Source organism: Streptomyces sp. NPDC002144 (genome assembly GCF_053593695.1).
On sequence record NZ_JBSFDB010000035.1, the window covers coordinates 1 to 99,989 of the forward strand.

89 protein-coding genes and 7 pseudogenes are annotated in these 99,989 nt (G+C 69.4%); 40 read left to right on the plus strand and 56 right to left on the minus strand.

Annotation, left to right across the window (positions count from 1 at the left end):
- Positions 1 to 204 (plus strand): annotated as a pseudogene (locus ACWCQ1_RS37690) (IS256 family transposase); the annotation flags it as partial.
- A gap of 52 nt (positions 205 to 256) precedes the next feature.
- On the opposite strand, the gene ACWCQ1_RS37695 reads toward ACWCQ1_RS37690, so the two are convergent.
- The 4 genes from ACWCQ1_RS37695 to ACWCQ1_RS37710 form a co-directional block, all read right to left on the minus strand.
- Complete coding sequence (locus tag ACWCQ1_RS37695) at positions 257 to 1,777, minus strand: ISKra4 family transposase (RefSeq protein WP_451028387.1); 1,521 nt, start codon at positions 1,775 to 1,777, stop codon at positions 257 to 259.
- A gap of 67 nt (positions 1,778 to 1,844) precedes the next feature.
- Positions 1,845 to 2,378, minus strand: coding sequence for a hypothetical protein (locus ACWCQ1_RS37700; RefSeq protein ID WP_451028388.1), 534 nt, complete (start codon positions 2,376 to 2,378; stop codon positions 1,845 to 1,847).
- Positions 2,379 to 2,564: 186 nt separating this feature from the next.
- Positions 2,565 to 3,170: a hypothetical protein gene (locus ACWCQ1_RS37705; protein ID WP_451028389.1), complete on the minus strand. Its 606-nt coding sequence runs from the start codon at positions 3,168 to 3,170 to the stop codon at positions 2,565 to 2,567.
- A 14-nt stretch (positions 3,171 to 3,184) separates the two neighbouring features.
- Positions 3,185 to 4,399 (minus strand): helix-turn-helix domain-containing protein, encoded by a 1,215-nt coding sequence (locus ACWCQ1_RS37710; protein ID WP_451028390.1) that lies wholly within the window; start codon positions 4,397 to 4,399, stop codon positions 3,185 to 3,187.
- A 378-nt stretch (positions 4,400 to 4,777) separates the two neighbouring features.
- On the opposite strand from ACWCQ1_RS37710, the gene ACWCQ1_RS37715 reads away from it, so the two are divergent.
- Both ACWCQ1_RS37715 and ACWCQ1_RS37720 read left to right on the plus strand, forming a co-directional pair.
- Complete coding sequence (locus ACWCQ1_RS37715) at positions 4,778 to 5,014, plus strand: hypothetical protein (RefSeq protein WP_451028391.1); 237 nt, start codon at positions 4,778 to 4,780, stop codon at positions 5,012 to 5,014.
- A 225-nt stretch (positions 5,015 to 5,239) separates the two neighbouring features.
- Positions 5,240 to 6,187: pseudogene (locus ACWCQ1_RS37720) on the plus strand (IS481 family transposase); the annotation flags it as partial.
- On the opposite strand, the gene ACWCQ1_RS37725 reads toward ACWCQ1_RS37720, so the two are convergent.
- The 8 genes and pseudogenes from ACWCQ1_RS37725 to ACWCQ1_RS37760 all read right to left on the minus strand — a co-directional run bounded on the left by ACWCQ1_RS37725 (position 6,115) and on the right by ACWCQ1_RS37760 (position 14,796).
- A complete protein-coding gene (locus ACWCQ1_RS37725; RefSeq protein ID WP_451028434.1) occupies positions 6,115 to 6,561 on the minus strand; it encodes a transposase family protein in 447 nt (148 codons plus the stop codon). The pseudogene ACWCQ1_RS37720 and the gene ACWCQ1_RS37725 overlap by 73 nt on opposite strands.
- Before the next feature lie 139 nt (positions 6,562 to 6,700).
- Positions 6,701 to 7,591 (minus strand): annotated as a pseudogene (locus tag ACWCQ1_RS37730) (NAD(P)-dependent alcohol dehydrogenase); the annotation flags it as partial.
- A gap of 67 nt (positions 7,592 to 7,658) precedes the next feature.
- Positions 7,659 to 8,930: an IS256 family transposase gene (locus ACWCQ1_RS37735; RefSeq protein ID WP_451028435.1), complete on the minus strand. Its 1,272-nt coding sequence runs from the start codon at positions 8,928 to 8,930 to the stop codon at positions 7,659 to 7,661.
- 451 nt (positions 8,931 to 9,381) lie between these two features.
- Positions 9,382 to 10,347, minus strand: a pseudogene (locus ACWCQ1_RS37740) (IS110 family transposase); the annotation flags it as partial.
- Positions 10,348 to 10,722: 375 nt separating this feature from the next.
- Complete coding sequence (locus ACWCQ1_RS37745) at positions 10,723 to 11,490, minus strand: SDR family NAD(P)-dependent oxidoreductase (RefSeq protein WP_451028392.1); 768 nt, start codon at positions 11,488 to 11,490, stop codon at positions 10,723 to 10,725.
- A gap of 41 nt (positions 11,491 to 11,531) precedes the next feature.
- Positions 11,532 to 12,536 carry a transketolase family protein gene (locus ACWCQ1_RS37750; RefSeq protein ID WP_390700728.1) on the minus strand — a complete coding sequence of 335 codons (1,005 nt, stop codon included), beginning with the start codon at positions 12,534 to 12,536 and terminating at the stop codon, positions 11,532 to 11,534.
- A complete protein-coding gene (locus ACWCQ1_RS37755; RefSeq protein ID WP_390700729.1) occupies positions 12,533 to 13,423 on the minus strand; it encodes a transketolase in 891 nt (296 codons plus the stop codon). The genes ACWCQ1_RS37750 and ACWCQ1_RS37755 overlap by 4 nt, the downstream gene beginning before the upstream one ends.
- 20 nt (positions 13,424 to 13,443) lie before the next feature.
- Entirely contained in the window at positions 13,444 to 14,796 is a 1,353-nt protein-coding gene (locus tag ACWCQ1_RS37760; RefSeq protein ID WP_390700730.1) for an MFS transporter, read from the minus strand.
- A gap of 191 nt (positions 14,797 to 14,987) precedes the next feature.
- Here ACWCQ1_RS37760 and ACWCQ1_RS37765 point away from each other — a divergent pair, with 191 nt between their 5' ends.
- On the plus strand, positions 14,988 to 15,677 hold the full coding sequence (locus ACWCQ1_RS37765; RefSeq protein WP_451028393.1) for a GntR family transcriptional regulator: 690 nt from the start codon (positions 14,988 to 14,990) through the stop codon (positions 15,675 to 15,677).
- Positions 15,678 to 16,027: 350 nt separating this feature from the next.
- Here ACWCQ1_RS37765 and ACWCQ1_RS37770 read toward each other — a convergent pair whose 3' ends face one another.
- The 4 genes from ACWCQ1_RS37770 to ACWCQ1_RS37785 are packed head-to-tail and all read right to left on the minus strand — an operon-like array spanning position 16,028 to position 20,503.
- Positions 16,028 to 16,816: a cyclase family protein gene (locus tag ACWCQ1_RS37770; protein ID WP_451028394.1), complete on the minus strand. Its 789-nt coding sequence runs from the start codon at positions 16,814 to 16,816 to the stop codon at positions 16,028 to 16,030.
- A gap of 43 nt (positions 16,817 to 16,859) precedes the next feature.
- On the minus strand, positions 16,860 to 17,903 hold the full coding sequence (locus ACWCQ1_RS37775; RefSeq protein ID WP_390700733.1) for a substrate-binding domain-containing protein: 1,044 nt from the start codon (positions 17,901 to 17,903) through the stop codon (positions 16,860 to 16,862).
- Between the two features lie 51 nt (positions 17,904 to 17,954).
- Entirely contained in the window at positions 17,955 to 18,980 is a 1,026-nt protein-coding gene (locus ACWCQ1_RS37780; protein WP_390700734.1) for an ABC transporter permease, read from the minus strand.
- Positions 18,977 to 20,503 (minus strand): ATP-binding cassette domain-containing protein, encoded by a 1,527-nt coding sequence (locus tag ACWCQ1_RS37785; protein WP_451028395.1) that lies wholly within the window; start codon positions 20,501 to 20,503, stop codon positions 18,977 to 18,979. The genes ACWCQ1_RS37780 and ACWCQ1_RS37785 overlap by 4 nt, the downstream gene beginning before the upstream one ends.
- A gap of 318 nt (positions 20,504 to 20,821) precedes the next feature.
- Here ACWCQ1_RS37785 and ACWCQ1_RS37790 point away from each other — a divergent pair, with 318 nt between their 5' ends.
- Positions 20,822 to 21,496 (plus strand): GntR family transcriptional regulator, encoded by a 675-nt coding sequence (locus tag ACWCQ1_RS37790; RefSeq protein WP_390700736.1) that lies wholly within the window; start codon positions 20,822 to 20,824, stop codon positions 21,494 to 21,496.
- Between the two features lie 773 nt (positions 21,497 to 22,269).
- On the opposite strand, the gene ACWCQ1_RS37795 is transcribed toward ACWCQ1_RS37790, so the two are convergent.
- The gene (locus tag ACWCQ1_RS37795; protein WP_390700737.1) at positions 22,270 to 23,346 is read right to left on the minus strand and encodes a lipocalin family protein; all 1,077 of its coding nucleotides are present in this window, start codon (positions 23,344 to 23,346) and stop codon (positions 22,270 to 22,272) included.
- Between the two features lie 247 nt (positions 23,347 to 23,593).
- Here ACWCQ1_RS37795 and ACWCQ1_RS37800 point away from each other — a divergent pair, with 247 nt between their 5' ends.
- Positions 23,594 to 24,262: a TetR/AcrR family transcriptional regulator gene (locus ACWCQ1_RS37800; RefSeq protein WP_390700738.1), complete on the plus strand. Its 669-nt coding sequence runs from the start codon at positions 23,594 to 23,596 to the stop codon at positions 24,260 to 24,262.
- Positions 24,263 to 24,493: 231 nt separating this feature from the next.
- On the opposite strand, the gene ACWCQ1_RS37805 is transcribed toward ACWCQ1_RS37800, so the two are convergent.
- From ACWCQ1_RS37805 to ACWCQ1_RS37825, 5 genes are all read right to left on the minus strand, one after another.
- Positions 24,494 to 25,501, minus strand: coding sequence for a sugar phosphate isomerase/epimerase family protein (locus tag ACWCQ1_RS37805; RefSeq protein WP_390700739.1), 1,008 nt, complete (start codon positions 25,499 to 25,501; stop codon positions 24,494 to 24,496).
- Positions 25,498 to 26,655 carry a Gfo/Idh/MocA family protein gene (locus tag ACWCQ1_RS37810; RefSeq protein WP_451028396.1) on the minus strand — a complete coding sequence of 386 codons (1,158 nt, stop codon included), beginning with the start codon at positions 26,653 to 26,655 and terminating at the stop codon, positions 25,498 to 25,500. Before ACWCQ1_RS37810 ends, ACWCQ1_RS37805 begins: the two co-directional genes overlap by 4 nt.
- A 4-nt stretch (positions 26,656 to 26,659) precedes the next feature.
- A complete protein-coding gene (locus ACWCQ1_RS37815; RefSeq protein WP_451028397.1) occupies positions 26,660 to 28,141 on the minus strand; it encodes a GMC oxidoreductase in 1,482 nt (493 codons plus the stop codon).
- 19 nt (positions 28,142 to 28,160) lie between these two features.
- A complete protein-coding gene (locus ACWCQ1_RS37820; protein ID WP_390700742.1) occupies positions 28,161 to 28,547 on the minus strand; it encodes a C-glycoside deglycosidase beta subunit domain-containing protein in 387 nt (128 codons plus the stop codon).
- A 135-nt stretch (positions 28,548 to 28,682) separates the two neighbouring features.
- Positions 28,683 to 30,065, minus strand: a complete 1,383-nt coding sequence (locus tag ACWCQ1_RS37825) for an MFS transporter (RefSeq protein WP_390700743.1) — start codon at positions 30,063 to 30,065, stop codon at positions 28,683 to 28,685.
- Positions 30,066 to 30,313: 248 nt separating this feature from the next.
- Here ACWCQ1_RS37825 and ACWCQ1_RS37830 point away from each other — a divergent pair, with 248 nt between their 5' ends.
- From ACWCQ1_RS37830 to ACWCQ1_RS37840, 3 genes are all read left to right on the plus strand, one after another.
- Complete coding sequence (locus ACWCQ1_RS37830; protein ID WP_390700744.1) at positions 30,314 to 31,252, plus strand: sugar phosphate isomerase/epimerase family protein; 939 nt, start codon at positions 30,314 to 30,316, stop codon at positions 31,250 to 31,252.
- Positions 31,249 to 32,214: a sugar phosphate isomerase/epimerase family protein gene (locus ACWCQ1_RS37835; protein ID WP_390700745.1), complete on the plus strand. Its 966-nt coding sequence runs from the start codon at positions 31,249 to 31,251 to the stop codon at positions 32,212 to 32,214. The genes ACWCQ1_RS37830 and ACWCQ1_RS37835 overlap by 4 nt, the downstream gene beginning before the upstream one ends.
- A 116-nt stretch (positions 32,215 to 32,330) precedes the next feature.
- Entirely contained in the window at positions 32,331 to 33,113 is a 783-nt protein-coding gene (locus tag ACWCQ1_RS37840; RefSeq protein ID WP_390700746.1) for a TIM barrel protein, read from the plus strand.
- Between the two features lie 57 nt (positions 33,114 to 33,170).
- Here the strand turns inward: ACWCQ1_RS37840 and ACWCQ1_RS37845 are convergent, their stop codons facing one another.
- The gene (locus tag ACWCQ1_RS37845) at positions 33,171 to 35,564 is read right to left on the minus strand and encodes a glycoside hydrolase family 3 protein (protein WP_451028398.1); all 2,394 of its coding nucleotides are present in this window, start codon (positions 35,562 to 35,564) and stop codon (positions 33,171 to 33,173) included.
- A gap of 196 nt (positions 35,565 to 35,760) precedes the next feature.
- Here ACWCQ1_RS37845 and ACWCQ1_RS37850 point away from each other — a divergent pair, with 196 nt between their 5' ends.
- On the plus strand, positions 35,761 to 36,351 hold the full coding sequence (locus tag ACWCQ1_RS37850; protein ID WP_390700748.1) for an NADPH-dependent FMN reductase: 591 nt from the start codon (positions 35,761 to 35,763) through the stop codon (positions 36,349 to 36,351).
- Between the two features lie 67 nt (positions 36,352 to 36,418).
- On the plus strand, positions 36,419 to 37,081 hold the full coding sequence (locus ACWCQ1_RS37855) for a TetR/AcrR family transcriptional regulator (protein WP_390700749.1): 663 nt from the start codon (positions 36,419 to 36,421) through the stop codon (positions 37,079 to 37,081).
- A 61-nt stretch (positions 37,082 to 37,142) separates the two neighbouring features.
- Here ACWCQ1_RS37855 and ACWCQ1_RS37860 read toward each other — a convergent pair whose 3' ends face one another.
- The 8 genes from ACWCQ1_RS37860 to ACWCQ1_RS37895 form a co-directional block, all read right to left on the minus strand.
- Positions 37,143 to 38,150: a sugar phosphate isomerase/epimerase family protein gene (locus ACWCQ1_RS37860; protein WP_451028399.1), complete on the minus strand. Its 1,008-nt coding sequence runs from the start codon at positions 38,148 to 38,150 to the stop codon at positions 37,143 to 37,145.
- 56 nt (positions 38,151 to 38,206) lie between these two features.
- Complete coding sequence (locus ACWCQ1_RS37865) at positions 38,207 to 39,043, minus strand: carbohydrate ABC transporter permease (RefSeq protein WP_390700751.1); 837 nt, start codon at positions 39,041 to 39,043, stop codon at positions 38,207 to 38,209.
- Complete coding sequence (locus tag ACWCQ1_RS37870) at positions 39,040 to 39,975, minus strand: carbohydrate ABC transporter permease (RefSeq protein ID WP_390700752.1); 936 nt, start codon at positions 39,973 to 39,975, stop codon at positions 39,040 to 39,042. The genes ACWCQ1_RS37865 and ACWCQ1_RS37870 overlap by 4 nt, the downstream gene beginning before the upstream one ends.
- 113 nt (positions 39,976 to 40,088) lie before the next feature.
- On the minus strand, positions 40,089 to 41,396 hold the full coding sequence (locus tag ACWCQ1_RS37875) for an ABC transporter substrate-binding protein (RefSeq protein ID WP_451028400.1): 1,308 nt from the start codon (positions 41,394 to 41,396) through the stop codon (positions 40,089 to 40,091).
- A 591-nt stretch (positions 41,397 to 41,987) separates the two neighbouring features.
- Positions 41,988 to 43,472 (minus strand): MFS transporter, encoded by a 1,485-nt coding sequence (locus ACWCQ1_RS37880; protein WP_451028401.1) that lies wholly within the window; start codon positions 43,470 to 43,472, stop codon positions 41,988 to 41,990.
- A gap of 142 nt (positions 43,473 to 43,614) precedes the next feature.
- Positions 43,615 to 44,715 (minus strand): LLM class flavin-dependent oxidoreductase, encoded by a 1,101-nt coding sequence (locus ACWCQ1_RS37885; RefSeq protein WP_390700755.1) that lies wholly within the window; start codon positions 44,713 to 44,715, stop codon positions 43,615 to 43,617.
- A 757-nt stretch (positions 44,716 to 45,472) separates the two neighbouring features.
- Complete coding sequence (locus ACWCQ1_RS37890; protein WP_451028402.1) at positions 45,473 to 46,717, minus strand: DUF3500 domain-containing protein; 1,245 nt, start codon at positions 46,715 to 46,717, stop codon at positions 45,473 to 45,475.
- 24 nt (positions 46,718 to 46,741) lie between these two features.
- The gene (locus tag ACWCQ1_RS37895) at positions 46,742 to 47,437 is read right to left on the minus strand and encodes a FadR/GntR family transcriptional regulator (protein ID WP_451028403.1); all 696 of its coding nucleotides are present in this window, start codon (positions 47,435 to 47,437) and stop codon (positions 46,742 to 46,744) included.
- Between the two features lie 77 nt (positions 47,438 to 47,514).
- Here ACWCQ1_RS37895 and ACWCQ1_RS37900 point away from each other — a divergent pair, with 77 nt between their 5' ends.
- Both ACWCQ1_RS37900 and ACWCQ1_RS37905 read left to right on the plus strand, forming a co-directional pair.
- Positions 47,515 to 48,384 carry a fumarylacetoacetate hydrolase family protein gene (locus ACWCQ1_RS37900; protein WP_390700758.1) on the plus strand — a complete coding sequence of 290 codons (870 nt, stop codon included), beginning with the start codon at positions 47,515 to 47,517 and terminating at the stop codon, positions 48,382 to 48,384.
- Between the two features lie 82 nt (positions 48,385 to 48,466).
- Positions 48,467 to 48,643: pseudogene (locus ACWCQ1_RS37905) on the plus strand (hypothetical protein); the annotation flags it as partial.
- Positions 48,644 to 48,790: 147 nt separating this feature from the next.
- On the opposite strand, the gene ACWCQ1_RS37910 reads toward ACWCQ1_RS37905, so the two are convergent.
- Entirely contained in the window at positions 48,791 to 49,171 is a 381-nt protein-coding gene (locus tag ACWCQ1_RS37910) for a winged helix-turn-helix transcriptional regulator (protein WP_390700759.1), read from the minus strand.
- Positions 49,172 to 49,311: 140 nt separating this feature from the next.
- Here ACWCQ1_RS37910 and ACWCQ1_RS37915 point away from each other — a divergent pair, with 140 nt between their 5' ends.
- Positions 49,312 to 49,719, plus strand: a complete 408-nt coding sequence (locus ACWCQ1_RS37915) for a RidA family protein (RefSeq protein WP_390700760.1) — start codon at positions 49,312 to 49,314, stop codon at positions 49,717 to 49,719.
- 202 nt (positions 49,720 to 49,921) lie between these two features.
- Positions 49,922 to 50,695 (plus strand): IclR family transcriptional regulator, encoded by a 774-nt coding sequence (locus ACWCQ1_RS37920; RefSeq protein ID WP_451028404.1) that lies wholly within the window; start codon positions 49,922 to 49,924, stop codon positions 50,693 to 50,695.
- A 116-nt stretch (positions 50,696 to 50,811) separates the two neighbouring features.
- Here the strand turns inward: ACWCQ1_RS37920 and ACWCQ1_RS37925 are convergent, their stop codons facing one another.
- The 5 genes from ACWCQ1_RS37925 to ACWCQ1_RS37945 all read right to left on the minus strand — a co-directional run bounded on the left by ACWCQ1_RS37925 (position 50,812) and on the right by ACWCQ1_RS37945 (position 55,152).
- Positions 50,812 to 51,015, minus strand: coding sequence for a ferredoxin (locus ACWCQ1_RS37925; RefSeq protein ID WP_390700762.1), 204 nt, complete (start codon positions 51,013 to 51,015; stop codon positions 50,812 to 50,814).
- Entirely contained in the window at positions 51,015 to 52,187 is a 1,173-nt protein-coding gene (locus ACWCQ1_RS37930) for a cytochrome P450 (protein WP_451028405.1), read from the minus strand. The genes ACWCQ1_RS37925 and ACWCQ1_RS37930 overlap by 1 nt, the downstream gene beginning before the upstream one ends.
- A gap of 210 nt (positions 52,188 to 52,397) precedes the next feature.
- Positions 52,398 to 53,015 (minus strand): TetR/AcrR family transcriptional regulator, encoded by a 618-nt coding sequence (locus tag ACWCQ1_RS37935; protein WP_451028406.1) that lies wholly within the window; start codon positions 53,013 to 53,015, stop codon positions 52,398 to 52,400.
- Between the two features lie 9 nt (positions 53,016 to 53,024).
- Positions 53,025 to 54,689: an alpha/beta fold hydrolase gene (locus tag ACWCQ1_RS37940; RefSeq protein WP_451028407.1), complete on the minus strand. Its 1,665-nt coding sequence runs from the start codon at positions 54,687 to 54,689 to the stop codon at positions 53,025 to 53,027.
- Positions 54,690 to 54,852: 163 nt separating this feature from the next.
- Complete coding sequence (locus ACWCQ1_RS37945) at positions 54,853 to 55,152, minus strand: putative quinol monooxygenase (protein ID WP_451028408.1); 300 nt, start codon at positions 55,150 to 55,152, stop codon at positions 54,853 to 54,855.
- Positions 55,153 to 55,353: 201 nt separating this feature from the next.
- On the opposite strand from ACWCQ1_RS37945, the gene ACWCQ1_RS37950 reads away from it, so the two are divergent.
- From ACWCQ1_RS37950 to ACWCQ1_RS37965, 4 genes are read left to right on the plus strand one after another with little or no spacing between them, the layout of a single operon-like run.
- Complete coding sequence (locus tag ACWCQ1_RS37950) at positions 55,354 to 56,649, plus strand: CaiB/BaiF CoA transferase family protein (RefSeq protein WP_451028409.1); 1,296 nt, start codon at positions 55,354 to 55,356, stop codon at positions 56,647 to 56,649.
- Between the two features lie 17 nt (positions 56,650 to 56,666).
- Positions 56,667 to 57,569, plus strand: a complete 903-nt coding sequence (locus ACWCQ1_RS37955) for a fumarylacetoacetate hydrolase family protein (protein ID WP_451028410.1) — start codon at positions 56,667 to 56,669, stop codon at positions 57,567 to 57,569.
- Positions 57,566 to 58,387 (plus strand): enoyl-CoA hydratase-related protein, encoded by an 822-nt coding sequence (locus tag ACWCQ1_RS37960; protein WP_390700769.1) that lies wholly within the window; start codon positions 57,566 to 57,568, stop codon positions 58,385 to 58,387. The genes ACWCQ1_RS37955 and ACWCQ1_RS37960 overlap by 4 nt, the downstream gene beginning before the upstream one ends.
- A 36-nt stretch (positions 58,388 to 58,423) precedes the next feature.
- Positions 58,424 to 59,260 (plus strand): SDR family oxidoreductase, encoded by an 837-nt coding sequence (locus ACWCQ1_RS37965; RefSeq protein WP_390700770.1) that lies wholly within the window; start codon positions 58,424 to 58,426, stop codon positions 59,258 to 59,260.
- Positions 59,261 to 59,378: 118 nt separating this feature from the next.
- On the opposite strand, the gene ACWCQ1_RS37970 is transcribed toward ACWCQ1_RS37965, so the two are convergent.
- On the minus strand, positions 59,379 to 60,128 hold the full coding sequence (locus ACWCQ1_RS37970; protein WP_451028411.1) for a nuclear transport factor 2 family protein: 750 nt from the start codon (positions 60,126 to 60,128) through the stop codon (positions 59,379 to 59,381).
- A 253-nt stretch (positions 60,129 to 60,381) separates the two neighbouring features.
- On the opposite strand from ACWCQ1_RS37970, the pseudogene ACWCQ1_RS37975 reads away from it, so the two are divergent.
- Both ACWCQ1_RS37975 and ACWCQ1_RS37980 read left to right on the plus strand, forming a co-directional pair.
- Positions 60,382 to 60,487: pseudogene (locus tag ACWCQ1_RS37975) on the plus strand (hypothetical protein); the annotation flags it as partial.
- A 244-nt stretch (positions 60,488 to 60,731) separates the two neighbouring features.
- Positions 60,732 to 61,817 (plus strand): amidohydrolase family protein, encoded by a 1,086-nt coding sequence (locus tag ACWCQ1_RS37980; RefSeq protein WP_451028412.1) that lies wholly within the window; start codon positions 60,732 to 60,734, stop codon positions 61,815 to 61,817.
- On the opposite strand, the gene ACWCQ1_RS37985 is transcribed toward ACWCQ1_RS37980, so the two are convergent.
- A complete protein-coding gene (locus tag ACWCQ1_RS37985) occupies positions 61,766 to 62,059 on the minus strand; it encodes a hypothetical protein (protein ID WP_390700710.1) in 294 nt (97 codons plus the stop codon). The genes ACWCQ1_RS37980 and ACWCQ1_RS37985 overlap by 52 nt on opposite strands.
- A 165-nt stretch (positions 62,060 to 62,224) precedes the next feature.
- Positions 62,225 to 62,995 carry an SDR family NAD(P)-dependent oxidoreductase gene (locus ACWCQ1_RS37990; RefSeq protein ID WP_390700709.1) on the minus strand — a complete coding sequence of 257 codons (771 nt, stop codon included), beginning with the start codon at positions 62,993 to 62,995 and terminating at the stop codon, positions 62,225 to 62,227.
- Positions 62,996 to 63,140: 145 nt separating this feature from the next.
- On the opposite strand from ACWCQ1_RS37990, the gene ACWCQ1_RS37995 reads away from it, so the two are divergent.
- Complete coding sequence (locus ACWCQ1_RS37995) at positions 63,141 to 63,770, plus strand: TetR/AcrR family transcriptional regulator (RefSeq protein ID WP_390700708.1); 630 nt, start codon at positions 63,141 to 63,143, stop codon at positions 63,768 to 63,770.
- A gap of 9 nt (positions 63,771 to 63,779) precedes the next feature.
- On the opposite strand, the gene ACWCQ1_RS38000 is transcribed toward ACWCQ1_RS37995, so the two are convergent.
- The 7 genes from ACWCQ1_RS38000 to ACWCQ1_RS38030 all read right to left on the minus strand — a co-directional run bounded on the left by ACWCQ1_RS38000 (position 63,780) and on the right by ACWCQ1_RS38030 (position 72,825).
- Positions 63,780 to 64,355 (minus strand): flavin reductase family protein, encoded by a 576-nt coding sequence (locus ACWCQ1_RS38000; RefSeq protein WP_390700707.1) that lies wholly within the window; start codon positions 64,353 to 64,355, stop codon positions 63,780 to 63,782.
- A 107-nt stretch (positions 64,356 to 64,462) separates the two neighbouring features.
- Positions 64,463 to 65,686, minus strand: a complete 1,224-nt coding sequence (locus ACWCQ1_RS38005) for an acyl-CoA dehydrogenase family protein (protein ID WP_390700706.1) — start codon at positions 65,684 to 65,686, stop codon at positions 64,463 to 64,465.
- Between the two features lie 271 nt (positions 65,687 to 65,957).
- Positions 65,958 to 67,250, minus strand: coding sequence for a PucR family transcriptional regulator (locus ACWCQ1_RS38010; protein WP_390700705.1), 1,293 nt, complete (start codon positions 67,248 to 67,250; stop codon positions 65,958 to 65,960).
- A 170-nt stretch (positions 67,251 to 67,420) separates the two neighbouring features.
- On the minus strand, positions 67,421 to 69,043 hold the full coding sequence (locus ACWCQ1_RS38015; RefSeq protein WP_451028413.1) for an ATP-binding protein: 1,623 nt from the start codon (positions 69,041 to 69,043) through the stop codon (positions 67,421 to 67,423).
- A complete protein-coding gene (locus ACWCQ1_RS38020; RefSeq protein WP_451028414.1) occupies positions 69,040 to 69,738 on the minus strand; it encodes a response regulator transcription factor in 699 nt (232 codons plus the stop codon). The genes ACWCQ1_RS38015 and ACWCQ1_RS38020 overlap by 4 nt, the downstream gene beginning before the upstream one ends.
- Before the next feature lie 219 nt (positions 69,739 to 69,957).
- Positions 69,958 to 71,583: a streptophobe family protein gene (locus tag ACWCQ1_RS38025; protein ID WP_451028415.1), complete on the minus strand. Its 1,626-nt coding sequence runs from the start codon at positions 71,581 to 71,583 to the stop codon at positions 69,958 to 69,960.
- 219 nt (positions 71,584 to 71,802) lie between these two features.
- Positions 71,803 to 72,825: an AraC family transcriptional regulator gene (locus ACWCQ1_RS38030; protein ID WP_390700701.1), complete on the minus strand. Its 1,023-nt coding sequence runs from the start codon at positions 72,823 to 72,825 to the stop codon at positions 71,803 to 71,805.
- Between the two features lie 304 nt (positions 72,826 to 73,129).
- Here ACWCQ1_RS38030 and ACWCQ1_RS38035 point away from each other — a divergent pair, with 304 nt between their 5' ends.
- Together ACWCQ1_RS38035 and ACWCQ1_RS38040 are read left to right on the plus strand one after the other, a co-directional pair.
- Positions 73,130 to 74,011 (plus strand): dioxygenase family protein, encoded by an 882-nt coding sequence (locus ACWCQ1_RS38035; protein ID WP_390700700.1) that lies wholly within the window; start codon positions 73,130 to 73,132, stop codon positions 74,009 to 74,011.
- Positions 74,008 to 75,081, plus strand: coding sequence for a maleylacetate reductase (locus ACWCQ1_RS38040; RefSeq protein ID WP_451028416.1), 1,074 nt, complete (start codon positions 74,008 to 74,010; stop codon positions 75,079 to 75,081). The genes ACWCQ1_RS38035 and ACWCQ1_RS38040 overlap by 4 nt, the downstream gene beginning before the upstream one ends.
- 55 nt (positions 75,082 to 75,136) lie before the next feature.
- Here ACWCQ1_RS38040 and ACWCQ1_RS38045 read toward each other — a convergent pair whose 3' ends face one another.
- Positions 75,137 to 75,826: a siderophore-interacting protein gene (locus tag ACWCQ1_RS38045; RefSeq protein ID WP_451028417.1), complete on the minus strand. Its 690-nt coding sequence runs from the start codon at positions 75,824 to 75,826 to the stop codon at positions 75,137 to 75,139.
- Positions 75,827 to 75,944: 118 nt separating this feature from the next.
- Entirely contained in the window at positions 75,945 to 76,367 is a 423-nt protein-coding gene (locus ACWCQ1_RS38050; protein ID WP_451028418.1) for a DUF6069 family protein, read from the minus strand.
- Between the two features lie 346 nt (positions 76,368 to 76,713).
- Between ACWCQ1_RS38050 and ACWCQ1_RS38055 the strand changes: the two genes are divergently transcribed.
- Positions 76,714 to 77,970: a sensor histidine kinase gene (locus ACWCQ1_RS38055; protein ID WP_451028419.1), complete on the plus strand. Its 1,257-nt coding sequence runs from the start codon at positions 76,714 to 76,716 to the stop codon at positions 77,968 to 77,970.
- On the plus strand, positions 77,967 to 78,614 hold the full coding sequence (locus ACWCQ1_RS38060; protein WP_451028420.1) for a response regulator: 648 nt from the start codon (positions 77,967 to 77,969) through the stop codon (positions 78,612 to 78,614). The genes ACWCQ1_RS38055 and ACWCQ1_RS38060 overlap by 4 nt, the downstream gene beginning before the upstream one ends.
- Before the next feature lie 72 nt (positions 78,615 to 78,686).
- Here the strand turns inward: ACWCQ1_RS38060 and ACWCQ1_RS38065 are convergent, their stop codons facing one another.
- The gene (locus ACWCQ1_RS38065) at positions 78,687 to 78,926 is read right to left on the minus strand and encodes a hypothetical protein (RefSeq protein ID WP_451028421.1); all 240 of its coding nucleotides are present in this window, start codon (positions 78,924 to 78,926) and stop codon (positions 78,687 to 78,689) included.
- Between the two features lie 361 nt (positions 78,927 to 79,287).
- Here ACWCQ1_RS38065 and ACWCQ1_RS38070 point away from each other — a divergent pair, with 361 nt between their 5' ends.
- From ACWCQ1_RS38070 to ACWCQ1_RS38095, 6 genes are all read left to right on the plus strand, one after another.
- Positions 79,288 to 79,662, plus strand: a complete 375-nt coding sequence (locus tag ACWCQ1_RS38070) for a DoxX family protein (protein ID WP_451028422.1) — start codon at positions 79,288 to 79,290, stop codon at positions 79,660 to 79,662.
- Positions 79,663 to 79,807: 145 nt separating this feature from the next.
- Positions 79,808 to 80,290: a fumarylacetoacetate hydrolase family protein gene (locus ACWCQ1_RS38075; RefSeq protein ID WP_451028423.1), complete on the plus strand. Its 483-nt coding sequence runs from the start codon at positions 79,808 to 79,810 to the stop codon at positions 80,288 to 80,290.
- Between the two features lie 91 nt (positions 80,291 to 80,381).
- Positions 80,382 to 81,635 (plus strand): DUF3500 domain-containing protein, encoded by a 1,254-nt coding sequence (locus tag ACWCQ1_RS38080; protein WP_451028424.1) that lies wholly within the window; start codon positions 80,382 to 80,384, stop codon positions 81,633 to 81,635.
- Positions 81,636 to 81,963: 328 nt separating this feature from the next.
- Positions 81,964 to 83,169 (plus strand): acyl-CoA dehydrogenase family protein, encoded by a 1,206-nt coding sequence (locus ACWCQ1_RS38085; protein ID WP_451028425.1) that lies wholly within the window; start codon positions 81,964 to 81,966, stop codon positions 83,167 to 83,169.
- 119 nt (positions 83,170 to 83,288) lie between these two features.
- On the plus strand, positions 83,289 to 84,005 hold the full coding sequence (locus ACWCQ1_RS38090) for a GntR family transcriptional regulator (protein WP_390700689.1): 717 nt from the start codon (positions 83,289 to 83,291) through the stop codon (positions 84,003 to 84,005).
- A gap of 134 nt (positions 84,006 to 84,139) precedes the next feature.
- Positions 84,140 to 84,856: a GntR family transcriptional regulator gene (locus ACWCQ1_RS38095; RefSeq protein ID WP_390700688.1), complete on the plus strand. Its 717-nt coding sequence runs from the start codon at positions 84,140 to 84,142 to the stop codon at positions 84,854 to 84,856.
- Between the two features lie 563 nt (positions 84,857 to 85,419).
- On the opposite strand, the gene ACWCQ1_RS38100 is transcribed toward ACWCQ1_RS38095, so the two are convergent.
- The 6 genes from ACWCQ1_RS38100 to ACWCQ1_RS38125 form a co-directional block, all read right to left on the minus strand.
- Positions 85,420 to 86,928, minus strand: coding sequence for an MFS transporter (locus ACWCQ1_RS38100; RefSeq protein WP_451028426.1), 1,509 nt, complete (start codon positions 86,926 to 86,928; stop codon positions 85,420 to 85,422).
- 639 nt (positions 86,929 to 87,567) lie between these two features.
- The gene (locus ACWCQ1_RS38105) at positions 87,568 to 88,281 is read right to left on the minus strand and encodes an SDR family NAD(P)-dependent oxidoreductase (RefSeq protein ID WP_451028427.1); all 714 of its coding nucleotides are present in this window, start codon (positions 88,279 to 88,281) and stop codon (positions 87,568 to 87,570) included.
- 438 nt (positions 88,282 to 88,719) lie between these two features.
- Positions 88,720 to 90,042, minus strand: coding sequence for a Rieske 2Fe-2S domain-containing protein (locus tag ACWCQ1_RS38110; protein ID WP_451028428.1), 1,323 nt, complete (start codon positions 90,040 to 90,042; stop codon positions 88,720 to 88,722).
- A gap of 240 nt (positions 90,043 to 90,282) precedes the next feature.
- The gene (locus ACWCQ1_RS38115) at positions 90,283 to 91,188 is read right to left on the minus strand and encodes a VOC family protein (RefSeq protein WP_451028429.1); all 906 of its coding nucleotides are present in this window, start codon (positions 91,186 to 91,188) and stop codon (positions 90,283 to 90,285) included.
- Between the two features lie 451 nt (positions 91,189 to 91,639).
- A complete protein-coding gene (locus tag ACWCQ1_RS38120) occupies positions 91,640 to 92,548 on the minus strand; it encodes an alpha/beta hydrolase family esterase (protein WP_451028430.1) in 909 nt (302 codons plus the stop codon).
- Complete coding sequence (locus ACWCQ1_RS38125; protein WP_390700682.1) at positions 92,545 to 93,291, minus strand: GntR family transcriptional regulator; 747 nt, start codon at positions 93,289 to 93,291, stop codon at positions 92,545 to 92,547. The genes ACWCQ1_RS38120 and ACWCQ1_RS38125 overlap by 4 nt, the downstream gene beginning before the upstream one ends.
- Before the next feature lie 175 nt (positions 93,292 to 93,466).
- Here ACWCQ1_RS38125 and ACWCQ1_RS38130 point away from each other — a divergent pair, with 175 nt between their 5' ends.
- The 8 genes and pseudogenes from ACWCQ1_RS38130 to ACWCQ1_RS38165 all read left to right on the plus strand — a co-directional run bounded on the left by ACWCQ1_RS38130 (position 93,467) and on the right by ACWCQ1_RS38165 (position 99,686).
- Entirely contained in the window at positions 93,467 to 93,865 is a 399-nt protein-coding gene (locus ACWCQ1_RS38130) for a cupin domain-containing protein (RefSeq protein ID WP_451028431.1), read from the plus strand.
- Positions 93,866 to 93,878: 13 nt separating this feature from the next.
- Positions 93,879 to 94,382: a nuclear transport factor 2 family protein gene (locus tag ACWCQ1_RS38135; RefSeq protein WP_390700680.1), complete on the plus strand. Its 504-nt coding sequence runs from the start codon at positions 93,879 to 93,881 to the stop codon at positions 94,380 to 94,382.
- An 8-nt stretch (positions 94,383 to 94,390) separates the two neighbouring features.
- Positions 94,391 to 95,386 (plus strand): quinone oxidoreductase family protein, encoded by a 996-nt coding sequence (locus ACWCQ1_RS38140; protein ID WP_451028432.1) that lies wholly within the window; start codon positions 94,391 to 94,393, stop codon positions 95,384 to 95,386.
- A gap of 545 nt (positions 95,387 to 95,931) precedes the next feature.
- The gene (locus ACWCQ1_RS38145; protein WP_451028433.1) at positions 95,932 to 96,975 is read left to right on the plus strand and encodes an SDR family NAD(P)-dependent oxidoreductase; all 1,044 of its coding nucleotides are present in this window, start codon (positions 95,932 to 95,934) and stop codon (positions 96,973 to 96,975) included.
- Between the two features lie 91 nt (positions 96,976 to 97,066).
- Positions 97,067 to 97,342 (plus strand): annotated as a pseudogene (locus ACWCQ1_RS38150) (aldo/keto reductase); the annotation flags it as partial.
- A 135-nt stretch (positions 97,343 to 97,477) separates the two neighbouring features.
- Complete coding sequence (locus ACWCQ1_RS38155; RefSeq protein ID WP_390700723.1) at positions 97,478 to 98,002, plus strand: YbhB/YbcL family Raf kinase inhibitor-like protein; 525 nt, start codon at positions 97,478 to 97,480, stop codon at positions 98,000 to 98,002.
- A 290-nt stretch (positions 98,003 to 98,292) separates the two neighbouring features.
- A complete protein-coding gene (locus ACWCQ1_RS38160) occupies positions 98,293 to 99,003 on the plus strand; it encodes a GntR family transcriptional regulator (protein ID WP_390700677.1) in 711 nt (236 codons plus the stop codon).
- A gap of 293 nt (positions 99,004 to 99,296) precedes the next feature.
- Positions 99,297 to 99,686, plus strand: coding sequence for a nuclear transport factor 2 family protein (locus ACWCQ1_RS38165; protein ID WP_390700676.1), 390 nt, complete (start codon positions 99,297 to 99,299; stop codon positions 99,684 to 99,686).
- Positions 99,687 to 99,989: the final 303 nt, after the last annotated feature.

Sequence of the window (99,989 nt, forward strand, 5' to 3'; positions counted from 1 at the left end):
GTGAACGCCCGGATCCGCAAGGCGGTTCGGGCCCGCGGCCACTTCCCCACAGAGGCCGCCGCGTTGAAGTGCGTCTACATGGCACTGATGAGCCTGGACCCGACGGGCAAGGGCCGGCGCCGCTGGACGATGCGCTGGAAGGCACCCCTCAACGCCTTCCAGATCGCCTTCGACGGCCGCCTGACCCCCACCAACCAGCGATAACTCAACAACCAAGATCAGCCGTTAAGTTGACACACCCAGTGAAGGTCGTGGGTCAGGCTGTCAGTGTGTATCCGTCCTGGTCGGGGCTGGGGTAGAGCCGCTGGTGTTCGCGCTGGGTGTGGAAGGTCCAGTAGGCGTCGAGGTCGTTGTTGGCGGTGAGGGCGCGGAGGCGGAGGACGGCTTCGGCTCCTTCGAGTCCCCAGCGGGCGCCGGTGATGTCGAGGCGGTCGCCGATGAGGTGGCGGCAGGTGCCTTCGACGGCGCCGGTGGCAATGGGCCAGCCGGCTGCGAGTGCGGTGTCGTAGTGGAGCTGGTCGAGGTGGCCGGTGAGGTAGCGGTGGCAGCTGGTGACGGCCTGGCGGCGTGAGCCGGGCAGGCGTTCACGGTCGGCCTGGGCCAGCATCTCGTCGGCTGCGCGCAGGGCCTGGCCTGCGAGGATCGTGGTGAGATGGTCGGCTGCCCATGTCTCGGCCTCGGGGCTGCCGGGGGTGTGGAAGGCGTGCGCGGCGGTCCAGACGTACTCCGCGACGTGGATGAAGTCGAGCAGGACGTGGACGGTGATGTTGCGGCGCTCGGCTTCGGCGTGGATGAGGCCGAGCTGGTGGTGGGCGCCGTCGACGAGGACGATCCAGGGGCGGTGGTGGTGCGGGTCGCGATCGTGGGCCTGGCCGAAAGCGTCGGCGATGACGTGTTCGGGCGGGCGGATCACCGAGGCGGTGCACCACTTGTTCCTGGCTTTCGGGCCGGGCCGGGGTGTGCGGTGGCCGGTGCGGCCGCCGGGCGGGTGGATCACGTCGTGGGGGCGGCGGGGTGCGGGGCGGACGTCGAAGACACAGGCGACGGTGGCCATTCGTTTGCGGTTGGGTTTCTCGCCGGGTGCGAGCCGGCCGCGTCGGCCCTGGGCCGCGGTCTTCTCGGCCTTGATGCGGGTCGCTTCGCGCAGGGCCTCGGGCCGCATGACGATGCCCTTGCCGTCGGCCTGGATGCGGGTGCAGGGGACGGCGGTCCTGGCCCGGTAGAACGCGTCGATGTCAGCGGCCGCGGACACCACGAGCCCGGCGAGCTGCCGTTTGCCCAGCACATGGCCGCAGCGGCGGCGGACCGCTTCGAGGGCCTGGCCGTAGGAGCCGCGGACGGCATCGGTGACCGCCAGGCGCCCAAGGCCCAGCGAGTGACGCCCCGCGGGCAGCGACAGACACGCATCCGCGGGATGCACGTTACCCACTCCCGGTCCCCGGTGGGCGACGCGGCGCACCCTCACGTGTCCGAACAGGCAGGCCAGCCACCGTTCGTGCCCCGCCTCGCGCCACGGACGCTCTTTTCCTTCCGGCCCCACCAGGCGTGGAGCGGATACGTCCCGGGTTCGCTGTTCCTCGCGTATCGCCCGCAGGTCGAGATGGTCCTGCAGGAGCTGGCGGATCAGGGCGCGTCCGGCGTGGTCGAGGTGTTCTTCCAGTTCGGAGTGGGTCCACTCGCCGGCCCCTCCTGCTGACAGGGTGGCCGTCAGCGATTCGAAGGCACTGACCGAGCGGGCGAACGGGTCAGGCGTGCCGCTGGTGTCGTACTGTTCCACCCGGGCTCTTCTTTCTTCCGGTTCGTTTTGGTTGGCACCTACGAATCTAGAAGGAAGAGCCCCTCTTTCAGGGCGAGTTGGACGAACCGGCCGTCCTGGTGCGGGACGGGGTGAACAGGCCGGGCGAGGTCTCGTCCAGCCAGCCGCGTTCGACCAGACGCTTCAGCTTCGCGCGTGTCCCCTCGATCTTCGCGGTCTCGGCGGGCAGGCCGATCCTCGGCACTATCTGCTTCGCCCGCACCGGCCCCGGAGCATCCCCCACAACCTCCAGGATGTCCTGATAGTCCCGTGGCAGCACTCCCGGCTCCAGCCCCGGCTGCCACTTCGGCACCGCCAGAACTCCCACGACCCGCCGTTCCACCCCCGCGAACGGCGACACATCCTCCGCCCCCGGCGGCTCCCGCACCGGCTCTGCCCGATCACCGCCGGCCATCCTCGCCAGAAGCTCACCCGCCGTCTCCCGCGTGATCACCAGCCGCGAGAGCCGTTCACGCTCAGCCTCCAGCCGCACCGTCAGCTCCGCGGCCTGAGCCTCAAGTTCCTCCACCCGCCCCCGGACCGCGGCATCCTCGGCCTCGATCGCCTCAAGCAATGAACCCACCAGCACCGCCTCCTCCCGTCAGGAAGAGACCTGCCCACCCGCAGACCAATCAACGTCTTCGCAGGTCAGCCCATCCCTCGAAACGAGCCGCACCCATCTCACATGCGCCAGCCGCCCACGGCGTTGAGTGTGCGTGCTCGACCAGATGTCGGCGGCGGGAGGTCGGCGGCCGTCCAGCTCCCCGGGCTAGGGCTGGCCCACACGTCCCAACCGGCCGGATATGAACTCCGCGGCCGTGTAGTCCTTCCCTCGTTCAGCAGCCTGGAGAGCATCGGCGAAAGTAACCGCTTCGTCAGCGGCGAGGCGATCAGCCTGGACCATGCGAGCCAGCAGCTTGTGGATGCTGAAGGGCGTGAGGTTGTGGTGGAGTGATTCAATGCGTGCGTTGTAGTCCTCGCACAGCATGTACGGGTCCATCTGCTGAAGCCGCTCGGCCATGGCCATGATCACTGACTCTGCCCAGTGCTCCGCCGCATGTCTCAGGCTCCTGCCGCTGCGCATGATGTCCTGAATCTCCACGACCCGCTCCGCCGCGACAAGTTCGTCGGTGTCTACGGGTTCGCCGAGCCAGTCGAGTTGCCCCAGCGCTGCTACCGCCAGGTCTTTGATGCCCGGCGGGCCCTGGCTTGCCAGGCGGTCCAGCTCGTCGAGGACGACGTCCAGCAAGACGCGGCGCTGCGATACCAGTTCGCCCTGCACCGTCTGGCGCAAGTTGTCATCAGCGGCAAGGGACAACAGCGAGGAGGTGTCGACGAACCACAGGGCAGGCTTTGCGGGCGCGGGAGTCGTCACCGCGCTGGCCGGCGTCAGACGAGCACCTCGGGATCAGCTTCCATCACCACATCCCACAAAGCATCGTCGTCCTCGCGTTGCAGCAATGTCGCCACTACGCCCAGGCCCACGTGCTGGTTGCGGGCTGCGTCTACCGCGGCGCTCAAGAGACGCTCGGGCGCGCGGACTGTCTGCCGAACCGTGATCCCCGCACCAGTGGGAGCCACCGAGGCGTGGCGTGTGACGAGATCTGTCACCCTCTGGCTGCGCAGGCGCTTGCTCTGATCGTAGGTGATCAAGCCCATGGCGCAGAGCTGGTAGACCAGGGCCGCCAGGGAGACGCCGAACTGCTCCATGAGTGCCACCAGGCTGCGCTCGGTGACACGTCCGACACTCAGCCATTTCAGGGTCTCGCGAATGCCCTCCTCGGGCATCAGCAACTGGCCCGCAAAGGCGTTGACACGCCTTTCTTGCAGATTGTCGGCGAACATGTCCCGCTCGCCCTCGTTGATGACGTCTCGAGGGTCACCGAGCAGGTGGTGGCCCAGTTCGTGAGCGAGTGTGAACCGCACATGGCCTTGGGAGAAGTCAGTGCTGGCCACGATAAGCGCCACACCGTCACCATGGATGCACAGCCCATCCGTCTGAGTTCCGAGCGGAGACAACGCTACGTCGACCCCGAAGTGCCGCTCGATCAGTCCGGGCAGGTCACCCAGCTCGTGCGACCCCAGGCCAAGTTGGCGTCTCATTTGCTCGGCCAGGTGTTTGCCCTGGCGTTCGGCCTCGGCCTTGTTGCGCGGACGCTGGGACAGTTCCCTGCGTGCGTAGTCGAAAACCTGCTGCCCTGCTGCGGTCGGCAAGGCAGGAGGCGGCGCCGCGCGCTGCGTCAGAACGTCCTCGACCTCAAGCAACTGCAGGGCGCGGCGCTTGGCGTTACTGTCCTCGTCCGGGTTGGTGTCGCCTGCCAGCCGGTGAGCCATGGCCAAGGTCGGCCGGGAAGGCTGCCCGAGCAGATGGGCTACCGAGACGCCCAAGGCTTCCGCGAACTTCGGCAGCTCCCGGACACCGATCTTGCGCCGACCGTTTTCAATCTTCGAGATTTGGTCCTTACCCAGCCCGACGAGGGCACCGAGGGCATCACCCGTCAGTCCACGGCGGGTACGGGCCTGTCCGACTCGGTGTCCGACGTCGGCAGGGCTTGCAGTCCGGGTCAAGGATTCTGCAGGAAGCAACGAACCCAGCGCTTCCATGCCTGTCAGTCCGCCTCGCATAGCCGCCTCCCCTCACGCCGTCCATCCCTGCGATACCAGTGTCGCAACCAATCTCCATCATCGCAACTATTTCTATGCGATGGTTGCGAATCTGGGCCTGCTGTGACGCACTGGACGCCCGCCAGTGCGGCCACGGCCACTCCTCGCACCGAGTGAGACCACACGGCACGTCCAGGCCCAAGCCATGCCAGCAGCACGCTCACCGCGTGATCGATATGATGATCTACATACCCGCGGATCTCGCAACCCGCGGGACAGGAGGAGCGCCACGCCGAGACCCCGCGCCCCTGGATGACTCCGCAGACCAGGGCAGAGTGCAGAAGAGGAGGCCCCCAGCACGATCGTCCCGGTCCTCTAATGCGGGCTGCTCGCCGCCAGATCGTTGAGGACAGCGTCGACCAGCAAAGGTCGCTGTCCGTGCACAGCCAGTTCGACCAGAGCTTGTGGAACAACCGGATGATCTCCTACGGACTCGATCGCCAGAAGGTCTTCGCTCTCGGCTTCGCTCTCGCCCAGAACGCCACCAGTCGGCGCTTCTTCCTGGAGCGATCAGGGGCGCTCCAGGCGGTGGGGACAGGGCGTGAGCCGGCGTAGCACTGGGGCTGGCCCTCTCGGGCGCCCCGTCCCCGTGACCGGTTCCGATGGCGGGGACCGTGCTCAGGGCCCGGTCGCCAGAGTCGAGGTGTCGATGACGAAGCGCTAGCTGTTCTGTCCACGGAGGTTGGTGACAGTGATCACGGTGGGGTGATCTTGAACGAGTGAGGGCCTTCCGGGTTCGGTGTGGATTGCGACATCTCCACCGACCAGCAGAAGGCCCTCATGCCCCACCGTAATGCACCCCTGACCGAGACCGGCCGACTGCGCCTTGCCCGCTGCGTGGTCGATGACGGATGGACCCTGCGCCGGGCCGCCGAACGCTTCCAGGTCTCGCCGACCACCGCCCAGCGGTGGGCCGACCGCTATCGGACGTTCGGCGAAGCAGGCATGAGCGACCGCTCCAGTTGCCCGCGCACCAGCCCGCGCAGAACACCGACCCGCACCGAGCGGCGCATCATCAAGGTCCGTGTCCTGCGCCGCTGGGGGCCGACCCGCATCGCGCACCTGCTGCGGCTGGTGCCCTCAACCGTGCACCGTGTGCTGACCCGCTACCGTCTGGCCCGCCTCACGCACCTGGACCGGGCCACCGGCCGCGTTATACGCCGCTACGAGCGCGACCGTCCCGGCGAGCTGGTGCACGTGGACATCAAGAAGCTCGGCAACATCCCCGACGGCGGCGGCCACAAGGTCCTGGGCCGCCAGGCGGGCCGCAAGAACCGCCAGAACGCCGGCTACAGCTACCTCCACACCGCCGTCGACGACCACTCCCGCCTCGCCTACAGCGAGATCCACGCGGACGAGAAGAAGGAAACCGCAACCGCCTTCTGGACCCGCGCCCAGGCGTTCTTCACCTCGTGCGGGATCACTGTCGAGCGGGTCCTGACCGACAACGGCTCCTGCTACCGCTCCCGCGACTGGCGCGACCTACTGGCAGCGGCCGGGATCGCCCACAAGCGAACCCGGCCCTACCGGCCACAGACCAACGGCAAGGTCGAACGCTTCAACCGCACCCTGCTCGACGAATGGGCCTACACCCGCTCCTACCGAACAGAGCAGGAACGACGCGACGCCTTCCCCGACTGGCTGCACACCTACAATCACCACCGCGGACACACCGCGCTCAACGGCCAACCACCCGCCAGCCGCGTCCCCAACCTCACAGGGCAATACATGCATCGCGAGAGCTCGACGTTGAGGACACGCAGCATCCGGGCCCCGCCCCGGCCGGCCAGCATCACACCGACTGCCTCGACCAGGTGCTGCAGCAGCGGCGTGCGCCGCTGATAGCGCACCGTAAGCTCCGGCACCTGTTCGGCAAAGGTCACCTTCGGACAGACCGTGTTCTCGCAGTACAGACGGCGCACGCTCAAGTCGATCCGCACCGGACGGCCACCGAGCGCGGTATCAGCGAGGTGCCGCACGTAACGGCTATGGCTCCGCTCGCTCCTCGTCCCGCACCCCGTACAACCCGCCGGCGCGCCGGATCTGGTCCGGGCCCGGACCACCACGCAAGGACCGGAGACATCGACCGACTCGACCAGCACACCCGCCAAATGCGGTAAAACAGACGGCAGTTCAGCAGACCACAGTCAGAGACTGCCCGTTACGCGGCTCCGGCGGCCGCCGCACCCAGATGATCTCCGCCTACGAAAATCTTGCCAGAGCCACGTTCACGTGTACGCCGACATGCTCCGCCGGGATGACCTCGACCTCGGCGCCGATGCCGTGCTCAGCACAGAAGTCGAGCATCTGCTGGGTGATGGGGATTCCGCCGATCTGGGAGCCGGCGAAGGCCCGTTGGTTGCGCACCAGGCTGAAGCGGTCGAGGGAGAACCTGGGGGTGGCGCCGACGATGGCCAGGGTGCCGTTGACGGCGAGCAGGGACAGATAGGCGTCGATGTCGAGTTCGGCACTGACGGTGTTGACGATCAGGTCGAAGGTGCTCGCCAGGTGTTCGAAGGTCGCCGGGTCGCTGGTGGCGTAGTAGTGGTCGGCGCCGAGGCCGAGCCCGTCGTCCTGCTTCGCCAGTGTGCGGGACAGGACGGTGACCTCGGCACCCATCGCCTTCGCCAGTTTCACGGCCACATGGCCGAGACCGCCGAGACCGATGACGCCGACGATCTTGCCGGGACCGGCGCCCCAGCGGGTGAGCGGTGAATACGTCGTGACGCCCGCGCACAGCAACGGCGCCGCCGTGTCGAGTCCGATGCCTTGGGGGATGCGCAGGACGAAATCCTGGTCGACGACGACATGGGTGGAGTAGCCGCCCTGGGTGAGCGTGCCGTCGCGGTCGACCGAACCGTAGGTGAGGATGTGGCCCTGGGTGCAGTACTGCTCCTCGCCCTGGCGGCACGGGCCGCACTCGCGGCAGGAGTTGACCATGCAGCCGACGCCGGCGCGGTCGCCGACGGCGTGCCGCGTGACCTCCGGGCCGACTTGGGTGACGATGCCGGCGATCTCGTGGCCGGGGACGACGGGGTAGTCCTTGGCTCCCCAGTCGCCGCGGACCCAGTGGATGTCGGTATGGCAGATGCCGCAGTACTTGATCTCGATCAGTACGTCACGCGGGCCCAGATCGCGGCGTTCGACGGTTGTCGGGGCTGGGTCTGTAAAGCTAGCGGTGTAACTGGGGTTGGTGTGGCTAGAGTTGGCCTGCGGTGAGGCGGCCGTCGAAGGCCATGTCGAAGGCGTTCATCGCGCCCTTCCAGCGCATGGTCCAGCGTTTGCGGCCGGCGCCGGTCGGGTCGAGGCTCATGACAGCCATGTAGACGCACTTGAGCGCGGCCTGCTCCGTCGGGAAGTGCCCGCGGGAGCGGACGGCCTTGCGGATGCGGGCGTTGACGCTCTCGATGCTGTTCGTCGTGCACACAATGCGGCGTATTTCCGCATCGAACTGGAGGAACGGCGTGAACTCGGCCCAACTGGACTCCCAGAGGCGGACGATCGCCGGATACTTCTTCCCCCAGACCTCGGCGAACTCCAGGAACCTGGTCGTGGCCGCGTCCTCACTCGGCGCGGTGTAGACGGGCTTCAGCGCCTTCGCGATCTTGTCCCAGTCCTGCCGGGCCGCGTATCGGAACGACGCCCGCAGCAGGTGAACTACACACGTTTGCACCACAGTTCGCGGCCAGACCTCGCCGACCGCGTCGGGCAGCCCCTTCAGCCCGTCGCAGACCAGCATCAGGACGTCCTCGACGCCTCTATTCTTCAGCTCGGAGAGCACCCGCAGCCAGTGTTTCGCGCCCTCGCCACCGTCACCGGCCCACAGTCCGAGAATGTCTCGGTGCCCCTCAGCGGTCACCGCCAGAGCCACGTAGATCGGCCTGTTCGCTACTTGGCCATCGCGAATCTTGACGTTGATGGCGTCTATGAAGACGACCGGGTAGACGCGGTCGAGCGGGCGGTTCTGCCATTCGGCCATGCCGTCCATCACCTTGTCGGTGATGGTGCTGATGGTCGTCTTGGACACGCTCGCGCCGTAGACCTCGGCCAGGTGCGCGGAGATCTCCCCGTGCGTGAGGCCCTTCGCCGAGAGCGAGAGGACCATCTCGTCCACACCCGTCAGCCGGCGCTGCCGCTTCTTGACGATGGCCGGCTCGAAGGAGCCCTCCCGGTCACGGGGCACGTCGATCTCGACCGGCCCGATGTCCGTCAGCACCGTCTTGGACCGGGTGCCGTTACGGGAGTTCCCGCCGTCCTTGCCCGCCGAATCGTGTTTGTCATAGCCGAGATGGTCGGTGATCTCGCCCTCCAGGGCGGACTCCAGAACCGTCTTGGTCAGCTGCTGCAACAGGCCGCCCTCGCCGGTCAGCTGCAGGCCCTTGCTCCGGGCCTGCTCGACGAGCTGGTCGATCAGCTTCTGCTCGACCGCCGCAGTCTCCAGCGACGGTTCCGCCTGGTCATCGGCGGCCACGAACTCGGTCACGGTGTCAGTCACTTGATGTCTCTTCCATGATCATCAATTACACCGGTGAGCGTACAGACCCGAGGGGGCGAGGCGGCGGCATAGGCGTTGACGGTCAGCACGGTTGCTCCGATGTGTCCTGTTGCGTGTTGGTCGGTGCTGGGGGCGGTTTCAGGAGTACGGCGGCGGTCGTCGTGACCGCGAGCGGCCATCCCGTATTGCCATGCGATTGCCGGGGCGGCGGGGAGCGGGTGGACGGCTTCGATGCGCAGGCCGTCGAGGATGAGGACGACACCCCGACGTCAGGCCTCGTGGGGCCGGCAAGCCATTGGCGCGAGTGGGAGCGTCCCGGAGTACCGGGCGGCCATTCTCCACAAACCACCGACGGAATACACCCCATCGGCCACACCCGGTCCTGCCGGACCGCCCAACATTCCTAAGGAACTTCCCAATCGTGATGTCAAGCCGCGAGTGTGACGGGAGGTGAAGAATGGAAACACTCTCCGTCACGGATCATCGCCCACAGAACGTTGAGGCGTCGGCGTGCGAGGGCCAGCAGGGCTTGCTTGTGTCCCTTGCCCTCGCTTCGCTTCCGGTCGTAGTACGCCTTCGAGGCCGGGCAGCATTGCAAGCTGACCATGGCCGACAGGTACATGGTCCTGAGCAGACCGCGATGGTAGCGCCTGGGCCTGCGGAGGTTGCCGCTGACGCGTCCAGAGTCACGAGGTCTGGGGGCCAGGCCGGCGAAGCCGGCCAGGCGGTCGGAGCTGCCGAAGGCGTCCATGTCTCCGCCGGTCGCGGCGATGAACTCGGCGCCGAGTCTGGCGCCCATGCCGGGCAGGCTCAGGATCACCTCGGCGTGCGGATGCTCGCGAAACCGGGCCTCGATCAGGGCATCGAGTTCCGCGATCTCCTCATCGAGGGCCATCACCCCCTTCGCGAGACGGGCCACCATGGCAGCGGCCAGCTTCTCACCGGGCAGCGCGGTGTGCTGGGCCTGCGCCGCCTCCACGGCCGTCTTCGCGATCGAGGCGGCACCTCTGACACCCCTGTTCCTCAGCCAGGTCTCGATCCGTCTGGTGCCCGCCCGGCGGATCGCGGCCGGAGTCTGGTGAGCGGTCAGCAACAGGACATGCCCCTTGCGGGTCAGGTCGAGCGACCGCTCCAACGCCGGGAAGATCTCCAGCAGTTGAGCACGAAGCCGGTTGATCTGCCGGGTACGGTCGAAGACCACGTCCAGGCGCCTGGTGGTCAGGGTGCGCAGGTCGACAGCGATCTCGTCACCGGGCCGCAGCAGGCCGAGGTCCCGGTGGACGCGGGCCTGGTCGGCGATGACGAAGGCGTCCTTGGCGTCCGTCTTCCCCTCGCCGCGGTAGGTCGCCGAGGCCCGGTAGACGGCGAGGCCGGTGAGATAGACGAGTATCTGCTCGCCGACCCCCGAGAACCCCGCTCCAGCGGGGCCGTCATGGGGTTCTCGCACTTGCGGGGTCCGCAGGAGGGGATGGTCCGCATTCGCATACCGAAAGGCCTGCGTGCCGTGGTGCTCCTCAAGAGCGATGACCGTCATCAGGCGATCTCGCCGGCAGGGATGAGCCGCATGTACCGTGCCCCTTCCTCATGTCCCACCGCATGGCGGCTGCGCCGCGGTCCCCGCCGATGTGTGCGACCAGCGCCGTCTGCAGGAAACGCGTCCTGCACCTCAGTCTCGCAGCCGACCGAACGGGTCTTCCCCGTGGCGGCCGCCGACCGGGAGGTGCGCACGTGATCCGCCGGTCGGCCTTCCCCTCCGCTCGGGGCCCGGTCAATGGATGTGGGACCCGCCGTTGACGTCGTACGTCACGCCGGTGAGGTAGCCGGACTCGGGCCGGGCCAGGAAGGCGATGACGTCGGCCACGTCCTCGACCGCGCCGATGCGGCGTACGGGAACGTCCGCGATCATGGCCGCCTTGCGCTGCTCGTCCAGCTTGCCTTGGGTGATGTCGGTGTCGATCAGGCCCGGGGCGACGGAGTTGACGGTGACTCCGGACGGGCCGAGTTCGCGGGCGAGCGCCTTGGCGAAGCCCAACAGGGCGGCCTTGGCCGTCGAGTAGGCTACTCCGCCGAACACCCCACCCCCGCGCTCGGCGGAGACGGACGACAGGAAGACGATGCGGCCGAACCCGCGCTCGGCCATCCCGGCAGCCACCCGGTGGGTCACCAGGAAGCTCCCGCGGACGTTGACCTCGAGGATCCGGTCCCATTCGGCGGGCGTGACGTCGAGGAAGCGGGTCGGGGACGTGATCCCCGCGTTGTTGACCAGGGCGCCGACCGGCGGGAGCGCTGCTTCGACCGCCCCGACGGCGGCGTCGACCGCGTCGGCATCGGTGACGTCCGCGGCAAGTCCGAGGGCTTGCACCCCGTGCCTGTCAGCGACTTCCCGGGCGGTGTCCTCGGCGGCCTCCTTGTCCAGGTCGAGGACGGCGATGTGGTAGCCGGCAGCTGCCAGGGCGTGCGCGGTCGCGCGGCCGATGCCGCGCCGGGAGCCGGCGCCGGTGATGACGGCGGTGCGAGGGGTGGGGTCGGTGCCCATGCGGTGCTCCTGAGAAGGGGGGGGAAGAGGAGTGGACGGGTTCAGAGTTCGCGGCGGACGCGTTCCTTGATCGCCGCGACGGAGAGGCCGTAGCGGTCGTGGAGCGTGGGCAGCGCGCCCGCGGCGAGGAACTCGTCCGGCAGCCCGATCGGGACGATGCGTGCCGTCTGCTGAGCGAAGGCCAGACAGGACGCCACGGACTCGCCGAGGCCCCCGACGACGCTGTGGTTCTCTAGCGTTACCACGAGGCGTCCCTGGGCGGTCTCCCGCAGGACCGTCTCGCGGTCGAACGGTTTGATCGTCGGTACGTGGAGGACGGCGACGTCCACCTGGTCGTGCGCGAGTTCCTCGGCCGCGGTCAGGGCCCGTACCGTCATGAGGCCGGTGGAGATGAACAACACGTCGCGTCCGCCGCGCAGCCGCGCCGCCTTGCCGAGTTCGAACCGGTAGTCGTACTCGTCGAGGACGGTCGGTACGGCTCCGCGCAGCAGCCGCATGTAAGTGGGGCCGGGGTGGGCGGCCAGTGCCGGGACAGCCTGTTCGATGTCGATCGAGTCCGCGGGGTCCACGATCGTCAGGCCGGGCATGCCCCGCAGGATGGCCAGGTCCTCGGTCGCCTGGTGGCTGGGGCCGTAGCCGGTGGTCAGGCCGGGCAGGGCGCCCACGACGTTGACGTTCAGCTGCGGCTCGGCGATGTCGAGGCACAGGAAGTCGTAGGCGCGGCGGGTGGCGAAGACGGAGTAGGTGGAGGCGAACGGGGTCAGGCCCACCTCGGCCAGACCCGCGGCCGCGCCCAGCATCGCCTGTTCTGCCATGCCCATCTGGAAGAAGCGGTCGGGGTGGGCGTCCCGGAAGACGTGCATGTCGGTGTACTTGGCGAGGTCCGCGGAGAGTCCGACGATGTCGGGTCGTTCGTCGGCGAGCCGGGCCAGCGCGTGTCCAAAGGGCGCCTTGGTGGTGCGCTGGCCCTCCTCGGCGATCGAGGCGATCATCGCGGAGGTGGTGAGTTTGCGCTGCGGGGCCTGGGCCGGGACGGAGGTGCTCATCGGGCGGTTCCCTCTTCCTGGGCGGCGGTGTGGTGACGCTCCGTCAACTGGTCGCGGGCGAGCTGCCATTCGTGTTCCTCGACCCGCATGAAGTGGGCTTTCTCGCGCGTCTCCAGCATCGGGACGCCGCATCCGATCCGGGTGTCGCAGATGACCACGGCCGGTGAGCCACGGTGCCCGCGCAGGCTGTCGAAGGCCGCGAGGAGCGCCTCGATGTCGTTGCCGTCCACGCGGATGGCGTGCCAGCCGAAGGCCTCCCACTTGGCCGTGACCGGCTCGGTGCGCAGCACGCCCTTGGTCGGGCCGTCCGCCTGCAGGGCGTTGACGTCGACGATGGCGGTGACGTTGTCCAGGCCGTGGTGGGCGCAGGCAAGTGCCGCCTCCCAGGTGGAGCCCTCGTCCAGTTCGCCGTCGGAGAGCAGGTTGTAGACGCGTGCGTCGCTGCCCTGGTGGCGCAGGCCGAGCGCCATGCCGGTGGCCACGCCGAGGCCATGGCCCAGGGAGCCGCCGGAGATCTCCATGCCGGGCGTGTAGGAGGCCATGCCCGACATGGGCAGGCGCGAGTCGTCGCTGCCGTAGGTGGCGAGCTCGCCGACGTCCAGAACGCCGGCCTCGGCGAGCGCCGCGTACAGCGCGATCGCGTAGTGGCCGATCGAGAGCAGGAACCGGTCGCGCTGCTGCCAGTCCGGCTCGGCGGGACGGTGGTTGAGGACATCCTGGTAGACGACGGCCAGGATGTCGGCCACGCCCAGCGCCTGTCCGATGTAGCCCTGGCCCTGGGTCTCCCCCATGTCCAGCGCGTGCATACGGATGCGGTAGGCGGAGTCCTTCAGGGCGCTGACGCGCCGGGTCGACGGAACCGCTGTTCCGACTGCCTGAGGGGACATCACGTTGATCCTCGTCTCTGTCAGGGGGTAGCAGGGAGAGGGGCTTGGGCGGACGCGGTCACCGCCCGGTCGGCTGCCCGGCGTTCGTCCACGCCCCATGTCTCGCGCGTCACCAGCGCCGCCACGAGGCCCAGCAGCCCGTAGCAGCTGAAGAGGATGGCGGGCCCGGTCCAACCGGTGGCGGAGTAGAGCGCCGTGGCGATCATCGGTGTGAACCCGGAGACCACAGCGGACAGTTGGTAGGCCAGGGAGGTTCCGGCGGTACGGGTCCTGGTCGCGAACAGCTCGCAGAACCAGGCCCCTTGGACACCCGCGAGAGAGTTCTGGCAGACGGCGTAGCTGATCAGGAAGGCGAGCAGGACGAGTGCCGCGGCTTCGGTGTTGACGGACAGGAAGAGCGGGAAGCCCCAGGCGACGCTCACCGCGCAGCCCAGCAGATAGACCGGGCGGCGGCCGATCCGGTCCGAGAGGCGGCCCCAGAGCGTGGTGGCGGCGATACCGAGGGCCGCGGCGGTCACCAGGGCGGTGAGGGTGGTGGTGCTCGAGACGTCGGGGGCGTCGCCGTCGTCCAGGTAGGACAGCACGAAGGTGACCGAGACGGCGTACCCGGCGGTCTCCGTGATGCGCAGGCAGAAGGCCCGCAGGACGTTGCGCCAGTCCTCCCGGATCACCTCGAGCAACGGGTTCTTGACGACTTCGCCGGACTCCTTGAGCGCCTCGAACTGGGGCGACTCGTCGATCTTGAGCCGGATGAAGATGCCGACCGCGATCAGGACGGAGCTGAGCAGGAACGGCACGCGCCAGGCCCAGGTGTCGTTCAGGGTGTGCCGGCTGAACAGGAAGGCGAGGTTGGCGAGCAGCAGCCCGACCGGGAAGCCGGCCTGGGTGATGCCCGTGTACAGCCCACGCCGCCGCCACGGAGCGTGTTCGAAGGTCATCAGGATGGCACCGCCCCACTCGGCGCCGAAGGCGAGCCCCTGGATCACCCGGACGACCACCAGCAGCACCGGCGCCCAGATCCCGACCATCTGGTACGTGGGCAGGCAGCCGATCAGTACAGTCGCGATGCCCATCAGCAGCAGGGAGCCGACCAGTACGGGCTTGCGGCCGATCCGGTCGCCGAGGTGTCCGGCGATCACACCGCCGAGCGGCCGTGCGGCGAAGCCGATCCCGAGCGTCGCGAAGGACAGCAGGGTGGCCGAGAGCGGATCGGAGTCCGGGAAGAACACATCACCGAAATAGAGAGCGGCGGCCGTCCCGAAGCCGATGAAGTCGTATGTCTCGATGGTCGCGCCGACCCCGCACCCGACGGCGACCCTCAGACGCTCGGGCGACCCGTGCGCCGCCTGCTGCGGCGCCGAGAACTCAGCCATGCCGATCCTCCTTGATCGTAGGCGAGCGAGCCGTCCCGGGCTCGCTGTTGGCTGTCGACTGTTAACAGTCGAGAATGATGCTGGGCCCGATGAAGAGACGTGTCAACCCTCCCGGCGGTCAAACTGCCGACTGTCAGCAGACGACAGCTGGGCTACTATGATCGCTCGCGGCGTTGAAAGGGGTTTCGACCGTGTCCGGTCAGGCGCTGTCCAGTCTCACTCGCTCGACGACCCTCCGGGAGCAAGCGCTCGTGGCCCTGCGGACGGCCATCACCACCGGTCAGTACCGCCCCGGCGACCACCTCGGAGAAGTGGAGATCGCCGAGCACCTGTCGGTGAGCCGCGGCACGGTACGCGAAGCTCTACGCCACCTCCAGCAGGAGGGGCTCGTCACCGCGGGAGCCCGCGGCATGCTGCGCGTGTCCCAACTGACCCCGACCGAGGTGCGGGAGCTGTTCCAGGTCCGGGAAGCCCTCGAAGGACTCGCGGTTGCGCAGATCATCGCGTCACCACGCAGACAGGACGCGGCCGAAGCACTGCGCAAGGCACTGGAAAAGCTCCACGACGCCTTCGAGTCAGGAGCGGATCTGGCCGCGAAGGTCGAGGCCGATCTCGGCTTCCATCTGCTGCTGTGCGAGCTCTCCGGCAACTCGATACTCCTCAGGACCTGGCGGCAGCTCGAGGGACCCATGCGCGTGGTCATCATGAGCGCCGCAGGCGAACGCCGTGATGTAGCCATGTCCGCGACCTCCCACGCGCCCATCGCCGACGCGATCGCACGCGGAGATGCGGCGGCGGCCCAGGCGATCCTGCACGCGCACATGACCTCGGCGATCGAGCAGCTGGGCATCGAACACGACGGCACCCGTGAGACCGCCTGACCCTGGACCGACGTCTGCTGCCGGACTGACTCTGGACGAGGTGACAGGACGTTGCAGTGTGGCGGTGCGTCCGGAGCCGTCGGCTCGCCACGATCTGCCCGTCGGCCGACGGTGATCGAGACGCAGGGCCCAGCGTCCGCGTACGACGGACGGTCCGTGCGCCGAAACGGCCTTCCGCCACGGGATGGCGAGCTGCGAGTGACGAGGCCGGAGCCCACGCGCCGGGACGGGTTCCGGCGTGTGGCCTTACCGGTGGCCGGGCGCCGCGACGTCGTCGACGTCCCGTTCGTGACCGAGGCGTCCTCGGCGCACTCTTCCCTCGCCCTCCCCGGCCGGGTGCACACGGCCCACTACCGGGCTGCGGGCAGCCAGCCGATCGCCCTGCCCGGGCCGCCGGACGACCTGGAGATCTTCAAGGGGAGGAACTGGAAGTAGGCGCCGGTGTCGGGGAGTTGGCCGAGGTTGGCGAGTCCTTCGATGAACACGGCGCCACCGCCGAGGCCCTCGACATGGACCGGGCCCCCGTCCTGCGCGGCTCCCATGCTGGGGGCGTCCGTACCGATGCAGCGCACCTCGCGGTCGAGCAGGTGGCGCATGCAGTCGACGTCCGGGGCCGGCCACCCGGGGGCTTGTTTCAGTACGGCGACGTCGTAGGCGTATCCGCGCCCGCCGTTGCGGCTGGTGTAGTAGCGGTCCCAGCCCGTGCGGAACAGGGCGATGTCTCCGGCTTGCAGCGTCCGGTGCTGCTTCTCCCAGCTCTCCACGTCGTCCTTGGTGATGAAGGGGCTGGTGCCGGGTGCGGCGCCGCGGGCTTCCACGGCCGTGACGTCGATGACCGCGGCGGCGCCGGAGAAGACCCTCACGTCGACCATGTCACCGGTGATGGGGTCCGCTCCCGTGTGGGCGTGCTCCGGGAGGAAGTGGGAGGGGGCGTCGAAGTGGGTTCCGATGTGCTCGTCCAGCAGCAGAGCCTCGGTGAAGTACGAGCCGCAGTGGCTGCGCAGCACGTGGTGACCCTCGTCCACGTCCTCGAACCAGTTCCAGATGTGCCGGAGAAAGGGAACGTGGGGCGGCCAGGTGGTGGGCAGTCGTTCGTCGAGGGTGAGGGTGAGGTCGACGAGATCGTGATCGCTGAACATGTCGGTCTCCGTATGCAGTTGGGCGGTCTCCGTATGCGGTTGGTCAGTTGTAGGGGCCGGCCGACGGCGGGTAGGTCCGCTGCAGCACCTTCTGGGCTTCGGGCGAGGTCAGCGTCCCGGTGGTGACCAGGGGCTCGTTGAGCGGGATGCTCTTCTTCACCGGCTTGCCGAGCATGGCGTTGACGTCCTGGATCACGCCCTCGATCCCTTGTCCGACGGCCTCCTGCAGGAACAGTCCCTGGATGGCGCCTTCTTTGAGCAGCGCGACGGTGGTGGGGCTGCCGTCGGCGGTCGCGAGGGCGATCTTGCCGACCGATCCGCGGGTCTTCAGCACCTTGGCCGCGCCCGTGCCGGCCGCGTCGTACATGCCGTAGATGCCGGTGATGTCGGGGTGGGCGGTGAGCAGGTCGTTGGTCTGGGAGACCGCCTCGCTGACGGTCAGGCTGTGGCTCTGCAGGATCTGCACCAGCTTGCAGCCGTCGCGCTTGAAACTTTCCCGCGCTCCCCGCAGGTACTTCTGCGCGTTCTCCCTGTCCTGGGGCAGCGACAGCATGCCGATCTTGTTGCCGCCGCGCTTCTTGGCCTGCCGGCAGACGAAGCTTCCCTCGTCGACGCCCGTGCGGTAGTTGTTCGCGGTGATCGCGGACGTGTAGTCGGTGGCGCCGGGCTGGGGGCCTATGCCGGCGAAGGAGATGGGCACCTTGGCGGCTTTGGCCGCCGCGAGGACCGGTGGGGTGCTGGTGGAGCTGACCGGACCGATGACGATCATGTCGGCTCCGGCGGCGATCGCGGTCTTGACGTTGGCCAGTTGCGCGCTGGGCGAGTTGTTGGCGTTGTACCGGGTGACCTTGAGGCCGTGCTTGCGGGCCTCCTGCTGGACGCCGGAGTAGACCCATTGCCAGTAGGAGATGTCGAGCGAGGGAGCGAGGTAGGCGACCTTCATGCCCTTGACGGTCTTGGCCTGGCCGGGGGTGGCCGAGCTGTTGGCCTGACAGCCGACCGCGGCCAGGGCCGTGGCCAGGACGGTTGCGGACAGGGCGAGCGGTCGGCGGGCCCTGCGGTCTCTGCGGGAACGGGCTGAGCGCATGGGTTGGTCCTTTCTGGGGGTCTGCGGGTGGGGTGCTCGCCGGCGGGCGGATCAGGCGCCGCGGGCGCGGCTGCGGCGGGTGAGGCGCTCGGCGAGCACGGCGAGGAGGATGACCAGGCCGGTGATGGTGCCCTGGTAGAAGCTGTTGACCCCGAGCAGGTTCACCGCGTTCTGGATCACCACGACGAGCACCGCTCCCGTGAGGGCGCCGACCGCGGAGCCGACCCCGCCGAACAGGCTGGCGCCGCCGATGACGACGGCGGCGATGGCCTGGAGCTCCAGGCCCGTCCCAGCGGTGGATTCGGCGTTGGCCAGGTAGGAGACGGACAGGACGGCGGCGAACGCGGCCAGGAGCCCGGACGCGGTGTAGGCGGCCAGCTTGATGCCGCGCACCGGCACCCCGATGAGCCGGGCGGCGCGCTCGTTGCTGCCCACCGCGTACAGCCAGCGGCCCTGGGTCGTACCGGACAGCAGCAACTGCAGGAGGACGACCAGCACGATCACGTACAGCAGGTAGTTGGGGATCCCCAGGTAGTGGCCGGAGTTGAGGGAGCCGAAGCCGGTGGAGCCGACCGGCTGGGAGTTGCCGTTGGTGACCACGAAGGCGAGGCTGGCCGCCACCGAGTAGGTGACCAGGGTGACGATGAACGGGGCCAGTCCGAGCACGGCGACGCACACGCCGTTGAACAGGCCGAACAACGCGCCGAGGCCGAGCGCCCCCAACACCGCGACGCCTGTGGGCGCGTGATGGTTGAGCAGGGCGGCGGCGGCGATTCCGGTCAGGGAGAACACCGATCCGACGGACAGGTCGATCCCGGCGGTGACGATGACCAGGAGTTGCCCCAGGGCGATGATGACCAGCGGGGCGGCGGTCTGGGCGATGTTGGTGATGTTGCCGCTGCTGATCGCGGCCGGTTGGACGGTGCTGAGCAGGAGTTCGACCAGGACACAGGCGGCGGCGATGACCAGCTCCACGCGGAACCGGGAGGCGACCTGCAGCAGCCGTGGCCCGCCGTAGCGGACAGAGTGGGCCGGACCGGGGCTGACGTCTTTCTGGTCGGTGTGGACGGTGGTCACCGGGGTCCTCCTTCTGCGGGGCCGGCGGGTCGGGGCCGCGCCTCGGCGGCCGTGGTGCTGCTCGCGTTCAGGGCGTCGACGATCTGCGTCTCGGTGAGCTGGGAGCCGGAGAGGGTCGCGGTGACCCGGGGGCCGGCGAGCACATGCACCCGATGGCATCGCGCGGCCAGTTCCTCGGGGTCGGAGGACCACCACAAGGCGCCGCCGCCGGCGGCGGCGACCTCGTCGACGGCCTGGAAGATGTCCACCTTGGCGTGGATGTCGACGCCCCGGGTGGGATCGTCGAGCAGCAGCAGCCGTACCCCCAGCGGGGCCCAGCGGGCGAACAGCACCTTCTGCTGGTTGCCGCCGCTGAGCGCCTCGGGCGGGGCGGCGAGGTCGGACAGTTTGATGGCGAACCGGTCGACCAGCTGCCGGGCGGTGGCCACGTCCGGGCGGGCGATCAGGCGCCGCCGGGCCACCCGCTGCGGGCCGAGGAGATGCTCGAGCACACTGAGGTCACCCAGCACACCGTCGCGGGCCCGGTCGCCCGAGACATAGCCGGCACCCGCGCGCAACGCGCGCTGAGGCGACCAGCGGGCGGTGGAGAGGCCCAGGACCCGCATCGTCTGCCCGGGCGGGTGGGGGCGGTCACCCCAGGCCCGCAGCAGCAGGTCACTGGCGGCACTGGGATCGAGAGAGGTGATCCCGACGACTTCGCCGGGGTCGACCCGCAGGGGCGCTTCGGAGTCGAGCAGTTCGAGCAGGGGCGGCTCACCGGCCGCCGGGTCGGCCTTGGGCACCGGCCGGTCGAGTGCCCGGGCGGCGTCCCCGACCATGGCCGCCAGCAGGGTGCGGTCGTCGATGTCGGTCAACGGCACACGGTCCACCACGGTGCGTCCGTCGCGCAGCACGGTGGCCACGTCGGCCACCTCGCGAATCTCCCGGAAGCGGTGACTGACCAGCACCACTCCCACCCCGCTGGCAGTCAGCCCGCGCAGCACGGTGTACAGCTTCTCCGCCTGCGGCCGGTTCAGTGAGGCAGTGGGCTCGTCCAGCAGCAGCAGTCGTGATCCCTGCGCCAGCCCGCGGGCGATCTCCACCATCTGCTGGCGGTCCAGCGGAAGATCGCCGACCCGGGCGCCCAGGTCGATGGCGGCATCCTGGCCCAGGGAGGCCAGCGCGGCCCCGGCCGCGGCACGCGCCCGACGTCGCCGCCCCCGTCCCCGGCCGGCGAGCAGCAGTTCGTGTGTGGCGATGTTCTCCAGAACCGACAGGTGCGGCAGCAGCGACAGCTCCTGATGGACGATGGCCACCGGCGGGTGGTCACGGGAGTCCTGGACTGCCACGTTCAGTTCACCGGCGTCCGCGCTTTCGACGCCGGCCACGATGGCGAGCAGTGTCGACTTGCCGGCCCCGTTGGCGCCGAGCAGCGCGTGCACCTCGCCGGCCCCGACGGTCAGGTCGACACCGTCGAGCGCGCGGGTGGACCCGAAGGCTTTGGTGAGACCGCGAACGGCCAGGAGCGGAGTGGCGACGGTCATGGCTGTTACCTCGATTCGAGGTTTCGATGGCACGTCGCTGTATGAGTCGCTGTTTCGCCGGTGGTCGCCCATGGGCCGAGGGGCCGGGGCAAACCGGTAGCAGGCAGTAGCCACTGCTTACCGACGGTGTACTCACACACCACATGCAACGTGTGACCGAAAGACGACTAGCTAGCGGTTGGGCTCAAAATGCGTGTTTCAACGGCGTGACGGCTGTGTCGCAGCTCATAGTGAAGTGAGTTGACTGCCGAGTGTCAACAGTCATCAGCCGATTGTCGGCTATCCTGTCTGGGACTGAAGTTGGGGTGGTGACCCTCCATGGCCGCAGAATCCCTGTCCAGCTTGGATCGCAGCACCTTGCGAGAACGGGCCTTGCGTGCCCTGCGGACCGCGATCCTCACCGGGCAGTACCAGCCCGGTGAGCATCTGGGAGAAGTCGAACTGGCCAGTCGGCTCGGCATCAGCCGGGGCACGGTCCGAGAGGCGCTGCGGCACCTGCAACAAGAGGGACTGCTGGTTCCCGCCGCACGAGGCATGCTCCAGGTGCACCGGCTCTCGCCGACGGAGGTGCACGAACTGTACGAGGTGCGGGCCGCCCTCGAGGGCCTGGCCGTCGCCGGTGTGATCGCCTCCGCCGGACGCCAGGCCGCGGTCGAGGAACTGCGGCGGGCACTGATCCGGCTCGATCAGGCCGCGGGCGACTTCGCCGCCCAGGTGGAGGCCGATCTCGGCTTCCACCTCCTGCTGTGCGAGCTGTCCGGCAACTCCATGCTGGTCAGAACGTGGCGACATCTGGAAGGCCCGATCCGGGTGACCGTGATGAGCGCCAGCAACGAGCAACGCCGCCTGCCCATGTCCGCCGCTCGGCACGAACCGATCGTGGACGCCATCGAACGCGGCGACGAAGCCGGCGCCCTGGATGTGCTGCGGGGGCACATGGCTCTCGCCGGCTCCCAGTTGGCCAGCGACGACGACCGCACCTCAGCAGGCTGAAGCCTCTGGCGGCCCAGGTCGTCCCGGGCGCCGGGGTGCAGAGCGGACGAGGGCCTCAGCCGATCAGGGCTGAGGCGGTGACGGCCGCGACATCGCCTGCTCGATCTTCACGGGATGCCTGCGGCGTCATCACCGTGTCCGGCATCCGCGACGACGAGACCAGCTGACGCGTCGGGCGAGGCGCGCGAAGGCCGAGCGGCTTCTCACCGACACGACTCCTGACCCTTCACGCGAGGATCGTGCTGCGACGCGCGGAGGGCGGGACGACCCCGCGATTTCAGACGCACCACACTCGTCGGCGGCGCCCAGCTTCATACCGTCGTCCTTCTCCCCGGCAGGTGTAACACCCCCTCCGGGCATACGCATTCGTCAGGACGGTCCCGCGCCGATTCCATATGTCAGGCCGCCCGACGAGGGTGCTTGGGCGCAGAGCCGCGACGGCCCGCCGGGTTTACGGCGAGCCGTCGCGGAGGGTGGGGTGCGGTCGTGGGCCCGGTCGGGGTCTTACCTGTGGACGACGGGCGCCGCGTCCGGGTCCTGGGCGGGTATGCCGCGGCGGTACAGGACGACGCTGATGACCAGGCCGACGGAGAAGAAGACGGCCGACCATCAGTAGGCGGTGGAGTAGCCCTCCAGGCCGGCCTGGGCCTGGAGGGCCGGGTCCGCTGGGCTGCTGCCGTCGAGGCAGTCGGCGGCGGCGCTGGAGAGACTCCGGGGCCGAACGAAGGGACAGGACTCTTGTGGCCGAGTGGTGGTGCAGTGGCCGTGGGCGGCTACTGTCCGCCGGTCATCTCGACGTAGGTGCTGCCGGCGACCGGGCGGTGGTCGTAGGTGCCGGTCACGGCGGCGCTGCCTTCGTAGCGGGGCCCGGGGACCGTCAGTTCCTGGTCGTCGGCGTAGAGCTTGACGTTCAGCTTGGCGTGCTCGCCCGGGATGGTGACCTTCCAGCGCGTGGGGTACTTCTTGCCGGTGTGGGGGCTGGTCCAGAGGGTGGACTGGTCCGGCGTGAGGGTCGCCTCGGCAAGGGTGTGGGTGCCGTCGGGATTGAGCACGGTCGCCCAGGTGTTCTCCTTGCTCTCCTTCGTCTTCCAGAGACTGATCTTGTCGCCGTTGGACAGGTCGAGGTTCATCCAGGTCCACGAGGCCTTGCCCGTGGAGATGTCGGGAAGGGGTCCCCACTGGCGGTCCAGCCAGGACTCCCCGCGGACCTTCTCGGTGTGGCCCTTGAGGGTCAGCGTGCCGGAGGTGTCCATGGTGGGGAGCGCGTACTCGTAGTTCGGGTACTTCGCGTCGCCGAACATGGGGAAGTAGCCGGTGCCCATGTTGTAGAGGACGTTGCCCTGGGGGCGGAAGGTGACGTCGAGGGTTCCCTCGGGGACCTTGGCGCGCAGCTTCTGTTCCTTGGTGTCACCGGTCCAGGTGATGTTGTCGGTGTGGATGTCCAGGCCCTGCTTGCCGGACAGGCCCGCCCGGGGCGGGAGAGCGAGCTCCGACTTGGTGAACCAGCCGGTGTCCTCGTCGGTGATCGACACGGTCGAGAGGGTGTACCCCTGCTTGCCGTCACCGGACGTCAGGTAGTTGGCCATGAATCCGTACCGGTGGCCTCCGGCGGTCACGTGCGCGGTCACGTACCAGGACTCGGTGGGCCGGTCGGCGTTGGCGGTGAGGCCGGCGGCGGGGTCGACGGCGACCGGAAGACCGGTCTGCCTCAGCCCCTGCCCGGAGGCGGTACTGCCCGCCGCGGCCGGGCCGGCGTCGGTACTCGCGGTGGCCGTTCCTCCCGAGGCGAGGGCGAACGAGGCGATCAGGGCGGAGGCGACGGCGGCCGCGCCGATGGTGGTCTTGCGCATGATGACTCCTTGTACGGATGTCCTGCTCAGGTGCCTGCAGTGGTGTACGAAACTGTTTCGTACTCTCGCTGGATGTGGGGATGGACCGGGGAGAAGGGTTGCCGTAGGGAAGGGAAGCATGACGAAATACCCGGTCGGGCCCACATGGCAGCTCGACCGCACAACCGGAGAAGTCTTCTCCAGTTGCGGATCCACCCTAGCACCAAAACTGGAGAAGCCTTCTCCAGATGCGGGATACAGTGGATCCATGAGCCGCAGGACCGACTCCACACCACCGCCCCCGGACCCACACCCGAGCCCCCTGCGAGCCGACGCGGAACGCAACCGGCTGCGCATCCTCGCCGCCGCCCGGGAGGTCTTCGCCCAGCGAGGACTCGATGTCACCATCGACGACATCGCGCGCCAGGCGGGCGTCGGCGTCGGCACCGCCTACCGTCGCTTCGCCAACCGCGAGCAACTCGTCGAAGCGGTCTTCGAAGAGGCCACCGAGCGTCTCGTCGCACTGGCCGAGCAGGCACTCACGCACGAAGACCCCTGGGAGGGATTCGTCCAGTTCTTCCTGACCACCGCCGAGAACTTCGCCGGAGACCGCGGGCTGCGGGAAGCCCTGCTGGAGGGCGTGCACGGCAAGATCCGGGTGGCCGCCGCCCGGGACCGCCTCATCCAGGCGCTCAGCGCCCTCATCGCACGCGCCCAGCAGGCCGGCCGGCTCCGCGGCGACTTCGAAGCCACCGACTTCCCGCTCATGCAGCTCATGCTCGGAACCGTCACGGAGCAGACCCGCGCCGTCGCCCCCGACGTGTGGAGGCGCTACCTCGTCCTCTTCCTGGACGGCCTGCGCCACGACCAGCACCATCCGACTCCCCTGCCGCACCGCGCACTCGACAAGGACGAGTTCAACCGGGTCATGGCGTGAGGCCCGACGAAACCGCTCACGGTACGTGCGCCCAAGCCCAACCCCTGCTCGGCTACGCCCGTCCAAGAACGCGCCAGAAGGCGCAGCGGTGTTCGGCCGCGTAGTACGGCATGGCCGAGACGTTCTCCGGGCTGAGCCGCACGATGCCGTTTCAGGCCGTCCGGACAGCACCGCCGGGCCGGCCGTGGGCTCCGGGCGACCGCACGCTCGGGCGGCGGTCGCCCCGCACCCTCACCCTCCCGTCGAGAATGCCGCGTCGAACGCCGCGGCGGGCGGGTCGAAGGCCAGGCGCCGCACGAAGGCCAGGGCCTCGGGGGCACCGACCAGCCGGTCCATGCCGGCGTCCTCCCATTCGACGGAGACGGGGCCGTCGTAGCCGATGGTGTTGAGCATGCGGAAGCAGCTCTCCCACGGCACGTCGCCGTGGCCGGTGGAGACGAAGTCCCAGCCGCGGCGCGGGTCGGCCCACGGCAGGTGGGAGCCCAACCGGCCGTTGCGGCCGTTGCCCGTCTGCTTCTTCGCGTCCTTGCAGTCGACGTGGTAGATCCGGTCCCGGAAGTCCCACAGGAAGCCGACCGGGTCGAGGTCCTGCCAGACGAAATGGCTCGGGTCCCAGTTGAGCCCGAACGCCTCGCGGTGGCCGACCGCTTCGAGGGCGCGGGTCGTCGTCCAGTAGTCGTAGGCGATCTCGGAGGGGTGCACCTCGTGGGCGAAGCGCACGCCGACCTCGTCGAAGACGTCGAGGACGGGGTTCCAGCGGGCGGCGAAGTCGGCGTAACCGTCGTCGATCATCGACTCGGGTACGGGCGGGAACATCGCCACGGTCTTCCAGATCTTCGATCCGGTGAAGCCGACGACGGTACGGACGCCGAGGCGTGCCGCCGCGCGTGCGGTGAGCTTCATCTCCTCGGCGGCGCGGCGGCGTACGCCTTCCGCGTCGCCGTCGCCCCAGACCCTGGCAGGGACGATGGCGCGGTGGCGCTCGTCGATCGGGTCGTCGCAGACGGCCTGACCGGCCAGGTGGTTGGAGATGGCGTGGACCTGGAGGCCGTACTTGTCGAGCAGGGCACGGCGGCCGGCGAGGTAGGTGTCGTCCTCGGCTGCGCGGGCGACGTCGAGGTGGTCGCCCCAGCAGGCGATCTCCAGGCCGTCGTAGCCCCATCCGGACGCGAGCCGGCACACCTCCTCGAAGGGCAGGTCGGCCCACTGGCCGGTGAACAGGGTGACGGGGCGGGTCATCGGCTCTCCTTGTCCTGAACGGCGGTCCACTGGGCTTGATGTGCGGCGCTGTGCTCCACGGCGTCCAGTACGCGCTGCACCTGGAGGGCGTCGGCGAACGACGGCTCGGGGTCGGTGCCCTGGGCGATGGCGGTGAGCAGGTCCACGACCTGGTGGGTGAAGCCGTGCTCGTAGCCGAGGCCGTGGCCGGGCGGCCACCAGGCGGCGACGTACGGGTGTTCGGGCTCGGTGGCGACCACCCGGCGGAATCCGGCGCTCGCGGCGGGATCGGTGCCGTCGAGATAGTGCAGGACGTTCATGTCCTCGAAGTCGAAGGCGAGGCTGCCCCGGTCCCCGTTGATCTCGATGCGCAGCGCGTTCTTGCGGCCGAGGGCGTAGCGGGTCGCCTCGAAGTTGGCCAGGCCGCCGCCTTCGAGACGGCTGAGGAAGACGGCGGCGTCGTCCACGGTCACCTTGCCGGGGCCCGTGCCGTCCGGCCGCGGCCGCTTGTCGACGAACGTCTCGGTCAGGGCGCTGACCCCGGTGAGCCGTTCGCCGGTGAGGTACTGCGTGAGGTCGACGATGTGGGAGCCGATGTCCCCGAGCGCTCCCGACCCGGCGCGGTCCTTCTCCAGCCGCCAGCTCATGGGAGTGGCCGGATCCGCCAGCCAGTCCTGCAGATACTGGGCGCGGACGTGCCGTACGCGCCCGATCCGGCCCTCGGCGACGAGCTGCCGGGCGAGCCCGACGGCGGGCACGCGCCGGTAGGTGAAGCCGACCATGGAGCGGATGCCGCGCCCGCTCGCGTGGCGGGCCGCCGCCGTCATCTCCTCGGCCTGCGCGACCGTGTTGGCCAGGGGTTTCTCGCACAGGACGTGTTTGCCGGCCGCGAGGGCGGCGACGGCGATCTCGGCGTGGGTGTCACCGGGGGTGCAGATGTCGACGAGGTCGATGTCGTCGCGCTCGACGACCTGACGCCAGTCGGTCGCGCTCTCCTGCCAGCCCAGCCGCCGGGCTGCCTGTGTCGCGCGTTCGGCGTCCCTGCCGACCACGACGGTCTGCTCGGGAGTCAGGGGCAGGTCGAAGAAGTGCGGCGCGGTGCGCCACGCCTGGGAGTGCGAGGCTCCCATGAACGCGTGTCCGACGAGGGCCACGCGCAAGGTGTCGCCGGGCATGGGGTCACCGTCCTTCGAGGGGCAGGGTGCAGGCGATGTGGCGGGCGCCGGCGACAGCCAGGGCCACCGAGGTGAGCGTCGGGTTGCAGGCGGTCGGTGTGGGGATGACGCCGTTGCCGGCGACGTGCAGGCCGGGTACGTCCCAGACCTGGCCGACGGGGTCGCACACCGAGGTGCCGTCGTCGGCCGGGCCGGAGCGGACGGTGCCCTGGTAGTGCAGCGACGCGCCGAGGGCGAGGGTGCGGGGTGCGTCGTCGAGGGGGTCGCCGAGGGCGTCGGCCGCCCGGCGGACGGCGGCGCGGGCCGCGTCGAGGGAGGCGTGGTCGCGTTCGGTGAGCTGGTAGTGGATGCGCATCGCGGGCATGCCGTAGGCGTCGTCGCGGGTGTCGTCGAACGTGACGCGGTCCTCGGCCCGTACGTCCTTCACGCAGAACCAGCCCAGGCCCACGATCGACCCGGGCGCCGGGACGTCGTCGCCGACCAGCGGGACGGGTGAGGCGTCGAGTTGCATCACCTGGCCGTGGAAGGGTTCGTCGTCCGTGTACGGCACCCAGCTGACGCCGCTGGACGGGGCGGCGGCCCCACCGGGTGCCGATTGGACATCGCGCAGGCGGACCGCGTACACGATCTGCGGCTGGTCGTTGAGGTACCGGCCGAGTGCGGGCGGCCGTACGCCGGAGGCCCACAGCAGTTGCGGGGTGCGCAAGGCGTCGGCGGCGACCACGACCCGTGCGGCGCGCACCTGGTGCTCGGTGCCGTCGCGCAGGTCGCGCACCAGGACGCCCGCGGCCCGGCCCTCCTCGACCAGCACTTGGGTGACCAGGGCCTCCGGGTGGAGGGTGTGCCGTGGGTTGGCGCGGGTGGCCTCGCCGTAGACGACGTCGGCTCCGGACCAGGTGACGCGGCCGTCGGCGTGGCGCCGTACCGCCAGCGGCATGGGCTGCACTCGGCGTTCCTCCGGGCGGCCGGTGTCCAGGGCGGCGCCGAGGCGTTTGCGGACCTCGGCGGCGAAGGGGGCGTCGTCGAACGCGTGGGCGTCGACGCCGAGCAACCGCTCGGCCTCGTCGAGGAGTTCGTCCAGGTCCGGTACGAAGTCGATGCGTTCGCTGCCGCCGGGGCGCGGGCACGCGGCCGTCCAGTGGGCGCCCATGCCGCCGACGTTGCTGGACATCGCCGCGTTCGGCAGGCCGTCCTCGCCGGGGTTCTGGTAGCCGTCGGGCAGCAGGAAGGTGCCGGGGCGGGCGAGGCGGCCGTCGGCGGGGGCCGGTGCCGGTCCCTGGGAGCGGAGCTGGGCACGCTGCCGTTCGTCCGGGTCGGCGATGTTCTTCACGTGCAGGCCGGGCGGGTCGGCGAGCAGGGGGCCCACCTCGAAGGTGGCCAGGTCCAGGTCGGGGCGCTGCTCGGACAGGATGCGCGCGTAGGCGGCGCCGCACGGTCCGCTGCCGACGACGGCCACGTCGACACATGCCGGGAAGTCCTTCGTCATATTGTGGTGTCTCCCGCCGTCAGGACCCGAGCCGCAGCCGCTTGCGGTCACGGCCGCCGCCGGGCACCGGCATGTAGGAGATCCGCAGGCGTACCGCCACGGCGACGTCGTGGTCACCGGGACCGAGTGGCGTGTCGGTCTCGAAGGCGAGCACGGCCCGCTCCCCCATCTCCCAGCGGTCGTCGGTGACGTGGGGCAGCTCGGCGAAGGTGTAGGTGTTGCCGTGCACGCTGAAGGTGGTGCGCTCGGCGGGTACCGGGTGCCCGTCGAGGGTGAGGTCGACGGCTTCGACCATGGACAGGAACAGCCCCCGGTAGTAGGGCATCCTGACCTCCAGCTCGCCGCCCGGGCGGCCGTCGCCGCGGGTGCGGAATCCGTCCTCGCAGACGATGTACTTGTCGAACACGGTGAAGCCTCTCCGCGATGGTGGGACGTCTGCTGTGCGGCCCCTGGGGCCAGTGTGCGTCCCGCACTGAAATAAATGCAAGATTCTGATTCTGTTTTTTCCCGAGAGACCGTGCCGCCGACCGACAGCGGGGCGTCAGCCCTTCGCCACGCGGGCCGCGCGGTCGATCTCGGCCCGCATCTGCTCGTGCCGCCCGTCCAGATCCCAGAAGACCATCGTCACGGCCTGCGCGACCACGAGGAGCAGCGGGACGCCGTAGAACAGCACGCGGATGGCGGTCACCGCCGTCCCGCCCTCGCCACCCGCGCGATAGCCGGCCAGGGCGAGCCCGTACGCGATCGCGGCGGAGCCTATGGCCGAACCGACCTTCGTGGCGAAGCTGATGCCGGACGACAGCAGCCCCTCGTGCCGCGTGCCGAACCGCCACTGCTGGTACTCCACGGCGTCCGCGACCATCGTGAACATCGACACCATCGACACCGCGATCGCGAGGGTGGCGATGACGTAGAAGGCCAGGAACACGGGGAAGACGCCCTCGGCCGGGTAGAGCGCGGCCCAGGCGACGAAGCCCACCGCCAGGGCCTGCAGATTGCCGCGGCGCTTGCCGAAGCGGCGGTAGTAGGGGGCGGCCACCATGCCACCGACGATCATCGTGCCGGACACCAGCGGAAGCAGGACCGAGATCGCCCAGGGCGCGTGCAGGACCGCCAGCGCGAAGTACACGGTCACCCCGAGCACCAGGGACAGTCGTACGAAGTTGAGCACCCCGTAGACGAAGACCACCTTCCACGGCCGGTTTCCCCACAGCGTCCGCAGCGCGGTCGTCACGCCGACCTGCTCGGACTCGGCGGGCAGGGCGTACCGCTCCTTGCAGGTGAGGAAGGTGACGGCGAAGAAGCCGACGCTCAGCACGCTGTAGATCATGGTCGCGAGGGTCCAGCCCCGCTGCTCGTCGCCGGCCCCCAGCCAGGCCACGAACGGTGTCGTGAACGCCGTCACGATGATGGAACCGGCGGAACTGCCGATCGCCCTCAGGCCGCCCATCTGCATCCGCTCGTCCGAGTCACGCGTCATCATCGGCAGCAGGGCACTGTAGGGGACGTTGACCAGGGAGAACAGCAGCCCCAGGGTCAGGTACGTGACGAACGCGTAGATGAGCTTCCCGCTGTCGCTCACGTCGGGAACCATGAAGGTCAGCACGCCGACGACCCCGAAGGGTATCGAGGCGAAGACCAGATAGGGGCGGGCCTTGCCCCAGCGGGACCTGGTGCGGTCCACGAGGACCCCGATGGCCGGATCGATCACGGCGTCGACCAGCCTGGCGACGAGGAAGAGGGTGCCCAGGGCCGCGACGGGCACCTCGGCGACATCGGTGTAGTAGTAGAGGAGGAAGCCTCCGACGAGGTTCCACGACAGGTTGGAGGCCAGGTCGCCGGCCCCGTAGCCGAACTTCTCCCGCCAGCCGATGCGGGTCGTCGTTCCCTGGGGCGTCCGCGGTTTGACTGCGCTGATCGTCATGTCCAAGGTGCTCCGCTCCTTTGCGTGGCACGACGCCCGTCGGGCGCCCCTGGGTGAACAGGGCACACCACGCCTGGGCCCAGCGCAAGACGAAGTGAATTCAAAATTCAGATTTCAGTTATTCCTCCAATGGGCGCCCTGCCAGCGGCTCGACCCCTATCCAGACCCAGAATCAATATGTAGATTCTGTTACGCGCGAGCGCATCCGGTCGGCTGCGTTCCCCTCCCCCTCCTGGAGTTGATCACGCATGAACGAGCTCCGCTGGAGCTACATGGACCACTGGCGGGTGGACAGCCCACGCGGCCCGGTGACCCAGTACGCCGCCCGCCGCTACATGGACGACTTCGTCAAGCAGATCAGTGCGGTGGGTTTCGAGGGCCTGGACATGTTCGACTTCCAGGTCTACGCCCTGACCGGCATGTTCGGCTCCGTCGAGAACTACCAGCGCTATCTGCGCGACCACGGCATCGAGAAGATCGTCAACCTGTTCCGCGGCATCATGTACGACCCGCGCGTCGCCGACGCCCATGTCCGCGAGACGCACGACGAGATCGTCGGGAGCACCCGCCGGATGCTGGGCATGTGGGACGCCCTCGACATCGAGAGCCTCATCGTGATGCCGGCCAGCCTCTACGCACAGACCGCGCCCGTCACCGACGACAAGATCAAGGCGGCGGCCGAGTGCTGGAACCGGGTCGGGGAGATGACCCTGACGGAGTTCGGCGTACGCACCACCTGTCATCACGAGTTCTTCTGCGCCATCCGCACCGAGGACGACATCCGCAAGTTCTACGACTTCACCGACCCCCGGTATGTGTCGTTCTTCTGCGACACCGCCCAGCACTGCATCGCCGGCATCGACCCCGTCTCCCTCTTCATGGACCTGCACGAGCGCTGTTCGGGCTTCCACTTCAAGGACACCCGGCAGCGGGACACCACCGAGGCCTTCAAGCACAGCCCGGACGCCGAGCTGATGGCACCGCAGACCGACCAGTGGTTCCACGAGATGGGCACCGAGGGCGGTCTGGTCGACTTCCCGCGGCTGATGCGCGCGATCAAGGACGTCGGCTACACGGGCTGGATCACCGTCGAGCACGACAAGGTCAACATCGGCGGCGACTACGCCGAGGCCACCGCCCTGTCCATGTGGTACGCCCGCAACGTCCTGTCGGAGATCTACGCATGAGCCCCCGCATCCGTCTCGGCTACGCCATCAACCAGTGGAAGCCGAACTTCGACGACTTCACCCGCCCCGAACAGCACGAGCGCGCCCTGAAGGTCATCGCCGCCTGCGGGTTCACCGGCGTCGAGCTGCGCGGCGGCACCGGCCGCTGGGATCCGCTCGGCCGACCCGCGTCGATCGCGGCGACCTACGGTTCCACCGGGGCCTTCCTCGACATCGTCCGGCGTACGGGTCTCGAGGCGGTGTCCAGCTGGTACGTCGACCCCGGTGAGCCCGTGGACGAGGAGCTGAGCCGAGGCCGGTCGATCCTGGAGCGCGACCGGCACGGCGAGATCGCCGCAGCGCTGCTGCCCTTCGCCGAGTTCCTGGCCACGGCGGGCGGCACCCGGCTGGTGGTGCGGGCCCTGCCCGCCGCCTGGACCCTGGACCGGCCGCTGTCCGGCGCGGTGCTCACCGATGCCGCGGCCGGCTGGAACAGCGTGGGCGCGGCCGTCGCGGAGACCGGCGTACGGCTGTCCCTGCACGTGGACTGCCTGAGCGCCGCGGCCGAGGAGAAGACGCTGTCCGCGCTGCTCGCCGAGACCGACCCGGACCTGGTGGGCCTCACGCTCGACACCGCCGAGCTGACCGTCGCCGGGCTGGACCCCGTGCAGCTCTTCGACACGCACCACGACCGGGTGGACCACCTGCACCTGAAGGACACCCGGTACGTCGACGAGGACGGTGAACGGCTCGCACCGCACGCGGAGGCGAGCATGCTCTCCGAGGGCGGAGCCCGCGGCATCGAGCGCTGGTTCTACGAGTGCGGCACCACCGGCGGCCTCGTCGACTTCCCCGCCCTCGCGGAACGTCTGCGCGCCCACGACTGGTCCGGCTGGGCCGTCTTCGAGAGCGAGCAGACCCCGAACCCGGCCCGCAGCGCCATGCTCAACGGCTGGTACGCACAGCGGCTGCTGCGCGGCTGACACCTCACGCAGGGGAGCGACCGGGTGTCGCTTCCCTCCCGGCCGGCGCCGCCGAGCGTTCCGGCGCACCCCGCGGTCACCGTCGCGGGGCTTCCCTCTCCGTTTCAGGAGCCCGCATGTCCCGTCCCGTCCGTCTGTCCGTCAACGTCGAACTCCTCTTCCGGGAGGCCGGAGACGATCTGGGCGAGCGCATCCGCGCAGCCGCCGATCACGGCATCGACGTGGTCGAGATCTGGTCGCACAGCGACAAGGACCTGGAGTCGATCCGCAAGGCCCTGGAGGCCACCGGCTCGTCCCTGCACACCCTGCTCGTCGAGGGCCGGCTCACACTCGCCGACGCCCGCACCCACGAGGAGTTCCTCGGCCACGTCCGGGCCGCGGCGGAGGCTGCCGCCCGGCTGGGCTGCACCCGCGTCGTCACGGGCTCAGGCGTGGGACTGCCGTACATGAAGCGCGCGGTGCAGCACGCCATCGTCGTCGACGGCCTGAAGGCCGGCGCCGAGATCGCCGCCGACCATGGTGTGACGATCCTGCTGGAGAACCTCAACACCCGGGTGGACCACCCGGGCACCCTGTTCGACACGACCGCCGAATGCCTCGCCGCGGTGCGTGAGGTCGACTCCCCCGGGCTCGCCCTGCTGTACGACGTCTACCACTCACTGCAGATGGGTGAGACGCCCGAGCGGGAACTGACCGGCGCCATGGACCTCGTCTCACACGTACAGATCGCCGACCTGCCGGACCGCACGGAACCGGGCACCGGAACGGTCGACTGGGCCGCGCGGCTGCAGGGCCTGCGCGAGCTCGGCTACGACGGCCCGATCGGTCTGGAGTACCACCCCACCACCGCGTCGGCCGCGTCGCTTCGGTCCGTCCGGGAGGTCGTCGCGGCGCTGTGATCGCGACAGCCGGAAGGGGGGGAGGCGCGCACCGCGCCTCCCCCCCTTCCGTATCGCCTACACCTCGTGGACGAGCGCCTGCGCGATGTCCTCAGCGGACCGGCCGACGCGGACCTCGTGCCGTCCCCCGATCACGGACCAGCCTCCCCTCGCGGCATCCCAGCGCTGCCAGGCACGCTCGTCGAGCTCCACCTCCACCTCGGCTTCCTGCCCCGCGTCGAGCCGGATCCCGGTGAAGCCGGCGAGGCGGGCATCCGTCTCCCCGGGGGCGCGGACGTAGACCTGGACGACCTCACGGCCGCGGCGCTCCCCTGTGTTGGCTACCGGGAGGCGCACCGCCCAACGCCCTCCGCTCGCAACGAGCGAGGCCGTCCCGAGCCGCCAGGTCGTGTAGCCGAGTCCGGCGCCGAAGGCGAACCGGGCCTGGGTGCCGCTGCGACTGAGATGCCGGTAGCCGGTGGGTTCCCGGTAGACACGCCGCAGCTCGGCGTCGAGCGTCTCACCGTGCGTCGCACGGTCGGCGTCGCGCAGCGGCACCGTGACGGGCATCCGGCCACCGGGCTCGTCGTCCCCGGCCAGCACCCTGGCCAGCGCCGTGCCGTACCCCTGCCCGGCGAACCAGCTCTGCAGCACGGCGGGGACCGAGTCCGCCCAGGGCGCGTCGACGGGCCGTCCGGCGTTGACGACCACGACGGTGCGCGGATTCGCCCGGGCCACCGCGTCGACGAGTTCACGCTGGGCCTGAGGCAGAGCCGAGTGATCGAGGTCCTTGCTCTCCCGCGACGTCTCCAGTTCGTCGCCCACGACCAGGACGACGGCGTCGGCCGACGCGGCCGCCTGCCGCGCGCGCTCCAGGGCTCCGGGGGTGGCCGGCGGTGTGCAGCCCACGGTCAGCGCCTGGACGGGGCCGCCCGTCGCGACCATCTCGACGACCACGGTCACCGGTTCTCCCGCCCTCAGTTCCACCTGCCCGGTCGTGGTCTCGGCGCGGGCCACCTGTCCCATCACGTCCCCGGCGGCGGGCGCCGGCCGCCGGGCGAGCACCACGCCGTCGACCGACAGCGTGGTCGTACCGGATCCACCGGCACCGAACGTCCAGTGTCCGCCGGTCTCCGGGGTGAGGACGGCGGTGAGTCTGAGCGTGACCGGCTCGGTGGTCGGCCCGACGCCCGGGATGTTCCCGAACCAGATGAACGCGCTGTCGGCGCGGACTTCGGTCAGGGCGATGTGACCGTCGCGCAGGTACTCCAGCCGCACTCCGGGCTCCTTGTCCGGAGTGGTGACCCGGAAGGCACCGAGGGAGTCGGGCGGCAGTGTGTCGACCCCGGGTTCGTACACGACGTCGCAGAGGGGCCCGAAGCGTTCCCTCACCGCCTGGAGCGGGGTCGCCGGGGGCTGCTCGGGCCGGATCCGGCCGAACGTCGCTCCCTGGTAGCAGGGCCGGCCGGCGTTCGGTCCGATGACGGCGAGCCGTCGTGTCCCGGCCGGGTCGAGCGGGAGCAACGCGTCCTCGTTGCGCACCAGAACGAACGAGGCGGCGGCGGCGCGGACCAGAGTCTCCTGCGCCTGTTCGGGCGGTACGGAGGCGGCACCCGCGGCCACCTGCCGGTCGACGCCCTCGATGCCACCGACCCGCCGGGCCAGACGCAGCAGTCTCTCCACGGCGTCTTCCAGTCGCGCGTGCGGCACTTGACCCCGTTCCACCGCTTCGGCGAGCCGCGCACCGTAGTGGATCGCGGGACCGGGCATCTCCAGGTCGAGGCCGGCGAGCGCCGGGCCGACCGTCTCCTTGAGGGCGAAGTAGTCGGAGACGACGACCCCGTCGAAGCCCCACTCCTCCTTCACGATCGCCAGCAGTCCGGCGTGGGCCGTGCACGGTGTGCCGCCCAGCCGGTTGTAGGCGGCCATCAGCCCCCAGGCGCCGGCCCGGACGGCCATCTCGAAGGGGCGCAGATAGACCTCGCGCAATGTCGTGTCGGTGACCTCGGCGCTCATCGACTGGCGGGCTGTCTCGGTGTCGTTGCAGACCAGATGCTTGGGGAACGCCGCGACGCCCTGGTCCTGCAAGCCCGTCACGTAGGCCGCGCCGAGCACGCCGGCCAGGAACGGGTCCTCCGACAGCATCTCGAAGGTCCGGCCGGACAGCCCGGTCCTGGCCAGATTGAGATTGGGGGCGTAGACCGCGTCGAAACCGCGCCGACGCGCCTCCGACGCCTGCGCCGCCGCCACCCCGCCGACCACATCCGGGTCCCAGGTCGCCCCCAGCGCGATGCCGCTGGGCAGCAGCAAAGAGGTCTCCCGCTCGTCGAAGGTCGGACTGACCAGGCCCAGCGGCCCGTCGACCAGGTGCAACGACCGCAGACCGAAGGCCGGCTCGTCCAGGGTGCTCCAGCCCGTCTTCCCCGCGGTGAGGGAAGCGGCAGTCGGGAGCGGGTGCGCGGAGGCGTGCATGGCGACCTCTCGATGTCACTCAAACCAGAATATTGATTCTGTTCAAACCTAGGCAGCTCGGATCCGGCCAGTCAATACCGGGCGCACCCCTTGACGAGCATGAACCCCTCGCATATTTTCAGAATCCTAATTCTAATTCATTGCCGCGGCCCTTCGCCTCCGAGGCCATGCCTCACTTCCGAAAGGACTCCACCCGATGAGTCACCTGATCGTCGGCATCGGCGGCACCACCCGTCGTGGTTCCAGCAGCGAGCTCGCCGTCCACACCGCCCTCGCGGCCGCGGAACGGCGTGGCGCCCGCACGGTCCGCTTCGGAGGCGACTTCCTCGCCGCACTCCCCCACTACGCCCCCGAACGCACCGAACGGACCGACCAGCAGCGCCAACTGGTGGAGGCGGTGCGCCGGGCGGACGGCCTGGTGATCGGCTCACCCGGCTATCACGGCGGCATCTCCGGGCTCGTCAAGAACGCGCTCGATCTGCTGGAGGACCTCCGTGAGGACGAGCGCGTGTACTTCGACGGACGGGCCGTCGGACTGGTCGTGACGGCGGCCGGCTGGCAGGCGTGCGGCACCACCCTCGCCGCCCTGCGCAGTACCGTCCACGCCATGCGCGGCTGGCCCACCCCGCTCGGCGTCACCCTCAACTCCGGCCAGGGCCCGCTGTTCGCCCCGGACGGCACCTGCACCGAACCCACCGCCGCCGCCCAGCTCGACCTGCTGGGCCGGCAGGTCCACGAGTTCGCCCAGCGCTTCGCCGCTCCCGCGGGGGCGGTACGTGTCGCCTGACTCGGCCGGTTCCCGCACGGCCGCCCGCCACGACCGGGCGGCATGCAGGGCTGAATACACTGACTGAATGCCCACCACGCCACAGCAGCCCCCGCAGACCAGCGGTATCCGTGCCCCCAAACAGGAGCGCAGTCAGCGCTCCTTCGATCTGGTGCTCGACACGACCCTCGAGCTGCTCTCCGAGAAGGGCTACTCCGGTTTCGCCCTGACCGAGGTCAGCCGGCGCTCCGGGGTATCGGTGGGTTCGATCTACACCCGGGTCGACGGCAAGGACGACCTTCTGCGGGCGGCGCAGGCGCGGTTCCAGGAACGGCTGCTCGCCGCGCAGCGCGAAATGACGGACCCGCAGCGTTGGGCCGGCGTACCGCTCGCCCAGCTCGTCCCGCGGCTCATCGCGGAATTCGCCGGCGTGCTGGAACGGCAGGGAAGGACCCTGGGCGCCTTCCTCCAGCGAGGCGCCGTGGACCCGGCGGTGGCCAAGGTCGGCAAAGCCGGCTACATGGACGCCCGTGACCGGTTCATCGACCTGATCCTCTCCCGCCGCGACGAGATCCGGCACCCGGACCCGATTCGCGCCGTCAGCTCCTGCTTCACCACGGTCTACGCCGCGCTCGCCAGGGCGTTGGCCCTCGACGTCGCTCCCGAGGCCGCGGAGGGCAGCGACTTGCCGACACTGATCGAAGACCTCGGCGCGATGATGCTCGCCTTCCTGCGCTACGAAGGACAGTGACGGCCTCGACACGGCCGCCCGGGGCGACCGTCGTCGAGGCCGGTTCGACGCGAGCCGAGGGTCAGTCGGCTTCGCCCAACAGCCGGGCCAGCATGGTCTGCTGACGGCGGACCTGCTCCACGCTGTCCACGGGGAACGCGTCCTGGATGTGCCGGTTGCCCTCGTACTCACTGGAGAGGTAACCGTCGAAGTCGCCCTGGAGCAGGACGGGGGCGATCTGTGCGTACGGGATGCTGTACTCCTCGCCGTCCTCGGTCATCTCGTAGAACTTGGCCTGGATGTGCCCGATGAGGGACATGTGGTCGAGCATCGCCTTCGGCTCGCTCCAGATGTAGTGAGTGGCTTGTCGCGCGAGCCCGAACTCCACCGGACCACCGCCCCGGTAGTTGACGATGTCCATGAGGGCGTGGGTGTCCTCGTGGTTGTCGTAGGTGCGCACGATCAGGTCGACGAGCTCCGGCCGGGCGCCGTCGCGCAGGGCGCGTTCGCTCACCACCCTGGGGAAGCGCTGGACGTAGGTGCCCATGTCGGGCATGAGGCCCAGCGCGGGTGACCGGAGGCGGTACATGACCTCGAGGTGCTGGAGGATCCAGGGGTGCTCGTAGTGGAACGGGGCGTGCACTTCGAGGAGCAGACGGACGCCCCGTTCCTCGGCGTAGCCGGCCACGGACTCCATGACCTCGGGCGGCGTATTGATGATCATGCGGATGACGTGCCCGCCGAGGCGTACGGCGATGTCGATGTCCCGGCGGACCGATGCCACCTGTTCCTCATGGCTGAGCCATCGTCCGGTGTGCAGCTTCGTGTCGAGAAACAGGTCGGTGGCCACCGGGACGGTGCCGTAGCGGTCCATCCAGCCGTGCCAGTCGGCCACGAAGGCGTCGGACAGGGCCGGGTAGCCGGGGATCGACTGCTCGGGGATGATCTCGATGCCGCGCGCGCCCATGCTCGCGGCGGCTGCCACGCAGTCCTCCAGTGTCATGGTGCGCAGGAAGAACTCCTCCTGGAAGGAGTAGAAGCTGACTCCGCGCCTGATCCTGTGCGAGCTGGGGGTGGTGGTGTCGGCCATGGGTCCTCGTCTCCGGTTTCTCGCTCGGGAAGTCTTGGGGGATCGGATGCCGGGGGTCAGCTCTTGAGCCCGCCGGAGAAGCCGTGCATCAGGTGTCGTTGCGCGACGACGAAGAGTATGAGGACGGGCAGCAGTGCGACCAGGATCCCCGCGAAGACGAGGTTCCAGCGGGTCGCCACCGAGCCGACGAACTCGTAGATCGCGAGCGGGAGAGGCACCTTGTCCGTGCCGGACAGGAAGACCAGCGGTGTGAAGAAGTCGTTCCAGACCAGGATTCCGCAGAGGGTGGCCACCGTCGCGGTCACCGGCCGCAGTTGGGGGAAGATGACACGCCGGAAGGTCCGGAAGGGCGTCGCTCCGTCCAGCAGGGCCGCTTCCTCGTAGTCCTTGGGCATGGCACGGATGAACCCGGTGTAGAGGAACACCGCCATGGGGATCCACAGTCCGCCGTAGAGCAGGATGATCCCCAGGTAGCTGCCGACCAGGCCCAGGGAGCGCATGATCGAGTACAGCGGGAGCAGCCCCAGCTGGAAGGGCACGATGATGCCGATCACGAACAGCAGGTAGAAGACGGCGCTCCAGCGTCCGGGCCGGCGGGCGATGGTGTAGGCGCACAGGGAGCCGACCATGATCAGCAGGGTGACGCTGCCGCCCGTGATGATCAGGCTGTTGAGCAGGGCGCGGCCGAGGTGCGCGGTGCTCCACGCCTCGGCGTAGTTGCCGATGTCGAGGCTGGTGGGCAGGTCGGTCGGGGCGCTGAAGATCTGGCTGTCGGGCTTCACCGACGTCATGACCAGCAGGTAGAGAGGGAAGAGCCACAGCAGCCCGGCCACGATAAGCACGATTTCGCGGGCGAGGGTGCGCCGGGTGTAGCGCTGCATTCCGGAGTTCATCGCATCCGCCTCTCACGGGAACGCAGAACGAGGAGTTGGGTGACCGAGGCGAGGGTGATCACAACGGTGAGGATCACGGCCAGCGCGGTGCCGTAGCCGAACCGGCCGAGGCTGAAGGTCTGTTCGTAGATGACCGTGGACAGGGTGTCCGTCTTGCCGGCGGGGCCGCCGCCCGTGAGCGCGACGACCTGGTCGAAGATGCCGAGTGCCATGATGGTGGTCAGGGTGAGGGCGATCGTGGTGGCCGGGGCGAGCAGGGGCAGGGTGATCGTGCGGAAGCGGCGCCAGGGGCCCGCGCCGTCGACGGAGGCCGCTTCGGTGAGTTCGGCGGGGATGGACTGCAGTCCGGTCAGATAGACGACCATGGCCAGGCCGGTGAACTGCCAGACGGTCACCACCGCCACCGCCCACTGGGCCCAGGTGGGGTCGGCGAGCCAGCTCCGTTCCCATGCGTCCAGTCCGACGGCGCCGAAGAGGTGGTTGAGCGGTCCGTCGATCTGGAAGATGTAGCGCCAGATGTAGGCGGTGGCCAGCGGGCTGAGGATGGCCGGCGCGAAGAAAACGGCGCGCACGATGTTGCGCGTCTTGATCGCCGAGTCCAGCGCGAGGGCGAGGGCCATGCCGAGGACGTTGCTCGCGATCACGACGGTCACCGCGAGCACGAGGGTGTTGACCAACGCCTGCCGGGAGTCCGGGTCGTTGAAGATCGTCTGGAAGTTGTCCAGGCCGACGATGTTGTAGACCGAGCTGAGCCCGTTCCAGTCGGTGAACGCATAGTTGGCACCGAGGACCGTGGGGAGGTAGCGGGCGGCCAGCAGGAGCAGCAGCCCCGGTGCGAGCCAGATCAACGGTGCCCGAGGGCGGCGCCTGGGGCGGCGCACCGGCCGCTGGCCGGTCTCGGCGGCCGGGGGCGCCTCAAGGGTGGTGGTCACGGGAACTCCCTGCGGGGTCGGGGTGAGGGCGGAGGAGGCGCCCCTTCGCTGTCGTCAACCGGTGGAGGAGGACGGGTGCCGGCGGGCACGGCGGTGCCGGCCGGCACCCGCGCTCACTTCTGCTGCCAGGCGCCGTCCATGCTCTTCAGGACGTCGGCGGGGCTCTGCTGGCCGGTCAGCAGTCCCTGGACGCCCTTGCCCAGGTCGTTGTAGACCTCGGGGTTGGGCCACGGGAGGTTGATCATGGGGTAGTTGTGCTTCTCGTCGGCCAGGATGCCGGAGAGCCCGCTCAGTGCGGGGTCGTCGAGCATCCCCTTCAGCGGCAGGTTGCCGGTCGCCTTGGCGTAGACCTCGTCGCCGCCGCCGGTGGCGACGTACTGCAGGAACGTGGTGGCGGCCCCGTTCTTGGCGCCCTTGGTCGAGATGGCCAGCGCGTCGGACTGGGAGGAGTAGATGTTCGTTCCTTCCGCGGTCACGCCGGGCAGCGGGTGGGCTTCCAGTTGCAGGCTCGGCTCTATGCCGCGCAGCGCGGACAGCGCCCCCGTGGGGATGACGAAGGACAGGGCCTTGCCCTGCGCCAGGGCCGGGGCAGCCTGCGGAATGTCGGCCGCCTCGGCTCCCTTCTGGAAGCACCCGGCCTTCTTCATGTCGACGATGGCCTGGGTGGTGTTCTGCCAGCCCTTGCTGCCGGCGAACGTCGTTTTGCCTTGTGCTCGCTCGGAGTTGAACTTCGGCTGGTCGGCGAGCACGTAGTTGGCGGCGAGCGCGGAGGCGAACAGTCCTGAGTTCTCCGCGTTGGCGCCTGCCAAGGAGAGCAGGGACTTGCCCTGGCTGTTCACCTTCTTGCAGGCGGCCAGGAGTTCGTCCATCGTTCTGGGGATCTCGATGCCGCTGTTCTTCAGGGCGGTCGTGTTGTACACCTGGGCGACGACCACCCGGTCGAACGGGACTCCCCACAGGCCCCCGTCCTGGTAGAAGAGCTCGCGGGCGTTGGTGTCCACCACACCCTTGGTCCAGGATTGCTTGGCCAGATCGGCGGTGAGACCGGCGTCGGCCAGGTTGAGCAGGGAGGTGAGGCCTCCTCCGCCGGGCGCGGCGTAGAAGACGTCGGGCTGGTTGCCGCCACGCAGCCGGGTCCGCAGGGAGTCGGCGTAGCTGGTGCCGATCGGCAGGTACTCCGCCTTCACCTTGATGTCGGGGTACTTCTTCTCGAAGGCGGCGATGACCTCGTCCATGGGCTCCGTCTTGTTGCCGCTGGACTGGTAGAGGAGGGTCAGGCTGCCGCTGTCGGCGGGGGCGGCCACGGCTGCCGCGGAGGCGGCCTGGTTCTTGGTGCCGCCTCCGCCCCCGCAAGCGGACAGGGTGAGTGCCCCGGCCGCCGCGAGTGCGAGGACGATGGTCGATCGGGAGGCTGACTGCATGGCGCTGCCTTTCGGTTGGCGCTGGGCCGGCCCTCGGCGACAGGGCGGTGCCGACGAGGAGGAGGGCGTCCTGATACCGGGGCGGCAGACGGACATGGGCCGCAGCGGTACGGACGGCGTGGGGACGCGGGACGTCCTCGAAGACCGTCCGGTACGGCGGGCCGTCCGAACGGCACGGGGCGAGTCTGTTTCGAGCGGTCCCGGCTCAGCTCCGGAAGGGAGTCACCGGGAAGGGGGAGCGGATCTTGTGGCGCGCATCGTTCGCTGTGTCCGCCCGCTGGTGTGCCGGGCACCGCGTAAGTTGCCGGCTTCGTTTCCCGCGGTGCCCGTACGGAGGCCGAGAGGTGACACGTCCACGGGGGCGTCAGGCGGGGCGGCGGTACGGCGCGAGCCGGGTGGAACACGTGGGGCCACAATGCCTCCTCTGCCGTAACCAGTCCGTTCTGGCGTGTGCGTCACGTTACGGGCGAGTGTGCGCGCCATGACGAACAAATTCAAGATTCTGATTCTAAAAAGAAAAAGTGGCGTGGGTCACTTCCGCCGGCGTTTCTTCCTCGCCCGCGCCGCGGTCCGAGCGACGCGGGCACGGACTCAGGCCACCCCGGCCCGGGGCGAAGCAGGAGCCGGTTTGGGCGGTGCGTCCCGCGGCAGAGCCAGGCCGCAGAGACCCGCTCCGAGAACCGCACCGGCGGCGACCAGCAGGGCAAGGCCGAAGCCCTGGGTCGTGGCCACGTCCTCACTGGTCCGCCCTGCGGCCGTGAGGACGGCCGTACGCGTGGCCGCCAGTGTGACCAGGGCGGCCAGGCCCACGGCTCCGCCGATCTGCTTGGCGGTGTTGAGCAGACCCGAGGCGAGCCCGGCCCTGTCGGGCCCGGCGCCCGCGACGGCGGTCAGTGTCAGTGGCAGTCCCGCCACGCTGAGCCCCGCCATGGAGAGGAACAGCGGAACCGCGACAAACCCCACGTAGCCACTGTCCGGGCCGAGCCGCGACAGCCACACCAGGGCCATGGCGGCGAGCAGTGAACCAGCCATGAAGACCGCGCGAGGGCCGAGGACGCCGACCAGCCGGGAGGCGGCTGCCGCGCCGAGCGCGACACCCGCGGCGCTGGGCAGCAGGGCCACACCGGCCCACAGGGGCGTCATGTCCCTCACGTTCTGCAGGTAGAGGGAGAGGAAGAACATGGTCGCCGGCAGCACACCGCTGGTCAGCAGGGCCAGGGTGTTGGCCGTCATGAGAGCGCGGAGACGGAACACCGCCGGGGGGACGAGCGGGTGACGGGCACGCCGTTCCCACAGCAGGAAACCGGTCAGCAGCAGCACAGCCGCCCCGAGAAGGGACAGGGTGGGCGCCGAGGTCCAGCCGCGGCCCTCCGACACCACGATCGCCGCCACGACACCGGACGTTCCGAGGGTCACCGCGAGCGAGCCCGGCACGTCGAGCCGCCCTCGCGCCGCGCCTCGCGACGCGCCGGGCAGCGCCCCGGCTGCGGCGAGGGACAGGACGACTCCCAGGGGCACGTTGACGAACAGCACCCAACGCCACCCGAGCAGCCCGGTGAGCAGCCCGCCGAAGACGCCTCCCAGCGCTCCACCAGCCCCGGCCGCCGCCGTCAGCACGGCGAGCGCCCGGGCTCTGGCGTGGGACTGGGGGAAGGTGGTCGTCAGCACCGTCAGTGTCGTGGGCACCAGCAGCGCTCCGCCCAGCCCCTGAACGAAACGCGCCGCGACCAGGTGCCAGCCCGTCTGGGCCAGGCCACCCGCCAGGCTCGCCGCGGTGAACAGCGCCAGCCCGGCGAGGAAGACACGTCTGCTCCCCAGCAGGTCGGCGGCGCGCCCACCGAGCAGCAGAAAGCCGGCGAAGGTCAGGGCATAGCCGTTGACCACCCACTGCAGCCCGCCGGGCGACAGACCGAGACTCTCGCGCATCGACGGCAGGGCGACGTTGACGATCGACACGTCCAGCACACAGATGAACTGGGCCGCGCAGGCGATCGCCAGGATCACCCATGGGCGCCTGGGGGCGACGGCGTCGAGGCCGTGGCCACCGTCCGTGTGCGGTTCTGGCGGGGGCGTCACAGATCGACCGCCCGACGGTTCGAGGACTGCGCCGACGACCGGCACGGGGGACGTTCGGCGCAGGCGCGCAGCGTGTCGTGCTCCTTGGCGCCAGGGTCCGACGAAGCACCCACGGTCCTCCCGCGGGAGTGAGTGTCGCCGCTCACCGGGACCGGAACCGCGGCATGACCTCGGTGGCGAAGAGCTCCAGCGAGCGCTTGCCCCATTCCGTGCGCTCCGGGGTCAGCGTCCCGCCCAGGAAGCCACCGAGGATGTTGCCGATACCCACGTCGGCGACCTCACGCAGGTGCTCGGTGACCGTCTCCGGACTGCCCCACAGGCACCAGGTGCGCTGCCAGCCCGGGTTCCGGGCGTTGTGGACCGCTCCGAGTTCGACGCCGCTGAGCCGTTCGGCAGCCTTGTTGGCCGTGTGTTCCCGCTCGACCGCCGTCTGGTAGAGGTCGATGATCTGCTGGAACTCCTCCTCGGCCTGCTCATCGGTCGGTGCGACATGGACGTGCTGGTAGGTGTGCGTGGTCCAGCTCAGCGCATGGTCCACCAGATCCTGGGGATGGCCGGCCGCCCCCAGGGCGTCCCGGTAGGCGGCGAAATGCTTGCGGAGGTGCGACAGGGGCTCGCCGTCATCGAGCGCGGGCGGAGTGAAGGCGGGTATGAAGGCCGGCTGCGCGAGATCGGCGGCCCGCTGGGTGCTGGAGGGACGCAAGGCCACCGACATCAGCTGCGGGCCGCGCGACGAGTGCGCCACGGGCACGATGCGCGAGACGACGGCGCCCTTGTACGAACCGTTGTCGAAGAGGACCGGTTCGTCGTCCGGCTTCTTGTCCCACAGCCGCCGCACGATCTCCAGGTTGGACACGGAGAGCTGTGGGGTGTCCTTGTAGTTGATGCCCAGCCCGATCATCTCCTCGGGCGTGGTGCCGCTGCCGGTTCCCACAAGGATCTTGCCGTCCGTCAGCTGGTCGAGAAGGTTCAGCCGCTCGGCGAAGCGGACGGGGTGGTGCAGCGGAATCGTCTGCACCGAGAAGCCGAAGTGCAGCCGGGGCAGCAGAGCCGAGAGGTAGGCCGCGAACATCATCGGGTCACTGGCCGGCGGGGCGTACCCGGTGAAGTGGTGGTCCGGCAGAAACACCGCGTCGAACCCGAGCCGCTCGGCGTCGACGGCGTGCTCGACCATCGCCTTCATGACGTCGCGGTCCTCGTGCGGGCCGGCCGAACGGGTGGTGAGAAAGGCAGAGAAGCGCACAGAAACCTCCTGGCCGATGCAACGGACCGGGTGAGTGGTGACAGGGAAATGCCTTCGAGGGAGTCGGACCGTGGTGATCCCTGGAGAAGGCCGGCCCGACGACGCCTCTGCCACCGCGGCCTGGACGGGCACACAGGCGAACACGGCGTGCGTCGGGACGGCACTCCCGCCCGCCTTACGGCAGGACGGTGCCGCGTGGTGCCAGGCCACCCGGCCGGGTCCAATCCCCGGTCAGGGGCACTACTGACACCCCCTCACATCAAATTCAGAATCCTGATTCTGTTGAAGAGTAGGCGTCGCTCCCGGCATCGTCAACAGCCCTGACCTCCTCGGGCGCAGCGGTGAGCTCGCCGTCCGCACAGCCTTGGCGGCCGCCGAGCGGCGCGGCGAGACGCGGCGGCAGCACTGGCCCGATGGCCGGCAGGCGTGCGGCACGACGCTCCCGGCACTGCGCTACGTCGTCCCTGCGCACGGGCGGCCCAGCCCGCGCGGCGGCACACGCGACTCCGTCCCGGTCAGGGCCCGCTGTCGGCTCCGGACGGCACCTGCACCGAGCTGGCCTCGATCGCCCGGCGGGACCTGGATCGACGGATCCGGCTCGGTCCGCAGGAAGGGCAGGGCCCACATCCCCGAAATCCTCGACCAGCGGTGAGACCGCTTCCCTCGGCCGCTTCGGAGGCGGCGTCGAGCCCCACGCCGCGCGCCAGGGCCGTGTGGACGCGAGGGGTGGAGAGGGAGGTCAGAGGGCGAGGTTCCTTCAGGCGTTCCGTGCCTGCGAGGCGCGCACGTAGGCGCGGCCGTAGTCGTTGCCGTGCGGAGTACGCAGCACGGTGTGGATGTGGAAGGGCTTGGGGGTGTCGTAGTCGAGGAAGACGCCGCAGTGGTGGTCGAGTTCGGCGATGAGCACCGGCGACTGGAGCCGGTAGTAGAAGACGTCGCCGACCTCGTGCCCGCCGATCCAGCTGAACCAGGTCTCGTCGAGGTGGTCGCGGATCTCGCGCATCCGGGCCGCGCGCGGGCCGTCCGGCAGCAGGGACACGAACGACTCGGCGATCGCCAGGAGGATCTCCCGGGCCTGCTCGGGCATGTCCGTGGCCCGCAGGCCCTCGGCGGGAATCACCCGGTTGTCCTGGAAGGCCCCGGCGAGGTGGCGTTCGTCGCCGGGGTGGATGCGGCCGGGTGGCATGGCGGGGTCGACCATGTGCTCGTACACGGTCGCGGTGGCGCGCAGGTCCTGCGGGAGCGCGGCCATCAGGTCCGTGCCGAGCCGGATCCGGTCGGTCAGGGCCACCGTGCCGGCGTGCGGGCCGTCGTCGATCTCGTTGGGTTCGGCGCCGAGGAAGACCGGGCTGACGACCATGCGGCCCTCGACGACCAGGCAGTGGACAGCGCAGTGGTGGCCGAACAGCTGCCAGCCCCATGGGGCGGTGGGGTCGGGATCGCCGTAGAGCGCGATGTTGTAGCTGAACTCGTTGAGGATGCTCTGCAGGCCCACGACCTCGCCGAGGAAGCCGTTGATCAGCATCATGTCGTGCACCAGGCGGAAGCCGTCGGGGCTCAGCGAGGCCTCGACCAGGGCGAGGGCCTTCTTGCGGACCTCGGGGGGCTGGAACTCCAGACGGATGCCGGTGTCGATCTGCAGGAACTCCGGGTTGGCCCAGGTCTGCCACTCGACCGCGTCCACCGGGTGGCACAGCTTGGCGCGGCCCTCGTCGTCCAGCGCCGCCAGCAGGTCCCGCGCCGCGGCGACCATGTCGGCGACGGGAGCTTCCTCACCGGGGCGGACCGGCTCCCAGGCGTGTACCTCGGGCCGGAGCGTGCCGTTCTCGGTCACTCCGCGGAATTCGGCGTACTGCAGGGGTTTCCAGCCGCGGATCAGCTCGCCGGTGAACGGGCCCGCCTTGGCGGCCTCCCGGTATGCGTAGGCGTCCATGCCTCTGATCGAGGACAGGCGGGGCGAGTCGGACGGGTAGAGGTACTTGCGGTACTGGGCTGATGACATGACGGCTCCCGTGCCCCCGTACGTTCAGTCGGTGTGGTTGTGGCGCGCGACGGCCGCCCGGACGGCGTCCTCGTCCCCGGCTGCGATCGCCTCCACCAGGTCGGAGTGGATCCGCAGCCGCTTCGCGCGGTAGGCGTCGGGGTCCCGGTCGGTGGCGCGCGCGGTGGACGAGGTGAGGTGCCCGAGCGTGCCGACGTAGACCGCGCGGGCCATGGTGTTCGGGCACAGCTGCGCGATGCGCTCGTGCAGCGCCCAGTTGGCGCGCAGGAAGGCATCCCAGTCCGGCGCGGCCGCCATGTCGTCCAGGCAGGCTCGCAGCGCCTGGACGTCGGCCTTGCCCGCGCACCGGGCGGCGCCGACGGTGATGAGCTCCTCCAGGTGGTTGCGGAGCTCGATGGCGTCCGCGACCGTGCCGGGCTCCCCCACCACGCTGAGCAGGGTGTGCCGCAGCCGGACCACCGGGCTCTGGTCCGCGACGAACAGTCCGCCCCCGCGACCGGGGCGGATCTCCAGCACCCCACGGTCGCGCAGGAGCCGGATGGCCTCACTGACCGTGGCGCGTGCCAGTCCGGACTCCTGCCGGATCTCCTCGATGGTGCCGATCGCGGAGCCGGGATTCAGTCCGCGGACGCGGTCTTCGAGGGCGCCGGCGAGTTGCTCGGCCCGTGTGCCGCCGGGAGCACTCAGGCCGGCCAGCAGGGCGCGGTTCTCGGTGACCATGACGCCATTCAACCATAAAGGTTATAACCTTTAGAACCTATGGCGTGACTGTTCTCTTCCGAAGTGGAGAAGTGCGGATGCGGATCGTTGGAGTGGCGTACGGCGACGAGGTACGGGTTGCGAATCTGTCGCCGGACGGCGACCGGCTCACCGTGGTGGCCGGGCTGCGGGAGTTCTGGGCCGACCCCGATGCATGGCTGGCCCGCGCCCCGACCGGGGAGGTGGTACCCGCGGGCGAGGCACGCCTGGTGCCGCCGGTGCTACCTGAGGCACAGATGCTGTGCGTTGGTCTCAACTACCTCGAACACGCCGCCGAAGGGTCCTACCGCGACCAGGAACTGCCCGAGCACCCCACGCTGTTCGCGCGGTGGACGCGGTCGCTGACAGTCGGCGGGGCCGAGATCCCCGTGCCCTCCACCGAGGACGGTCTCGACTGGGAGGGCGAGATCGTGGCCTGGGTGGGCCGACCTCTGGTGGACGCGGACCCTGCCGAGGCGCTCGACGCGGTGGTCGGCTACTCGACGTTCAACGACGTCACCGCGCGGCGGGCGCAGAAACTGACCTCACAGTGGACCCTCGGGAAGAACGCCGACCGCTCCGGCCCGCTGGGCCCCCTGGTGCCCGCCGGCGAGGTGGGTGACCTGCGGGACGGACTGCGGGTGCGGACCCGGGTCAACGGCACGACCGTCCAGGACGCCTCCACCAGCCAGATGATCCACCACGTGGGCGAGACACTGGCCCACATCTCCCGCACCCTCACACTGCACCCCGGCGACCTGCTGGCCACCGGCACCCCGTCCGGCGTCGGCTACGCCCGCACACCGCCCTGGCTGCTGCGGCCCGGTGACGTGGTGGAGGTCGAGGTCGAGCGCCTCGGGACACTCCGCAACACGATCGTGGACGGGGAGCACCGCCGGAAAACCCCTCTCGGGGATCCGCTCGATTGAGGACGACGGTGTGATCAGGGCGTCCCCGAGCGGGGTGGCCCGGCCCCGGCGCCGGGACGCGTCGAATGGGGGCGCTCGCACAATGCGCTTGGGGGACGTCGACAAGGTGCACCCGTTTGTGCAAATCCATGTCCGTCGGGTCAAGGCCGAGTGGCAGTGGCGCCACCTCCAGGACTACTCGAAGCCGACGATCGCCATGGTCAACGGCTGGTGCTTCGGCGGCACGTTCGTCCCTCTGGTCGGCTGCGACCTCGCCATCGCGGCGGAGGACGTACTACATCATGACCGGCCGCACCTCCGACGGCCGGACCGCGGAGTCGATGCGTCTGGTGAAGGAAAGGACGTGAAACGCGCCGCCGGAGATGTGGTCCTGCAGAACGGAACTCGACACGCCAGGCGCAGCCGGTCAGGCTTCGAAGCGCTGCCGGGCCGACTCGATGTGCCGGAAGTAGCGGTAGGTCCACTCGCACATCCCGTCGACCGTCGCCCGCAGTCCATGGCCCGCTTCGGTGAGGGTGTACTCGACGCGGGGCGGGACGGTGGGGTGGACGGTCCGCTCGGCCAGGCCGTTGCGCTCCAGCATGCGCAGGTTCTGGGTGAGCATCTTGTGGCTGATGCCCTCGACCCGGCTGCGCAGCTCGCTGAAGCGCAGGGTGCCCTCCCCCAGGGCTTCGATGATCAACAGCGCCCACTTGTTGGCGACGTCGGAGAAGATCTCCCGCGCCAGGGAATCGGCGAGTCGCAGATTGGCGTCGTCGGCTGATCCGCTGAGCTGCTTGGTCACCATCAGGTTCCCCAGTCACTGAAAAGTGCATTCTTCCATGTCAACCCACACTCTCCTACAGTTCCTGAGTAACCACAAGAGACCACAGGGGTCTGGTTTGACGAACCCGGGCTTACCGAAGCCCGGACAAGGAGGAGGACAGCATGGCCATCACCCTGAAGAACCCCGTTGGACTGCCGAGCATCGATGTCTACCGGCATGTGGCGATCGCCTCCGGTTCGAAGCCGGTCTTCATCGCCGGTCAGGTCGCCTGGGACGCGGAAGGGGTCACGGTCGGCGAGGGCGACCTCGCCGCGCAGGTCGAGCAGTGCTACTTCAACATCGCCACCGCGCTGGAAGAGGCGGGCGGTTCCTTCGACGACGTGGCGAAACTGACCTTCTACGTCGTCGACTGGACCGCCGACAAGATGCCCCCGCTTCTGGAGGGAATCTCCCGGGCGGCCGCGAAGCTGGGGGTCACTCCGGTGCCGCCGACCACGCTGATCGGCGTCGCGGCGCTGGACGTCCCCGAGCATCTGGTCGAGATCGAAGCCACCGCGGTCCTCGACTGACCATGTGCCAGATTCGGCGTGGATCGAGACGGACACTCCGTGGACCGCAGGGCGCCGGCATCAGGAATTCGGCGTAGAGTCGAACCGTAATGCGGTCAAGCGATCCATCATGCGGACCGACGGGGCGGCTCGCAGCTACGATCGGAAGTAGTCCGCAGGCCGCCTCACTACGATGTCGGGGTCCACCACCGAAGGAGAGAGCGTGAGCGAGTCGTCGGACACGCGGCAGGGAATGCAGTCGGTGCTGCGATCCCTCGAGGTCCTCGAGGCCGTCGCCCTGTCACAGCCCGTCGGCATCAGCGCCCTCGCGAGGTCGCTGGGAATCCCGAAGGCGACGGTCCACAGGATCCTGCGCACTCTCGGCGAGGCCGGCTGGCTGGCCCCGCAGGGAGCACCGGGGGAACAGCGCTGGGTCCTGACTGCCCGGGCGCTCGCGGTCGGAGCAAGGGTCATGACTCAGGACGACCTCCGAGAACGAGCCCGCCCCGTCCTCGAAGAGCTCGGCCGGCGAACCGACGAGAACATCCACCTGTCCGTCCCGGACGGCGAGTCGCTGGTCCTGATCGACAAGGTGCCCTCCACCCGGCCCGTTCAGACTGTCGCGCAGGTCGGCGAGCGGGTCCCTATGGTCCTTACGGCGTCGGGCTGGGCGTACCTCTCCCGGCTCCCGGTGTCGGAGCGGGCCGCCCGAGTCCCGTCCGTGGTCGATCTGGCCACCGGCGCACGCCTTACCCGCAAGGAGGTTCTCGCCGAGCTGGAGGCCGTCGCGGGACGGGGTTTTTCCGTCAACCCGGGGCGGTGGCGGCCGGACGTCTCCGCGGTCGGTTCGGCAATCAGCGATCGCCGGGGGCAGCCCGTGGCCGCCCTGTCGATCTCGTTGCCCAGCTACCGACTCACCGACGATCTCCACGAGCCGTACGGACAGTTGGTGATGGAGGCGACCGAGCGGATCTCGGCGGAACTCGCGCGCCGCTGACGAACGCCCGGCGACTGCCGGGTGCGTACCGTACGTACTTCACTTCCGGCCGGAGTCAGTCAGCGTGGCGGGGGCGCAGCAGCAGGCCGACGACGCGATACTGGGCCCCCTGACACTCACATGTCCGCCCGCACCCGCAACGCGGCCACGGGGCAGACGCCGGCGCCGGCCATCGCGGCTTCCTGCTTGTCCGCCGATACCTGCCGGTCCTCGTACGCGAAGGTCACATAGCCGTCCTCGTCAAGACCGTAGACCGTCGGCGCCCGCTCTCCGCAGAGTCCGTGCCCCTCACAGCTCTCACGGACCACCTCGATCCGCATCAGGCCGCCTTCCCCGTGACGAGCCGGACGGGGATCTCGGCATACGTGTTCACCATCGCGTTCTCCGCGATCACCGGATCGCCGGTGAGCTCGATGCGCTCGACGGAATCGAGAAGCGCGTGGATCAGGGCGTGCAACTCGAGGCGGGCGACACCCTGGCCGGCGCAGGTGTGCGTGCCGTAGCCGAATCCGAGGTGGTCGATCGGATTCCGGCGGAAGTCGAACTCGTCCGCGCGCTCCCACTTCCGCTCGTCACGGTTCGCGGAGGCGACGAGCGGCCACACCCGAGCACCCCGCGGGATGGTCACCCCGCCGAGTTCCGTATCGCGCGTGGCGACGCGGGTGAAGCCCCGGAAGGGACTCTCGTACCGGACGAGTTCGTTGATCGTGGAGGCCACCAGGCCGGGCTTGGCACGCAGCGCGGCCCACTGGTCCGGGCGCTCGGCGAAGATGACGAGCAGATGACCGATCGCCGAGGCCGTGGTCTCCAGCGAGGGATTGATGTAGTCGATGAACAGCAGCGGGCACTTCTCCGGGGGAATGACGCCCTCGTCGGCTGCCTCGAGCATGGCCGCGCTGAGGGAGCCCGGCGCGACCTCCCGGTTCTCGGCGAGTTCATGAGTGAACCGGACCATGCTCTGCGTCATCTCCAGGTTTTGGGGAGTGCGCTCCGTGACCGGGCCCAGCAGGTCGCCGCCCACCTTCGCCCACTCGTAGAGGTGGTCACGATTGCGTTCGGGCAGTCCGAGGAAGTCGGGGATGACCGACATCGGCATCGCCTCGGCCAGCTCCCTGACACCTTCGATCTCGCCCTTGGACACGACGTCCGCGACGAGGCTTCGCGCCTTCTGGGCGATCTCCTCGCCACGGCCGCGTATGACACGGGGCTTCAGTCCGTCCGCGACGACGGAGCGCAGCAGGTCGTGCTCCGGCGGGTCGCTGACGAGCGTGGTGCCTCGGATCATCTGGTTCAGCTCGGGATTGAATCCCACGCCTTCGCCGGAAATGAACGACGTGTGGTCCGCCAGCGCGGCTTTCACCTCGGCGTAACGCGTGACCGCGTACGTGTCCGGTTCACGCAGCCGGACAACAGGACCCAGCTCCCGCAACTGCCGGTACTGCTCGTAGCGGGTGCGCTGATCCGACGTCGCGAACATGTCGACATCCGTCATCGGCGGGACTGTCACGATTCCTCCTCGAACTACGCGGCGATACTCGGCGAACCCGGCCTGGATGTCATGTCACGAGTTTCCTGGCGACGTTTCCGACGAGTTCACCACTCGTCGGGAGCCGCTCCTGGCACCAGCCGTTCCACCCTCCTGAAAGGACTTTCGATATCTCAGATTGACAGCTCTGATATGTCACAGCCTAGGATGCATGCCTCAAGAGTCGAAAGAGGCAGCATCGACAGGGCAGTCGGTCAGCAGGGCAGGCATGATCACCAGGTCGATGAAGCGCGTCGCGTAGTCCATGTCGAGGTAGGCACCCTCGGTCAGCGGCCGGGCCATCAGCGCGACGAACACCAGCTGCGGCAGGAATTCGACGGCGGCCGGCCGGGCGGTCAGTTCACCGCGCTGGACGGCCCGTTCCACGAATCCGTCCAGAGCGGCGGACTCGGGTTCGACGAGCGACGTGCGCATGGCCGATGCGAGTTCCGGGTCGATGAGCACGGCATGGGCGAGCGCCGCCAACAACTCGGTGTCCCGCTGCACATCCGCCACCAGTTGTTCGCACAGGGCCAGCAGGTCACCGCGCAACGTGCCGGTGTCGATCGCGCCTGTGTCCACCCGCCGCGTGGCGTACAGCGCCGCCACGATCATCTGCGGCTTGCCGCGCCATATGCGGTACAGCGTGGCCTTGCTGCAGCGGGCCCGGACCGCCACCGCGTCCATAGTCATGGCCTCATAGCCCACCTCGCGCATCACGTCGAGGGCGGTGGTGAGAAGTTCGACCCACCGCTCGGCCGTCATTCGCTTGCGGCGTATCGGCTGGTCCTGCATATGAGTGCCTCACCGATTACTCGTGGCCGAACGGACCGGGTCCGTGACGAAGGTCTCGACGAGGTCGACGAATTCCTCTGGTGTGGTGTTCTGCAGGTCGTGCCGGCCACCGGGAACCAGCCGGAACTCCCCCTCGGGCAGGGCCGTGCGGAAGGTCTCCTCCAGGGACGGCTTCAGGACCTCGTCGTCGGTGCCGAGAAGCCCCAGTACCGGGATCCCGCGCTCACGTACGACGGCGATCGCCTCGGTGGCGTCCAGGTCCGGGGTTGTCTGTTGGATCATCCGCATCCGGTTCGCCATCTGGTGCGCGACGTACGCGGGGGTTGCCCACGGCTTGTTGGGGTGGATCGCAGGAGTGCCGGTCGGCAGAGGGTAACGGTCCTCCGGTCGGCTCGGCGCCATGGACGCTTCGAGGATGATGCCCTGCACCCGGTCCGGGATCCTCGCGGCCATGTACAGCGCGTTGGCGCCGCCCATGGAGGTTGCCAGCAGAACGAACGGCCCCTCGACGAGGTGCCCGACCGCCTCGGCCAGCAACGCACCGATCTCGCTCTGGGGCATCGGTCGGGACACGTCCGTCTGGTCGCCCCAGCCCGGCGGGTTGATCTCCACGACCCGGTACCGCTCGGCCAGGCGGTCCTTGGCGGTGGACATCTCCAGGCCGGCGGAACCGGGCAGTGACACGATGGTGCCGAGGGGGGCCGCGGGGGCGGCTTCGGCGTAGTGCAGGGTGAATTCACCGGCCGGGACCGTTGCCCGGGTAAAGGCGGCTCCGGGCTGCGGGACGGGTGGCTGCGTGGCGGAGTGGGCAGCGGGTTCGGTCCGGGTCAGCGCGGCGGCCAGGGCGTCGATCAGTGCGGGAAGGTCCTCCGCCCTCGCCGCGGTGCCGAAGAGGTAGAAGTCCGGGCGGCTGAGGTAGGCGACCAGGCCGTTCTCGTCCAGGAAGCTTCGGTAGGTGCCGTCGACGTCCTCGACGTGGTCCGGACCGAGGACGACGACATGAACGCCCAGTCGCTCCAGCAGGCTGGTGTGGGCCGGTGTCAGCGACTCCGCGACCGGGACCCGGCTGACCAGTTGGAAACCGAAGCCGACGAGATCGTCGAGCAGCCCGCTGCGCTCCCCGATACGGACGCGCCCCTGCGGACTCAGCGAGCCGGCCAGCGGAGCCAGGCCGCCCTCGGGCGTGTCCCGCAGGAAGCCGGTCGTCAGCGAAGACGCGGACGGGAGTGGCCCCTCGCCGCTGCACAGGAAGGCGTCGCGGGCGGCGGCCTTGTCCGGGTCCGTCTCCGCGGCCAGGGCCCACCCCATCAGCGAAGCCTGGATGATGGGGGCGACGTGGGCGAGCCGCTCCGGCCCATAGGTGTCGAGAACCGAGTCGGAGGCCCTGCCGTCGAGCACGAGGTCGAGACGCCACGCGAGGTTGATGGCATCCCGCATCGCGCTGCACGATCCCTGCGCCCCGGAGGGGGTCATGAGATGGGCGGCGTCACCACCGAGGAAGACGTTGCCCACCCGCATCCGGTCGGCGATCTCGGAGCGGAACCGATAGGTGACATGCCGCGTGATGCGCACCGACTGCGTTTCGATGCCGGTCTTGTCCCGCAGGAAGAGGGCGGGAACGTAGCGGCGGAACCGCGTGGCGTGCTGCACGTCGGTCTCAGACGGTTTCGGCATGATGACTCCCTCCGACGACGCCCAGGCCGGCGAGGTCGTCAACGACCGCGAGGCTTCGCGGGAAGGCCGGGGCGGCCTCGGCGGACTCCGTTGTCGCTGTCATGGCGCCCTTCGTTTCACTTTTGGTCCGCAAAGTGGACCGGTGAACCGTAATGAGGACCTGTCAGCAACTTAGGCCCGGCATTCCGGAAGCGTCAAGCGACAGTTCACGGGAACGTCGCGGCACAAACCGGCCGGACGAAGGACCGCACCGCGGATGCCGCCGGGATCGCGGCGCCATGCGCCGGAAATTGAGCACGGCGGTGAATGCGTGAGAGCGGTCCGCCAACGCCGGAGCGGCCTGACCCACGGCCTGACATCCGGGTTCGGCGCGGGTCACGGGGACCAGTTTGGCCAGGGCGTCGCGGACGACGTCCTCCTTGCCGGAGCGGGCCGTCCAGGTGGCCGAGATGGCGATGGCCATGGGAGGTACTCCTCAGCGTTTCCTTGTACGGGGTCCACCCTGCGGTCCACGTCGAGCTCCCGCTCGGTGCGGCTCGCGAGCCCCGGAGGCGCCCTTCCCATCCGCTTGACGCTTCCGGAATGCCGGGCCTAAGTTTGCTGGCAGGTCCTTATTACGGTCCACTGGTCCATTCTACGGACCAAAAGTGAAACGAAGGGCGCCATGACAGCGACAACGGAGTCCGCCGAGCCCGGCCCGGCCTTCCTGCAAGGCGTACGCGTCCTGGATGTGACCGGGGCCCTGGCCGGCCCTTACTGCACGACCATCCTGTCCGACCTCGGCGCTGACGTCCTCAAGATCGAACCGGTCAGGGGTGACGGCATGCGTGCCCGGCGCATGGGCCCGGATCGCAGGCCGATCCCCTTCGACCTGACCCACCGCGACAAGCAGAGCCTCGCGGTCGACATGAAGTCCCCCGCCGGCGCCGACATCGTGCGCTCCCTGGCACGACGCAGCGACGTCCTGGTGGAGAACTTCCGGGCGGGCGCGATGGCGCGGCTCGGACTGGGTTATGAGGATCTGCGGACGGAGTGCCCCGACATCGTCTACTGCTCCATCTCCGGCTTCGGACAGTTCGGACCGATGCGCGACGCGAAGGGCATCGACCTGATCGCGCAGGCCTACAGCGGGCTCATGTCCGTGACCGGGACGGTAGACGGGCAACTGGCCAAGGCGGGCTTCCCCATATCCGACGTGGGCACCGGCATGTGGGGAGCGATCGGCGTCCTGGCCGCCCTGCTGCGCGCACGCGCCGGTGGCGGCGGCGCGTACATCGACGTCGCGCTCGCGGACTCGGTGGCCGCCTGGTCGCTGTGGGAGGTCGCCGACTACGTGGCGACCGGGGTGCAACCGGCCCCGCTGGGCACGGCACACCGCCTGGCCGCCCCCTACGAGGCGTTCACCTGCCAGGACGGCGCCACCCTCGTCCTCGGTGCGGTCGACCGGGCGTGGGATGCGCTCTGCGCCGTCCTGGAGCTCGATCTGCGCGACGATCCCCGCTTCGCCACCGAGTACGAACGCTTCCTGCACCGGGCGCCCCTCTCGGAGATCATCCAGGCCCGGTTCGCCACGGCTCCCCGGGATCACTGGATGGGCGCGCTGCGTGCTGCAGGGGTCCCCTGCGGTCCGGTCAACGGCATCAGCGACATCCTCACCGACGAACAGTTCGCCGCGCGCGGCCTGTTCGTCCACGACGAGGAGCGCTTCGCGGAGCCGACGATCGTGAACACCCCCATCGTCGCCGACGGGGCGCCACGCGCCCGTGGTCGCGCACCCGAACTGGGAGCGAACACCGTCGCGGTGCTGGCCGAGTTGGGATACGACGACGAGCGGATCGCCGCCCTGGTCGAGGGCGGTGTCGTCGGCGTGCCCGATGCCGACGAGGCCACGGCCGGCGCCGCTCACGCGAGGACTGAGGCGGCCACGTCGGCCGCCCGCAGCGCCGAGGCGCGCAAGTGAATCAGGAGGGCACCTTCATGACCACTGCGACACCCGCTTCACCGGCGGACTGGACGGACGGGCTCGGCCTCGCCCGGGTCCTGCACGGCGGTGGCCCCGTGGTCGCGCTGCGGCGGGACGGGGCGGCAAAGGCACGCCTCGCCCTGGTGGAGGGCCAGGTCTTCGACGACCTGCCCGCGCTGCTGGAGGCGGCCGAGGGCGACCCGGCGGCCATCGAGGGCGGCGCCGTGATCGACGCGCCGGACCATCGGCTGCTGAGCCCGGTCGGACGGCCCGGCAAGGTCATCTGCATCGGCCAGAACTATCTGGCACATGTGCACGAGGGCGGCCGGGACACGGGACCGGCTCACCCCGATCTCTTTCCGAAATGGCACACCTCGCTGACAGGGCCCTTCGCCGAGGTGGCGCTGCCACCGGAGTCGGACCAGATCGACTACGAGAGCGAGCTCGCCGTGGTCATCGGTGCCCATGCGCGTCGGATCGCGGCCGAGGACGCGGAGAGCGTGATCTTCGGGTACACCGCGGCCAACGACGTCTCCGTGCGTGACTTCCAGTTCCACACCACGCAGCGGGTCGCCGGCAAGGCGTGGGACGGTCTCACCCCTGTCGGCCCGGTCGTCGTGCCCGCCACGCGACTCGGTGGCGCACGGCCCGACCTCTCCATCAAGGGCACGCTCGACGGTGAGGTTCTCCAGGACGACCGCACCTCCTCACTCCTGTTCGGTGTACCGGAGTTGCTGGCCTACATCACCACCGTGATGACCCTGGAGCCGGGTGACCTGATCCTCACCGGCACCCCGTCGGGGGTGGGATTCGTACGCGAGCCGAAGGTGCTCCTGCGCGACGGCTCGGAGTTCGAAGTGCGCATCGAGGGGATCGGCGCGCTGCGCAACCGCTTTGTGGCCGAGAAGGTCGGATGACCGCGGTGACCGAGACCTCCTCGCCATGGATCCGCACCGAGGTACGGGACGCGGTCGGCACCGTGGAGATCGGCAACCCGGCCCGGCGCAACGCGCTGTCCGTGGCGATGATGACCGAACTGGCCGCCGCGCTACGGGCGATGGACGAGGACCAGGACGTACGCGTGGTCGTCGTCCGCGGCGCCGGCGAGCAAGTCTTCGTCTCCGGCGCGGACATCAGCGAGTTCCCGGGCCGCCAGGACGAGGCCGCGCGACAGGCGGCGGACGACGCGGCCACGGCGCTGTTCACGCAGCTGTCGGTGCTCTCGGTGCCCGTCATCGCTCGCATCCACGGCTACTGCCTGGGCGCGGGCATGGCCCTCGCCCTGGGCGCCGACCTGCGCTACGCGGACACCCGCAGTGTGCTGGCCATACCGGCCGCCCGGCTGGGCGTCGGCTACCCGTTGGCGCAGACCGCCGCGCTCGTCCAGACCGTGGGGCCGTCGGTCGCGAGCGACCTGCTGTTCACCGGACGCCGGCTACCGGCCGCCGAGGCACACGCCGTGGGACTGGTGGACCGGGTCGTCGAACCCGACGAGCTGGGAAAGGTCGTCGACGAACTCGCGGCCACCATTGCGGCGAACGCCCCCCTGTCCGTCCGCGCCGCCAAGGCGTCCGTACGAGCCGTCCGCCGCCTGAGCGAAGGCGACGAAGCGGCGGGCAGCGCCGCGCTGGGCCAGGCGATCGAGGCCGTCGCCCGCTGCCGTACCTCCGACGACCTCCGTGAAGGCGCCCTCGCCTTCCTGGAGAAGCGGCCCCCGCACTTCACCGGCCGCTGACACCCACCGCACGATCGACGACGGGAGCACCTCGGCATGGGGACATCACTGAAGGGCCGGACCGTCGTGATGTCCGGCGGCAGCCGTGGCATCGGGCTGGCCATACTCACCGCCGCGGCCCGCGAGGGCGCCAACGCCGTGCTCCTGGCCAAGACCGACACACCCGATCCGAGGCTGCCGGGCACCGTGCACACGGCGGTCGCCGAGATCGAGGCCGCCGGCGGATCCGCCGTCGCGGTGGTCGGCGATGTCCGTGAGGAGGCCGACGTCGAGCGCGCGGTCGCCACCGCGGTGGACCGGTTCGGGGGCGTCGACATCTGCGTCAACAACGCCAGCGCCCTCGATGTACGCGGAACCGAGGAACTGCCCGTCAAGCGCTTCGACCTCATGCAGTCGGTCAACAGCAGGGGCACGTTCCTGCTGACCCGGGCCTGCCTGCCGTATCTGAAGCAGTCCGACCACGCCCACATCCTGACCCTGTCACCGCCGCTCAACCTCGCCCCGCGCTGGCTCGGCGCCCACCCCGCCTACACCCTGTCGAAGTACGGGATGACGCTGCTCACCCTCGGCTGGGCGGCCGAGTTCGCGGAGGACGGGATCGCCGCGAACTGCCTGTGGCCGCAGACCATGATCGCGACCGCCGCGGTGGCCAACGTCCTCGACGGCGAGAGCCTGCTCTCCCGGTCACGCAGCCCCGAGATCATGGCGGACGCGGCCCTCGCCGTGCTCTCCCGCCCATCGCGTGAACAGACCGGCCGGACCCTCGTCGACGCCGACGTCCTGGCCGAAGCCGGGCACCCGGATCTCGCCCGGTACGGCGGGGGACAGCATCCGGAGCTCGACCTCTTCGTGGATCCCCCGCAGGCGGGATGATCGTCCGGTCGTGCGGGCGGAACCGGGGCTCCGGGGCCGGCCGATCGTGGAGGACATGTCGTGGTCCGGATGCCGTCGCGCGCGCGCCGCATGGACGACGGAGTCTCGTGGACCGGGTTCAGAACATGGTGTTGTCGTTCGCCGACGTTTCCGGCACGGACTGGATCACGTCCCAGTGCTCGACGATCTTCCCCTTCCGAAGACGGAAGATGTCCACGATCGCCGAGCCGCGATCGCCGATCCCGAGGGCGGAATACTGGTGGATGACCACCAGGTCACCCTCGGCGAAGATCCTCTTCGGTTCGGCCGTCAGGTTCGGGAACTGCTGGAAGAGCGCTCCCAGCCCAGCCTTCGCACCGGCAGGACCGTTCGGGATGGTGGCGTTGTGCTGGTCGTACTCCACGGGATCCACGTAGGTGTCGATGGCGGACAGGTCCTTGCGGCCGAAGAGCTGGTTGTAGTAGTCCGTCACCACCTTCTTGTTGTACGCGGTGTGGGACCGCGGTCCCGGGTAGGGGCTCCGGGGCTGACTGATCGTGGAGAACATGTCGTTGCCGTTGACGGAGGTCGCCGGCACGTCCTGGCGCACGTCCCAGTGCTCGGCGATCCTCCCGCCCTCGAAGCGGTACAGGTCGACGACGGCGCTGCCGCGGGTGCCCGGCGTCAGGACGACATGGGAGTGCACCATCACCAGGTCGCCCTCGGAGATGACCCGCTTGATGTCGTACGTGGCGTCCGGGTACTGCTGGTGGACGGTGACGGCGAGGTTCTTCAGCGCCTGCGTGCCGTCGGGGAGCGTCGGGTCGTGCTGGATCAGGTCCGGGCGGATGTACCGGTCGACGACCTTGGTGTCTCCCCGCTCGTACACCCCTAATCAGTTCTGGGAGCCGGCCATCCGGCAGACTCCGATTGGTAGCCGACGGCAGGTGAGCACTTGTTCCCCCTGGACTCTCGAGTCCTGCTGAAAGACCGTGCCCCTGCCGTTCGGCCCGGAGAGTTGATCGCTGCTGGGATGTCGTGCCCGCCGAACCTGGGCGTGAGCACTGCTTGATTAGGTCGCAGATGGTTCTCCGGCAGGCTGCTGCAGGTGATCGGCATCGATCGCGGGAGGAACATTGCGGCTGTTCGTAGGCGACGACTGGGCGGAGGACCATCACGACGTCGAGGTGATGGACTCCACGGGGCGGCGGCTGGCCAAGGCCCGCTTGCCCGAAGGAGTGGCCGGGATGACCCGGCTGCATACGCTCATCGGTGAGGCCGCCGGAGACCAGGCTGACCTCACGGTCGTGCGTGTCGCCGGGATCCTGCCGGGGCCCTTGGCGAACGAAGCGCACGCGGCGCACGAGGCGCACGAGGAAAGCGCACCGCTCTACGAACAAACACGCCGTCTTCGTGGTCGCGGCCGGCATGCGGTGGAATATGAGGAAGGGGCACGGAACATGCGGCTCATGCCTTACGGCGGGATCGGCTGATGACGATCATCGCTCTTGAGGAGCACTTCAGCACGCAAGCCCTTCGGGATGCGAACGCGGATCATCCCCTGCTGCGGAAACCCCAGGTGCGAGACCCCCACGACGGCCTCGCCGGAGCGGGGTTCTCGGGGGTCGGCGAGCAGACACTCGCGCGCCTCCTCGATCTGGGCGAGCAGCGGCTGGCGGACATGGACGCGGCAGGCATCGATGTGCAGGTTCTCTCACAGACCACGCCGGGCACGGAGGGCCTGAACGCGAGCACGGCTGTGCGGCTCGCGGCCGAGGCCAACGATGTCGCGGCCGAGGCGATCGCCGTCCGCCCGGACCGCTTCGCCGGGTTCGCCACCCTCCCGACACCCGATCCCGGCGCGGCCGCCAAGGAACTCGAACGGGCCGTCGGCAGCCTGGGGTTCGTCGGGGCGATGACGAACGGACACGTCAACGGACGGTATCTCGACGACCAGTTCTTCTGGCCGATCTTCGAGGCCGCCGAGGCGCTGGCCGTCCCTGTCTACCTCCACCCCGGTTACCCGCCCCAGGCGGTGGTGGACGCGTGTTACTCCGGCTTCTCCCCGACGGTCAACGCCGCTCTTGCCTCCGGAGCATGGGGATGGCACGTCGACACCGGCCTCCACGTGCTCCGGTTGATCCTCGGCGGCGTGTTCGACCGGTTCCCGCGCCTGCAACTCGTCATCGGCCACATGGGCGAGGCGCTGCCGTCGATGATCTGGCGTGCGAACTGGATACTGAGCGGGACCAGCGGCCTCCAGCGGCCGGTTCAGGAGTACTTCACCGAGAACATCTACGTCACCACCAGCGGCGTCTTCGACCACGCCCCGTTCGCCGCCGCCGTGCACGCCCTGGGTACCGATCGCATCCTGTTCTCCGTCGACTACCCCTACAGCAGCAACGACGAAGCCCGCGCGTTCCTCGACGCCCTTCCGGTCAGCTCTCCGGACCGAGAGAAGATCGCGCACCGCAACGCCGAACGGCTGCTCAGGCTCGGCGACCGGACACGAGGCCGGAAGGGGGTTCAGAGCCTGGCTTGCAGCACCCCGCCCTCACCGGTCAGCCGCAGGCCCTGATTCCGGGCCCGGTCGGCCGGCATCCCGATCACCTGGTCGTCCGACACCGACTCCGCAGCCGGAGCGACGGCCGGCTCCTCCATCTGACGTCGTCCTGCCAGGAGTTGGGGAGGCAGCGAGGTCGGGGTGGGTACCACCATCAGCGAGCGTTCCGCCGCGGTGCCGGACACCAGGTGGCTGGCGATGGGGAAGGTGGCTGAGGCGCCGATGGTGGCGAGGGCGAACGTGGCCAGGCCGGACACCGCCGACTTCGACCGAGCGCCCGTGCGCTGACTTCCTTGCTCCTCCCCCGCGTTGAGGGCCGTGGTCGCGGGGCGGTGTCGCAGGCTGGGGCCGTCCGGTGTCGGCGCAGAAGGAACCGTGGCTCGGTCGGCTCCGGGCGGCCACTGCCGTGCGGTTCCCGGCGGTTACGCGGTGGCGTCGGCCTGCGGGGGCGCGGCGAAACCGGCCTGCGGGGTCAGCTCCACCGGGTGGGCCAGCTCGACGCGGTCACGCCGGGTGTACAAGTTCCAGTAGTGCTCGGCGAGTTCGTCCGGGTGGACGACGGGGAACTCGATGCCGGTGTCCGGAAGGTCGATGTCGCCCTTGGTGGCCGCCTCGTACGACTCGCTGCCGGTGATCAGGGCGGCGATGGTGAGGGTGCCGGCGTAGACGCCGGTACCGGCGAGTTCGCCGTTGAGCGCGTAGACGTAGTTGCGGGCGGCGGACATCACCGGGCCCGGGCCGCTGATGTGAGGCACACCCTGCACCGCCGTGTAGCCGGTGGTCATCAGCAGGGCGCCGTCGCCGCGTTCGGTCAGCTCCGGCAGTACGGCGCGGAACACCTCCACCGGCGTCAGGAGGAGCACCCGGGAGATCTTTTCCAGAGTGGCCGCGTCCAGCTGCGCGGCCGGGCTGAAGGCCTGGTCGGCGCCGATCGGCCCGTACTCGACGACGTCGATCCGGCCGAAGTGGTCGCGGATGGCGTCCACCAGGGCGGGAACCCCCGCGGGGTCGGACAGGTCGGCGGGGAAGGCGGTGGCCTCGACGCCCTCGTCGGCGAGTTGTGCGACGAGGGCGTCGAGCCGCTCCTTGCGGCGGGCCACCAGGGCCACGCGGAAGCCTTCCCGGCCGAAGCGGCGGGCAACGGACAGGCCCAGGCCGGTGCCGGCACCGAAGACGGCGATGACTTTGGACATGGGAATTCTCCTTGCCGTGAGTTATCTTGACCAATGGGTCAACTTAAGGTCCCAGCCTAGCATCGAACTTGACCCCTAGGTCAACTTCGGTGCTGTCGGAGAATGCGACCATGGACGCCCATCACACGAGCAGGAGGGACGCCGGATGCGGGCCGACGCGCAACGCAACGCCCAGAAGCTGCGAACAGCGGCAGCCGAGCTCTTCCGTGAGCGCGGCCTCCAGGCCCCCCTGAAGGAGATCGCCCGCCGCGCCGGCGTGAGCCACGGCACGCTCTACAACCTCTTCGGCAGCCGCGAGGCGCTCATCGACGAAGTGGTCACCGACCTGGCCGCGGAGCGACTCGGCCAGGTCGCCGAAGAGGCCCTGGCCCGTGACGACGCCTGGGACGGATTCGCGTACTACATCGAGACGATGTGCGAACTGCAGGTCACCGACCCCGTGATCAGGGACGTGGTCACCGGCAGCTATCCGGACGCCGTACGCCTGATGGCCATCTGCCAGAGCACCCACGTCGCCGCCACGCGCCTCATCCAGCGGGCTCAGCAGGCCGGCGCCCTGCGCCCCGACTTCACAAGAGAGGACCTGCTGTTCATCTTCGGCGCCAACGGCCTGCTGGCCCAGGCTTTGACGGACGCGGCCCCCGAGGCCTGGCGCCGGGGCGTCGCTTTCACCCTCGACGGCCTGCGCGCCGAAGCCGCCCGCCCGCTCCCGGCCGCCCCGCTGACCCCGCAGCAGGTGCACGAGGTGATGCGCAACCTCACCGGCACGCCGTAACGGCCCGCGTCACGCCAGCTTCGAGCGATCATCGAGCCGGTGCCAGGACCGGGAGTGATAGACGAGTGGAGCCGCCACCGGCTCGGCGGCCCCCTCGGGCACGGACGCCGACACCGCGTGGACGACGAAGATCCAGGCCTCTCCCGCCTCGATACGGGAGACCACCTTCCCTCGGACCCACGCGGGGGCTGCCGTGAAGACCGGTTCGCCCGTGGCCAACCGCGTCCAGGCACTCGTATCGGCGAAGCGGTCGACCCCGCTGGTGGCCCCGAGCTGCGCGAGCCAGAGCTGGTCGCTGCCCACCATGTGGATGACGACGCTGTCGGCCCGCCGCAGGACCGCGCTGCTGGAGGCCCGCGAGGAGACGGAGAAGACGATCAGCGGCGGTTCGGCGCTGACGGAGGCCAACGAGCTGACCGTGATCGCGACCGGCCGCCCACCCAGGTCGGCGGTCACGACGGCGACCCCGGAGGGGTGCATCCGGAACGCCGACCTGAAGGTCTCGGCCGGCAGTGACTCCGCCCGTTCCGCTGCGGTCAGGTGGATCGGGGGGTGAGCGGGAGAAGGCATGGCGAATGTCGTCATGGCGGAAGGTCCTTTCGACGTGTCGAGTCCCGCCGTGGTGGCCCCGAGGGCCGGGCCGCGGGGCCACCACGCAGGAGTCAGGCCGTGCCGGCCGGGCCGTGACGGCCTCAGAGCGAACCGATCTCCGCGGTGTCGCGACCGACGAGGCTCTGGCCGTAGACCTCCCGGTTCAGCAGGGGGTTGTTCAGGCCGTGGCCGCTGGCGACGGTCAGGTCACGCCAGACGCGCTGGAGCGGGTTGGCCTGGGCGAAGCTGCTCGTGCCGACGATGTCGAGCATGAGCGTGACCGCCTGGCGGAAGTTACGCGTCGCGATCTCGGAGTCGCCGCGGATCCGCGCCCGGGCCGCCGCGTCGAGGACCCGGCCCTCGCGCGCGGCGTCGTCCATCTCGTCGGCGGACCTGAGCAGATGCATGCGGCCCGCGTCGATCGCGACCCGTGCGTCGGCGAGGGCGAGGCGGTAGCTGGGGGCGTCCCGGCGGTCCGTGTAGGCCCAGTAGCTGATGGGGCGGCCCTTGGCGAGGTTCTCCGTCGTGAAGTCCCAGGCGGCCTCGGCCATGCCCAGCAGCGGACCGCACAGGCCGAGACAGGCGAGAGCGTTCAGCGGCGCCCGGTAGCTTGTCTCGTCGTCGTGCCAGATCGGGAAGACACTCGTGCCCATGAACGTCTCGAGGTCCAGGGTGCACCGGTCCTCGACGAAGAGGTCCTCGGCCACGAGGGTGTTGCTGCCGGTCCCCGCCATGCCGACGACGTACCACGTGTCCTCGATGCGCATCTCGGCCAGCGGCATCAGCGCCCACCGCACCTCCGATGGCTGGCCCTCCGCGTCGAGGACGAGGAACGCGTTCAGCGTCCACTGGGCCTGGTAGCAGCCCGAGGCGAAGCCCCACTTGCCGTTGATGCGGTAGCCACCGTCGACCTTCTCGGCGGTCCCGCCGGGGGCGAACTGGCTGATCGCGACGTTGCGGGGGTCCGGGCCGTACACCAGTTCCCGCACGTCGTCGGGGAAGAGGCCCATGCCGAACGCGGTCGTGTTGGCGATGAAGGCGACCCAGCCCGCGGACGAGTCCCCCCGAGAGATCTCGGCCGACAGCTCGATGAGGGTCCGGACGTCTCCGCCGACTCCGCCCGACCGGCGGGGCGTCGTGGCCTGGAACAACCCGGACTCGCGCAGGGCCCGCTCCGTGTTCTCGGCCAGGCGGCGGTTGCGCTCGGACTCGTCGGCATGCTCACGCAGGAGCGGCCGTAGGTCGCGGGCGGTCCGCAGCAGACGTTCGCGCGCTTCGCTCTGCGCCTCCGGTCCAAACGTCGTGACGTCATCGAGAGCAGTCATGAGGCCTCCTTGCCTCGGCGGCTCACCTGCCGAAGCGGTGGCCGGCCATATCGTCCTGCTGCCGATTGAAGTCCCGGCGTGACGCCGGTCTCTATGCCTGACCTGCCAAGCTTTCGACGCCGATTGGGCCCGGGGTCCAAAACGGGTCCAAGGTGGGTCCAAGGTGGGGTCCAGAACGGTGGCGCGGTCGCCGGGCTCGTGCGTCGAGCAGCTCACGCCGGAGGTCGGCCGGCCCGTGCCCCGGGTGCGCGGGATTCGCGACGTGTGCCCGTCAGTGAGCGGTGTCGTCCAGATCGGGGAACAGCTCCGCGAGGCGGAGTGCCGCGTGCAGTTCGAGCTGGGAGTCCCTGACGGAGCGGCCCAGGAGTTCCTCCGCCCGCTTGACCCGGTAGATGACCGTGTTCTTCGCGACCCGCAGCTCCTTGGCGGCCTCCGCCGGACTGCCGTGGCAGTCCAGGTAGGCCCGCACCGTCCGGCGCAGAACCCTGGTGGAAGCCGCGCTCGATCCCAGCGCGCCGAGTTCGTCGCGCACGAAGCGAGCGGCCTTGCCGGGGTCCGCGATCAGCAGCGAGAGCAGCCGGACCTCGTCGTACCGGACGACACTCGCGCCCGCCGTCGAGCGCGCACCGAAAGCCCCGACCCGCACGGCTTCGAGGGCCTCCTCATGGGTGGACCGGAAACCCTCGACGCCTCGATGCGGAGCCCCCACGCCCACCAGCACGTCGGCCCCGCCGGGCAGCAGCGGCGTCTCACCCGGTGGCCGCGCCCGGAACGCCCCCCACGCCCATGTCTCGGTACGGTCCACCGGCACCACCAGTTGAGCGTCCGCGCCGAAACCGCGCAGGAGGGACCGGGCCAGGTGGTCCAGGTGATCCGCGGTGTGGCTGGGCGAGTCGGCCGGATGCAGCACCAGGCCGATGTGGTACGCGTTCGTCAGGGGGTGGGCCAGTTGCCGGGACGCCGCGTCGACCGCGCCCTCCCCCGCCAGCAGTGCCAGAACCGTCTCGTACCTGGCGGCGGCGGTGCTGCTCAGAAACCGCTCGTTCTGGGCGGCGTACGACTCGGCGGTGATGGTGGCGAAGGTGTCGGCGAACTCGAAGAGCACATGAGACACATGCTCGAGTGATGCCGCGAGATCGGTGAGCGGCACCAGGGAGCGGCAGCCGCCCATGAAGTGATCGGCCAGCTGTGAGTGGATCCTGCGCTGATGAGTCAGGAGCAGGTCGACCGGAACCCGGCGGCGGACCAGGTCCACCAGGTGTGCCTCCGCCTCGGGCGGGATCTGGGCCGGTGGGTGGCCGTCGGCCTCGATGGCGAGGAGCGTCGAGATGACGATCGACTCGATGCTGGAGCGCATGACCTGCCGGCCTCTCAGGCCGGTGCCGGTCAGATCCGGGAACGCGCCGTCCTGGACGATGTCGGCCGCCACCGCGACCGCCCACGCGACCGGCTGGTCACCGACCTGGTCGATCGCACGGCGTACCGTTTCGCGAGTGCAGGTGGGCTCCCCGGGGTCCACGGCCGGGTGCAGTTTCCTCACCCACGCTCCGATGTGCTCGGCCAACCCCGCCTCCCGTCCCGGCCGTCCTGCGACGCGACTGTCCCAGTCCGCGTGGCTCGGCTCGACGGCTCTCAGATGAATATGAAGATTGGACCATCTCGACCGCCGGTGCGCAGCAGCCGCTGCACCCTCGTCGTGTTGCGACCACCCCCCCGGGCCCGCCCAGGCGCCGGTCACCGCGGGCGAACCGCCGGTTCCGGCGGGCTTGCCGAAGTCGGCTGATCGGTGAGCCGGGACAGCAGGATCCGGAACGTGGCGCCCTCGCCGGGGGCCGACTCGACCTCGATCTGTCCGCCGTGAGCGGTGATCAGGGAGTGGACGATGGACAGGCCGAGGCCGGCGCCGCCGGTGGCTCGGTTGCGTGAGGTGTCGGCGCGGTAGAAGCGCTCGAAGATACGGCCGCTCTGCTGCGGGGTGAGACCCGGTCCCTGGTCGGCGATCTCCAGGACGGCGTGGTCGCCGACCGTGCCGACGCCGATCCGGAGGGGGGTTCCGGGTGGGGTGTGGGTGACGGCGTTGCCGACCAGGTTGGTGACGACCTGACGCAGCCGGGCCTCGTCGGCGAGGGCCGGTGCGGGCGCGGGCGGGCCGTCACCGCCCGGACCGGTGAGCGTGACGGTGCGGGCCGGGTCCAGGGCGCGTACGTCGTGGAGGGCGTCGGCGGCGAGGGTGCGCAGGTCGGTGGGGGTGAGGTCGAGGTCGGGTGGGAGGCCGGGGGCGGGGGAACCGGTGGGGCTCTCCGTGGTCTTCAGCGCGTGTTCGTCGAGGCGGGCCAGCTGGAGCATGTCCTCGACGAGCCGGGTGAGACGTTCGGACTCGCGGGCGATGCGGTCCATCGTGGCGTCGATGTCCTCGCGTGCGGGGAGGGCACCCATGCGGTGCAGATCGGTCAGGCCCTTGATGCCGGCGAGCGGGGTGCGCAGCTCGTGGCTGGCGTCGGCGACGAACCGGCTCATCCGCGCCTCGGACTCGGCGCGCGCGGCGAACGCGGTCTCCAACTGCCCGAGCATGCTGTTCAGCGCGGCGGCCAGACGCCCCAACTCCGTCTTGGGCCCGGCCAGTTCGGGCACCCGGCGGGACAGGTCGCCGCCCGCGATCTCGGCGGCGGTCTGCTCGACGCGGGACAGCGGACGCAGCCCGGAACGGACCGCGAACCAGCCCGCCACGGCCAGGACGGCGAGCAGGGCGAGGCCGGTGGTCCGGTAGTTCTGCCACATACGGCCCACCGTGCCGTCCACCTGGCCCATCGGCATGGCCACGACCACACTGCCGGAGGCGGCGGAGCTCGTCACCGCGGTCCCCGGCAGCGCGGCACGCGCGGCTCTGGGCACGGCGATCACCCGCCAGCGTGCGTCGCCCTTCGTGCTGCCGACGGTGAAGGGGCGGCCGCCGTGGGCCTCGACGGCGGCCGTGTCCAGCCGGGCGAGTGCCGGACCGTGCGCGTTGCTCGTCCGGTCCGCGGCGAAGGAGTCGATGCTGCTCTCGACGGCGCCTTCCGCGGTGACGTACGTGATGACGGGGTTGCCGAGGACGGCCGTGTTGAAGTCGGCGAGGTACGCCGGCGGCGTCCGGTCGGCTCCGTTCTCCGCCACCGTGGCCGGCAGGACGGCGAGTACCTGTGCGGCGGCCCGGAGTTGGGCGTCGACGCGGTTCTCCATATAGCCGCGCAGGGCGTTTCCGGTGACCAGGGCGAACGCCGTGAAGCCGGCCGCCAGCAGGGCGACGGACAACAGCAGCACCCGGCTGCGCAGGGACGCGCGCGCCCACAGCGCACGGACCCGAGGGAGCCTGGTCACGTCTTCGCTCCGCGCAGCACGTACCCCACGCCGTGCACGGTGTGGATGAGCTTCGGACCACCGTTGTCGATCTTGCGGCGCAGATAGCTGATGTAGGTGTCGACGATGCCGGTGTCGCCGTTGAAGTCGTAGTCCCACACCCGCTGGAGGATCTGCGGCTTCGAGACCGTGCGCCCGGCGTTGGCCATCAGGTAGTGCAACAGCCGGAACTCGGTGGGCGACAGGCGCAACGGCTCGCCCGCCCGGGCCACCTGGACGCCGTCCGGGTCGAGTTCCAGGTCGGCCACGCGCAGCAGCGCCGTGGGGTCGCCGCTGGTGCGGCGCAACACGGCACGGATGCGCGCGATCAGCTCCTGGAGGTCGAACGGCTTGGTGACGTAGTCGTCGCCGCCCAGAACCAGGCCCTCGATCTTGTCCTGGGTCGCGTCACGGGCGGTGAGAAACACGACCGGGATGTGGCCGGTGCGAGGCGCCGCCGCCGACCGGTACCGCTCACGCAGTCGGCGGATCACCTCGAAGCCGTCGAGGTCGGGAAGCATGACGTCCAGCAGGACGAGATCGGGCGAGACCGCCTCCGCCCGGTCCAGGGCCTCCTGGCCGGTGCCGGCGGCGGCGACGGTGAAACCGGCGTGCCGCAGGGCCGCGCACAGCAGTTCCCGCACAGTGGGCTCGTCGTCCACGACCAGCAGGTTCACGCCGGTCGGGGCACCTGCGCGGGATGCGCCTTCGATGCCGGTGCCAGGTGGGGCAGAGCGCTCAACAGGTGTCAAAGGGGGGCCTCCAGGCAACCGGGACACGCTCCCGGCCCCGCCGGACACGCGGACACGGCAGAAGGCACGCACCCCGCGGCGGGCGGGATCCTGCCCGGCAGGATACGAAAGAGAGCTGTGGTCACCATGCGAGGCCCCCTGTCACTACGCCCTGCGGAACCCGCGCACCGCGGACAGCACGCTCCCGGCGAACCCGGCCAGGGCCCCGACGAGCAGCCCGAACACAACCGTCAGCAGCACGCTGCCACTCAGCTCGGCCTCCACTCCCCCCATCGTGCTGCCGAACATGCTGACGCCGAAGTTCCCGGACGCCCCCGCCAGCCAGGCCGCAAGGCCCAGGACGACGGCCGTGACGACACCGAACCGCTCGGCCATGGCGAGGTGCCCGGCCAGCGGGCCCCGATAGGGAAGCAAGGGCAGGGCCCGGCCGCCGTGCGTGGCACGGGCCGCCCGGTAGGCGCAGGCGAGCAGGATCAGACAGGTCACCGCGAGGGCCGCGAGCCACAGCGGCCATCCGCCTGCCGACAGGGACCTCAGGTGCTCGGTACGGTCGGGCTGCTGACCGCCGCCCATGCCGCCCATGAGTGCGGCGAGCGGGTTGCCGCCGCCGTCGCTCTGCGCCGGGTGCACCGCGGCCGTCCAGGAGGAACCGACACCGAGCGTCAGGAACACCGCCAGGGCGTTCGGGGCGACCAGCAGGACGGCACCCGCCGCCGAGGCGGCCCGGCCACCGGCCACCGCCCCGGCGACCGCCAGGGCCACCAGCGGAACCGCCACCAGGACGAGGCTCGTGCGGACGACCGCCGAGAGACCCGGACCCCAGATGGTGCGCAGCCGGTCCAGCGCACCGCCCACCGGCAGCTGCACCCGGCGACTGATCAGGAATCCCGCACCGAGTACGACGGCCACCCACAGCACCGCGCCAAGGCCCGCCGACCCCGCGCTCACGTGGTACGTCATGGCCTGTTGCGCCCCCGTACCGCCACCGCCCATGAAGCCACCGAGGCCACCGCCGTCCGCACCGCCCATGAGGCCACCCAGGCCACCACCGTCCCCACCGCCCATGAAACCGCCCAGACCACCGCCGTCCCCACCGCCCATGAGATCGCCCAGCCCACCACCGCCCCCGAATCCCCCGGCAGACCGGTCGCCGTCGGCTCCGTCGGCTCCTCCCATCCCGGTCATCGCCGACGCGGGCATGCTGACCGATCCCCGTGCCAGGGCGGCCACGATCATGAAGGTCACCAGTGCCGCGGATGCCGCTCCGGCCGCCCGCACGGCCAGTTCACCGGCCGTGAACCCCCGTTGCTGCCCCTGACGCAGCCGCCGGGAGAACGCGATCCACAGCACGACGGCGCCGACCAGCGTGACGCCGAGCGGTACGGCGTCGACGGCACCGCTCATCGACGGGCCCATGCCGCCACCGCCGAACAGGGAGGCCAGACCGCCCATCGACCCGGTGTCCGCGGAGACATCCGAACCCGCGCTCACCGAGCCGCCGACCGCCATGGCGGTCAGGGCCGTCGTCAGCGACCACAGCGACCCGAACGATCCGGCGTCCAACAGGGCCAGCGCCAGCGCGGACACGGCCGCCATGGCGACCACCGCGCACAGCACGGCCGCCGCACCTTCCAGGGCGTTCTGCCACGGGCCGATCAGCCGGACCGGCACGGTGTGGCGTGGGGATCGCGGGCTCGTACCGGGCCGCGGGCTGGAACCGGGCCTGGTCCGGGGGTGGGGCGTGGTGACAGCCACAGGGGTAGCAGCCATAGGGGAGGCACTCCGCATCGCTCGCGGGGGAGCACGCGGCGCCGAGCGGGGGGAGACTACGGCGCCGCGTGCCAGGGACCCGCACACAGTCACGGTTCCGGGTACGACGTTCCCGAGAGGTTCTGGGAGATTTCTGTGAGCCGGTGCGAGAGCGACGCAGGTCACGCGGCGCGCACGACCGGCGTGCCGCCCCGTTCTCAGGAAATTCCCAGAGTCGGCCTACGGGTGCCGTCGTGCCTGCGGTTCCCCCGCCCGGCCGAGGTCCTGACCGCGGGACCTGGCCAGGGTCTCGGAGGGTGCGGTACCGAAGCGCCGGCGATAGGCGGCGGAGAACCGGCTCAGGTGGGTGAAGCCCCACCGGCCGGCCGCTTCGGTGACTCCGGTGGTGCCCGTGCGGAGGTCGGCGTGAACCCGGTCCAGGCGGACGTTGCGCAGATACGTCATCGGGGTCACACCGAGGTGCTCCCTGAACCCTTCCTGGAGGCGTCGCGCGCTGATGCCTGCGGCCCGGGCCAGGTCCCCGACGGTGAAGGGGGTCTCGGGATGGGCCTCGATCAGGTCGACGGCCTTGCGTACCGTCCGTGGGTAGGCGGGGGGTTGCGGACGCAGCAGCGCTTCCGAGTAGGTGTGCGGCTGGGCCAGCAGCAGACCGCTCACTAGGAGGCGCTCGAAGTGCCGCTGGACCGCGGGCCGGCCGATGAGCCCGCCGGTGTTGTCGGACTCCGCGAGCAACAGGTCCAGCGTGCTGCGCCAACTGCGGCCGGGCGCGGATGTCAGATCGAAGCCGAACGCGAATTCCAGCGGAGCCTGCAGCGAGCGGCCCAGGAGGGCTTCGAGCTCGGCTTCGACGAGGCTCCGGTCGATCTTGATTCCCAGGTGCTGCTCACCGCGGTCGCAGCTCAGCAGCCGGTGCTGCCGCGTCGGTGTGAAGACCATCGCGTCTCCGGCGGTGGCCACCATCTCCTGGCGTCCGGTGGCGGCTTCGAGGGAGCCGCGCAGGACGACATTGACGTGGTAGTGCGACGGCGTACGGCCGGGATCGACGCGTGTGCGCTGGCCGAAGGTCATCAGGCCGACGGTGATGTGCTCAGTGCGTGTGCCACGGAGTTCGCCGCCGGGGCCCTCGGGGCCCGACAGCGGGGTGACGTCCGCCGGATAGAACAGGTCGTTGAGGCGTTCGCGGAAGTCCTCGAAGCCCGAGTCGCGGCACAGTACGTGGCTCGCAAGAGGTGAGCGGCCCATACGTCATTGTTGTCCGCGCCTTGCCCGCGCAACAAGGGGTGATCCGCGGGTTCCGGCGGAGAACCCCAGGTCATCGGTCTGGTGCGAGCATGGTCACACGGGCGGTGGACGCGAGTCCTCCATGCGGCCTCCATGTTCCTCCAGACCGCGTCCCCGGACCGGTCGTCCGAACGCGTCGCGCGATTCGGCTGCCGGTCGCGCTGCGCGGATATCGCCCCCGGCCTCGGCTCCCTAGCGTTGTCGTGACTCACTCGCCCGGAGCCGCCGCCCGGTGCGAGGAGCGAGCCACCACTGGAGGAATGTCATGCCCGGCACCGACGAGGCGGCGCAGGCCATCACCGCCGCAGCCTTCGACAGTTTCCGCGCCACCCCGGACCCCCGGCTGCGCGAACTGCTCCAAGGACTCGTCCGCCATCTGCACGGCTACGTCCGTGAACTGCGCCCCACGATCCAGGAGTGGGAGTACGCCGTGGACTACCTCACGGCCGTCGGGCAGAAATGCGATCCCACCCGCCAGGAATTCATCCTGCTCTCCGACGTTCTGGGTGTCTCCATGCTGGTCGAGACGGTGAACGAGGAGGGCGGAGGCACGGAGAGCACGGTCCTCGGACCGTTTCACGTGGTGGAGTCCCCGAAGCGCGAGAGCGGGGACAACATCGATCTCATGGGCACCGGAACGCCCTGCGTCGTCTCGCTCCGCGTCACCTCGGCGGACGGCCGCCCGCTGGCCGGCGCGAGCGTCGACGTGTGGCAGTGCAGCGAGGACGGCTTCTACGACGTGCAGCAGCCCGACGTCCAGCCGCTCGGCAACGGACGCGGACTGTTCCGTACCGACGACGAAGGCCGCGTGTGGTTCCGCACGGTCGTGCCGAGCCACTACCCCATCCCGACCGACGGCCCGGTGGGCGCGCTGCTCGACGCCACCGAGCGGCACCCGTACCGCCCGGCGCACATCCACTTCATCGTCGAGGCCGCCGGCCACCGGCCGCTGACGACACACATCTTCGTCGCCGACGGCCCCTACCTGGACTCGGACGCCGTCTTCGCCGTCAAGGAGAGCCTGGTCGTCGACTTCGAGCAGGTCGACGACGCGGAGACGGCCCGCGCGTACGAGGTCAACGCTCCGTTCCGCAGGGCCGAGTTCGACATCACCGTCGAGCCCGAGACAGCGGAGGACGCCCTGTGAACACCCCGTTGGACTTCAGCTACCAGGCGCTCCCGATGCGCGTGGTGCTGGGCACCGGCGCCCTCGGCCGGCTCGCCGACGAGATCGACCACGCCGGCCTCAAGCGGGTCATGGTGCTGTGCTCGCCCGGACAGCGGGAGCTCGCCGAGACCGTCGCCGGCCTCATCGGCCCGCGCGCCGTGGACATCCACCCCCACGCCCGTATGCACGTGCCCGCCGAATCGGCGGCCGAGGCCCAACGACGGGCGAAAGAGGTGAACGCGGAGGGCTGCGTCGCCGTCGGCGGCGGCTCGGCGATCGGCCTCGGGAAGATCGTCGCCCTGCGGTACGGCCTGCCGGTCATCGCCGTCCCGACGACGTACGCCGGGTCCGAGATGACGCCGGTGTGGGGCCTGACGGAGAACGGCGTCAAACGCACCGGCCGGGATCCCCGTGTGCTGCCGGTCTCAGTGCTGTACGACCCCGCGCTCACGGTGGCCCTGCCCGCGGCCGTCTCCGCGACCAGCGGCATGAACGCGATCGCGCACGCGGTCGAGGCCCTGTACGCGCCGGACGCCTCCCCGCTCATCGACCTGATGGCCGAGGAAGGAGTGCGGGCGCTGGCCGCCGCACTCCCCCACGTCGTCGCCGACGGCACCGACCTCGACGCCCGCGCCCGCGCCCAGTACGGCGCCTGGCTGTGCGGCGCCTGCCTCGGGGCCACCACCATGTCCCTGCACCACAAGCTCTGCCACGCCCTCGGCGGCACCCTCGACCTGCCCCACGCCCCGACCCACACCGTGGTGCTCCCGCACGCCCTCGCCTACAACCAGGGCGCGGCACCCAAGGCGGTGGCCGCGCTCGGCCGTGCCCTCGGCGACTCCGCCGACCCGGCCACGTATCTGTGGGACCTCGCCGGCCGGCTCGGTGCGCCGCGGTCCCTGCGGGAGCTCGGCATGGCCGAGGGCGACATCGACCGGATCGTCGAGGTCGCGCTGGCCAACCCCTACGCCAACCCGCGTGAGGTGACCGCGGAAGGCCTCACCCGGCTCCTGCGCGCCGCCTGGTCCGGACAGCCCCCGGCCTCCTGAGAGCACCTCCGCGCAGCGCGGAGCCGGCGGGTGGTCGCCCTCGCCCCCGTCGTCATCACTCCAGTCCGCGCTTGCCCGGCGCCCAGAACGGCTTGGTGAGGACCGACCGCCGGTCCCAGCCCGCCTCCCGCACAAGCACCTGCTTCACCGCTTGCACGGTCCGCGCCTCCCCGGCGACATACGCGACACCGCCGGCCGCGGGAGCGAGCCGTCGTACCGAGTCCGGCAGCGATGTACCGCCCCTGACCAGCCAGTCGAGGCGGTCGCCGTGGGCCAGCGGCAGCCGGTCCGCCTCCGTCGCCGTCTCCACGCTGCCCGAGACCCGCGCGCCCTCGGGGAGCGCGGCCAGCATCGCCCCGAAGGCGACGGCCGCGGTCTCGTCCCCGGCGAAGAAGTGGTGCGTGGCGTCCGGGCGCAGCACGAAGGAGCCCTCCGGCCGGCTCAGCCGGACCTGGTGTCCCACCTCGGCGGTCCGCCCCCACACCGCGCCGGGCCCGGCGCCCGGATGGTCCAGCACGCACAACTCGACGGCACCGGCGGGTTCGTAGTGCCACACCGAATACGTACGCCGGGTCAGCCCGTTGCCCACCAGTACCCGCACCTGCTGTCCAGGCTGCACCGTCAGCCCGGCGAGCGCGTCGCCCTCGATGCGGAGCCGGCGCATACGGGCGGCGATCGGTTCGGTGGCCGTGACGGTTCCGCGCAGCGTCAGCAGGTCGAGGACGGGATCCAGCAGGGCGGGCATGACGGGCTCCAAGTGGGAGAGAGGGCCAACCGGGCGACGAGGGAGGGGAGTTGTGACGCGATCGAGGGGTGGGCAGGCCTTGGCACAGGCGGCCGGGCGGGGCCGGAGCGGCGTGTGATCAGCGCACCGGGCCCAGTGGCATGACCCTGCGGTACGCCGACACCGCGATCACCGCGACCGCGACGTGCATCAGGAGCAGCGCGACCACACCCGTCACCTCGCCGTCCTCGAACTTGAAGAAGTCCGGGACGAAGGACACCACGACGACCGAGGGGACGAGTCGGCGCAGCAGCCGTTCGGGATCGCGGGAGAACCTGCGGACGAGGGCCCATCCGGCGGATCCCGCCAGCACCCCCAGCACGGTCAGAAAGACGTACGACGAGATCTTGAGCGGGTCGAAGTCGTCCGGTGCGCCCAGCGCGTGCGCCAGCACGGCGATCAACGCGTTGGCCACAGAGGACAGCAGGACGGCTCCGACCACACCTCCCGCCACCACGAGCGGACCCCGGCGTGCGGGAAGCGTCTGGGAGACAGAGGACACGGCAACTCCAAATGGTGGGTGGGGGCTTGGTCGGTTCTTGGGGCCGCTGGTGGCGTCCACTCGCTGAAGGAGACGGCCGGCTTCGACGCCGGTACGCCGGACTGCCCGCAGCGTTCCTGGCCAGGTGGGCCTCGCCGTTGGACGGGCGGGAACGGAGGCCAGGGGCACGGGTGGTTCCTCACAAGGGGCGGTGGAGCAGCGGGCCGTCGTCCGCGGGGCCGATCGTCGCCGCCCGCGCCCTTCCCGCACATCGACCGACCGACGGGCTCTTGGTCCACCGATCGGTGGACCCGCCCTCACTGGCCGGCTGATTGTTCCGGTACGCGACTCACCTACTCTGAGGGCCATGGCACTGCAACAGGCATGGACGCGGGAACGGTGGAAGGCCATGGGGCAGCACGCCTTCTTCGCCATCGTGCTCGCCCTGTCCATGCCGAGTGCGCTGGCCGGGGCGGACATGACGACCGGCGCGGCGCTGTCGCGCATCGGCCCGGCGGTGGGGCTCGCCCTTTGGTACGTGTACTGGATCGCGCTCCGCGGCGGCGCCGACCGCCCGCCGCTGACCTACCTGGTCGGGGCCTTGGCCGGGTGGGCGGTCATGGCCGTCGTGGACCCCGCGTTCCTCCCGGTCGCCGTGGCGGTACTGAGCCCGTACTGGCTGCGGCGGGCCTGGTGGTCGGCCGGCGGGGTCCTCGTGCTGGGCGCCGTCTGGTGGTGGCAGAGCCTCACCACGGACGGCCCGGTCGATGTGCGGGCGCTCACGGGCTGCGTGCTGGGCACCGCGGTGGGGGTCACCATCACCTGCTACGTCGCCACCCTCGACCATGAGAGTCACAAGCGGCAGCGGCTCCTGGACGAGCTCACCGCCACCCAGGCCGAACGAGCGGCAGCGGAACGTCAGGCGGGCATCCTGGCCGAACGCCAGCGCCTGGCCCGGGAGGTCCACGACACGCTGACCCAGGGGTTCGCGTCCATCGCCATGCTGCTGGACGCCGCACGTGACGATCTGCCACCCGACTCCCCTGCGGCCCGCCGGGTCGAGCAGGCCATGCGGACGGCTCGGGACAACCTCGTCGAGAGCCGCCGCCTCGTGCACGCCCTGCGCCCGGCGCCGCTGGACCGCACGCATCTGGCGGACGCGGTCCGCGAGCTCACCGCCCGGCTGGCGGAGGAGACCGGCACCGAGGCCTACACGGTCGTGACCGGCCGACCGGTCGCCCTGCCACCCAGTACCGAGGGCGAGTTGCTGCGCGTCGTGCAGGAGGCACTGACCAACGCCCGGCGGCACGCTCGCCCGGTGAGTGTGTCGGCCACGCTCTCGTACCTCGGCGATGTCCTGGCGATCGACATCCAGGACGACGGCACCGGCTTCGCACCCGCCGCCCGGCACACCGGCATCGGGCTGATCACCATGCGGGAGCGCATCATCGCCCTGGACGGCACGTTCGCGGTGGAAAGCGCCCCGGGCGAGGGTACGACCGTCGCCGTCACAGTGCCGCTCCCGGCCGAGTCCCCGTCCTCCGGACCCTCGGTCTCGGAACCTGCGGTCTCGGAACCTTCGGCCACCGTGTCGGGCAACGACCGTATGGCGCCGGCGTCATGAGGCCTTCGACCGGTCCCACGATCCGGGTCCTCCTCGTCGACGACCACCCCGTGGTCCGCGACGGGCTTGCCGCCGTGCTGGCAACCCAGCCCGACCTTGATGTCGTGGGCGAGGCCGCCAACGGTGCCGAGGCCCTGCGCCAGACCGCCGCACTCGCACCCGACGTGGTGCTGATGGACCTGCAGATGCCCGGCATGGACGGCACCGCCGCGACCGCCGCCATCCGTGCCGCCCACCCCGAGGTGCGGGTCCTCGTCCTGACCACCTATGACACGGACGCCGACATCACCGCAGCCGTCGACGCCGGCGCGGTCGGCTATCTGCTCAAGGACACCGGACGCCATGAGCTCTGTGCGGCCGTCCGTACCGCCGCCCGGGGAGGCGCGGCGCTGTCCCCCACGGTGGCCGCCAAGGTTCTTGCCCATATGCGCGGCGACCGGGGCGGCGGCTTGTCCGGCCGGGAACTCGAAGTCCTGTCCGCCGTGGCCCGGGGACAGAGCAACAAGCAGATCGCCCGCGCCCTGCGCCTGTCCGAGGCCACGGTCAAGACCCATCTGCTGCACATCTACGCCAAGCTCGACGTCGGCGACCGGACCGCCGCGGTCACCGCCGCACTTGGCCGGGGAATCATCCGCATGGACTGAGCGCCGGCGACGTCGTCGTGCCGGTCGCCGACGCCGCTCCGCGAACTTCGCCTGCCGGTGTGTTGTGCCGTGTCAGTCGTTCAGCCGTACGGTGACGAGGACGCGGCCCTTGTCGTCTCGCTGGGCCACGGCGTGGCCTTCTCTGTCCGCCCCTTCCAGCTCGAGCGATATCGGGCCACCGTCCCCCGTGAAGTTGCGCCACCAGTTCTTGGCGTCGGGGAAGGCCACAGCGATGGTGACGATGCCGCCCTTGTGCTGGTAGGCCACCGGCGTGCTGAACGTTCGTCCCGACCGCCGCCCCGTGTACTTCACGACGGTGAGATGGCGACGGACCCATCTCCCCCACCGGTCCGACGAACGGAGCCTCACGATCAAGCCGTTGAAGCGGCTGACTCCTCGTCCCTTGAACACCCCACTGCGTCCCACGATGCCTCCCGGGCTCGATTCCCGATCGTCCTCCCGCCTGCGCCGGAGACGTCGGGGACAACAACACCATGTTCTGTGCCCGGGCACGAGACCACGTTCGTCCAAGCGGAGCCCAGGGCCCGGCAGTTGAGGCGGCATGGCCTCGGCTGCCCGGATCAATGCTGCACAGCGGTGTTTGAAATGCAAATCAAGTGCTAGTGTGCGCTTGTCCAAATTTGAACATACACTGCACCGCCTTGGGGTACTCGTGAACGTGCTGCTGTGGGTTTTCCAGGCCTATCTGGCCGCGTCCTTCGTTGTGTTCGGGGCCATGAAGATCCTGCGAGACAGAGAAGAGCTCGCCAAAACCGCCTTCGGCTGGGCCGAGGATTTCTCCGACACCTCTGTGAAGCTCATCGGGCTGCTCGACGTGCTGGCGGGCCTCGGCCTGATCCTCCCGGGTGCCACCGACATCGCGCCGGTACTGACTCCCTTGGCCGCTCTCGGCGGCATCCTGCTGGCCGGAGGTGGGTCCGTTGTCCACCTCCGTCGCTCCGAAACCGCGAAGGCCGCTGTGAACCTTCACTTCATAGCCTTGCTGGCCGTGGTCGCGTGGGGCCGTTTCGGGCCGTACCAGTTCTGACCGCGTCCGCACGGGTTCCATGGCCGACACTCAGCAGCTCTCCGGCCGCACCGGCCACGAGGCGGCTTCGTCGAGAAGACCTCACGAGACCCGCACAGTTGACGAATTCCGGGGCTGACGCCGACCACTCCGGCCAGCTGGCCCTATGGCGCCGGTCGATGAGGCGGGTGACCTGCGGAACGGGCTTCACGTGCGGGCACGGGTCAACAGCAGGACCGTCCAGGACGGCTCCACCAGCCAGATGATCCACCGCGCGGGCAAGATGCCGGCCATCTCACGCACCCCCACGCCGCATCCCGGTGACCTGCTCAGCACCGGCACCCCCTCCGGCTACACCCGCCGGCCTCCCTGGCTGCTGCGGCCAGGCGATGTGGTGGAGACCGAGGTCGGGCGCCTCGGGATCCGCGCAACACGATCACGGGCGGGGAGCATTGTCGAAATCCCCTCTCGGGGAACCGCTCGACGTGGACGCTGTTGTTCCTGCGGTCTTCTCCAGGCAGGAGTAGTCACCTTCCCCTGCCGAGCCGAGCGCGGCGGACTCCATTGTCGCTGTCATTGCACTCTTCATTTCAACCTTCGGTCCGCAAAATGGACCAGTGGACCACCGAGAGGACCTGTGGCAAGGTAGGGCCCGACGTTCCGGGAGCGTCAAGCGGGTGGGCCGGATGCTCCTGGGGCGCGAGCCGGTGCTGTCTCGCACCCCCACTCCCGGAGGCGACATGTCCAGTGACTTCCGCGACCACCTCTTCCCGCTCGACCATCCGCGCCTGAGCGCGTTCCGATCGTGTGATCCGTACACCTATCTCGACGCCGTGCGGCAGAACCCGGTGGCCGACGAGGTCGCCTCGGCATGGACGGAGCTGTTCGAGAACACGGAATTCCGTGGTATCACCACAGACGGCCGGACCGTGCCGGAGCTCTTCGGCACCGAACGCGACGAGGGCGCGGACAACAACGCGGCGGTCGATGCCGCCGTCGCACTCCTCGGCATGCTCGGCCCCGACGAACAGAGCCGCGTCCTGCACCCCCTCCACAGCCGGGTGTGGCGGGCCTGGCTGAACCCGGAGTTCTGCCTCAACCCCTTCGGCATCCGGCTGGAGGAGGTCGACGAGAAGATTCGCGATCAGGTGTTCCGGCTCGTCGCGGCGTGTCTGAGCCCCGCGGGTTACCGAAAGGTCCGGGACATCATGAGAGTCAACGGGTTCCTGGGCGAGCTCGTCGATCTGCCCCGGATCCTCAACGAGCACAGCTACAACATCAACATCTTCGGCACCCCGTCCGTGACCGAGCCGTGGGGCTGGAACCTCTGGGGGCACCACCTGGCCGTCAACTGCCTGCTGATCGGCGGCCGGCAAGTGCTCACGCCGGTCTTCTTCGGTTCCGAGCCCAACCTCGTCGACCGCGGCGAGCACGAGGGACTGTCACTCTTCGACGAACAGGAACGGGCAGGGCTCGCTTTCGTCAGGAACCTGACGCCCGGCCAGGCCGAGCAGGCAGTGCTGTTCCACCAGAAGCGGGACCCGGACATGCCCCCAGGGCGGCTGCACCCCGCCGACGAACTCCACCTGGCCGGAGCGTTCCAGGACAACCGGGTCATCCCCTACGAAGGGGTCCCCGGCACAGAACTCCACCCGGCCCAGCGGGCGGCGCTCATCGATCTGGTGGCCCTTTTCCTCGACTACCAGCCCGACGGGCCCAGGAAGGCACGGATGGCGGACGTCCGCCGCCATCTCGACGAGACCCACTTCTGCTGGATCGGCGGACGCGGTGACCAGGACACGTTCTACTACCGCGTACAGAGCCCGGTCGTCCTCGTCGAGTTCGACCACCACGCGGGCGTGTTCCTCGCGAACACGGAGCCTGAGAAGTTCCACACTCACACCGTCGTCCGAACGCCGAACGGCAACGACTACGGAGCCGAACTCGTCCGGCGCGCGACGGGGACTCCGCACCGTCTCCAAGGACCCGTCTAGGGAAGGGTGTTCGCGATCCACTGCCCCATGGCGTCCCGCCGTGGTGTAGCCGATCAATGCGCCGGAATCCGCAGGTCAGGGACGGCCCTCCGCCGGACCAGGGGTCCAACTCGCCTCAGCAGGCCACATGTCCCGTGACGAGGGGAGAGCGATGAAGAGGTCGAGGAGGGTGTCGTCTGTCGGCGCCGCCATCCGCCCCGGCCACGGCTGACCGATCGCCTCACTGTCGGTCCCAGGCCCGAAAAGCCCTATGACAAGTTCGCCTCAACCCGCCGCAGGCGGGTACGGGCCGCTGAGCGCGCGATCAAAAGGACAGGACAGAACAGCCATGGATTTCACGGAGACCGAGAAGATCCGGGATCTAAAGCTACGAGCCACCCAGTTCCTGGACGAGTTCGTCATCCCCGCAGAACCGGTCTACGCGCAGCAGAAGACCGAGATCGGCCCGTGGGACACACCGCCGGTCATGGCGGAGCTCAAGAAGGCCGCCCGTGACCGCGGCCTGTGGAACCTCTTCCTCCCCGGAGAGCGGGGCGCGGGCCTGACCAACCTCGAATACGCACATGTCGCCGAGATAACCGGTCGAAGCCCGTGGATCATGCCGGAAGCGCTGAACTGTTCCGCGCCCGACACGGGCAACATGGAAATCCTCGCGCACTTCGCCACGCCGTCCATTCAGAAGCGGTGGCTCAAGCCCCTCCTCGACGGTGAGATCCGCTCCGTCTACTCGATGACCGAGCCTCTGGTCGCCAGCTCCGATGCGAACAACATCGACACCCTGATCACTGAGGACGCGGACGCCTTCCGGATCAATGGCCGCAAATGGTGGTCCAGCGGCGCGATGAGCCCCGCCTGCAAGGTGGCCATCGTGATGGGCCGCTCTAATCCGGGCGGAGAACACCACCGTACCCACAGCATGGTCGTGGTCCCGCTCGACGCCCCCGGGGTGAACGTCCTGCGGTCGACCAGCGTGTTCGGGTACTCCGACAGCGGTCACGGCGGTCATGCCGAGATCCTGTACGACGATGTCCGGGTCCCTCGGGAGAACCTCCTGGGCGAGTTGCACGGCGGCTTCGCCATCGCCCAGGCACGCCTCGGCCCCGGCCGGATCCACCACGCCATGCGCCTGGTCGGCATGGCCGAACGCGCCTTCGACCTGATGTGCGTGCGCGCCCAGGAGCGCACTCCCTTCGGTAAACCGCTCGCCGAGCAGGGCGTCTTCCAGGAGTGGGTGGCGGAAGCACGCATACGTATCGAGACGACCCGTCTGCTGGTGCTGAAGACGGCATGGCTGATGGACACCGTCGGCAACCGCGGCGCGGCTGTCGAGATCTCGGGTATCAAGGTGGCCGCACCGCGGATGGCCACGTGGGTCATCGACCATGCGATCCAGGCTCACGGCGGCGGTGGTGTGAGCCAGGACTTTCCCCTGGCCGAGTTGTATGCCCAGGCCCGCATGCTGCGTATCGCCGACGGGCCGGACGAGGTCCACAAGATGTCGCTGGCGCGGCGTGAGCTCCGCCGCTTCGCATAAAATATTCCGTTACCCGGGCCGTGACACTTCAGCAACGCCGTCGTAGCATGACGTTCGCTAGGCCACGCCGGTGTGGCACGCCGCACCGGCAGTGCGACGTTCGCCCGAAAGGCGGGACCATGGCGGACAGACGTGCACCGGCGACGCAGGCCCGGCCGTCCGAGGCCGTGTACCGCACGCTGCGGACCCGGATCATCACCGGCGAGCTGCCTCCCGGCCAGCCGCTCAACGAGCGCGCCAGCGCCGTCGCATTCGGACTGGGGCTGTCCCCGGTCCGCGACACGTTGACGCGCCTCGTGGGTGACGGCCTGGTCCAGGTGGTCGCCCCCCACGCGTACCGGATCACCCCACTCACCCTGAAGTCGGTCAACGATCTGTTCACCGTTTGGACACTGGTCGGCCCGGAGATGGCCGCGCTGGGCACCAGCCGGGCCGACCCGAAGCAGGCCGCCCAGCTGCGACAGCTGATGATGGACGGGAACGCCTTGCTGGCCGGCCCGCTGGACCGGGACGGGGTCGTCCGGTTCATCGACATCACCGAAGAGACCTTCGATCTGGTCGCGAGCGCCGCCGACAACGACCGGCTCATGGAGGTCTACCGGTCGCTGTCATGCGAGTTGTGGCGTGTCCTGACCTTGATCCTCATCTCGGCCGACTGCGTCGACACACTCCGGGCCGCGGGCGTGACATGGCACTCGGCGATCGACCGGCGGGACACGCTCGGGGTCATGCGGCTGACCCGCCAGATCGCGGGAGCAACCCGCGCGTCGGCCTTGCGCCTGCTCACCGACCGGACGAAGAGCGGCGACGGCGTGGTGATTCCGCTGCGACGCTGAAGCCTACGCCCACACCACGCCGCTGGATGGCGTATTTCACGGGAGCTGCCCGGGGCTCCCGACGTTCGTGCGTAAGCGGTATCATCGGCGTGCTGCTATATCACCGAGTTTCTCGATCGCCGGGAGCGAGTAACGTGTCAGTGCCCTCGTCCGAACCACTGTCCCTCGGCGATGCCGCCTACCGACAGCTACGGGCCGACATCGTGTCCTGCCGGATCGCCCCAGGCCGGCGCCTCACCGAACGCTCGCTCGCCGAGTCCACCGGCTTCGGCATCTCCCCGATCCGTGACGCGCTCGCCCGCCTCAGCCACGAGGGCCTGGTGCGGACGTTGCCCCGCAAGGGCTACCAGGTGACCCCGCTCACCCTGAAGTCCGTCGACGATCTGTTCACACTCTGGCGGATCATGGGACCCGAGACCGTCCGGCTCGGCGTGCAGGACGCCACCGCCGAACAGCGCCGGCAGATCGTCGCCGCGTTCTCCGCGGCGCTCCCCGGCAGCAACCCGACCGGCGGCGAGGCCGACGAGCAGCCCCTGCAGACGATCGAGACGGTCCCCGCGGCCTTCGGCTGCCTTGTGGCGGCGACCGACAACGAGTACCTCATCAAGGTGCACGAACGGCTGCAGAACGACATCATCCGCGTCCTGGCGCTCATCGCGGCCGAGGCCGATACTTCGGTGCCGACTCCGCCGGTCGACGCGGAGTGGATCGGGTTCATCGAACGAGGCGACGGTGACGCCGCCGCGACACGTGTCCGCGACTACATCGGCGACATGCACACGCGCGTCCTGAGAATCCTGACCCGCTGGCCGTCGGTCGTCACCAGCGAGATCACCTCGGTGCGCGACTGACCTACGGCGAGGCAGGCTGAAACAGCAGAGTCCGTGATGCCGGTCCACCTGTTGCCATGTTCGCCCTGGAGACCGCATCTCGGTGGCATCCGACCGGCCTGTCCGGGCTCAGCCGATCGCTCGCCCTGCCCCAGCCTTCCGTCCGACGCGGTCTGGCGAGGGGGAGACCGTTCGCCCCATGGTCGCTGCCGGCGACGAATGACACTGATCGAACGGATGGACAGTCCAAGCCCGGTTCACGCCGTCGCGACGCCGAGCGCCCTCGGTCCCTTGCATGCCCGCACCGAGGCAAGGCGGTGCCGACCCGGCAGGACCTCGCCAGGAGCCATCCGTTCGTCAGCACAGCACGGTGACGCGACCAGCAACGGGGAACTCCAGGACGGTGTCGTATCCGGCCTGGTGGTGGCAGGCCCATCGCTCGTTGCCGTTCCTGGGCCGCAGTCGCGGACGGCGGAATCAGCGCATCGCGACCACGGCTGGAAGGTCGCTGCTACGGCGGGCCATATCACAACCGGTCTTGCCGTGGCGGTCAGCCTGGTGATCGCCACGGCAAGACCGTTGCCTCACACGGGTAGGGCGGGTTCCTGGGCGGATGCCGCCGCGCGCTCCTCAGTCGCACCCCTGTCGCCTGGGCGAAGGAGGGTCGCACCGATCAGCAGGGTGACGAAGGCGAGGGCGGCGAAGACCAGCAGGCTGGTCGAGATACCGGAGTCGCCGTAGACGAGCACGCCGGGCTTCGGGGATGTGGCGGTGGAGGTCATGATGGCGAACGCCACAGTGGTCATGGTGGCGCCGATGACGCCGGTACTGAGCCCGCCGGCCGACGACATCGAACCCTGCTCCGAGACCGGCGTGCTTGCGATGACCAGGTTCGGCACGGCGCCTGTCGCCCAACCGAGCCCGAGGCCGAAGAGCACGGCGCCGACGAGCAGCTCCCCAACCGTGTCGTGCGCGAGCATGAGCGCCAGCGAGCCGGACGTGAGCAGGCCCAGGCCGATGTACATCATCAGCCTGGGGCCGGTCCGCCGGACCAGCACGCCGACCAGCACGCCGCCCACGACACCGGCGAGCGCGAACGGGCCCTGCACAAGGCGGCCGTACTCGGTCGCCGACAAGCCCAGGCCGTAGCTGCCGCCCAGGTGCCTGGGCGTCATCGCCAGCAACCCCACCAGGGTAGTGGTGATCGCTGCGAGACCATAGGCCACGCCCCCGCCCAGTACCCCGAGCAGGAGGGTCCGGCCGACGAGGAGCCGCAGGTTGAGCACCGGTTCAGGAATCCGGAGCGCTACGACCACGTAGACCCCGAGCGCGACCACTCCGCCGATCATCAGGCCGAGGGCACGGGCCGAACCCCACCCCCACTCCGCGCCCTTGCTGACGGGGAGCAGGATCAGCGTGACACCGCCGGCCAGCAGGAGCATGCCCATCGCGTCGATGCGCGCGGGACGGCGCACGCCCGTCTCCGGGGTGGTCAGCAGCATGAGCGTCCCCATCACGACCAGCCATGAGAGGTTGAACAGGTAGAGCGAGCGGAACCCGAGGTGATCAAGAAGGACGCCGATGACGATGGGCGCACCGACCAGCAGGATCCCGATGCCCGTCACTGACACGCTGGCGGCGAAAGGAACGAGCTTCTTCGGATAGACATCCCGGATCAGCGAGTAGCACAGGAAGAGCAGGCCGGTGAGCGGGCCCAGCAGAATGTGACCGACGATCATCATCCAGAACACGGTCGCGGTCGCGCCGAGGATCTCGCCGAGGCCGGCCACGACCAGCGAAATCCAGATCATCCGGCGCTTGCCGTACAGGTCGGCGAGCTTGCCGAGCAGGGGGGCGGACGCGGCTCCGGCCAGCAAGTTGGCCGTCAGCAGCCAGCCACTCTGCGTGGTGTGGAAGTGGTTGGTGATCTTGGGAATCGCGATGGCGGTGCTCACATTGGTGAACGACGCAGATTCGACGAGGCAGACCAGCGAGATCAGGGACAGGGCAAGCCGCGGAGTCCATCCAACACTGCGGAAGGTGCCCTTACCTGCGGGGACGGGAGCGGAACTCAAGAGGTCCTCCGAACGCATCAATTATTGGAACGCCACGTTGGGACTCTTGAAATATCAAGTCACCATTCTGAGATGTCAATTGGTTGGACTGAACTATCATTCCTCTGAAATTGACATCTATCGGCGGGGATCCCCAAGGCGGGACTCTCCGCCGTGCCCTGGGTGGGCTGTCAGATCGTTCTTGGCCTCCGGCAGCAATGCCTGCCATGAGGAAACTGCCCGCCGAGCATGTCGGCGACGGTGTCGACCTGGGCCCTGAACCACGCTTCGGCCCGGGGGAAAGAGAGCCCTTCCTGGTGCCGGCGTTGCTGAAGCCGGCGAAGCCGGACGAACAGGGCGATCCGATGTCGCCGCTGCGCTGGAGCACGAAGTCCCGGCAAGCAGTTGGGGTAGTTGCCGAACCCCGGACGGCAATGACGCCCCGCCGGCGATCCGGTGCAGGTAGGTCGGGTAGCCGGAGGGAGCCGCACCCTCCGGCTCCCACGGATCCGCCCCGTCCCGGTCGAAGCCCTCGTTCCCGGCGCGCCGACGGGTGTGGTTGCCCGCCAGTGGCGCGCTGACCGTGGCCTGGTGTTCAGAGGCGGCTCGCTCCAGGTTCGGCGGCCACCTCGCACCTGAGCGTCACGGCCCACGGGCTACGGCCTGCGCGTGGTCAGCTCACCGGCGGGTGCTTCCCCCGTCGACGGCGATGATCTGGCCGGTGATGAACGCTGCGTCGTCGGACGCGAGGAATGCCACCGTGCCGACGACCTCCTCAGGCGTCTGCAGCCGCCTGAGGTCCTGCATCTGTACGGTCTGGGCGATGAACTCCTCGCTCGTGTGCTGGAGCACCTTGGCGGTCCCGACCAGGCTCGGCGCGACCGCATTGACCGTGACGTCATATGCCGCCAGGTTCGCCGCCAGCACGGAGGTGAACCCGTTCAGGGCGCCCTTGGCGGAGATGTAGGAGACAAGGGGCGGCGGGCTCACCCAGTAGCTCGAGGACGTCATGTTGATCACCCGGCCCGCGCTGGAGTGCTTGAGGTCCTCGAGGAATGCCTTGGCCGTCAGGAACGCGCCATTGACGTTGACCGAGAAGGTCTGGGTCCACTCCTCGAAAGTGACCTGCTCGAAGTCGCCCATGGTGACATTGACCGCGTTGTTCACAAGGATGTCCACACGGCCCAGCGTGTCCCGGACTTCCGCGGCGAAGGCGTTCACCTGCGCACCGTCGGACACGTCGACCTTTGCACTGAGGAACCGCCGTCCGTTCGCTTCCACGAACGCGCCCGTCTCGTCCGCCGGACTGACATCGGCAACCGCGATGTCAGCGCCTTCCGACGACAGTCTGCGTGCGATCTCCTGACCGATTCCTGAACTGCCGCCGGTCACCACGGCGATCCTGCCTGCCAGACGTCCAGCCATGACACAACACCTCACAAGAATTCGACGGACGGGGTGGGACCTGACCGCCTGCGAAATCGACGTACACCCCGCCTGGACGCGCCCCAGGCAGCAGAGTCCTGGCGGACGCGGCACCCGCCCGAAAAGGCCGTTGCGTCAGTGGATGCATTACGGCGGGGCCATCAGGGCCCTTCTGGTCGGTGTGGGAATCGTGATCCACGCCGGTCCCGAAGGGCCCTCACCCGTTCACGACCCCGAAATCGAGGACTGCACAACCGTCACAAACTCCGGGACGGAGCATCCAGCTGGTCACAGGCGATCCCTCTGTCAGGCCGGGATGCGCGGGATGCGCAGAGGCCACGGATCGAGTTCGGCACTCGACGCGATGACGCGCGAGGAGCAGATGGTGAACAGGCCATCAGCCCGTCAGGAGTCAGCCGAAGGAGCGGTACCGGCCTCGGCGAGGGCACCGGCCGCCTTCGTACTGACGTCGAAGAAACCAGCCGGTGTGCTGCGCGGCGCGTTGTCGTCGGGGTGGGCATTCTGCGGGTCGCGGCCGGCCTCGACGTCATCGACCGCCTGGCGCAGCATGCGGCGCAGCATCACGATGCCCTTGTCCGCGGAGGCCAGGGTCTCCTCCGAGTGCAGGGTGATCGGGCCCTGCGAGCCCTGGGCCTCGAAGTCACCGGGAAAGCGCTGCTTCTCTTCCTCGGTCAGCTCGAAGTACAGCTTCCCGTTCTGCCTGATACCGGTGACCACGTGCAGGACCCGCTCGATGTCCTTCCCCCGGACGACGATGAACGCCCGGGTCGTCGTGTCGTCGGACGGCACGACCCAGATCAGGCAGTCGTGACGCCGGCCGGGGTGGGCCCAGGCGGTGTCGGGTAGCGCGATGATGGTGGGCACCTGCACCTCCACGACCATCTCCACCTCGGCGGTCGTGCCGTCCGGCTCCTTGCGCTCGAACCGCTGCCCGGTCATCGCCCCCCGCTCGGTCCGCTCGTACCGGATCTTTGCAGGGGCCGTGTCGGGGTCGAAGAACGAGTGCGGGAGCCCGTCGGGCGTACCGGTCATGTCGAACTGCGGGCCGCTGTGGTGGTAGTGCAGCCACATCGGATGCACCGCGTCCAACGCGTTCTCGAAGCCCTGCAGCCAGTTGAAGTCGGTGAACATGCCCGTCACGTCCTGCCCGGGGACGGGGATCTCGGCGTAGATCGCCTCGCCCTCCTCCAACTCCTCGAAGAAGTCATAGCGCGGCAGCGGCGGCTTGCGCTCCGGCGGCCCCATGTAGACGAACACCAGGCCATAGCGTTCCTCGACCGGGTACCAGGGCTGGCGGGCCACGTCGCGGCGCCGCCCCCGGCCGGGCTCGCACGCCTGCTCCAGGCAGCGCCCCTGAACGTCGAACTTCCACCCGTGGTAGCAGCAGCGGATTCCGTCCTCCTCGATGCGTCCGTAGTACAGGCTGCTGCCCCGGTGCGCGCACCTCTCGAACACCACACCCGCCCGGCCGGCACCGTCCCGGAACACGATCAGGTCCTCCCCCAGCACCCGGGTGCGGTGCGGGACTTCACTGGTCAGTGCGCCTGAGTTGGCGACCGGGTGCCAGTACCGGCGCAGCGCCTCCCCCATCGGCGTCCCCGGGCCGACCTCGGTCAGCCGCGCGTCGTGCGAAGGCCGCGGCCGCCCGTAACCGGTACCGGTATCGGTATCGGTACCGGTTACGGGGGCGGAGTTCTGGATCGTCATATCTCTCTCCTTCTCCATTGAAGTCAGACGGCAGGACCGGCTCCGGCCTTCGCAGATCACCAGATCGTGACCATCGAGCGGTCGTAGTCGGTTGCCCGCCAATGGGAACGGAAGCGGCGATGACTGCCCCGGTCCGGACCTGTCGGGAGCAAGCGCGGTGAGACCGCTGCGGAGAACCTTTTCGGCGGGCCCGGTCGGCAGGGCAACAGTCCCCGGAGTGCTGACCGACAAAACCGGCGGCTACCGCTTCGGTGAATGGTTGCCCATCATGAGGTCGGCGAGGTCGTCCGGCTTGAGGAATGAGGGCGGCACAGGCTCCGCCCACCCGTATTCCCGTGTCGCATCGGCAACGACTTCCGGCTTCCAGAGCTGGTCTTCGAGTATGCAGTCGATATCCGAGAAGTACTCGGAGTAGTTTCCCGCGGGATCCCTGAGATACCAGAAGAAGTTCGATCCGATGAAGTGGCGCCCCATGCCCCAGATGTGCCGCTCCGGGTTACCACGCAGCATGTCCGCCGCACCCCGGCCCACTTCGTCGACATCGTTCACCTCCCAGGCAGTGTGGTGCAGGTAGCTCACGGGCGACTGCTGGACGAGCACGTTGTGGTGGTCGGAAGAACAACGCAGGAACGAGGCAAGCCCGACGATGTGGTCGGTCACCTTGAAGCCGAGGCCCTTGGTGAAGAACAGGTGGGATGCCTCCTGGTCGAGGGAACCCACCATGAGGTGACCCAGCCGGCGAGGGCGGATCCGGGTGGTGCGTGTCACGGCAGCCGCCCGGCCGTTCGGCCTGTCCGGGCGGCCGGGCCCGTTGGTGGGAGCCACTGCCGCGGGCGCCTGTACCAGGCGGGGCGTTATCTGGACCCTGACGGTGAGCCCGCTGTTCGGCTCCTCGGTCAGGAGACTCGCCCCCTCCCTCTTGTAAGCGACGTTCAAGGCCGTCAGCTGACTGCCGATGCGTGCCAGGTCGTCCTCATCGTCGGCCCTCAGGGCCAGCTCGAGGAGACGGCGCTGGGGGGAGCCCACGATCGCGAGCTGCTCACCGCCATCGAGGGTTGCGAAGCGCCGACGGGCGTCTCCGGGACTGGAGACCTCACGCAAGCCGAACTCGTCGTAGTAGGCCGCTACTTCCTGGACGTTCGGCACTCCGACAACTATGGACCGTATACCGTGCAAGCTCATGACGGGTCCTCCCTGGGCGCTCGTTCACAGTCACACGGCGGCCGAGTCGATTCGACGTTCGCGGAGTGAGATCTCAGATGCCAGACACATAAACTGTAAGCAGGGGTTGGTGATATTTCAAGGTCGCCAACAGATACATCAGTTAGCCTTGATCGCAGTTCCCAGGACTGACCAGCCCCAGAAGACCAGGGCGTCGAGAACGGCTGGAGCAGAGGGGGCCAAGGTTCGTCGCCGAGGCCTGGATCCGCCCGAAGAAGCACTCCTGCCGGCTCATTCGTCGTGATGAGCGCCTACGGCCAGGGGCCTACCCGCCCCTCACCGCGCGTCCGGGCAAGCCTGCGCGCCATGGCGATCGAAAGCCATGGTCTGCCGGTGATCGAATCGAGGCCCCGCGCACGCAGCCCCCCGCAGGGGATCAGTTCTGATTACCGAGGGCGGTGGTTCCGAAGAGACGACTCATGATCGCGCTGGCGTCGATCTCGCGGCTGATCCCGCCGAACAGTCGAGCGTGCTCGTCGTCGTGGCTGCCAGGCCATGTGTGCACCCCGCCCTCGAGGACGTACTGGTCGACGAGCGGGTGGCCGCTGGGGTCGACATACCTGACCAGTCGGGCCCCGTCACTCACGCGGTAGCGCCGGGGAAGGGGTTCGGCGTCGGCGTCGGCGGCGATCGCTGCCGCGGTCTCCAACACACCGGCGTCCCAGCGGGCGTCCGGGCCCCCTTTGAAGGGGTTCACCGGGTCAGCGGTTCCGTGGAAGGCGACTATGGACGGCAGGCGATGCGGGCGGTCGTCTCGCGGATGCGCACGGCCCGCTGCGCCTCTTGGGCGGCGCAGCCCAGCCACGATGCCCGCGGCGGCGAAGCCTTCCCTGGCGTACAGCAGGTGTGAGCACAACCGGCCTCCGCCGGAGTAGCCGGCCAGGTAGATCCGTCGTCTGTCCAGCGGCAGTAGACGATCCAGCTCGTCGAGCAATGCGCCGATGAAGCTCATGTCGTCGGCACTGTGCGGTTGACCGGCACCATCGGCGTGCGGGAGCGGTACGCCGGGTACGTTCCACGCATAGCCGGGCTCCCACCCGGGGAAGAGGGTCAGGGGTATGGCGGCCTGTGGGAGGACGTGAACGAGACCGAGCTCCTCCGCCACACGGTGCAGTCCGCTGACTCGGAACTGCTGCTCCGGATGTGAGCCACTGCCGTGCAGTTCCACCAGTACCGGGACTCGGCGCCCTGTCTGATCGAGTTCCGGCGGCAGGTGGAGCGCATACGTACGGTCCATGCCGTCGTGGTGGATGGTCCGGCGTTCGGTGTCGGCGTAGCGGCTCATTGCGCGACCGCCTGATCCACGGCGGTCCGGAGCAGATGGGGTTCACGACCACTGTCGATCACGGAGAACGTGATCGAACTGACCTTTGCGATGTGCCGGGCCACCAGGTCGGCGCAGCGTTTGCCGTCGCGTCGGAGCGCCGCCTCGAGGATCGCGTCGTGGTCGGCCTCGGCCAACCGTGCCACCGCATGCAGATCCTGCTGCCGGCTGAGCATGAGAGAGCGGTACCGTTCCGCGGATTGCCACAGCTCATCGGCCATCCGCCTGATGCGATCGCCGGCACGGCTGAACATCAGCGCGTGGAAGCGCCGATGGGCGTCTGCGGCGGCCTGGGCGTCCGACCCTGCGGAGAGCTGACGATGTTCTGAAGCAGCCGCGGACAGCTCAACCAGGTCCTGGTCGGTCAGGGCCGGCACCGAGAGCCGGACGGCCATGGGCTCGACGGCGAGCCGGAGGGCGCACAGCTGCTCGAAGTCCTTCATCTCGAGTGGGGCGACGCGGACCTGACGGTTGTGCTCGGCCTGGATGAGCCCCTCGTTCTGGAGCATCCGAAGAGCCTCGCGAAGGGTGGGGCGGCCGACACCCAGTCGAGCAGCCAGCTGCACCTGCGACACGCGCTGACCGGGGGCCAGTTCGCCAGTCAGGATCGCGTGGCGGACGCGCCGGTACGCCGACGCGACCCCCCCGAGTTCCACAGGTGCGGAGGCATCAGACCCGGCGCGTGTGTGATGTTGATTCGGCATGCCACAACTGTAGTCAGTACGAGAGTCGCAGGCAATGAAAACTCCTGCATCTAAGCACACAAAGTGGACACTTAGACCAGCAACTGCCGACAGTTTCTTCTTGACGTCTACTTCTGCATACAGATTCAATGCTGTCAGTAAGCGGGAGTACCCGCCGCCGATCAAGGAGGACCCCGTGCCAAGTCGGCCCTACTACGCGAAGCTCAACGAGTTGCCCAAGGCAGCCGGGCTGGACGGGGCGTTCCGGCGCACGGCGATCGTCGCCGATCACGCACTGATGCAGCTCGTGTGGGTCGACCCTGGTCACCCGCCCGTTCCCACCGATCAGCACCCCTTCGACCAGACCTGCTTCGTGTTCTCGGGAACCCTCGAGCTTGTCCTCGACGGTCGCGCCCGCTACGTCGTCGGTCCGGGCGAGTGCCTCTACATCCCTGCGGGAGTACCTCACGACGCCCGGGTCCTCGGCACCGAGACGGTCTTCGCTCTCGATGTCTTCGCGCCCGGCCGGGAGGACTATCTGCCACTCGCAGATCATCAGCTGGAACGCGAACCACGGCCTGCGCAGGAACGATGACAAGGAGACAGGCATGACCACGCTTCAACACGCGACCGGGGTGACGGTGACCTCCGGCTCCGAGGTCTATCCGGATGCCGGGACCGAGCCGCCGAAGGGTACGGCCGAGCACGCGCTGTGGCTGGTCCACTGGCATCTCGAGTGGGAGAATCCGGAGCAGCTCGACCAGCTGGCGACGCTCTACAGCGACGACATCACGTGGGAGTTCCACATCCCGGGCGCCGACCTCGTCTATGGCGGGAAGCCCGCGGTGCTCGACAACTACCGCCGGCTGCTCGTTGTCCTCCAGGACCTCCAAGGTTCTCTTGTCGACGCATATGCCACTTCGGAGCGCTGCTTCATCGACCAGCGCATCAGCTACGTCGTCGGGCCCGGATCGGAAGGTCTGATGGACCCGTCCGTGCTCCCGCCCGGTGCGCGTGTGGAGGGTCGGCTCATGCACAACTTTCATGTCCGTGACGGACTCTTGAGTCGCGAGGTCGCGTACTTCGTGCCCTCCCCGCCCGTCACCAGCTGAGGGCCGTCGTGCAAGCCGTCGTCGTCACCGACACCAACGGTGCCGGTGTCGTGGAACTCCAAGAGGTCCCGGATCCGCGCCCCGGACCGGGTGAGGTGCTGGTTCGCGTCGAAGCCGCGGGGGTGAACTATCACGACATCATCGCGCGCACCGGACTGCTCGGCTCGGCTCCTCCCTTCATCGCAGGAGTCGAAGGAGCGGGAACGATCGTCGAGGCCGGCCCGGGGGTCGACGACCTCGCTCTTGGCCAACGCGTGGCGTGGCCGCTCGCCGAAGGCAGTTTCGCCGAGTTGATCGCCGTATCGTCGGCACTCGTCGCGCCGATACCGGATGCCATTTCCGTGGAGACTGCCGCGGCCTTGACAGCGCAAGGCGTGACTGCTCACTACCTCGCGACGGACGCCTACGAGACCGCCCCCGGGCACGATGTCCTGGTCCATGCCGGGGCCGGCGGAGTCGGACGCCTCCTCGTTCGCCTCGCATCCCATCGTGGTGCGCGCGTCATAGCAACGGCGTCGACGCCGCAGAAGGCGGACGTGGCTGCCTCGGCGGGCGCCGCGGCCGTCTTCTGGTACGACGACGTTGTCGACGGAGCACGAGGTGCCACGGCCGGTCGTGGTGTTGACGTGGTCTACGACGGCGTCGGGAAGGCCACCTTTGAAGCGAGCCTTTCGGCAGTCAGGCGACGAGGCCACGTCGTTCTCTACGGCGCCACCAGCGGGGCCGTGCCGCCGTTCGACCTCAGACGGCTCTCCTTCCTCGGATCGCCATATCTCAGCCGGCCGGCGCTGCGGGACTTTGTCGCCAGTGCGAAGGAGATGCGCGCACGTGTCCAGGCCGTCTTCGACCTCGCCGAATCCGGTGTCCTCGACGCGTCGGTGACCGGACGTTTTCACCTCGGCGACATCGAGAGAGCGCATCACAATCTCACGAACCGAGCCGGCTGGGGAAAGCAGGTGCTGCTCCTCGACTCCGGGACGCGCGCCACGGCGGATGTCGCGTAGCAGCCGACAGTCGGCTGGAGCCCGCCACCGGACTGCTGAGCGGCACGCTCGCTGCGGGCGGTGTTCACCTCCGGGAGGCCGGTCGGATGCGGATCCGGCCAAGGACGTCGAGCAGGGCTGAGTGAACGGTGCGGGCGTGGCCGGGGTCCGTGCGCGTGAGCGGGTCGGCTCCGTCGTTCGACTCACCAGGAGACATCGATCCTGGGAGTCGTGGGCCTGGTCCGCCAAGCACCAGGGAACAGCGACAGCGATCCGCCGACTTGACGAGAAGCTATTGACAAAACTCCTTCGTGCGTGTTCCGTGATGGAGGAATTGATGCATCAGACTGACTAATTTGACATCTCACCATTCTGGACACCCATGGTGGACACGGCCATGGGCCTCTCGCCTCCTCTCACTGCGCACTGTCGCCTGCTCGAGTGCACTGACCCTTGCGCGCCCTGTCCGGCCGTTCGGTCAGTCCCTGGCGTCGAGCTGCCGCCATCGACTGACCGGGTGACGGGCGGGAGGAAGCGGCCACGGAAGTGACCGACACAACCCTTTCGTGTCCGCAGCACAGCCAGCGGCTTCACGGGCTCGGGTGGCACCTTTCGCCGTCAACAAGAAGAAGACCGAAAGGGAGAAGAAATTGGGAATCCTGAACGGCAAGGTCGCGATCGTCACGGGCGGGGGCCGGGGCATCGGCAGAGCGCATGCTCTGGAGCTGGCCGGCCAGGGCGCGGCCGTGGTCGTCAACGATCCCGGTGGGGAGTTCAGCGGCGACGGCGACTTGAACAGTGGGCCCGCCGAGGACGTCGTGCGGGTCATTGCCGCCGCCGGCGGCCGCGCCGTGGCCGACACCACCGACATCTCGGACTGGGACGGTGCCGGGGCCCTGGCACAAGCGGCGTTGGAGGCGTTCGGGCGACTCGACATCGTCGTCAACAACGCGGGCATCACGCGCTTCGGCGCCATCGACGTCATCTCCCGGCACGACTGGGAGCGAACCATCGCGGTCAACCTGACCGGCACAGCCGCCCTCAGCCACGCGGCAGCCGTCCGCTGGCGCGAGCAGGGCCCACAACCAGGCCGGAGAATCATCAACACCTCGTCCGGCGTCGGGCTCTTCCCCCATGCCGGCAATCCCATGTATGTCGCCTCCAAAGCGGGCGTCGCAGCCCTCACCATCGCCTTGGCGGACGAACTGGCCGAGCTCGGCGTCCGCGTCAACGCGGTGGCGCCGGTCGCCCGGTCGCGCATCAGCGAGACAGTGGCCCCCGCTGTCATGAAACCGGTCGAGCAGGGCTTCGACCGCATGGCCCCGGAGAACGTCGCAGCCGTCGTTTCGTATCTCGCGTCGCCGTCCTGCCGCTTCACCGGCCGGATCCTCGGCATCCTCGGGGACCATCTGACCGTGGTTGACGGCTGGTCGATCAGCCGTCACCTCGACAACGCCGACCAGCGTTGGACCCAGGATGCCTTGCAGGCCGCGCTTGCGGACGTTCCTCTGCAGCAGGCGGTGGCGCAACAGGCGCTGGCCGGCGTGGAGGAGGCACTGTGGCCGACGCCTGAAGTGCTGGCGGCCCTCGCAGGCGTCGAGGAGCAGTAGTCCCGAAAGGTGTGAGCGCCCCGGTCCAGCCGTGATCCCGGGGCGGTGGCCTCGGACAGGCCTGTGAGGGGCGGCTCGACAGAGACCTCACATGATCGCGGTGCTGCGCTCCGCGGCCGACGAGGGCGTGACCTTCTTCGACACCGCCGAGGTCTACGGCCCCTACGCCAACGAGGAGCTGCTCGGCGAGGCGCTTGAGCCGATCCGCGACCAGGTGGTGATCGCCACCAAGTTCGGCTGGGACATCCAGGACGGACGCAGCGTGGGCCTCAACAGCCGTCCCGAGCAGATCCGCCATGTCGCGCAGGAGTCCCTGAAGCGGCTCCGCACCGACGTGATCGACCTGTTCTACCAGCACCGCGTCGACCCCGATGTACCGGGAAGCCGCGCGGGCAGAGCACCGCGGCTGTGCGGCCCGTCACGGTATGTCCTGCGGACGAGAGGTGGGGCGCGACCACACCGCCACCTTCTGATCGGAAACCAGACACGAAAGGGCACAACCATGGAATCTCCCTACGACAAAATTGGAAAGTTTCCGTCGTTCACGCTGAAGAGCAATGACGTGCAGGACGGTGCGGTTCTTCCGATCGCGCAGATCAGTAGCCGGATCGGTGGCACGGACACCTCCCCGCATCTGAGCTGGTCGGGTTTCCCCGCCGAGACCAGGAGCTTTGCCGTCACCGTGTACGACCCGTATGCGCCGACGGCGAGCGGGTTCTGGCACTGGGCGGTCGCGGACGTCCCGGCATCGGTGACGGAACTCCCGGCAGGGGCGGGCGACGACTCCGGCTCCGGTCTACCGGAGGGGGCGTGGCAACTGGCCAACGACGCGCGCCTGAAGCGCTACGTCGGTGCCGCGCCGCCTCCCGGCACAGGCGAGCACGTGTACTACATCGCCGTCCACGCGGTCGACGTGGAAAAGCTCGACTTGAACCCGGACGCCACCCCGGCCTACCTGGGCTTCAACCTCTCCCTGCACACACTCGCCCGTGCTGTGATGACCGGACGGTTCGCCGCGCGGTCATAGGAACGGCGAGGACCCGAGGTGATGCGGAGTCACTTCGACCGGCCGAACGCCCCGTGCTGACGCAGCTCGAGGCGTTCGCTGCCGTAGGAGTCGGCCGGCCGCAAGAGCGCACGCCTCCCAACGCGCGATTTGGGCCGCGCTGCTCGTGGGCGTAGGCGTCCAGTCCATCCAATGAGAGGCATCTGACATGACAGATCAGCATAATTGAAGCAGCACCAAGTGCGAGAGAGATGCTAATTTCGAAGTTACAGGGCAAGCTGAGATCTTTCCCAGGACGAAGGTGACAGACGGTGGCCGTTGACGAGCCTGTGGCACTTCCGCTGCGCGAGATCGCCTACTGTCGTCTCCGCGAGGACATCCTTTCGTGTCGCCTTCTCCCCGGACAACGGATCACCGAACGCCAGCTCGTCGCTGAGACCAAGCTGGGCATCTCCGCCGTCCGCGAGGCGCTCACGAGACTCGACCACGAAGGGCTGGTCCACACGCAGCCTCGCCGGGGGTACCAGGTCAAACCGATGACCATCAGAGGAGTCGACGACCTGTTCAACTTCTGGGAGTTCCTCGGTCCCGAGACAGTCCGCCTCGGCGTCACCGAGGCCGCCCAGGAGCAGCTCGACCGTGTTGTAGCTGCGCGTCAGCAGTTCCTGGAGCTGCAGTCCACCGACTTGCCCATCCGCGAGTTGACCCAACGACTGCTCGAACTGGCGGAGGACATGTTCGAGGTACTGACGAACGCGACAGGCAATCCCTACATCATCAATGCGTATCGCCCGGTGGTCGGCGAGCTGAGACGGGTGTTGTCGCTGCTCAACGATTCGACCTTGATCTTCTCCGTCTCCCCCGAGTACATGGCGAGTTGGAACGAGGCGCTCAGTCGCCGCGACGGCGAGAAGGCCGCCGAGCTCGCCCGTCAGTACATCCAGCAGTCACACAACCGCGTCCTGCAGGTACTCGCGCGGTGGCCATCGGTCACCACCACGGAGATCGTGCCACTGCCATGATCGGCCATCCAGCCCGTAGAGCGCAGGGAGCGCCGTCGGTGACCAGGGGGGCGGCGGTGTCCACGAGGGGGGAACCTCCGGCAACGATGCGTGAGCGGGCCCGAGGCGTCCGCACCGCATCACCCATCCGCCTCGCGCACGCGTGATGCGGTGCGGGACGGGTGCGGCTTCGGCTCCGCGCCGCAGAACCCGACCATCGACGACGAACACGCCGACGGACTGTTCACCCCCTGCGCCTCCCGAGGCCGCAGCCCTCACATCTCTTACCCCACGCCCGGCGAAAGGCGACACCCGTGACCACGCCACCCCCGACCACTGTCGACGACGCCGAAACGGCCCTGCTCACAGCGTGGCTCGCCCCCACCATCGAGCCCCTGCGCGCACTGCTGCACCCCCAGTTCACCATCGTCCACTCCCCCGCCGGACTCATCCAGGACAAAGAGCAGTTCCTCACCGACACGGCGCAACGCCCGAGTCCCGAGGACGTGCAGATCCTCACGGCCACCATCCGCCACTATCCCGACACGGCGACGGTCAGCTGCCTGCAGGAAATGCGCATCCCCTTCGTGCCCGGCACACCCCCCTTCGTCATCCAGCAGGCCGTCACCCGCGTCTGGGTCCGCACCGACGACGGCTGGCAACTCGCCCAACTACAGCTCGCCCGGCGCCTACCACCCTCATGAACCACGAGTGAGCGTGCTCCAAGGTCCGGGAACGGGGCCACACCGGGTATCGGATCCCGGCGGCAAGCCCCGCCCGCCCGGGAGGATCGCCGCCGACGTTCCGGCCCGGAGTAGAGGACGTGTGCGGGCGCGGTCTGGGCGACAGTGCGTGAGGTCACACGAGGGTCTCCCATGCCGGCGTGTGCCAGGCCTGCCCGGGAGACATACGCCCGGGTTCGACATAATTCCGTGGCCTGGAGAGGCGAATCCGGGGTCTGACCTGGGCGGACGTGCGTGTGTCCGCCTGGAGGGCGTGTCTCTAGG

Coding starts and splice junctions, on each gene's coding strand:
- ACWCQ1_RS37845 (WP_451028398.1), bottom strand. CDS start 35,564: ATGCACGCCTCCGCGCACCCGCTCCCGACTGCCGCTTCCCTCACCGCG.
- ACWCQ1_RS38055 (WP_451028419.1), top strand. CDS start 76,714: ATGGCACTGCAACAGGCATGGACGCGGGAACGGTGGAAGGCCATGGGG.
- ACWCQ1_RS37850 (WP_390700748.1), top strand. CDS start 35,761: ATGAGTCACCTGATCGTCGGCATCGGCGGCACCACCCGTCGTGGTTCC.
- ACWCQ1_RS37995 (WP_390700708.1), top strand. CDS start 63,141: ATGCGGGCCGACGCGCAACGCAACGCCCAGAAGCTGCGAACAGCGGCA.
- ACWCQ1_RS37960 (WP_390700769.1), top strand. CDS start 57,566: ATGACCGCGGTGACCGAGACCTCCTCGCCATGGATCCGCACCGAGGTA.
- ACWCQ1_RS38060 (WP_451028420.1), top strand. CDS start 77,967: ATGAGGCCTTCGACCGGTCCCACGATCCGGGTCCTCCTCGTCGACGAC.
- ACWCQ1_RS38155 (WP_390700723.1), top strand. CDS start 97,478: ATGGAATCTCCCTACGACAAAATTGGAAAGTTTCCGTCGTTCACGCTG.
- ACWCQ1_RS37925 (WP_390700762.1), bottom strand. CDS start 51,015: ATGCGGATCGAGGTGGTCCGTGAGAGCTGTGAGGGGCACGGACTCTGC.
- ACWCQ1_RS37755 (WP_390700729.1), bottom strand. CDS start 13,423: ATGTCCCCTCAGGCAGTCGGAACAGCGGTTCCGTCGACCCGGCGCGTC.
- ACWCQ1_RS38110 (WP_451028428.1), bottom strand. CDS start 90,042: ATGACGATCCAGAACTCCGCCCCCGTAACCGGTACCGATACCGATACC.
- ACWCQ1_RS38080 (WP_451028424.1), top strand. CDS start 80,382: ATGTCCAGTGACTTCCGCGACCACCTCTTCCCGCTCGACCATCCGCGC.
- ACWCQ1_RS37950 (WP_451028409.1), top strand. CDS start 55,354: ATGACAGCGACAACGGAGTCCGCCGAGCCCGGCCCGGCCTTCCTGCAA.
- ACWCQ1_RS38000 (WP_390700707.1), bottom strand. CDS start 64,355: ATGACGACATTCGCCATGCCTTCTCCCGCTCACCCCCCGATCCACCTG.
- ACWCQ1_RS37990 (WP_390700709.1), bottom strand. CDS start 62,995: ATGTCCAAAGTCATCGCCGTCTTCGGTGCCGGCACCGGCCTGGGCCTG.
- ACWCQ1_RS38085 (WP_451028425.1), top strand. CDS start 81,964: ATGGATTTCACGGAGACCGAGAAGATCCGGGATCTAAAGCTACGAGCC.
- ACWCQ1_RS37795 (WP_390700737.1), bottom strand. CDS start 23,346: ATGCGCAAGACCACCATCGGCGCGGCCGCCGTCGCCTCCGCCCTGATC.
- ACWCQ1_RS37715 (WP_451028391.1), top strand. CDS start 4,778: ATGCGGGCTGCTCGCCGCCAGATCGTTGAGGACAGCGTCGACCAGCAA.
- ACWCQ1_RS37890 (WP_451028402.1), bottom strand. CDS start 46,717: ATGTCATCAGCCCAGTACCGCAAGTACCTCTACCCGTCCGACTCGCCC.
- ACWCQ1_RS37980 (WP_451028412.1), top strand. CDS start 60,732: ATGACGATCATCGCTCTTGAGGAGCACTTCAGCACGCAAGCCCTTCGG.
- ACWCQ1_RS38120 (WP_451028430.1), bottom strand. CDS start 92,548: ATGAGCCGCTACGCCGACACCGAACGCCGGACCATCCACCACGACGGC.
- ACWCQ1_RS37800 (WP_390700738.1), top strand. CDS start 23,594: ATGAGCCGCAGGACCGACTCCACACCACCGCCCCCGGACCCACACCCG.
- ACWCQ1_RS37760 (WP_390700730.1), bottom strand. CDS start 14,796: ATGGCTGAGTTCTCGGCGCCGCAGCAGGCGGCGCACGGGTCGCCCGAG.
- ACWCQ1_RS37815 (WP_451028397.1), bottom strand. CDS start 28,141: ATGACGAAGGACTTCCCGGCATGTGTCGACGTGGCCGTCGTCGGCAGC.
- ACWCQ1_RS37775 (WP_390700733.1), bottom strand. CDS start 17,903: ATGCGCTCAGCCCGTTCCCGCAGAGACCGCAGGGCCCGCCGACCGCTC.
- ACWCQ1_RS37955 (WP_451028410.1), top strand. CDS start 56,667: ATGACCACTGCGACACCCGCTTCACCGGCGGACTGGACGGACGGGCTC.
- ACWCQ1_RS38100 (WP_451028426.1), bottom strand. CDS start 86,928: ATGCGTTCGGAGGACCTCTTGAGTTCCGCTCCCGTCCCCGCAGGTAAG.
- ACWCQ1_RS38075 (WP_451028423.1), top strand. CDS start 79,808: ATGGCGCCGGTCGATGAGGCGGGTGACCTGCGGAACGGGCTTCACGTG.
- ACWCQ1_RS37895 (WP_451028403.1), bottom strand. CDS start 47,437: ATGGTCACCGAGAACCGCGCCCTGCTGGCCGGCCTGAGTGCTCCCGGC.
- ACWCQ1_RS37935 (WP_451028406.1), bottom strand. CDS start 53,015: ATGCAGGACCAGCCGATACGCCGCAAGCGAATGACGGCCGAGCGGTGG.
- ACWCQ1_RS38030 (WP_390700701.1), bottom strand. CDS start 72,825: ATGGGCCGCTCACCTCTTGCGAGCCACGTACTGTGCCGCGACTCGGGC.
- ACWCQ1_RS37835 (WP_390700745.1), top strand. CDS start 31,249: ATGAGCCCCCGCATCCGTCTCGGCTACGCCATCAACCAGTGGAAGCCG.
- ACWCQ1_RS37965 (WP_390700770.1), top strand. CDS start 58,424: ATGGGGACATCACTGAAGGGCCGGACCGTCGTGATGTCCGGCGGCAGC.
- ACWCQ1_RS37805 (WP_390700739.1), bottom strand. CDS start 25,501: ATGACCCGCCCCGTCACCCTGTTCACCGGCCAGTGGGCCGACCTGCCC.
- ACWCQ1_RS37785 (WP_451028395.1), bottom strand. CDS start 20,503: ATGACCGTCGCCACTCCGCTCCTGGCCGTTCGCGGTCTCACCAAAGCC.
- ACWCQ1_RS37840 (WP_390700746.1), top strand. CDS start 32,331: ATGTCCCGTCCCGTCCGTCTGTCCGTCAACGTCGAACTCCTCTTCCGG.
- ACWCQ1_RS37750 (WP_390700728.1), bottom strand. CDS start 12,536: ATGAGCACCTCCGTCCCGGCCCAGGCCCCGCAGCGCAAACTCACCACC.
- ACWCQ1_RS38035 (WP_390700700.1), top strand. CDS start 73,130: ATGCCCGGCACCGACGAGGCGGCGCAGGCCATCACCGCCGCAGCCTTC.
- ACWCQ1_RS37825 (WP_390700743.1), bottom strand. CDS start 30,065: ATGACGATCAGCGCAGTCAAACCGCGGACGCCCCAGGGAACGACGACC.
- ACWCQ1_RS37915 (WP_390700760.1), top strand. CDS start 49,312: ATGGCCATCACCCTGAAGAACCCCGTTGGACTGCCGAGCATCGATGTC.
- ACWCQ1_RS37855 (WP_390700749.1), top strand. CDS start 36,419: ATGCCCACCACGCCACAGCAGCCCCCGCAGACCAGCGGTATCCGTGCC.
- ACWCQ1_RS38045 (WP_451028417.1), bottom strand. CDS start 75,826: ATGCCCGCCCTGCTGGATCCCGTCCTCGACCTGCTGACGCTGCGCGGA.
- ACWCQ1_RS37745 (WP_451028392.1), bottom strand. CDS start 11,490: ATGGGCACCGACCCCACCCCTCGCACCGCCGTCATCACCGGCGCCGGC.
- ACWCQ1_RS37875 (WP_451028400.1), bottom strand. CDS start 41,396: ATGCAGTCAGCCTCCCGATCGACCATCGTCCTCGCACTCGCGGCGGCC.
- ACWCQ1_RS37865 (WP_390700751.1), bottom strand. CDS start 39,043: ATGAACTCCGGAATGCAGCGCTACACCCGGCGCACCCTCGCCCGCGAA.
- ACWCQ1_RS38090 (WP_390700689.1), top strand. CDS start 83,289: ATGGCGGACAGACGTGCACCGGCGACGCAGGCCCGGCCGTCCGAGGCC.
- ACWCQ1_RS38025 (WP_451028415.1), bottom strand. CDS start 71,583: ATGGCTGCTACCCCTGTGGCTGTCACCACGCCCCACCCCCGGACCAGG.
- ACWCQ1_RS37910 (WP_390700759.1), bottom strand. CDS start 49,171: ATGGTGACCAAGCAGCTCAGCGGATCAGCCGACGACGCCAATCTGCGA.
- ACWCQ1_RS37940 (WP_451028407.1), bottom strand. CDS start 54,689: ATGCCGAAACCGTCTGAGACCGACGTGCAGCACGCCACGCGGTTCCGC.
- ACWCQ1_RS38005 (WP_390700706.1), bottom strand. CDS start 65,686: ATGACTGCTCTCGATGACGTCACGACGTTTGGACCGGAGGCGCAGAGC.
- ACWCQ1_RS37860 (WP_451028399.1), bottom strand. CDS start 38,150: ATGGCCGACACCACCACCCCCAGCTCGCACAGGATCAGGCGCGGAGTC.
- ACWCQ1_RS37930 (WP_451028405.1), bottom strand. CDS start 52,187: ATGACGGATGTCGACATGTTCGCGACGTCGGATCAGCGCACCCGCTAC.
- ACWCQ1_RS37710 (WP_451028390.1), bottom strand. CDS start 4,399: ATGGAAGCGCTGGGTTCGTTGCTTCCTGCAGAATCCTTGACCCGGACT.
- ACWCQ1_RS37900 (WP_390700758.1), top strand. CDS start 47,515: ATGCGGATCGTTGGAGTGGCGTACGGCGACGAGGTACGGGTTGCGAAT.
- ACWCQ1_RS37830 (WP_390700744.1), top strand. CDS start 30,314: ATGAACGAGCTCCGCTGGAGCTACATGGACCACTGGCGGGTGGACAGC.
- ACWCQ1_RS38125 (WP_390700682.1), bottom strand. CDS start 93,291: ATGCCGAATCAACATCACACACGCGCCGGGTCTGATGCCTCCGCACCT.
- ACWCQ1_RS37770 (WP_451028394.1), bottom strand. CDS start 16,816: ATGTTCAGCGATCACGATCTCGTCGACCTCACCCTCACCCTCGACGAA.
- ACWCQ1_RS37790 (WP_390700736.1), top strand. CDS start 20,822: ATGGCCGCAGAATCCCTGTCCAGCTTGGATCGCAGCACCTTGCGAGAA.
- ACWCQ1_RS38135 (WP_390700680.1), top strand. CDS start 93,879: ATGACCACGCTTCAACACGCGACCGGGGTGACGGTGACCTCCGGCTCC.
- ACWCQ1_RS37810 (WP_451028396.1), bottom strand. CDS start 26,655: ATGCCCGGCGACACCTTGCGCGTGGCCCTCGTCGGACACGCGTTCATG.
- ACWCQ1_RS37945 (WP_451028408.1), bottom strand. CDS start 55,152: ATGGCCATCGCCATCTCGGCCACCTGGACGGCCCGCTCCGGCAAGGAG.